Annotated in this window: 111 protein-coding genes and 2 tRNA genes (1 of these 113 only partly in view); 67 read left to right on the top strand and 46 right to left on the bottom strand. The window is 52.6% G+C overall.

Going from position 1 to position 113,260, the window contains the following annotated elements:
• Window positions 1-260: 260 nt before the first annotated feature.
• Window positions 261-659, top strand: a complete 399-nt coding sequence (locus G549_RS0111200; protein ID WP_027835100.1) for a DUF1801 domain-containing protein — start codon at window positions 261-263, stop codon at window positions 657-659.
• Window positions 660-663: 4 nt separating this feature from the next.
• Here the strand turns inward: G549_RS0111200 and G549_RS0111195 are convergent, their stop codons facing one another.
• Window positions 664-1,911 carry an MDR family MFS transporter gene (locus G549_RS0111195; RefSeq protein ID WP_169449641.1) on the bottom strand — a complete coding sequence of 416 codons (1,248 nt, stop codon included), beginning with the start codon at window positions 1,909-1,911 and terminating at the stop codon, window positions 664-666.
• A 53-nt stretch (window positions 1,912-1,964) separates the two neighbouring features.
• Between G549_RS0111195 and G549_RS20035 the strand changes: the two genes are divergently transcribed.
• The 6 genes from G549_RS20035 to G549_RS0111165 all read left to right on the top strand — a co-directional run bounded on the left by G549_RS20035 (window position 1,965) and on the right by G549_RS0111165 (window position 5,237).
• Window positions 1,965-2,771 (top strand): hypothetical protein, encoded by an 807-nt coding sequence (locus G549_RS20035; RefSeq protein ID WP_036221932.1) that lies wholly within the window; start codon window positions 1,965-1,967, stop codon window positions 2,769-2,771.
• Between the two features lie 12 nt (window positions 2,772-2,783).
• The gene (locus tag G549_RS0111185; protein WP_156905537.1) at window positions 2,784-3,392 is read left to right on the top strand and encodes a flavin reductase family protein; all 609 of its coding nucleotides are present in this window, start codon (window positions 2,784-2,786) and stop codon (window positions 3,390-3,392) included.
• Window positions 3,393-3,409: 17 nt separating this feature from the next.
• Window positions 3,410-3,817: a DUF427 domain-containing protein gene (locus G549_RS20030; protein ID WP_036221929.1), complete on the top strand. Its 408-nt coding sequence runs from the start codon at window positions 3,410-3,412 to the stop codon at window positions 3,815-3,817.
• Window positions 3,818-3,887: 70 nt separating this feature from the next.
• A complete protein-coding gene (locus G549_RS20025; RefSeq protein ID WP_051213646.1) occupies window positions 3,888-4,556 on the top strand; it encodes a nucleotidyltransferase family protein in 669 nt (222 codons plus the stop codon).
• Window positions 4,557-4,629: 73 nt separating this feature from the next.
• Window positions 4,630-5,034, top strand: a complete 405-nt coding sequence (locus tag G549_RS0111170) for a hypothetical protein (protein ID WP_036221926.1) — start codon at window positions 4,630-4,632, stop codon at window positions 5,032-5,034.
• On the top strand, window positions 5,031-5,237 hold the full coding sequence (locus tag G549_RS0111165) for a helix-turn-helix transcriptional regulator (RefSeq protein ID WP_027835096.1): 207 nt from the start codon (window positions 5,031-5,033) through the stop codon (window positions 5,235-5,237). Before G549_RS0111170 ends, G549_RS0111165 begins: the two co-directional genes overlap by 4 nt.
• 351 nt (window positions 5,238-5,588) lie before the next feature.
• On the opposite strand, the gene G549_RS0111160 is transcribed toward G549_RS0111165, so the two are convergent.
• From G549_RS0111160 to G549_RS21405, 4 genes are all read right to left on the bottom strand, one after another.
• Window positions 5,589-6,722, bottom strand: a complete 1,134-nt coding sequence (locus G549_RS0111160) for a DNA alkylation repair protein (protein WP_027835095.1) — start codon at window positions 6,720-6,722, stop codon at window positions 5,589-5,591.
• A 6-nt stretch (window positions 6,723-6,728) separates the two neighbouring features.
• Window positions 6,729-7,232: a lysozyme inhibitor LprI family protein gene (locus G549_RS21410; RefSeq protein WP_051213645.1), complete on the bottom strand. Its 504-nt coding sequence runs from the start codon at window positions 7,230-7,232 to the stop codon at window positions 6,729-6,731.
• Window positions 7,233-7,235: 3 nt separating this feature from the next.
• On the bottom strand, window positions 7,236-7,907 hold the full coding sequence (locus tag G549_RS0111150) for a DUF599 domain-containing protein (RefSeq protein WP_027835094.1): 672 nt from the start codon (window positions 7,905-7,907) through the stop codon (window positions 7,236-7,238).
• 86 nt (window positions 7,908-7,993) lie between these two features.
• Window positions 7,994-8,587 carry a TetR/AcrR family transcriptional regulator gene (locus tag G549_RS21405; RefSeq protein ID WP_051213644.1) on the bottom strand — a complete coding sequence of 198 codons (594 nt, stop codon included), beginning with the start codon at window positions 8,585-8,587 and terminating at the stop codon, window positions 7,994-7,996.
• A gap of 100 nt (window positions 8,588-8,687) precedes the next feature.
• Here G549_RS21405 and G549_RS20010 point away from each other — a divergent pair, with 100 nt between their 5' ends.
• Window positions 8,688-9,728 (top strand): alpha/beta hydrolase family protein, encoded by a 1,041-nt coding sequence (locus tag G549_RS20010; protein WP_051213643.1) that lies wholly within the window; start codon window positions 8,688-8,690, stop codon window positions 9,726-9,728.
• 1 nt (window position 9,729) lies between these two features.
• On the opposite strand, the gene G549_RS0111135 is transcribed toward G549_RS20010, so the two are convergent.
• Complete coding sequence (locus tag G549_RS0111135) at window positions 9,730-10,770, bottom strand: aldo/keto reductase (RefSeq protein ID WP_027835093.1); 1,041 nt, start codon at window positions 10,768-10,770, stop codon at window positions 9,730-9,732.
• Window positions 10,771-10,975: 205 nt separating this feature from the next.
• Between G549_RS0111135 and G549_RS0111130 the strand changes: the two genes are divergently transcribed.
• Window positions 10,976-11,052 (top strand) — tRNA-Met (locus tag G549_RS0111130).
• 146 nt (window positions 11,053-11,198) lie between these two features.
• Window positions 11,199-12,134, top strand: a complete 936-nt coding sequence (locus G549_RS0111120) for a calcium/sodium antiporter (protein WP_027835092.1) — start codon at window positions 11,199-11,201, stop codon at window positions 12,132-12,134.
• 69 nt (window positions 12,135-12,203) lie between these two features.
• Here G549_RS0111120 and G549_RS0111115 read toward each other — a convergent pair whose 3' ends face one another.
• Window positions 12,204-13,064 (bottom strand): YihY/virulence factor BrkB family protein, encoded by an 861-nt coding sequence (locus G549_RS0111115; protein ID WP_027835091.1) that lies wholly within the window; start codon window positions 13,062-13,064, stop codon window positions 12,204-12,206.
• A 55-nt stretch (window positions 13,065-13,119) separates the two neighbouring features.
• The gene (locus G549_RS21920) at window positions 13,120-13,275 is read right to left on the bottom strand and encodes a hypothetical protein (RefSeq protein ID WP_162889115.1); all 156 of its coding nucleotides are present in this window, start codon (window positions 13,273-13,275) and stop codon (window positions 13,120-13,122) included.
• A 222-nt stretch (window positions 13,276-13,497) separates the two neighbouring features.
• On the opposite strand from G549_RS21920, the gene G549_RS0111105 reads away from it, so the two are divergent.
• Complete coding sequence (locus G549_RS0111105; RefSeq protein WP_051213642.1) at window positions 13,498-14,472, top strand: SDR family NAD(P)-dependent oxidoreductase; 975 nt, start codon at window positions 13,498-13,500, stop codon at window positions 14,470-14,472.
• On the opposite strand, the gene G549_RS0111100 is transcribed toward G549_RS0111105, so the two are convergent.
• Both G549_RS0111100 and G549_RS0111095 read right to left on the bottom strand, forming a co-directional pair.
• Window positions 14,458-15,834: a phosphohexomutase domain-containing protein gene (locus G549_RS0111100; RefSeq protein WP_036221922.1), complete on the bottom strand. Its 1,377-nt coding sequence runs from the start codon at window positions 15,832-15,834 to the stop codon at window positions 14,458-14,460. The genes G549_RS0111105 and G549_RS0111100 overlap by 15 nt on opposite strands.
• 183 nt (window positions 15,835-16,017) lie before the next feature.
• Complete coding sequence (locus tag G549_RS0111095; RefSeq protein ID WP_027835087.1) at window positions 16,018-16,461, bottom strand: MarR family winged helix-turn-helix transcriptional regulator; 444 nt, start codon at window positions 16,459-16,461, stop codon at window positions 16,018-16,020.
• Window positions 16,462-16,558: 97 nt separating this feature from the next.
• On the opposite strand from G549_RS0111095, the gene hmgA reads away from it, so the two are divergent.
• The 3 genes from hmgA to maiA are packed head-to-tail and all read left to right on the top strand — an operon-like array spanning window position 16,559 to window position 19,573.
• Complete coding sequence (gene hmgA, locus G549_RS0111090; RefSeq protein WP_051213640.1) at window positions 16,559-17,899, top strand: homogentisate 1,2-dioxygenase; 1,341 nt, start codon at window positions 16,559-16,561, stop codon at window positions 17,897-17,899.
• A complete protein-coding gene (locus G549_RS0111085; protein WP_027835085.1) occupies window positions 17,899-18,912 on the top strand; it encodes a fumarylacetoacetate hydrolase family protein in 1,014 nt (337 codons plus the stop codon). Before hmgA ends, G549_RS0111085 begins: the two co-directional genes overlap by 1 nt.
• 16 nt (window positions 18,913-18,928) lie before the next feature.
• The gene (gene maiA / locus G549_RS0111080; protein ID WP_027835084.1) at window positions 18,929-19,573 is read left to right on the top strand and encodes a maleylacetoacetate isomerase; all 645 of its coding nucleotides are present in this window, start codon (window positions 18,929-18,931) and stop codon (window positions 19,571-19,573) included.
• 154 nt (window positions 19,574-19,727) lie between these two features.
• Here the strand turns inward: maiA and G549_RS20005 are convergent, their stop codons facing one another.
• Entirely contained in the window at window positions 19,728-20,105 is a 378-nt protein-coding gene (locus G549_RS20005) for a DUF4189 domain-containing protein (RefSeq protein WP_051213639.1), read from the bottom strand.
• A gap of 167 nt (window positions 20,106-20,272) precedes the next feature.
• Between G549_RS20005 and G549_RS21400 the strand changes: the two genes are divergently transcribed.
• Window positions 20,273-20,701, top strand: coding sequence for a MarR family winged helix-turn-helix transcriptional regulator (locus G549_RS21400; RefSeq protein ID WP_051213638.1), 429 nt, complete (start codon window positions 20,273-20,275; stop codon window positions 20,699-20,701).
• Between the two features lie 69 nt (window positions 20,702-20,770).
• A complete protein-coding gene (locus tag G549_RS21395) occupies window positions 20,771-21,553 on the top strand; it encodes an SDR family NAD(P)-dependent oxidoreductase (protein WP_027835083.1) in 783 nt (260 codons plus the stop codon).
• A 9-nt stretch (window positions 21,554-21,562) separates the two neighbouring features.
• On the opposite strand, the gene G549_RS0111055 is transcribed toward G549_RS21395, so the two are convergent.
• Window positions 21,563-22,027, bottom strand: a complete 465-nt coding sequence (locus G549_RS0111055) for an Lrp/AsnC family transcriptional regulator (protein WP_027835082.1) — start codon at window positions 22,025-22,027, stop codon at window positions 21,563-21,565.
• A gap of 131 nt (window positions 22,028-22,158) precedes the next feature.
• Between G549_RS0111055 and hppD the strand changes: the two genes are divergently transcribed.
• The gene (gene hppD, locus G549_RS0111050) at window positions 22,159-23,283 is read left to right on the top strand and encodes a 4-hydroxyphenylpyruvate dioxygenase (RefSeq protein ID WP_027835081.1); all 1,125 of its coding nucleotides are present in this window, start codon (window positions 22,159-22,161) and stop codon (window positions 23,281-23,283) included.
• Between the two features lie 201 nt (window positions 23,284-23,484).
• Complete coding sequence (locus tag G549_RS21390) at window positions 23,485-25,509, top strand: putative bifunctional diguanylate cyclase/phosphodiesterase (protein ID WP_051213637.1); 2,025 nt, start codon at window positions 23,485-23,487, stop codon at window positions 25,507-25,509.
• 6 nt (window positions 25,510-25,515) lie between these two features.
• Here the strand turns inward: G549_RS21390 and G549_RS0111040 are convergent, their stop codons facing one another.
• Complete coding sequence (locus G549_RS0111040; RefSeq protein WP_205468068.1) at window positions 25,516-26,415, bottom strand: MurR/RpiR family transcriptional regulator; 900 nt, start codon at window positions 26,413-26,415, stop codon at window positions 25,516-25,518.
• Between the two features lie 161 nt (window positions 26,416-26,576).
• Between G549_RS0111040 and G549_RS0111035 the strand changes: the two genes are divergently transcribed.
• The 4 genes from G549_RS0111035 (at window position 26,577) to G549_RS0111020 (ending at window position 30,108) form a co-directional block, all read left to right on the top strand.
• Entirely contained in the window at window positions 26,577-27,083 is a 507-nt protein-coding gene (locus G549_RS0111035; protein WP_027835079.1) for a TRAP transporter small permease, read from the top strand.
• The gene (locus tag G549_RS0111030; protein WP_027835078.1) at window positions 27,080-28,360 is read left to right on the top strand and encodes a TRAP transporter large permease; all 1,281 of its coding nucleotides are present in this window, start codon (window positions 27,080-27,082) and stop codon (window positions 28,358-28,360) included. The genes G549_RS0111035 and G549_RS0111030 overlap by 4 nt, the downstream gene beginning before the upstream one ends.
• Before the next feature lie 75 nt (window positions 28,361-28,435).
• Window positions 28,436-29,491, top strand: a complete 1,056-nt coding sequence (locus G549_RS0111025; RefSeq protein WP_051213636.1) for a TRAP transporter substrate-binding protein — start codon at window positions 28,436-28,438, stop codon at window positions 29,489-29,491.
• Window positions 29,492-29,610: 119 nt separating this feature from the next.
• Complete coding sequence (locus tag G549_RS0111020; RefSeq protein WP_027835076.1) at window positions 29,611-30,108, top strand: hypothetical protein; 498 nt, start codon at window positions 29,611-29,613, stop codon at window positions 30,106-30,108.
• 6 nt (window positions 30,109-30,114) lie between these two features.
• On the opposite strand, the gene mctR is transcribed toward G549_RS0111020, so the two are convergent.
• Complete coding sequence (gene mctR, locus G549_RS0111015) at window positions 30,115-30,753, bottom strand: two-component system response regulator MctR (RefSeq protein WP_027835075.1); 639 nt, start codon at window positions 30,751-30,753, stop codon at window positions 30,115-30,117.
• 12 nt (window positions 30,754-30,765) lie between these two features.
• On the bottom strand, window positions 30,766-32,193 hold the full coding sequence (locus G549_RS0111010; RefSeq protein ID WP_027835074.1) for a cache domain-containing protein: 1,428 nt from the start codon (window positions 32,191-32,193) through the stop codon (window positions 30,766-30,768).
• Window positions 32,194-32,423: 230 nt separating this feature from the next.
• Here G549_RS0111010 and G549_RS0111005 point away from each other — a divergent pair, with 230 nt between their 5' ends.
• From G549_RS0111005 to G549_RS0110980, 6 genes are all read left to right on the top strand, one after another.
• Window positions 32,424-33,524, top strand: a complete 1,101-nt coding sequence (locus G549_RS0111005) for a TRAP transporter substrate-binding protein (protein WP_027835073.1) — start codon at window positions 32,424-32,426, stop codon at window positions 33,522-33,524.
• 69 nt (window positions 33,525-33,593) lie between these two features.
• Window positions 33,594-34,352, top strand: a complete 759-nt coding sequence (locus G549_RS0111000; protein WP_084634124.1) for a TRAP transporter small permease subunit — start codon at window positions 33,594-33,596, stop codon at window positions 34,350-34,352.
• Window positions 34,349-35,725: a TRAP transporter large permease gene (locus G549_RS0110995; RefSeq protein WP_027835071.1), complete on the top strand. Its 1,377-nt coding sequence runs from the start codon at window positions 34,349-34,351 to the stop codon at window positions 35,723-35,725. The genes G549_RS0111000 and G549_RS0110995 overlap by 4 nt, the downstream gene beginning before the upstream one ends.
• Before the next feature lie 123 nt (window positions 35,726-35,848).
• Window positions 35,849-36,736 (top strand): c-type cytochrome, encoded by an 888-nt coding sequence (locus G549_RS0110990; protein ID WP_027835070.1) that lies wholly within the window; start codon window positions 35,849-35,851, stop codon window positions 36,734-36,736.
• 30 nt (window positions 36,737-36,766) lie between these two features.
• Window positions 36,767-37,378, top strand: a complete 612-nt coding sequence (locus G549_RS0110985) for a LysE family translocator (RefSeq protein ID WP_027835069.1) — start codon at window positions 36,767-36,769, stop codon at window positions 37,376-37,378.
• A 51-nt stretch (window positions 37,379-37,429) separates the two neighbouring features.
• Window positions 37,430-38,254 (top strand): TerC family protein, encoded by an 825-nt coding sequence (locus G549_RS0110980; RefSeq protein ID WP_027835068.1) that lies wholly within the window; start codon window positions 37,430-37,432, stop codon window positions 38,252-38,254.
• Between the two features lie 42 nt (window positions 38,255-38,296).
• Here the strand turns inward: G549_RS0110980 and G549_RS0110975 are convergent, their stop codons facing one another.
• A complete protein-coding gene (locus G549_RS0110975; RefSeq protein ID WP_027835067.1) occupies window positions 38,297-39,886 on the bottom strand; it encodes an L-aspartate oxidase in 1,590 nt (529 codons plus the stop codon).
• Window positions 39,887-40,248: 362 nt separating this feature from the next.
• Between G549_RS0110975 and G549_RS0110970 the strand changes: the two genes are divergently transcribed.
• The 3 genes from G549_RS0110970 (at window position 40,249) to G549_RS0110960 (ending at window position 41,962) form a co-directional block, all read left to right on the top strand.
• Window positions 40,249-41,118 carry an ABC transporter six-transmembrane domain-containing protein gene (locus G549_RS0110970; protein WP_027835066.1) on the top strand — a complete coding sequence of 290 codons (870 nt, stop codon included), beginning with the start codon at window positions 40,249-40,251 and terminating at the stop codon, window positions 41,116-41,118.
• Between the two features lie 66 nt (window positions 41,119-41,184).
• Entirely contained in the window at window positions 41,185-41,685 is a 501-nt protein-coding gene (locus G549_RS0110965) for a CreA family protein (protein WP_027835065.1), read from the top strand.
• A 67-nt stretch (window positions 41,686-41,752) separates the two neighbouring features.
• Entirely contained in the window at window positions 41,753-41,962 is a 210-nt protein-coding gene (locus tag G549_RS0110960) for an alkylphosphonate utilization protein (protein WP_027835064.1), read from the top strand.
• A 6-nt stretch (window positions 41,963-41,968) separates the two neighbouring features.
• On the opposite strand, the gene G549_RS19985 is transcribed toward G549_RS0110960, so the two are convergent.
• Together G549_RS19985 and nadA are read right to left on the bottom strand one after the other, a co-directional pair.
• On the bottom strand, window positions 41,969-42,568 hold the full coding sequence (locus G549_RS19985) for a hypothetical protein (protein ID WP_051213635.1): 600 nt from the start codon (window positions 42,566-42,568) through the stop codon (window positions 41,969-41,971).
• A 117-nt stretch (window positions 42,569-42,685) separates the two neighbouring features.
• On the bottom strand, window positions 42,686-43,765 hold the full coding sequence (nadA, locus tag G549_RS0110950) for a quinolinate synthase NadA (RefSeq protein ID WP_051213634.1): 1,080 nt from the start codon (window positions 43,763-43,765) through the stop codon (window positions 42,686-42,688).
• Between the two features lie 143 nt (window positions 43,766-43,908).
• Between nadA and eda the strand changes: the two genes are divergently transcribed.
• Genes eda through G549_RS19980 form a run of 4 tightly spaced genes read left to right on the top strand, consistent with a single transcriptional unit; the run spans window position 43,909 to window position 46,969 of the window.
• Window positions 43,909-44,547 (top strand): bifunctional 4-hydroxy-2-oxoglutarate aldolase/2-dehydro-3-deoxy-phosphogluconate aldolase, encoded by a 639-nt coding sequence (eda, locus tag G549_RS0110945; RefSeq protein ID WP_027835062.1) that lies wholly within the window; start codon window positions 43,909-43,911, stop codon window positions 44,545-44,547.
• Window positions 44,548-45,258, top strand: coding sequence for a molybdate ABC transporter substrate-binding protein (gene modA / locus G549_RS0110940; protein ID WP_027835061.1), 711 nt, complete (start codon window positions 44,548-44,550; stop codon window positions 45,256-45,258).
• A 3-nt stretch (window positions 45,259-45,261) separates the two neighbouring features.
• Window positions 45,262-45,960, top strand: coding sequence for a molybdate ABC transporter permease subunit (modB, locus tag G549_RS0110935; protein WP_027835060.1), 699 nt, complete (start codon window positions 45,262-45,264; stop codon window positions 45,958-45,960).
• Window positions 45,953-46,969 carry a molybdenum ABC transporter ATP-binding protein gene (locus G549_RS19980; RefSeq protein ID WP_051213633.1) on the top strand — a complete coding sequence of 339 codons (1,017 nt, stop codon included), beginning with the start codon at window positions 45,953-45,955 and terminating at the stop codon, window positions 46,967-46,969. Before modB ends, G549_RS19980 begins: the two co-directional genes overlap by 8 nt.
• Here G549_RS19980 and G549_RS0110925 read toward each other — a convergent pair whose 3' ends face one another.
• Together G549_RS0110925 and G549_RS0110920 are read right to left on the bottom strand one after the other, a co-directional pair.
• A complete protein-coding gene (locus G549_RS0110925; protein ID WP_246778367.1) occupies window positions 46,970-47,617 on the bottom strand; it encodes a trimeric intracellular cation channel family protein in 648 nt (215 codons plus the stop codon).
• A gap of 27 nt (window positions 47,618-47,644) precedes the next feature.
• Window positions 47,645-48,040 carry a MarR family winged helix-turn-helix transcriptional regulator gene (locus tag G549_RS0110920; RefSeq protein WP_169449640.1) on the bottom strand — a complete coding sequence of 132 codons (396 nt, stop codon included), beginning with the start codon at window positions 48,038-48,040 and terminating at the stop codon, window positions 47,645-47,647.
• Window positions 48,041-48,218: 178 nt separating this feature from the next.
• On the opposite strand from G549_RS0110920, the gene G549_RS21385 reads away from it, so the two are divergent.
• From G549_RS21385 to G549_RS0110905, 3 genes are all read left to right on the top strand, one after another.
• Complete coding sequence (locus G549_RS21385) at window positions 48,219-49,901, top strand: HoxN/HupN/NixA family nickel/cobalt transporter (protein ID WP_051213632.1); 1,683 nt, start codon at window positions 48,219-48,221, stop codon at window positions 49,899-49,901.
• A gap of 22 nt (window positions 49,902-49,923) precedes the next feature.
• Window positions 49,924-50,712, top strand: a complete 789-nt coding sequence (locus G549_RS0110910) for a pyrroline-5-carboxylate reductase family protein (protein ID WP_027835057.1) — start codon at window positions 49,924-49,926, stop codon at window positions 50,710-50,712.
• A gap of 147 nt (window positions 50,713-50,859) precedes the next feature.
• Window positions 50,860-51,759, top strand: coding sequence for an NAD-dependent epimerase/dehydratase family protein (locus G549_RS0110905; RefSeq protein WP_210162419.1), 900 nt, complete (start codon window positions 50,860-50,862; stop codon window positions 51,757-51,759).
• Between the two features lie 58 nt (window positions 51,760-51,817).
• Here the strand turns inward: G549_RS0110905 and G549_RS0110900 are convergent, their stop codons facing one another.
• On the bottom strand, window positions 51,818-52,108 hold the full coding sequence (locus G549_RS0110900; protein WP_027835055.1) for a DUF1330 domain-containing protein: 291 nt from the start codon (window positions 52,106-52,108) through the stop codon (window positions 51,818-51,820).
• Window positions 52,109-52,185: 77 nt separating this feature from the next.
• On the opposite strand from G549_RS0110900, the gene G549_RS0110895 reads away from it, so the two are divergent.
• From G549_RS0110895 to G549_RS0110875, 5 genes are all read left to right on the top strand, one after another.
• Window positions 52,186-53,106 carry a LysR family transcriptional regulator gene (locus G549_RS0110895; RefSeq protein ID WP_027835054.1) on the top strand — a complete coding sequence of 307 codons (921 nt, stop codon included), beginning with the start codon at window positions 52,186-52,188 and terminating at the stop codon, window positions 53,104-53,106.
• 198 nt (window positions 53,107-53,304) lie between these two features.
• Window positions 53,305-54,897, top strand: a complete 1,593-nt coding sequence (locus G549_RS0110890; RefSeq protein WP_027835053.1) for a bifunctional metallophosphatase/5'-nucleotidase — start codon at window positions 53,305-53,307, stop codon at window positions 54,895-54,897.
• A gap of 174 nt (window positions 54,898-55,071) precedes the next feature.
• Window positions 55,072-56,097 (top strand): ferrochelatase, encoded by a 1,026-nt coding sequence (gene hemH, locus G549_RS0110885; protein ID WP_051213631.1) that lies wholly within the window; start codon window positions 55,072-55,074, stop codon window positions 56,095-56,097.
• A gap of 98 nt (window positions 56,098-56,195) precedes the next feature.
• On the top strand, window positions 56,196-57,167 hold the full coding sequence (locus G549_RS0110880) for an SPFH domain-containing protein (RefSeq protein ID WP_027835051.1): 972 nt from the start codon (window positions 56,196-56,198) through the stop codon (window positions 57,165-57,167).
• The gene (locus tag G549_RS0110875) at window positions 57,168-57,620 is read left to right on the top strand and encodes an NfeD family protein (protein ID WP_036221917.1); all 453 of its coding nucleotides are present in this window, start codon (window positions 57,168-57,170) and stop codon (window positions 57,618-57,620) included.
• Here the strand turns inward: G549_RS0110875 and G549_RS0110870 are convergent, their stop codons facing one another.
• Window positions 57,621-58,898 carry an MFS transporter gene (locus G549_RS0110870; RefSeq protein WP_036221914.1) on the bottom strand — a complete coding sequence of 426 codons (1,278 nt, stop codon included), beginning with the start codon at window positions 58,896-58,898 and terminating at the stop codon, window positions 57,621-57,623.
• A gap of 113 nt (window positions 58,899-59,011) precedes the next feature.
• On the opposite strand from G549_RS0110870, the gene G549_RS19970 reads away from it, so the two are divergent.
• Window positions 59,012-59,950 (top strand): LysR family transcriptional regulator, encoded by a 939-nt coding sequence (locus tag G549_RS19970; protein ID WP_169449639.1) that lies wholly within the window; start codon window positions 59,012-59,014, stop codon window positions 59,948-59,950.
• Here G549_RS19970 and G549_RS0110860 read toward each other — a convergent pair.
• On the bottom strand, window positions 59,939-60,796 hold the full coding sequence (locus G549_RS0110860; protein ID WP_027835048.1) for an OmpA/MotB family protein: 858 nt from the start codon (window positions 60,794-60,796) through the stop codon (window positions 59,939-59,941). The genes G549_RS19970 and G549_RS0110860 overlap by 12 nt on opposite strands.
• A gap of 29 nt (window positions 60,797-60,825) precedes the next feature.
• Window positions 60,826-61,593 (bottom strand): motility protein A, encoded by a 768-nt coding sequence (locus G549_RS0110855; protein ID WP_027835047.1) that lies wholly within the window; start codon window positions 61,591-61,593, stop codon window positions 60,826-60,828.
• 257 nt (window positions 61,594-61,850) lie between these two features.
• On the opposite strand from G549_RS0110855, the gene G549_RS0110850 reads away from it, so the two are divergent.
• Window positions 61,851-63,074 carry an outer membrane beta-barrel protein gene (locus tag G549_RS0110850; protein ID WP_027835046.1) on the top strand — a complete coding sequence of 408 codons (1,224 nt, stop codon included), beginning with the start codon at window positions 61,851-61,853 and terminating at the stop codon, window positions 63,072-63,074.
• On the opposite strand, the gene galU is transcribed toward G549_RS0110850, so the two are convergent.
• A complete protein-coding gene (gene galU, locus G549_RS0110845; protein ID WP_117394963.1) occupies window positions 63,061-63,969 on the bottom strand; it encodes a UTP--glucose-1-phosphate uridylyltransferase GalU in 909 nt (302 codons plus the stop codon). The genes G549_RS0110850 and galU overlap by 14 nt on opposite strands.
• 105 nt (window positions 63,970-64,074) lie before the next feature.
• On the opposite strand from galU, the gene galE reads away from it, so the two are divergent.
• From galE to G549_RS19960, 3 genes are read left to right on the top strand one after another with little or no spacing between them, the layout of a single operon-like run.
• Window positions 64,075-65,076 (top strand): UDP-glucose 4-epimerase GalE, encoded by a 1,002-nt coding sequence (gene galE, locus G549_RS0110840; protein WP_027835044.1) that lies wholly within the window; start codon window positions 64,075-64,077, stop codon window positions 65,074-65,076.
• A 40-nt stretch (window positions 65,077-65,116) separates the two neighbouring features.
• Window positions 65,117-66,319, top strand: a complete 1,203-nt coding sequence (locus G549_RS19965; protein ID WP_036221910.1) for a lytic murein transglycosylase — start codon at window positions 65,117-65,119, stop codon at window positions 66,317-66,319.
• 29 nt (window positions 66,320-66,348) lie between these two features.
• On the top strand, window positions 66,349-67,521 hold the full coding sequence (locus G549_RS19960) for an SGNH/GDSL hydrolase family protein (protein ID WP_051213629.1): 1,173 nt from the start codon (window positions 66,349-66,351) through the stop codon (window positions 67,519-67,521).
• 9 nt (window positions 67,522-67,530) lie between these two features.
• Here the strand turns inward: G549_RS19960 and G549_RS0110825 are convergent, their stop codons facing one another.
• From G549_RS0110825 to G549_RS0110810, 3 genes are all read right to left on the bottom strand, one after another.
• On the bottom strand, window positions 67,531-68,958 hold the full coding sequence (locus G549_RS0110825; protein ID WP_027835043.1) for a glutamate synthase subunit beta: 1,428 nt from the start codon (window positions 68,956-68,958) through the stop codon (window positions 67,531-67,533).
• 14 nt (window positions 68,959-68,972) lie between these two features.
• Window positions 68,973-73,685 carry a glutamate synthase large subunit gene (gene gltB / locus G549_RS19955; RefSeq protein ID WP_084634122.1) on the bottom strand — a complete coding sequence of 1,571 codons (4,713 nt, stop codon included), beginning with the start codon at window positions 73,683-73,685 and terminating at the stop codon, window positions 68,973-68,975.
• A gap of 452 nt (window positions 73,686-74,137) precedes the next feature.
• Window positions 74,138-74,605 carry an Hsp20 family protein gene (locus tag G549_RS0110810; protein ID WP_027835042.1) on the bottom strand — a complete coding sequence of 156 codons (468 nt, stop codon included), beginning with the start codon at window positions 74,603-74,605 and terminating at the stop codon, window positions 74,138-74,140.
• A 448-nt stretch (window positions 74,606-75,053) separates the two neighbouring features.
• Here G549_RS0110810 and G549_RS0110805 point away from each other — a divergent pair, with 448 nt between their 5' ends.
• On the top strand, window positions 75,054-76,028 hold the full coding sequence (locus tag G549_RS0110805) for an alpha/beta fold hydrolase (RefSeq protein ID WP_051213628.1): 975 nt from the start codon (window positions 75,054-75,056) through the stop codon (window positions 76,026-76,028).
• Window positions 76,025-76,576, top strand: coding sequence for a putative glycolipid-binding domain-containing protein (locus G549_RS0110800; RefSeq protein ID WP_027835040.1), 552 nt, complete (start codon window positions 76,025-76,027; stop codon window positions 76,574-76,576). The genes G549_RS0110805 and G549_RS0110800 overlap by 4 nt, the downstream gene beginning before the upstream one ends.
• On the opposite strand, the gene hisN is transcribed toward G549_RS0110800, so the two are convergent.
• Together hisN and G549_RS19950 are read right to left on the bottom strand one after the other, a co-directional pair.
• On the bottom strand, window positions 76,573-77,394 hold the full coding sequence (gene hisN, locus G549_RS0110795; RefSeq protein ID WP_210162418.1) for a histidinol-phosphatase: 822 nt from the start codon (window positions 77,392-77,394) through the stop codon (window positions 76,573-76,575). The genes G549_RS0110800 and hisN overlap by 4 nt on opposite strands.
• A 286-nt stretch (window positions 77,395-77,680) precedes the next feature.
• Complete coding sequence (locus G549_RS19950; RefSeq protein WP_051213690.1) at window positions 77,681-78,502, bottom strand: N-formylglutamate amidohydrolase; 822 nt, start codon at window positions 78,500-78,502, stop codon at window positions 77,681-77,683.
• A gap of 259 nt (window positions 78,503-78,761) precedes the next feature.
• Between G549_RS19950 and cpdR the strand changes: the two genes are divergently transcribed.
• The gene (cpdR, locus tag G549_RS0110785; protein ID WP_027835038.1) at window positions 78,762-79,121 is read left to right on the top strand and encodes a cell cycle two-component system response regulator CpdR; all 360 of its coding nucleotides are present in this window, start codon (window positions 78,762-78,764) and stop codon (window positions 79,119-79,121) included.
• Here cpdR and G549_RS0110780 read toward each other — a convergent pair.
• Complete coding sequence (locus G549_RS0110780) at window positions 79,118-80,092, bottom strand: alpha/beta fold hydrolase (RefSeq protein ID WP_084634121.1); 975 nt, start codon at window positions 80,090-80,092, stop codon at window positions 79,118-79,120. The two genes, cpdR and G549_RS0110780, sit on opposite strands and share 4 nt — an antisense overlap.
• On the bottom strand, window positions 80,074-80,937 hold the full coding sequence (locus G549_RS0110775) for a fatty acid desaturase family protein (RefSeq protein ID WP_027835036.1): 864 nt from the start codon (window positions 80,935-80,937) through the stop codon (window positions 80,074-80,076). The genes G549_RS0110780 and G549_RS0110775 overlap by 19 nt, the downstream gene beginning before the upstream one ends.
• A 162-nt stretch (window positions 80,938-81,099) precedes the next feature.
• Between G549_RS0110775 and G549_RS0110770 the strand changes: the two genes are divergently transcribed.
• A tRNA-Val gene (locus G549_RS0110770) sits at window positions 81,100-81,174 on the top strand.
• A gap of 23 nt (window positions 81,175-81,197) precedes the next feature.
• On the opposite strand, the gene G549_RS0110765 is transcribed toward G549_RS0110770, so the two are convergent.
• Window positions 81,198-82,499 carry an MFS transporter gene (locus G549_RS0110765; RefSeq protein ID WP_027835035.1) on the bottom strand — a complete coding sequence of 434 codons (1,302 nt, stop codon included), beginning with the start codon at window positions 82,497-82,499 and terminating at the stop codon, window positions 81,198-81,200.
• Between the two features lie 100 nt (window positions 82,500-82,599).
• Between G549_RS0110765 and gdhA the strand changes: the two genes are divergently transcribed.
• Entirely contained in the window at window positions 82,600-83,928 is a 1,329-nt protein-coding gene (gdhA, locus tag G549_RS0110760) for an NADP-specific glutamate dehydrogenase (protein WP_027835034.1), read from the top strand.
• Here the strand turns inward: gdhA and G549_RS0110755 are convergent.
• Genes G549_RS0110755 through G549_RS0110740 form a run of 4 tightly spaced genes read right to left on the bottom strand, consistent with a single transcriptional unit; the run spans window position 83,925 to window position 87,011 of the window.
• Complete coding sequence (locus tag G549_RS0110755) at window positions 83,925-84,692, bottom strand: hypothetical protein (protein WP_027835033.1); 768 nt, start codon at window positions 84,690-84,692, stop codon at window positions 83,925-83,927. The genes gdhA and G549_RS0110755 overlap by 4 nt on opposite strands.
• Before the next feature lie 4 nt (window positions 84,693-84,696).
• Window positions 84,697-85,422, bottom strand: a complete 726-nt coding sequence (locus G549_RS0110750; protein ID WP_027835032.1) for a fluoroquinolone export ABC transporter permease subunit — start codon at window positions 85,420-85,422, stop codon at window positions 84,697-84,699.
• Complete coding sequence (locus tag G549_RS0110745; protein WP_027835031.1) at window positions 85,419-86,279, bottom strand: ABC transporter ATP-binding protein; 861 nt, start codon at window positions 86,277-86,279, stop codon at window positions 85,419-85,421. Before G549_RS0110745 ends, G549_RS0110750 begins: the two co-directional genes overlap by 4 nt.
• Window positions 86,280-87,011, bottom strand: coding sequence for a TetR/AcrR family transcriptional regulator (locus tag G549_RS0110740; protein ID WP_027835030.1), 732 nt, complete (start codon window positions 87,009-87,011; stop codon window positions 86,280-86,282).
• Window positions 87,012-87,263: 252 nt separating this feature from the next.
• On the opposite strand from G549_RS0110740, the gene G549_RS0110730 reads away from it, so the two are divergent.
• Complete coding sequence (locus G549_RS0110730; protein WP_027835029.1) at window positions 87,264-87,767, top strand: hypothetical protein; 504 nt, start codon at window positions 87,264-87,266, stop codon at window positions 87,765-87,767.
• Between the two features lie 138 nt (window positions 87,768-87,905).
• Window positions 87,906-88,496: a hypothetical protein gene (locus G549_RS19945; protein ID WP_027835028.1), complete on the top strand. Its 591-nt coding sequence runs from the start codon at window positions 87,906-87,908 to the stop codon at window positions 88,494-88,496.
• Here G549_RS19945 and G549_RS0110720 read toward each other — a convergent pair.
• A complete protein-coding gene (locus tag G549_RS0110720) occupies window positions 88,493-88,882 on the bottom strand; it encodes a MerR family transcriptional regulator (RefSeq protein ID WP_027835027.1) in 390 nt (129 codons plus the stop codon). The genes G549_RS19945 and G549_RS0110720 overlap by 4 nt on opposite strands.
• On the bottom strand, window positions 88,882-90,588 hold the full coding sequence (locus G549_RS0110715) for a long-chain-fatty-acid--CoA ligase (protein WP_027835026.1): 1,707 nt from the start codon (window positions 90,586-90,588) through the stop codon (window positions 88,882-88,884). Before G549_RS0110715 ends, G549_RS0110720 begins: the two co-directional genes overlap by 1 nt.
• 331 nt (window positions 90,589-90,919) lie before the next feature.
• Here G549_RS0110715 and G549_RS0110710 point away from each other — a divergent pair, with 331 nt between their 5' ends.
• The 9 genes from G549_RS0110710 (at window position 90,920) to G549_RS0110670 (ending at window position 104,016) form a co-directional block, all read left to right on the top strand.
• On the top strand, window positions 90,920-93,382 hold the full coding sequence (locus G549_RS0110710) for an acyl-CoA dehydrogenase (RefSeq protein ID WP_027835025.1): 2,463 nt from the start codon (window positions 90,920-90,922) through the stop codon (window positions 93,380-93,382).
• 19 nt (window positions 93,383-93,401) lie between these two features.
• On the top strand, window positions 93,402-95,369 hold the full coding sequence (locus G549_RS0110705) for a 3-hydroxyacyl-CoA dehydrogenase NAD-binding domain-containing protein (RefSeq protein WP_246778366.1): 1,968 nt from the start codon (window positions 93,402-93,404) through the stop codon (window positions 95,367-95,369).
• A 19-nt stretch (window positions 95,370-95,388) separates the two neighbouring features.
• Window positions 95,389-96,672, top strand: coding sequence for an acetyl-CoA C-acetyltransferase (locus tag G549_RS0110700; RefSeq protein ID WP_027835023.1), 1,284 nt, complete (start codon window positions 95,389-95,391; stop codon window positions 96,670-96,672).
• A 271-nt stretch (window positions 96,673-96,943) separates the two neighbouring features.
• The gene (locus G549_RS0110695) at window positions 96,944-98,578 is read left to right on the top strand and encodes a peptide ABC transporter substrate-binding protein (protein WP_027835022.1); all 1,635 of its coding nucleotides are present in this window, start codon (window positions 96,944-96,946) and stop codon (window positions 98,576-98,578) included.
• 185 nt (window positions 98,579-98,763) lie between these two features.
• Window positions 98,764-99,711 (top strand): oligopeptide ABC transporter permease OppB, encoded by a 948-nt coding sequence (gene oppB / locus G549_RS0110690; RefSeq protein ID WP_027835021.1) that lies wholly within the window; start codon window positions 98,764-98,766, stop codon window positions 99,709-99,711.
• A 12-nt stretch (window positions 99,712-99,723) separates the two neighbouring features.
• Window positions 99,724-100,653, top strand: a complete 930-nt coding sequence (locus G549_RS0110685) for an ABC transporter permease subunit (RefSeq protein ID WP_027835020.1) — start codon at window positions 99,724-99,726, stop codon at window positions 100,651-100,653.
• A 108-nt stretch (window positions 100,654-100,761) separates the two neighbouring features.
• Complete coding sequence (locus G549_RS0110680) at window positions 100,762-102,600, top strand: ABC transporter ATP-binding protein (protein WP_027835019.1); 1,839 nt, start codon at window positions 100,762-100,764, stop codon at window positions 102,598-102,600.
• Window positions 102,601-102,782: 182 nt separating this feature from the next.
• On the top strand, window positions 102,783-102,908 hold the full coding sequence (gene ykgO, locus G549_RS0110675; RefSeq protein WP_027835018.1) for a type B 50S ribosomal protein L36: 126 nt from the start codon (window positions 102,783-102,785) through the stop codon (window positions 102,906-102,908).
• Window positions 102,909-102,984: 76 nt separating this feature from the next.
• Window positions 102,985-104,016 (top strand): histone deacetylase family protein, encoded by a 1,032-nt coding sequence (locus G549_RS0110670; RefSeq protein WP_027835017.1) that lies wholly within the window; start codon window positions 102,985-102,987, stop codon window positions 104,014-104,016.
• 3 nt (window positions 104,017-104,019) lie between these two features.
• Here G549_RS0110670 and G549_RS0110665 read toward each other — a convergent pair whose 3' ends face one another.
• Entirely contained in the window at window positions 104,020-104,412 is a 393-nt protein-coding gene (locus G549_RS0110665; protein WP_027835016.1) for a carboxymuconolactone decarboxylase family protein, read from the bottom strand.
• Window positions 104,396-104,827 (bottom strand): MerR family transcriptional regulator, encoded by a 432-nt coding sequence (locus G549_RS19940; RefSeq protein ID WP_051213627.1) that lies wholly within the window; start codon window positions 104,825-104,827, stop codon window positions 104,396-104,398. Before G549_RS19940 ends, G549_RS0110665 begins: the two co-directional genes overlap by 17 nt.
• Window positions 104,828-105,068: 241 nt before the next feature.
• Here G549_RS19940 and G549_RS19935 point away from each other — a divergent pair, with 241 nt between their 5' ends.
• Together G549_RS19935 and G549_RS0110650 are read left to right on the top strand one after the other, a co-directional pair.
• Window positions 105,069-106,277, top strand: coding sequence for an ammonium transporter (locus tag G549_RS19935; protein WP_036221899.1), 1,209 nt, complete (start codon window positions 105,069-105,071; stop codon window positions 106,275-106,277).
• A gap of 9 nt (window positions 106,278-106,286) precedes the next feature.
• Complete coding sequence (locus tag G549_RS0110650) at window positions 106,287-106,625, top strand: P-II family nitrogen regulator (RefSeq protein WP_027835015.1); 339 nt, start codon at window positions 106,287-106,289, stop codon at window positions 106,623-106,625.
• Window positions 106,626-106,720: 95 nt separating this feature from the next.
• Here the strand turns inward: G549_RS0110650 and pyk are convergent, their stop codons facing one another.
• Together pyk and G549_RS0110640 are read right to left on the bottom strand one after the other, a co-directional pair.
• Window positions 106,721-108,157, bottom strand: coding sequence for a pyruvate kinase (pyk, locus tag G549_RS0110645; RefSeq protein WP_027835014.1), 1,437 nt, complete (start codon window positions 108,155-108,157; stop codon window positions 106,721-106,723).
• Window positions 108,154-108,603, bottom strand: a complete 450-nt coding sequence (locus G549_RS0110640) for a DUF1036 domain-containing protein (RefSeq protein ID WP_027835013.1) — start codon at window positions 108,601-108,603, stop codon at window positions 108,154-108,156. Before G549_RS0110640 ends, pyk begins: the two co-directional genes overlap by 4 nt.
• 240 nt (window positions 108,604-108,843) lie before the next feature.
• On the opposite strand from G549_RS0110640, the gene G549_RS0110635 reads away from it, so the two are divergent.
• Entirely contained in the window at window positions 108,844-109,137 is a 294-nt protein-coding gene (locus G549_RS0110635; RefSeq protein ID WP_027835012.1) for a DUF2312 domain-containing protein, read from the top strand.
• A 21-nt stretch (window positions 109,138-109,158) separates the two neighbouring features.
• Here the strand turns inward: G549_RS0110635 and dxs are convergent, their stop codons facing one another.
• The 3 genes from dxs to G549_RS0110615 form a co-directional block, all read right to left on the bottom strand.
• A complete protein-coding gene (dxs, locus tag G549_RS0110630) occupies window positions 109,159-111,087 on the bottom strand; it encodes a 1-deoxy-D-xylulose-5-phosphate synthase (RefSeq protein ID WP_027835011.1) in 1,929 nt (642 codons plus the stop codon).
• Window positions 111,088-111,234: 147 nt separating this feature from the next.
• Window positions 111,235-112,875 carry a peptidoglycan L,D-endopeptidase MepK gene (gene mepK / locus G549_RS19930; RefSeq protein WP_051213626.1) on the bottom strand — a complete coding sequence of 547 codons (1,641 nt, stop codon included), beginning with the start codon at window positions 112,873-112,875 and terminating at the stop codon, window positions 111,235-111,237.
• A gap of 236 nt (window positions 112,876-113,111) precedes the next feature.
• On the bottom strand, window positions 113,112-113,260 hold the end of the coding sequence (locus tag G549_RS0110615; RefSeq protein ID WP_051213625.1) for a L,D-transpeptidase family protein. Its footprint extends 1,504 nt past the window's final position; 149 of the gene's 1,653 nt are visible here — the last part of the coding sequence; its start codon lies off the right edge, out of view; its stop codon occupies window positions 113,112-113,114.

Below are 113,260 nucleotides of genomic sequence, written 5' to 3'. Positions count from 1 at the left end.
TCAACGATTGCTGTCAATGAATAAGAGTGTTGCACATAGTGAGCATGGAGAATTTCGATGAGAAATGAAAAAACGTCGAAAACAATAGGTTCAATTGCATCAAAAGCACTAAAGAACCCTAAAAGCATCTCTCAAAAGGACGTGCGGCGCTTAGCGGGTTCAGTTTTGACGCAACGTCCCGATAAAAAGAAGTAATATTGGTTCGCCGTGAATAGCTTGCGGCGAACTTTTTTAGTTTGGGGCGGGAAATATTAGCTGACATGAGTTTAGATTCAGACAAACAAGTGAGAGCCAACTTTGAGGCCATAGCTGAGCCTGCGCGTGATCGGTTGTTTGAGTTGCGTTCGTTGATCCTTGAAGTTGCGGCAGACCTGCCGCAAACGGGCGGGCTGGAAGAAACCCTGAAATGGGGGGAGCCCTCCTATCTGCCACGCAAAAAATGTGTCGGCACGACCGTGCGTATTGGTCCGTCAAAGCTCAAGGATTACGCGGTTTTTGTACATTGCCAAACGACGCTCATTGATGATTTTCGGCACATGTTTCCCGATGAATTCCATTATGAGGGTAATCGCGGTATTCACTTTTCTGTCGATGAGCCGCTGCCGGAAGATCAGCTGCGCCTGTTTATTGCCAACGCGTTGACCTATCATTTGAAGTAGGTACTCAGCTTTCCAACATGCCGCCTTTAAGTCGATTGGCGCTGAAATAGAGCACGGCGACGAACAGGGTCAGGGCAGTCATGGTGAGCCAGAGGGCCATGCCGCCAAATTGGTGCAGCAAAAAGCCGCCAAACAAAGGCGCAAAGACAAAGCCGAAACTGGAGAGCGACGAGGCCCCGAAATAGGAGCCCTTTAGATGCTCTGGGGCCAGCCGGTCGGTGATGATGTTGAGGGTGGGGAAGAGGATCGCCTCACCAATGCTCAACACGCCCATGGCCACCATAATCCAGACCCAGGGATCGGTGGGCGCGATGGCAAAGCCGAAAAAGCCGCCGGCAAAGAAGATCACACCGGACATGGCCCGCAAAAAGGGCGACCAGTTTTCCATGAGTTTGAGCAAGGCGAATTGGAAGAGGATGACGGTCCCGCCATTTATCAGGATCAGTGTGGCATAAAGTTCGGTGAGTTCGGGCACGCTCATTTGTCGCAAATATTGCACCAGGCCGGATTCGATTTGGCCGTAGCCCACAAAGCCAATAAACGACGCGAAGACGAACAGTAGAAAAGGCGTGTCCTTGCGCAGTACGGAAAGCGCTGTCGAGAATTTGAGTGGATCGCCCTGCATGGTCCGCTTGAGCGGTTTTTCAATATTGAAGATGACGGCTGCGGCGGTGAAATAGACCATATAGAGGCCGGAGATCCATAAAAAGGTGGATTGCTGCCCGGTGGCGCCAACGAATGTGCCGAGAAGCGGGCCGGTGGCGGCGCCGACATTGAGCATGAAATAACGCACATGCAGCGCCATATCCTTGACCTTGCGGTCGCTGACCATATCGGTCATCAGGGCTTTGCCGGGGTTTTCCACCGTGCCGCGGCCGAATGATTGCAATAAGGTGCCCAGAAACAGCACCAGCAGGCTCTCGGCGATGCCGATGACGGCCATGGCGAGGATGTTGAGGAACAGGCCGACAAGGATGATTTTGCGGCGACCAATAATGTCCGACAAATAGCCGACATAAAAGCCAAAGATGACCCCCACCGTGGCCGAGCCCGTGAGGAAGGCGCCAATTTCAAATTCGTTGAGGCCAAATTTGTTGTGCAGCATGATGGCGAGAAAGGGCCAGACCATGAAGAGGAAGAAGCGCGAGGCAAAGGTGGCGAGAATCAAGAGCCAAATGGTCTTGTTAAATTCTTTAAGGGCTGCAAACATTTGAAGGCTTTCGGGCGGCACGTGATTTGGTTTGATTATCAAATATTCGGTTGGTCTATTTGCTGCAATAAAAAGATGAGTTTTAGAGATTACAAATGAGAAAGCAAGATATAAAAGATCGACTGATCGCGAGTTACGCGCGTTTGATGGCGGCAAATAATTGCCCATTGGTCGGACTGGCGGGAGGCCAAGGCATTGGCAAAAGCTATCTGGCGCAGGAAGTGCGGGGGCACTTTGGCGAGGATGTGCTGGTGCTCAGCCTTGACGATTTTTATCTGACAAAAGCGGCACGGGTGAAATTGGCGGCTGAGGTACATCCTTTGTTTGCAACCCGCGGTGTGCCGGGGACACATGATGTGGAAACGCTGCTCGATGTGCTGGGCAAATTGCAGCGCGGCGAGATTGCGCCGGGCATGAAGCTGCCGCGATTTATCAAAGCTCTGGACGATCGGGCGCCGGATTCAGATTGGCTTGAGGTGACACGGCCACCAAAATTGATCCTTTTGGAAGGGTGGTGTGTCGGCGCCGCGCCTCAGCGCGAACCGGCGTTGCAAGAGCCGATCAATGCATTGGAGCAGGATGAAGATGCGGCTGGGGTGTGGCGACGGGCGGTCAATCAGTATCTTTCGGCGCGCTATCAGCCCTTGTGGCAGATGATGGTGCATAAGCTCTATTTAAAGCCGTGCGCGTTCTCGCAAATTTTTGATTGGCGTTGGCAGCAGGAACAAGAGAATTTAGCGGCGGTAGGTCGGGTGGCGACGCCACAGGATCAGACGCGGATTGCCCGGTTTATTCAATATTATGAGCGGATCACCCGGCATATGATGCAGCATGCAGATGATTTTGACATGGTGGTTGAAGTAAGCGGGCCGGATCGTGCCTGGGAGCTGATCAAGTCTTAGAAGGAGAAAATAGTGTCATTCCATTCTTACAATCCGGCGGACGGACATGGGTTGAAACATAATCCTTTTAAGGCGCTGATTTCGCCACGCCCGATTGGCTGGATTTCCTCGCGCAGTGCAGATGGGATCAGCAATCTTGCGCCCTATTCGTTTTTCAATGCTCTGAGCGAAAATCCGCCCTTGTTGGGGTTTTCTTCCTCTGGCCGAAAAGACAGTTTGCGTAATATCGAGGCCACTGGCGCGTTTGTGCATAATGTGGCTGGATTGGCGTTGGTCGAGCAGATGAATGCCACCAGCGCGCCTTATGCTGAAGAAATGAGCGAGATTGAAACACTGGGCCTTGAGACCTTGCCCGGCGAGTTGGTTGATGTGCCGCGGTTGGCAGGTGCGCCAGCCTCTTTTGAATGCAAGTTGGTGGAAATCAAGCAGCTGGAAGATCATAAGGGCGTCAAAATCAATAATTACTTTATCATCGGCGAGGTGGTGCGGGTGCATATCCAATCCCACTTGATCACTGATGGTATGATTGATGAAGCAGCGATCGCCGCCGTTGGGCGCCTCGGCTATTTCAACTATGCGGCGGTGAAGGATATTTTTGCGTTGGCGCGGCCCAAAATCTAATCCGATTGGAGGATAGAATGGTTGAGACAGTGAATGATCTAAACGTGGAATTGGCGCTTAAAGGCGTTGCGGCGCGGCCCGATCAACCACAGCATTTTATGCGGGTGCAGCCTGTGGGCGCGCATGTGGAAATCATGATTGGCGAAGACCAATTGATCGCGACCGATAATGCGGTGTGGCTACAGGAAGTGGGCAAAACGCTTTACCCGCCTGTTATCTATGTGCCGCAAGATGAGGTGACGGTGCCGCTGAATCGATTGGACAAAACCACCCATTGTCCACTTAAGGGTGATGCCAGCTATTATGCCTTTCGTGATGACGAATTGGGGTGGGCATATGAAAACCCGTTCGAGTTTTCAGACGCCTTAAAAGGCTATATGGCATTTTGGCCCAACAAGGTGCGGGTGGTGATCACGCCGCAATAGTTCGTTGAGCTTATCTCTTTGTGCCTATTTTGTTCTTCTGAAGGCGAGGGGAATCGGGTAGGTTCTGCCCATGACCTATTTGAGATTTGCTGATGCGGACATAGATGAACAAGCGGCGCTGATTTTTAAGATGTGCCGCGAATTTGGTCCGCTTTATGATTATTTTGCGCGGTTGCGCGCCATGGATTTGCCGGATGCGTGGATTGTTTCCGGCGCGATTTACAACAATGTTTGGAATTATTTGACCGAGCGTCCGCCCATGCATGGGGTGAAGGATGTTGACATTTTTTATCATGATGCTGGGGCGACCACCTATGATGATGAAGACAAGATCATCAATGACGCCGAAGCGGTTTTTGCAGGCATGCAGGTGCCGGTTGAGGTGCGCAATCAGGCGCGGGTGCATTTATGGTATCCGGCACATTTTGGTTTTGAATATCCCAAACTCGACCATTCGCGTGAGGCGATTGACCGGTTTGCCTGCACCACCCATTCGGTTGGGATGCGGCTGAATAATAAGGATCAATTTGAGCTTTATGCGCCCTTTGGGTTGCGAGAAATTTTCGCCTTCAATCTGGTGCCAAACTATAATTTGCCCAACAAGGAAACCCACCTCAATAAGGGAGAGCGGCTTTGTGCGCTTTGGCCCGAATTGAAAATGGAACCTTGGGCAGATGAAGTGCCGGCCGATTTGGTGCCGCAACCAGACATGTCGCTTCAATTCGTCGAACACCACTAAATCAATGTGTAACCTTGACGTTACATTTTTGATGTCCTATATGTCACCTTAAGGTTACAAATAGGAGCGAAACATGACGTCTGAATTATTCACAAATGTACGCACTGGGATGTTGGGTCTTACGGGTCTGGTCTGTCTTGTTTATGGCGCGGCGGCTTTGGCCATGGGCACGCCGCAACCCTTTGCCTTTTGGGTGCCCGGCCTTTTCGGGGTGGCCAGCAGTATTCTCATTGCGATTGCAGCGTTTGCAGCAGGCAATGCCAACGCCCGCCGCGCGACTGACGAAGGCTATGTTGCTGACCGCAAGCAAGCCGAAGGCATTGGCTTTTGGGTGGCGATATTGCTTTATCCGGCGTTTGCCGTGCCCCTCTGGCAGGATTGGGTGAGCTATCCCACCGCATTTGCCGCCATGGGCACGCTCACCGCGGCGGCCTATTTGCTGAGCTTTGTTTGGGCCGATGTGAAGGGGCGAGCATGAGTTTAGTTTCACATTTGGCCGAGATCCGCAAAAAGGCAGGACTAACCCAGGCGCAACTTGCTGAAGAGGTCGGCGTGTCGCGCAAAACCATCAACACGGTTGAAAATCATGTGTTTGTGCCATCGACTGTGTTGGCCTTGAAATTGGCGGCGGTGCTGAATGTCAGCGTGCATGATTTGTTTGAGCTAGGAAACGCTGAGTGAAGGTCTGGCTTCTTCCATTCTTTGCCAAAATACTCGCGGGAATGGTTGAAGTTTGGGCCAGGGTCGTCTATTGAAACTATATTATTAACAAATAAGTTAATTATATAGTTTTATGAATATAATTTCTTTATTGTATTGCTCACTCTGGTGGTGTGGCCGACGCTGCTTAAACCGATTTTTAAGGCATTTGTTCAATATTAGATTTCATGAGTATGGTATTGCGTGAATTTATAGTCCTGTTTGGATTGCTCTCACTTGTTGTTTGGCTTGCCATCTAAGGCGCCTTTATCGCCCTAGCATGTGATTGCATTGTGTGTGCGTATCTTTCCGCCAGCGGCACGTGTGGCGGTGCTAAATGGGCATTTGCAATTCAAAACTTTCGACACCCAATGATCGGCCATTGAGGAAAAGCTCCAACTTGTGGATGCCGGGGTAAAATGTGCGGGTGGTGATCGGTTTGATCGGCACTGTCTTTTCGCCGGCCAATGGCGTGTTCCCTTCCATTGTTCCTGTGCTCAGCTTAAACACTTTGGGTGAAAGCTCCCCATTTGCTTTTTTGAAGTGGATAGCGAAATCCAGAATGTAGGGGTGCGAGCCCGGGGCATGCGGGGTCAGCAAATATTTGAATTTCAAGCCGGTGCCGAATTCTACAGTCGGGGTGAGAATTTCAAATTTGCTTTGGTCCAGTTCGATCGGCTTATAGCCGAGCGCAGCCAAAGTCGGTGGGTGTCCTTTTTTGATCAAGGTGCGGCAAGCGTGACGCACAAGCCGTTGCCGATTTTTGCTGGCATCTTGCATCCATCGGGCCGCCAGATCAGCCACAAGATCAGGATGGTTTTTGGCAATGTCATTGATATTGTTGGCGACAGACCGACGCACATATTCTGTGGGGTCGTCTTTCAAAGTTTCCAAGATCGGCAAGAGTGGGGTCGGGTCTTTAACAAAAGCATGCAACCTGATGCCCCACGGCAGCAATGGGCGGCACCCCTCGGAGGCCAAGCGGCGCACATGGGGATTGTCGCTTTTGGCCCAGCGGTGAAAGGTTTTGAGCGTCGCCTCAGGGTCTTTTGCAAGGAAGGGCCGCACAGCAAACTCGGCGCTAAACCGCTTGGTCAACTCTTCAAAAAGCGCCGCGGCTTTCGGCCAATCATTAATGCCGATTTCAGCAACGAAATCGCAAATGGGCATAATCGCAAAGCCGTTTAACCCGTCACGATCATTGCTGGTGACGCCGCCATCAATTGGGGCCTCCGGCCCCAAAGCACCCAGCAAAATCGGAGCGAGGTCGTCCAATTGATTGGGCAATGTTGCTTTAAGCGCGGTTTGAATTTGCTGACTGCGCTGTTTGAGTTCGTTGGTTTCATGGTCAATTGATGCGACCGCAACGAAATGGGTTGCATCAAAACTTGGCGACTGCGCAGACAAAATTGCGGCCATCCGTTGAATGACCGCAATTGAAAAGAAGTTCTTAAATGGCTCAACCATTTTTGCTTACATCATCGACATGTCGAGAATGCTGCTTAGCTCCGCAGCGCGCTGGGCAGTTGTGTCGAGCATGCAGCTGGCAAAAGCTGTGGTGCGCATGGTGCCATTGCCCCAATAATTGTAATGGAAGGCGCATGACGCATCGCGATAAGCGATCCATTTGCGCTGGGCATCGCGCAAATCTTCAAATTGGTTTGGCTCAAGCACCTGCTTCAAATTTTGATAATTGATGTTGAGAATGCTGTCCCACCATGAGTTTTCGCGCATGATGCAGGACGCCATGCCCATTGTGGTCATGCCGCCTTCTTCCTCTTCCATGCAAACTTTTGATGCGGCGCCAATGCACTCTTGCAAGGTGTGGTCTTCGCCCTGCAAATTGAGATCGGTCACAGCCTCCCAGCAATTTTGCATTTCGGTTTCGTCGTCCACCGTGAATTGGTTGTCTTGTGCAAAGGCTGGCTGACAAAGCAATAGCAGCACTGCCGACAGGGCAATTGATTTGAAGTTCATGATTTAAGATTTGTCCTTGGGTTGGGGCAGGCGCGAAATGGCTTCGTTTGATTTTGATAGAAATTCGCGGTGCACAATGAATATAAATGTCAGGATCGCCAAGCCGATGCCGATTTCAGCAGAAATAAACCAGCCCACATTGGCGATGGAAAAATAATAGGCGCGGATGCCATTGTTGAAATAGCGGGCGCCCTGGGCATTGAGTTGCGCCATGGCCGCTGTTTCTTCAGGGTCGGCGGTTTCGCTGTGGTCGGCTGCGCCCAGCAAGATGCAAAAGTGGTTGAACTGTCGCAGCGATAGGGTGAACGAAAGAAAGGCCAAGACCACCATCACCAACATAATGATCAGGTGCAGTTGATATTCACCCACGCTATAGGCGCCATTGACCTGCACGGTGCGCAGGGCGGGCAGCAATTCGTTCAATTGCCCGAAGATGGCAAACATGGCCAAAATCAACAGCACCGAACTGGACGCAAAGAAGGACACTGAATTCATGATGTTGCCCGTGAGGATGGCATCAAACGGGGTATCGCGCCGGACGGCATTGGCGACCCAGCGATAGCGCTGGTGAATCATCATCGCGGTAATGGAGGGACGCTTGCGGCTGATTTGTTTGGATATGGTGCCATAGCTCAGCCAAAAAATGAGTGGCAAAAGCGTAGAAATAAGTGCCATACCGACTGCGCCCCCTAATTCGAGTTGGTTTTCATAATCATACCGATAAATGGAATGATGGCGAGGGCTTTTTATGTTGAATGCGACTAGGCAAAGAGCCCGCGGATGGTTTTTTGCACGCTCATGACCAATTGTTTGCGCGGTGGTAGATCATTATGAGCGGCCCGCGCGACCAACCCATCGAGCAGCGCCAGAAAAATGAAAATCTGTGCTTTAATGTGCTGGTCGCGCTTTAAAGAGAATGGCTTTGCGGCCCGATTGAAAATTTTCTCCAGCTCGGTTTGGAACTGTGCTTCCACCTCATCAAAGGTTTTGGATATGGAGGTGTTGCGGCTCGCTTCAGCGCTGATCTCCACCATCAGGCGGGCAAAATCTGGATCAAGAATATGATCCAGCAGGTCGGGGACCGCCTCTTGCAGCGCGGACACCGGGTCTTTGGCCTCAGCCAGAAAGTCGATCAGGTCGGTGTTGGATTGATGCTCACTGGCGGCGATGGCTTCGATGATGGATTGCTTTGACGGGAAATAGCGGTAGAGCGCGCCGGGGCTGATTTCCCCCCGGGAACAGATTTGCTGCATCGATGTTTGGTGGATGCCATGCTCAATGAAGCAGGCACGTGCGGCTGCCAATATCTGGCTTTTGCGCTTTACGTGCAGGGCGTCATCTTTTTTTCGCGCCATAAAAAGTCCTTTGATAGAATACCTATTCTATAAATTATGCTTGCACAATTCTCAAGCTATGATAATTAAGCGAATAACTATTCTATTAATCGGTGTTGATATGATTTCTCGTGGAGCGGTTTTTGGCACAAGCGCTGTGTTTGGCGTGGTGCTTGTGGCGTTGGCTTTTGTGTTTCTTTCCCCTGATGCAGTGCATGCGACAAGGCAAATTGAATTTGATTTTCAAGAAAATCAGGTCGCAGGGCAGATCACATTGCCGCAAAACTATGATGGTGAGCCGATTGATTGCATTGTCTTTGTGCATGGGGATGGCGCGATGGACCGCGGCGCTTTTGGCTACTTTGACCCCTATTTCAGCACGTTCGCCCAACAAGGTTGGTGCACCCTTTCATGGGACAAGCCGGGCGTTGAAGCGTCGGAAGGTGATTGGCTTTCCTTCTCAATGGCTGATCGGGCGGCGCTTGTGGACGCCGGCATTGAAGCGTTGCGCAGCCAAAGCGGCGTAAATGTGGATCAGATCGGGGTGCTGGGCTTTTCGCAAGCTGGTTGGGTGATGCCCAAAATTGATGTGGCGGCTCATAAGGTCGAGTTTATGGTGTTTGTGTCCCCTGCGATCAATTGGATGGCCCAGTCCAATTATATGACACAGCTTCGCCGCAGTTTTGCCCCGGACAGTGAAGCGAAAATTGCGGCCGAAGCGCAATTGGATGCACTGATCGAAAATGGAGGCAGCTATCAAGATTATGTGCGCTTGAGTGAAAGTGTTGAGTTTTTTGATGCGGATGATTTTACCGAGCAATGGTGGGACTTTGCCGTGCGCAATGCTGGCGCGGATATGACCCAGGATTTGGCAGCCCTGCCGGCCATGCCCATCTTGTTGCTGGCGGGTGGCCGGGATGGCCAGGTGGACGCACAGAATAGTGTTGAGACATTTGAGCGGTTGGTGCCGGAGGATCACCTCAGAGTGGTCTGGTTTGATGAGGCGGGGCACAGCATGCTGCCCGTGGACGAACGTAAACCCATGAGTGGCAATGATGGGCTGTGGCTACTTGGTAAAGTGATGCTGTGGGGCAGTGAGGCGTTTGTGGACGGCTATTGGGCAGCGTTGAATGGCTTCATCGCCGCCCAATTTGAGCAGTGATTTAGATCGGCATCGGGTATTGCCGGTAAATCTCGGCAATACCGTCCATCACGTCCTTGGACAATTCGATGTCTTTCGCCGCGATGTCTGTTTTGAGCTGATCCATATTGGTGGCCCCGATGATCACTGAGGTCATGAAGGGGCGGGTGAGGCAGAAGGCCAGTGCCATTTGGCACACATCCAGCCCATGCTTTTCAGCCAGTGCCATATAGGCACGAATGGCAGGTTCTGAGTGGGTGGAGTTGCGATAGATGGTGGCTTTTACCAGATCGCCGCGCGTGCCTTTTGGGATGTTGCCATCCAAATATTTGCCAGAGAGAGCACCCGCGGCCAAGGCGGAATACGCCAACAAGCCAACCTGCTCATGGTGGGCGACTTCAGCCAGATCATGGTCGAAATAGCGGCGCAATAGGCCATATTCATTTTGGATTGAGGCCATGCGCGGCAACCCATATTGTTCGGCCAGATTGACAAATTGCATGGTGCCCCACGCTGTTTCGTTCGACAGGCCGACATGGCGGATTTTGCCATCACGCACCAAGGCGTCGAGCGTTTCAAGCACCTCAAGCATATTGGCTTTCACCTCAGCCGTGTCTTGATTGCTCGGATCGTAATCAAATCCTGTGTTGAAATGGTAATGTCCGCGATTGGGCCAATGAAGTTGGTAAAGGTCGATATAGTCGGTTTGCAGTCGGGACAAGCTGCCTTCAACCGCGCGGCGAATGGCGGCGCCGGTGATCGGCTCACCATCGCGAATCCACGACACGCCTTCGCCAGCAATTTTGGTGGCCAAGACCACCTGATCGCGCTTGCCTGATTTTTTGAACCAGCTGCCAATATATTCTTCGGTCAGCCCTTGGGTCTCTTCATTGGTTGGCACCGCATAAAGCTCAGCCGTATCAAAAAAATTGATGTCCTGATCGAGGGCATAATCCATTTGCTCATGGGCTTCTTGTTCGGTGTTCTGACGGCCCCAGGTCATGGTGCCCAAGCAGATTTCGCTCACCTTTATATCGGTGCGCCCAAGTTGATTGAATTTCATAGGATATCTCTTCTTTTCGCAGGGAGATTTCAGCCTAAACTACAGGTAATTTCGAGCGCAAGGCGACATGTCACCGTTTTATGAATTTTTTTTTGAATTTATGCGAAATAACCCTTCACAAACACATGAATCCCCCCTATACAGGCGCTGTCTTTGATTGACGATGATCGTGTTTCAACACGTTGTCAAAAATTTCGACATTTGACGCGGGGTGGAGCAGCCCGGTAGCTCGTCAGGCTCATAACCTGAAGGTCGTAGGTTCAAATCCTACCCCCGCAACCAATCTCTTTTGAAATTTGAGCTATGTTTTTGCCCCCTTGCCGGTGCAAGGGTTTAAGTCGCGCCGCAAATTGGCTACCGTGTGTGGCAATGCGCTTCTATTTCTCACAGCAATTGATGCAATTTGGCGATTGCCAAAAGAGTGACCCATGGAAATTGTTCTCGGTTTAATTCTGCTGCTTGTTGGCGGCGATACGTTGGTGCGTGGCTCGGTTGCAGTTGCGCGCAAGATCGGTATTTCAGAACTGATGATTGGCCTCACCCTTGTGGGGTTTGGCACATCCACCCCTGAATTGGTGACCAGCATTCAGGCCGCGCTGGCCGGGTCGCCCGGCATTGCTGTGGGCAATGTGGTGGGCAGCAATATTGCCAATATTTTGCTGATCCTGGGCACGGCCGCCCTTATTTATCCCATCGTCTGCCAGCCTGCCGCGATTCGTCGCGATGGTTTTGTGCTGGTTCTGGCGGCCCTAAGTTGTGTGGCGGTTTCCCTCTGGGGGCATATGAATTTGTGGGTGGGCGTGCTGTTTATCCTGCTGCTCGCCGGGTATTTGTTTTACAGCTATTTGAACGAGCGCAACACACAACAGCCCTCGGCAGAGCTGCATCGGGCCGAGGTGGAGATTGCCGAGCCCTGGACGCAAAAATTGTGGGTCGGACTCGTTTTGGCGGTCGTTGGTATCGTGCTGACGATTTTGGGTGCGCAGTTTCTGGTGTCGGGCGCGATCAAGCTCTCGCGTGCCTGGGGAATTTCTGAAACCATCATTGGCTTGACCATTGTTGCCGTAGGCACGTCATTGCCTGAACTGGTGACCTCCATCGTTGCCGCGCTCAAAAGGAAATCTGACCTTGCGCTGGGCAATGTGATCGGCAGCAATATTTATAATGTCTGGTTTATTCTGGGGGCGACCTCGCTTGTGAAACCCATAGACTTCCCCAGCTCAATTGTGGTTGTCGATATTTGGGTGATGCTGGCCGCGAGCATTTTGATGCTGGTTATCGCCCTTAAGCGCGGCGCGATATCCCGCTGGGTGGGCTTGGGGTTCCTTGTGCTTTACGGCGTTTATATTGCCACCATGGCCTGAGTTGTCGCTGGGCCGCGCGCAAGACGTTTGCGTGCCCGCTGCGAACGACGTTGGTAAACCGATCAAGCGTTAGTTGGCTTTTTTGCGCACCAGCGATTTCTGATGCAGGGTCTTTGCATATTCTGCGCCGAGCAGGAAAACGGCGCTGGAATAAAACACCCAAATCATCAGCAAAATGATCGACCCAGTGACGCCATAAGCGGAGCCGGGCTTAACCCAGCCAAAATACAACCCCATGCCATACTCGCCCAACATGAACAGGGCTGCAGCGAGGAGAGCGCCGGGGGCGACGTGCGACCAGCTGACGTTGCGGTCAGGCAGTATTTTAAGGATAACTGCGAACAGCAAGCTGATGATGGTGAGCGATAGGATCAGATTGACGCTGTGCGCCAGCACCGCAAACATATCAGGCAGGTGGGCGATGATCCAATCGGTCAATGAGCTGATGGTCGAGGTGATCACCAACGAAACGGCAAGGACAAAAAGCACGCCCATCATGACCGCGAAGGAAATGAGGCGCCGCAGCACCAGCGCTTGAAAGTTTGACACTTTGCTGTCGTCAATGTCCCAAATATAGTTGAGCGCCTTTTGCAGCTGCAAAAAGAGCCGCAATGCGGCATAGACCAGCACCGTGCCAGCGAAAATGAAGGGGATGAAACTTTTCTCTGATGGTGCCGTGTTGGCAACGATTGTCCGGAAGGTCTCGGCAGCGTCGGCGCCGAAATTGGCGCGCAAAAAGCCAAACACCTGCATGCGGACGGCGTCTTCTTGCATGAACATTGACGCCAAGCCCAAATAGAGAATGATCAGGGCAGGGAAAGAAAAAATCGTATAAAAGGCCACAGCGGCGCTTTGGGTGAACGGATCATTGTTCCACCAGCGCCCAATAGCCGTCTTTAGCGGCGATATTCTTGTTTCAGTGATGCCCATATCGATTAAGTATGTGAAGGCGGGGCGCGGTGACTAGGCCGCTCCCGCCAATGCACTATTTGTCGTCTTTGCGCTCTAGCTTTGCGTCCTCATCGGATTCCTTGGTTGTACCTGGTGTCCATGAGGGTGGGTCGCTGGCGGGAAAGCTATCGTCGAGTTGATCGTCGATCTCTTTTTGAGTGCGCTTTGTTTCTTTGTTTTTTTCGGTCATAAGCACTCTCCTTTCGTTATATATACAACGCATTTTGGGCCCTAAAGTTCCATTTTTGGGGTGTATAGCCGCTCAATCTTTGGTTGATTTGCCACGAATGGTCGGATTCACTAAAATCAGTTCGCCATTGCATGTTGATGCGAAATTGTGAAAAGTACGGGCAAAAGTTTTAGGATTGCAAAGCTGATGTCGGGGGGCATCGGTTCACTTTAAGGATTTATTATGAGCACACAGCTTCTGCCTTTCGGCAAGAAAGGCTGGAATTATGGTCGGGTGCCGGATTTATCGGGCCGCCATTATGCCATCACCGGGGGCAATACCGGGATTGGCTTTGAAACAGCGAAAATGCTGCTTCAGAATAATGCCCAAGTGACAATTTTTTGCCGCTCTGAGGAGCGTACGCGGCAGGCTGTGCGGGAGTTGGCCGACTTTCGCAGCGTAAATGCCAAAATTGAATATGAATTGATGGATCTCGCCAATCTGGAAACAGTGCGCATGGCGGCAGATCGGTTTGTCGGATTTCACGAAAAACTGGATGGGTTGATCAACAATACAAGCATTGTGATGGTGCCCGAGCGGGTGGAAACACCGCAAGGGTTTGAATTGCAGATGGGGGCCAATCATTTTGGCCATTTTTTGTTTTCGTCATTGCTGTTTGATCTGATCCAAAAGGGTAATGGTCGTGTTGTCACGGTCTCTTCGGTGGCGCACCGCTGGGGGGCGGAGAAGATCGATTTTGATGATCTACATTTTGAGAAGAATTATACGCCCATGGCTGCCTTCGGCCAAAGCAAGCTGGCCAACATCATGTTTATGCTGGAGTTGAACCGGCGCTTGCTGGCGCAGGGGCGGCCCGTCAACGGGTTTTTGTGCCACCCGGGATATGCGGCCACCAATGCCCAACGTGTTGGGTCAGGCTTTTTCACCCGCATCGGGCTTGAGGTGATGAATGTGATGTTTGCCCATTCGCCATTTCATGGCGCGAAGTCGCAAGTGTTGGCCCTTACAGACCCAGATGCAAAGCCGGGGCTATTTTATGGTCCAACTAAAATGCGCGGCCTGTCGGGACCCGTTGGGGTGACGCCAATTTCCCACGCGGCTGTGGATCATGAAGCGGCGTCGAGATTGTGGGACGTTTCAGAAGATCTCACCGGGGCAGAATGGAATTTACCCCCAGTGGGGTCAGCCGCGAATTAGGTTTGACAAAAGCGCTGTTTTTTCAGCCAAGAGGGGCTTGTTGCCGCGGGTTTCTAGGTTGAGGCGCAGCAATGGTTCGGTGTTGGAGGCGCGGATGTTGCAGCGCCACTCATCAAACACCATGCCCAGCCCATCAATGTCTTCCACTTCGTTGGCTTTGCTGGCCAACTCGTCTTGCAGCTTTTTGATGGCGGTGGGCGCATCGTCGACGGTAAAGTTGATTTCGCCGGAGCAGGGGAATTTTTCAATGCGGGCGGCGACCATCTCTTTCAGGCTGATGCCGGATTGGCAAATCTCTGCCACGATGGCGAGCCACGGCAACATGCCGGTGTCGCAATAAGCAAAGTCCTTGAAATAATGGTGGGCACTCATCTCGCCGCCATAAATTGCATCATTGTCGCGCATGACCTTTTTGAAAAAGGTATGGCCAGTGCGACAGACGATGGGCGTGCCGCCCGCCGCTTCGATCTGATCAATTGTGTTCCAGGTGAGCCGCGGATCATAAACCACCTTGCCGCCGCCATTTTGGCGCACCAAAGTTTGGCCGATCAGGCCGACAAGGTAGTAACCCTCTACGAAGGTGCCTTCATGGTCATAAAAGAAGCAGCGGTCAAAATCGCCATCCCACGCGATGCCCAGATCGGCGCCATGGGCTTTAACCGCATCTGCGGCGCGTTGGCGTTTTTCTGGCAATAGCGGATTTGGAATGCCGTTCGGCAAGCGGCCGTCCGGTTCATTGTCCACTTTGATAAATTCAAAAGGGAGGTGCGGCTCAAGCAAATCAATGATGGGGCCGGCGCAGCCATTGCCACCATGGGCCACAATTTTAAGAGGCTTGAGATCGACATTTTCGACTTGGGCGAGCAGTCGCTCAATATAAAGATTGCGGTCAAGGGTGGGTTGGGCTTTGCCGCGCGCGGCAAATTCGGCCACCACGTCAAATGCATCTTCACCCATCACCAGCGTCTCCATTGGGCCAAGAGTGTTTTCCTGCGTCGCCGCAGTGGCGCCTTTCAGCACGATCTTGATGCCGTTATAGCTATCCGGATTATGACTGGCGGTGACCATCAAGCCGACATCTGCATTCATTTGCGCTGTATGGAAATAAACTTCTTCGGTGCCGCATTGGCCAACAGGGTACACATCGACGCCGCTATCCTGCAGCCCTTGCTGCAATGCAGCGGCAAGCGGGGCGCTATCCAACCGCATATCGTGGCCAACCACCACTGAATTTGGCGCCGCGTGGGCCGCCATGGCTTGGCCAAAACGATAGGCGAAGGGCATGTTGATCTGGGTGGGGATCATGCCACGCACATCATAGGCTTTAAAAGGCGATCCAATTGGTTTTGCGGCGCGTGACATAAAGACCTCTTAGATTTTTTGTTTTTTCCGGCTTATCGGTTGCAGCTTAATGGGAGGTGAACCCGGCGCTATTATGTTGAAGCGTGCCGCAGAAATATAACGATAGATAGGCTAAAAATGGCAAAAAATAAATCGCTGCCCGCGGATAGGTTCACGCGGGCAGCGATTTTGGATTATACTAATTTACTGTGGATCAATTAGCGTTTCGATTGCCTCAAGGCTGGTTTCAAGCGCGGCAGCGTTGCTCGGGCCCAGTGCGCTGTAGATCTGGTCCTGAAAGTTTCGCGCCACATCCGATAGTTCGAGATAGGCTTTTTGCCCCTGCAATGTCAGTTCCAGATGCTCCACACGGCGGTCATTTTGATCAACAGTGCGTTTCAACCAGCGGCGCTGTTCCAGTGTAAAAATGGCGCGTGACACTTTGGTTTTATGCATGGATGAGTGCTGGCAAATCTGCTTGGCGGTGATGTTGCCAAACTGGCCAATAGTGGCCAAAGTCCGCCATTCCGGGCGGGTCATGCCATGTCGCTTCTTATATTCGATGGCGAATCTTTGCGACACTTTTTCTGCCGCTTGATTGAGCCGATAGGCGATAAAATTTTCTAGCGGTAACACCGCCTCATTGATATTGTTCTGGTCCATTTCGTTCCTCCCCTTATTGTTAGTTACATAGTCTATCGTTACTTATGCAACAAATTTTTTGCTCAAATGGAGACCGTCAATCATGAATGATAAGGTTAACAGTGTGTCTAATCAACTAAGCTATATGCCTGGTTTCGGCAACGACTTTGAAACCGAGTCATTGCCCGGTGCTCTGCCCCAAGGACAAAACAGCCCGCAAAAGTGCGCTTACGGCCTTTATGCGGAGCAATTGTCCGGCTCTCCGTTCACGGCACCACGTGGCACAAATGAGCGCTCTTGGCTCTATCGTATTCGCCCCAGCGTGCGCCACACGACCCGTTTTAAGCCTGTAAAACTGGATTATTGGAAATCGGCGCCGCACAATCCGGATTGTGAAATGCCGATTGGCCAAACACGTTGGGACCCGGTGCCGATGCCTGAGGAGCCCACCACTTTTATTGAAGGGGTGCGCACCATCACCACGGCGGGCGATGTGTTCACCCAAGTGGGTATGGCCAGCCATGTTTTTGTGGCGAATAAGAGCATGGAAGATGATCATTTCTTCAATGCGGATGCCGAATTGCTGGTGGTGCCGGAAGTGGGCACGCTGCATATTTTCACCGAAATGGGCAAAATGGATGTGGCGCCCGGCGAAATCTGTGTGCTGCCGCGCGGCATGATTTTCAAGGTGGGCGTTGATGGCGCCAGCCGTGGCTATATGTGTGAGAATTATGGTGCGAAGTTCACGTTGCCAGACCGCGGGCCCATCGGTGCGAATTGCTTGGCCAACCCGCGCGATTTCAAAACACCTGTGGCTGCCTTTGAAGAAAAGGAGACCGATTGCGCGGTCTATGTGAAATGGTGCGGCAAGTTTTATCGCACTGAAATCGGACATTCGCCGCTGGACGTGGTGGCCTGGCATGGCAATTACACGCCCTACAAATATGATCTTTCGACCTATTCACCCGTGGGCGCGATTTTGTTCGATCACCCTGATCCATCAATCTTCACCGTGTTGACGGCGCCATCTGGCGAAGAGGGCACGGCCAATATTGACTTTGTGATTTTCCCACCGCGCTGGATGGTGGCGGAGCATACGTTCCGGCCACCTTGGTATCACCGCAACATCATGTCGGAATTTATGGGGCTGATCCACGGCCAATATGATGCGAAGGAAGAGGGCTTTGTGCCAGGCGGGATGAGCCTGCACAATATGATGCTGCCGCACGGCCCTGACGCAATGGGCTTCGAAAAAGCGACACATTCGGAGCTTAAACCGACTAAACTTGAAAACACCATGGCCTTTATGTTTGAAACACGGTTCCCGCAGCTACTCACTGAATATGGCGCGAACCTTGAGACCATTCAGGACGATTATATTGATTGCTGGAAGGGCTTGAAAAAGCACTTTAACGGCACACCAGAAGGAGATTGGGACGAATAATGAAGCTTGCAACCTTAAAAAATGACACCCGGTATGGCGAACTTGTTGTGGTGAGCCGTGACCTTAAGAAATACATTTCCGCAAGCTCAATTGTTGGTACCATGCGCGAGGCGATCGACCATTGGGACGTGCACGCCCCGCAGTTGCAGGCGCTGTCTGACCAGTTGAATGATGGCGATGTGGTGGGCAAGGATTTTGATCCGCTGCAGGCGATGGCGCCTTTGCCCAACCCCAGCCAGTGGGCTGATGGGTCGGCTTATGTCAACCATGTGGAACTGGTGCGCAAAGCGCGTGGCGCGGAATTGCCCGAGAGCTTTTGGGAAGACCCATTGATGTATATGGGCGCACCGGACGCAATGCTTGGCGCACATGATGATGTTGAAGTTGGCTCCGAAGATTGGGGCATCGACATGGAAGCCGAAATCGGCGTGATTTGTGATGACCTTGAGATGGGCTTGTCCCCTGAAGCGGCCGCCGACAAAATCAAATTATTGGTGCTTTTGAATGATGTGAGCTATCGCGCCTTGATCCCCGGTGAGTTGGCCAAAGGCTTTGGCTTTTTCCAATCTAAAGGGGCAACGGCCTTTGCGCCCGTCGCGATCACGCCGGACGAGTTGGGTGAGCATTGGCAGGACGGCAAGGTGCACCGCGACATGCTGGTGCATTATAATGGCGACGCGTTTGGCAAAGCCAATGCGGGCGTCGATATGACCTTCAATTTCCCGAAATTGGTGTCTCACGCGGCGAAAACCCGCCATGTGGCTGCTGGGGCGATTATTGGCTCAGGTACTGTTTCGAATAAAGACAGTGACGGCACCCCGGGCAAGCCGGTTAAAGAGGGTGGCTTGGGCTATAGCTGCATTGCGGAAATTCGCATGATCGAGACCATCGATGAGGGCAAACCCAGCACAGCATTTATGAAGTTTGGCGATCAGGTGCGCATTGAGATGAAAAATGATGATGGCTCGTCCATTTTCGGTGCCGTTGATCAGAAAATCGTCAAATTCGGCTAATCAGGGGAGCGCCAAGATGACCACACCTGTTTTGTATGATTATTGGCGCTCGTCTGCCGCTTATCGGGTCCGCATTGCCTTGGGGCTGTGCGGGCTTGACTATAAGGGCGTGTCGGTCAATTTGCTCGAAGGCGAGCATCGAGGAGACGCGCATATGGCGCGGAACCCGCAAGGCTTTGTGCCCGCCCTTGAAATTGACGGGCAGATGATGACCCAGTCTTTGCCGATCATTGAGTATTTGCACGAGATGCACCCGAACGTGGGCCTGTTGCCCGCCACGCCGTTAGATCGGCAACGGGTACGGGCGCTCTCCAATGCCATTGCGATGGATATCCATCCGGTGTGCAATTTGGGCGTGGTCAAATATGCCATGGGCCTTGGCGAAGATGGTGATCAAATTCGACTGGACTGGTTTCACCACTTTATCGGCAATGGCCTTGCCGCCTATGAGCGGATGCTCGCGCAAAATGCGCCAAGCGATTTCTCCTTTGGCGATGTGCCGACCATGGCCGATATCTGCCTGATGCCGCAGCTTTATAATGCCCGGCGGTGGGAAGTGGACCTCTCCAACATGCCGCGCATTCTGACGGTTGAAGAGAATTGCAACCGCAATGCCGCGTTTCAGGCGGCGCACCCGGACCAGCACGCGCCGCAGGGGTAGCTGGCTCCATTTGACCAAAAGCTTTCCCACGCCGCAGCTGTCGTCCTGGAATTGACTTTCTAAGGGCTCGACAATGTGCGGCTTACGGATGGTTCTGTCTGGATCCCCGCCTTCGCGGGGATGACATAAGGATTGCCGGTGCGGCTGTGCCTATCTATCGTGATGTGCAGGCCCAGGTGGTGATGCGGCAATTGCGGTCGTTTGGCACGCAATAGGCAATGGCGCGGCTTTGGGCTTCTTGTTTGGACACATGCCAAGCCCAACCCCATCCACCGCTGTCGCCTTGCGCAATGGCGCCACAACTGTTGAAGAATGTTTTGATGGTGGTGCAATCGCCCTGACAACTATTCTGCACAGCTTGTGCTGCGGCTTGTTGCGAAGGGTAGTCATAAGCATTGCCCCAAGCGCCACCTGGCCCAACCCCGACGGCACCCCAGCAACGGCCGTTTGCACATGCTGCCATGGCCGACGATGGCAACACCGCCATCAACGCCATTGCCACAACTAAACTCAATCCCAAATAACGCCCCATAAGTCATCCCTCCATTGACTAAAATCCTTTTATATCAAGGGGTTCATAATTGGCAAGGCAAGGTGCAGCGTTTTGTTGTGGCCAGCGCGCATCGACGGACACAATAATTTCGCCAGATGATTGACATTATGTTCCATGGACTATAAATAGAATCCATGGAATATAAAATGAAAAAAACACCAAAAACCTGTCGCGCTGACCAATTGGCGCTTAAGTTTTTACGCGCGGCAACCCAAATCCAGGGCGCGCTGGATGCAGATTTGGCGCCGTTTGATCTCAGCATGCAGCAGCTCAAGGTGCTGTCAATTCTGGCGGATTGTGAGGGGCGGCGGTCAAATGTGGGGCACATTAAATCGCAAATGAATGATCCCAATTCAAATGTCTCGCGGCTGCTGAATAAGTTGATGGACAAGCATTTGATTGAAAAGAAACGCGACGTGGACGACCAGCGTGTGGTGCATATCCAATTGACGGGGGCAGGGTTGTCAGCATTGAAGAAAGGCAAGTCGGTGATGGACCAGCATTTTGCCAAATTTGACCAGCTCAGCCCAGCGCAAGCGAAAACACTTGAAGAGGTGTTGGCGCTTCTCAGGTGAAGCGCCCTTTTTTTGATCCGAAAATATTCCATGGAATATAATGCCATAACAAATAAATAGGATAAGAGAATGAACGAAAAAATTGCAGTGGTGACCGGGTCCTACTCCGGCATTGGTTCGGCGTTATGCCACTTGCTCGCGGCAGACGGGTTCGAGCTTTTGTTGCTTAATCGGGATAAAGGCAAAAGCGAAAAGCAGATTGCGCAATTGGGAAAAAAGTTTCCGCGCTTAAAAGTGAGATATTGGCAAGTGGACTTGGCTGACGGCGCAGCGGTGCGGGCGGCCGCGATTAAAATTGCCGGTCAATATATGAAGCTTTCGCATGTCTTTTTAAATGCGGGCTGGATCGGGACGCGGTTTGAGCAAAATGCTGCAGGGCAGGATATGAATTTTGCCGTGAATGTGGTGGCCAATTATGTGTTGGTGCAGCTTTTGCGCCCCAGCCTGGAGCGCGGCAAGGGTGTTGTTGTGGCGTCAGGCTCTGGCGCGCGCCGCATGGTCAAACAAAAAGCGCTGGATGATGTGCTGAACCTGTCGCACAAAAAAGGCATGGTCGCCTATGCCCAATCGAAACAGGCACTGACGGATCTTTTTGCGGCGCTCAGCGCGGATTTTGCCCAAAGTGACATTGCGCTAAAAGTTGTCGACTTGCCGCCGACCAAAACCGCCATGGCCAAAAGCACCGCGGTGCCGAGTATTATGCGCGCCTTTTCGTTTTTCTTTGTCGCACCGGAAAAAGCCGCGCAAAAACTATATCTTGCTGCGCAAGATAGAGGGGCGAATAAATCTGGGCCGCCGACTGAAGCCGAAGCAGAATTGTTGGATAAGGTCGCAGCTATGACTGCGCTTTAGCGTGCTACCTTATTGCACCGGCAGGGCGCTGGTTTCTTTCAGCGTTTCCAACACAATCGAGGTTTTGACGTGTTGCACCGACTCGTGTGGCAGCAGCACGTCATTCACAAATTGCCGGAGCCCGTTCAGATCAGGCGAAACCACTTTGATGAAATAGTCCATCTCGCCGGTGAGGGCGTGTGCTTCGAGCACTTCGGGCAAATCCGAGATCAGCGCGGCGAACCGTTTGGCATTGCCCCGGTTATGTGTGGCCAAGGTCACATTGATGATGGTGACGATGCTAAGCTTGAGATTATCGCGGTCCAGATGGGCGTGATAGCCCGAAATAATGCCCTCTTCTTCCAGGCGGGCACGGCGGCGTGAGCATTGCGAGGCGCTCAGATTGACGCGCTCGGACAGCTCGTTGTTGGTGAGCCGCGCATCTTGCTGCAGGTGCCCAAGGATTCTCTTGTCGTAATTGTCTAGCTCGCTCATTTTGTGCGCCAATCGTTCATTATGTGCGGATTTCATGCAAAATATAATGCTGGGCTGCTGAAATCGCAAGCACATTGCAGCTGGTGTGCGTCATAATGATTGTCAGACAGTTTTTGATAGGGAGAATAAATATGGGTCCGTTTCCACACGACGCACCACCAGCAGAGATCACCAAAGAGAACCCGGCCGGCACGGACGGTTTCGAATTTGTTGAATATGCCCATGACGAGCCGGAAAAGCTCGAAGCATTGTTCACCAAGATGGGTTACACCCCAGTTGCCAAGCATAAGACGAAAAACATCACCGTTTGGCGCCAAGGTGACATCAACTACATTCTGAACGGCGAAAAAGACAGCTTTGGCGGTCGCTTTGTTGATTTGCACGGCCCTTGCGTGCCGTCTATGGCGTGGCGGGTTGTTGATGCGCAACATGCGTTCGACCATGCGGTGAAAAATGGTGCTGAGCCTTATGAAGGCGACGACAAGTCCATCGATGCGCCGGCGATTTTGGGCATTGGCGGTTCATTGCTCTATTTCATCGAGAAATATGGCGACAAGGGTTCCGCCTATGAGGATGAATTTGAGTGGCTCGGTGAGGCCAACCCACGCCCTGAAGGCGTCGGGTTCTATTATCTCGACCATCTGACCCACAATGTGTTCCGTGGCAATATGGACAAATGGTGGGATTTCTACCGTGATTTGTTCAACTTCACGCAAATCCACTTCTTCGACATTGATGGTCGGATCACAGGCTTGACCAGCCGCGCGATCACATCGCCTTGTGGCAAGATCCGCATTCCGCTGAATGAGTCAAAAGACGACACCAGCCAGATCGAAGAATATCTGAAGAAGTATAAAGGCGAAGGCATTCAGCACATCGCGGTGGGTTGTGACGATATTTATGATTGCACCGACAAACTGGCTGAAAATGAACTCAAATTCATGCCGGGACCACCACAGACTTATTACGACATGTCCTATGATCGGGTGAACGGCCATGATGAGCCGATTGACCGGATGGCCAAGCACGGCATTTTGATCGATGGCGAAGGCGTGATTGATGGCGGCATGACCAAGATTTTGCTGCAAATCTTCTCGAAAACCGTGATCGGCCCGATCTTCTTTGAGTTTATTCAGCGCAAAGGCGATGAAGGCTTTGGTGAGGGCAATTTCCGTGCTCTGTTCGAGTCCATCGAGCGGGAACAAATTGAACGTGGCGTGCTTAAAGCAGAAGAATCTGTAACCGCCGCGGAATAATAAAAGACTATCTAGGGGTTTTATGAAGGCGCGCCTGTTTGGCGCGCCTTTTTTGGTGCAAAAAAAACTGGGGTGAGTGTTTGTAATTAGTTGAATTGTTAAACAGCTGAATTTAAACACGAATATTCAGGATTTAAACAATTGTGTAATAAAGTTGTCTGATGATCTGCCAATGATTTTTTGCGTGTTTTGGATGCAACGATGAGCCGCTGGGGATTTATTGCCTCAATTATTTCTATTGTGAGCGCCTTCTGTGTGTTGGTGATCATCGCTTCATCTATGTCTCCACTTTTGGTCCAAAAACTCAGCGACCTTGACGCCAAACAATTGGCCAGAAAATCTGCCATTTCCTTGCGAACCGAGTTTGATTTACCTGGCGAACTTTCGCCGCTTCGGCTTGATCCTGTTGAATATCTGGTCGACCAGTTCGTCGTGAAAACCGAGCCACAAACAGTGCCTCAGCATGATGTTTTTGATCCGCTCAGCTTTGATCAATCCAGCCATTTCGGCACTGTTTCGGGTTATGCTGTGTTCACCCGATTTGGCCAGTTGACCATTGCCGGGGGCAGGCCGGTGATGCGTGATCTTACTGATGTCGCTTTTGAAGAAGCGGTGCAAGCCACCCTATCAAGTCGACGGACGCGCATATTTGAACTGCCTAGTGATGAGGTTAGCCATGATGGTGTGCCGGTGGCTGTGTTGATCCCGCTAGAGCGGCTTGGCATGCCGCGCGGGGTGGTCAGCATTGAAATCAGGCGCGACCCTGTTGGGCATTTGATGGTGCGTGGGGTGCAGTTTTCATCGCAGATGACCTCTGTGGTTTTGGTGGTTTTGGCCTTTTTTGTGCTGGCGCTGCTGTCCTATTGGGGGCGTCAACGGCGCATTGCGGAACGCCAAGCGATCCATCTGGCAGATTATGACCCCCTGACTGGCTTACCAAACCGCCGCAAGTTTCGTCGTGATGTGATGGTGAAATTGCAGCAAGCCCGCTGGGAAAAGCGCAGTTTCAACTTGTTCAGCCTTGATGTTGATTCCTTCAAGCAGGTGAATGATTTTTACGGTCATGAGGCAGGTGATCGACTTTTGGTGGTCGCCGCAAAACGGCTTAACAACACGCTGGGACAATTGGGGCAGGTCTATCGCTTATCCGGCGATGAATTTGTGGCCATTTGTTGGGCTGATGGGGTGCCGACGCCTGCTGAGGCGGCAGAACAGTTTTACCAGCTCATGCAGCGGCATATTACGACAGACCATGCGCGATTTACCGCCACCATCAGTGCGGGGAGTGCGAACTTCCCCAAGGATAGCCGCACGGTGGATGGGCTGAGCAAATGTGCAGACCTGGCGCTCTATGATGCGAAGGCATCGGGCCCAGGGCATTATGTGCAATTCAAACAAGAGCTACAAACGGCGCAAGATGATCGATTTTTGCTGCAGCGCGAGCTGGAGACGGCGCTGGAAACAAACAGCCTTGAAGTGGCCTTCCAGCCTCTTGTGCGTGCGGAGGATCGGCGCATTATTGGGTTTGAAGCGTTGTGCCGTTGGCCGCATCCTCGATTGGGCAGTGTGAGTCCGGCTGAATTTATTCCCCTGGCCGAGACGTCAGGCTTGATTGGGCAACTCACCGAGCAGGTGCTGACGCGGTCCTGTCAGGCGGCGCTGCATTGGCCAAGTGAAATGCGGTTGGCCGTCAATATTTCACCTGTGCTGTTGCGAAGCGAGGATTTTGTCCACGACATTGCGCGTATATTGCAGAGCACAGGCTTGCCAGCGGATCGGCTGGAGGTTGAGATCACCGAAGGCGTCTTTGTTTATGATACCACGCGCGTTGTCAGCCATCTTGATGCGCTGCGCGCGCTTGGTGTGCGTGTGGCGATGGATGATTTCGGTACGGGATATTCGAGCCTAAATTATTTGACCCGACTTCCAATCAATAAGCTGAAAATTGACAAGAGCTTTGTGGCGCGCCTGGGCGAAAACAAAGCAAATGATGCGGTGGTGAGCTGCGTGGTGGGGCTGGCAAAGTCACTTGGCATTCGCACGACAGCAGAAGGGGTGGAAACCGAAGCCCAAGCCGAATTGTTGAGCGCTGTGGGATGCGACAGTTTTCAAGGCTATTTGTTTGGTCGGCCCACGTCTGACCCGATGGCCATGATTGTGGCTGAATGCAAAGCGACCCCAAAGCACCGCGCCGTGGAGCAATCGCTCAGTTCACATGTTGCCTAGGCTGATCTAGTCGCCAACCGGCTGAGGGCCCGTGTTACCATGCAAGGCTGTTAGGCTGGAGCGGATGCGCCGTAAATTTTCCTTAGTGTGTTCGGGACGTTGGCGCGCCACTGTTGCGGCCAAAATATCGATCGTGGCGAGAAAGACCAGCCGCGACGCCGTGGGCTTATATATATCCGGATCTTCCGGCAGACTAAGGCCAATGGTGAAATCGCAAGCGCGGGCCAATGGCGAATCTGGCTTTGTGAGGGCCAACGTTTTGGCACCATATTGCCGGGCCACTTTGGCGCTATCAATGTTGGACCGGGGCAGGCCCGTGGCCGAGATAAACACCATGATGTCTTGTGGCGTCAGCGTTGCCGCATGCATGCGCTGCAAATAGGCATCGGAGACGGCATTGGCGGCAAACCCGAGGCGGAAAAAGCGATTGGCGGCATCGAAAGCAACGGTTGTTGACCCGCCGCCGACACCGCAAAAAATGATCTTTTGCGCGGCGTTGATAAGATCAGCCGCGGTCTTAATCGCTTCCTCATTCAATTGCGACCGGGCCACATTGGCCGTGACATAGAAGGTTTGGAACACCTGATCGATCAGGTTCTTCTGATCGCTTTCCGGGTCATTGCCCGAGACCAGATATTGCAAACTTACTGCGACATTTTGCGCCAAACGGATTTTGAAATCACGATAGCCGGTGCAGCCAAGGGTGCGGCAGAACCGAATGACCGTGGGCTCAGATACCTCACACGCTGCGGCCAAACTGGCCACTGACATGTCGCTCACCTGTTCCAGATTGTTCAACACATAGCTGGCCACGCGCTGCTCACGTGTATTGTAGCTGCCGTCCTTTTGACGGATCTGCGAAATAATATCCAATGCGGTATCGCCCATAATATTGCTAAAAATCATGCGCCGCGGCGCACGAATTTCCTCCTCAAATATGAAACATGATTCGCCCAATTCGGCGTCAAAAATCCCTAATTCCGATATTAAACTACAAAAAACGTACTTTACAATGCGTTTTTTATCCCATAATTGTAGTTTTGCTACATTATGTGATTGGAGGGCATATGTCTGCATTGGCAGGACGACTAAGCGCAGGGCTGAACTGGGGGGTGGAACGATTTGTTGCGATTCTCATGGCCTTGCTTGTGCTTGATGTCTGGATCGGCGTTGTCGACCGCTACCTGTTCCACTGGCAATTGCCCTGGCCTGAAGTTGTGGCGCGTTATTTGATGATTTGGGCCGCCATGCTGGCGATCTCTGCGGGGATTGCGCGGCGCGAACATATCGGGCTGCATGCCCTTATTTCAAAGGCGCCGGAAGGGTTGCGCCGCGTCATCTTGCTTGGCCTCGATCTGGTGACCTTTTTGCTGTTCTTCTATGTGTTTTGGTACGGCATCGGCTTCGCCCAAACGGGCGGCAATCGACAGGCCATGATTTTTGGCATGACCTTGCTGGTGCCCTTTGCCGCAATCCCAGTATCTGCCGCTATTTGCGCAATCCAAACCCTTTTGGTGGCCATCCGTGATCAAGGTGCGCTGATCGTGCCCAACTCTGAGGGGATGGTGGAATGATTATTGCGCTCGCTTTTGTTGGACTTGTTATTCTGGGGTTGCCGATCGGGTTTGCGCTGGGCGCAGCCGGGGTGATCGGGCTTTATCAAATTGGCGGCGATAATTTCGTCGCGCTGGGGCCGGGTAAAATGTTCAACGGCCTCAATATTTTCCCATTTCTGGCGATGCCATTCTTTATTCTCGCTGGCGAGATTATGAACCATACGGGCATCACGTCCCGCTTGGTGATGCTGGCGCAAGTGCTGGTCGGGCATTTCCGAGGTGGTTTGGCGCATACCAATATGTTGGCGTCAGTGTTTTTTGCGGGTTTGACCGGGTCAGCCACGGCCGACGCTGCAGCCTTTGGCAAAACCTTGGTGCCTTCTATGGTGGAGCGTGGTTATCGGCGCGATTATGCCTGCGCTGTGACTGCCGCCGGGTCGATCATTGGGCCGACCATTCCGCCTTCAGGCTTGATGGTGGTTTATGGCTCCTTGATGGGGGTTTCAATTGGCGGGTTGTTCGCTGCCGGATTGTTGCCAGGCTTGATCATTTGCGCCGTGTGTATGGCGGTGATCGCCATTGGTGCGCGGGCCAACAATTTGCCGCAAAGCGAAGAGCGGGCACGGCTGCCACAAATTTGGGCGACCTTTAAAGAATCTATTTTGGCATTGTTTATGCCCATCATTATTCTGGGTGGCATCTTGGGCGGCATTGTTACGCCGACAGAAGCGGCCTCGATTGCGGTTGGTTATGCCTTGTTTATCGGTGTTTTTGTTTACCGCAAGATCAGCATGGACGACATGGTCAAAATGCTGATCCGCACGGCGCGGGTTACTGGCGTGATCTTTGTGATTATCGCCTTTGCCTCCATCGTTGGCTGGTATCTCAGCTTCAACCAAATTCCACAATTGGTGGCCAATTCCATTCTTGGGGTTTCGGACAATCGCTATGTGGTGATTGCCCTGATCATCGGCCTTTTGTTGGTGATTGGCATGGTGATGGACATCACCGCGATCCTGATCATTTTGGCGCCTGTTCTGGTGCCGCTGACCGCAGCGATTGGGCTGGAACCTATTCATGCTGGCATCATCTTTGTGCTGGCGCTCAACATCTCATTGATGACGCCACCCGTGGGCGCTTGCCTGTTCGTCTTGTCCTCGGTCACCGGGGAACCGCTTGAACGCATTACTGCAAAGCTTTGGCCGTTTTTGTTGGCGGAAGTGGCGGTGCTGTTTGTGTTCGCCTTCTTTGAAGATTTGGCGCTGTTGATGCCGCGATTGCTTGGATTTGCTTAGGGCAGGGACTGCCTAAAGCGAACGGTTTGCGCCCCACCGTCAAACATCTGGGGCGTATTTGAAAGGGAGTGAAATATGACTTTGAAAAAATTAGCACTTGGATTGACTTTGGGGGCCGCCATTGTGGGGGCAGCAAGTTCTGCGTTTGCCGACACTAAATTGCTCAAATTTGCCCACGACAACAAAACCGATCCATTTGAAAACCCAGCGCATGCGTGTACGGCTGTTTTTGCAAATATCGTGGAAGCAGACACCAATGGCTCAATCGATGTTGAAGTTTATCCTTCAAACCAGTTGGGTTCTGCGGCTGAGCATGTGCAGTTCATTCAGGACAATGTTGTGCAAGCGACTTTGACTTCAACAGGTGCGATTTCATCTTACTATCCGCGCATCGACGTGTTGAACCTGGCGTTTGCGTTTGACCACAATGCGGCAACTTACGAAGTGTTTGACGGCCCGTTCGGCCAGGCGTTGGCAGCGGATATTGAAGCCAGCATTCCAAACACCAAAGTTTTGGGCTTCCCGGATACAGGTGGCTTCTTCGCCATCACCAACTCAAAGCGTCCGATTGAAACATTGGAAGATTTTGAAGGCATCCGCGTGCGCACCATGACTTTGCCATCGCACCAGAAAATCATTCAGGCGATGGGCGGCGAAGCCTATCCATTGTCTTGGGGTGAGGTTTATTCAGGTCTGCAAACTGGCGTGATCGACGGCCAGATGAACCCTGTGCCGATCATTTCGTTCGCGAACTTCTCTGAAGTTCAGGACTATATGACCCTGACCAACCACTTGTTCTCACCTTACACCTTCATGATGTCAAAAGACTTCTGGGATTCATTGAACGACCATGAAAAGCGCGTTGTGAATTATGCGGCTGAAAGCTGTGTGACCGCGAGCCGTGGATTGAGCCGGATCATCGAAGCTTCTGACCGTGGCTTGGCTGGCTTGATGGACAAGATCGAAGTGACAGCATTGTCTGCTGAAGCACGTGAAGAGTTCAAGGCAGCGGCGCAACCTGCTGTGTTGAAGCATGTGGAAGAAGAGTTGGGTGAAGAAGGCGTTGCGCTTTTGAACCAGTTTAAAGACGCTGTTGAGGGCGCCAACAATTCTACATATTTGGCTGACTAAGCATTCTTTCCCTAAGAGTGTAACTTAAGCGGGCCTTCGGGCCCGCTTTTTTTGTTTGATATATATCATCAGGAGCGGTCGCATTTTGCTGTAGTTTTCCTCGGAGCGAGGGGGCGTTGATGGGACATCTGACAACATATTTGCGCAGCTGTATCTGGCTTTGGATGCCACCACTTTTGGCGAGCTTTGCCTTTTGGCCGCACCTTGGTGCCGCCTATCAGCCGGAAGAGTTTTGGCGGGACATCCCGGCGCTGTTGGGCATGGTCGAAAATGTGACCCGCATTGGCATAATCGCTTTATCGACGATCATGGTGATCAATTGGCGTACGCGACCGCAGCGTATCGGCTTTCTGATCTATGCTGTGGGGATTGCACTTTATGTTGCCTGCCAATGGATTATTGTGAGCGCGCCAAACGGATGGTGGGCCACAAGTTTGATTGGATTTCTCGCGCCTGCCTATACGCCGCTGATCTGGATTTTCGGAATTGGCCTGATCGGGGATCAGTCGATGATCTCGCAATTGGCGCGGCCACGTTTGTATTTTTGGGTGTTGGCCGGCATATTTTTAAGCGCGCATATTGCCCATGCGTCTTTGGTGTTTTCACGCCTTCATTGAGGCGCTTTAGCCAATCAGGCCATTGGAGATGGCATATTTGGTGAGGCCCGCCGTGGTGGAGATGCCCAGTTTTTTCTTGATGTTTTTGCGGTGGGTTTCCACGGTGCGCACGGATATCTCGAGCTTTTCTGCCACTTCGCGATTGGAGACGCCTTCGGCCACCAACAGCAAGACGGCCTGCTCACGGGTGGTGAGCGGCGTTTCGATATCTGACTTGGGTTTGTCGGCCATTAGGGCCTGCGCCGCGCCGGTGGAAAAATAGGTGCCGCCCGATGCGACTTTTTCGATGGCGTGGACGATCTCATCAGTAGAGACATCTTTGAGCAGATAGCCGGACGCGCCATACATGGTGGAAGTGGAGATATATTCCCGACTGTCGTGCATGGAGAGCATCAAAAGCCGAGTGTGGGGCAATTGTTCTTTAAACACTTCGATAGCGTCGATGCCATTCATTTCCGGCATGTTGATGTCCATCAACACCACATCAGGTTTGCCCGCGAGTGCGATTTTGAGGCCCTCTTTAGCGGACGGGGCGGCGCCCAACACTTCAATATGGCCAAATGTTTCCAGCACGGAACGGATGCCTTCCAAAACCAACGGATGGTCGTCAATCAATATGATCTTAATGGGAGTGGATCGGCTCATCGAATTACCCGTCTATGCACTTGTTGCTTCCTTGAGATCGGCTTGAGCCACATCTTTTTCATGCTCTTTCTCATGGGTGAGATAAATGGATGATGGCAATTTGGCAATCAAATGCGTGCCCGTATTGGCGGTTTTTATCTCAAGGGTGCCGCCAAAATGCTCCATGCGTTCTTGCATGTTGCGCAAGCCAAGGCCCGAGCGCATGGGGGGCGCATCGCGCGAGGATTTGCGTTTGGCTTCCAGCAGGTTGGAAAAGCCGCAGCCATTGTCGGTGATGTGCATTTCCAACCCATCCTTGGTGCTTTTAAGCTGCAGCAAAACGTGGGTGGCGCGGGAATGACGTTCGATATTGTTGAGGGCTTCTTGCGCCACACGATAGACAGCGGTTTTCGCGTCCGTGGGCAGCAAGTTTTTAAAGGCCACGCTTTTGAGCTCGACGTCGATTTTGGTGCGCTCGGCGAAATTGCCGGTTAGCGCTTCCAAAGCGGCCGTGAGGCCCAAATCATCGAGGATGCCCGGGCGCAAATCGTGGGAAATTCGACGCACTTCTTTGATGGCCGCGTTCAGTGCTTCGGCACCATGTTCAATCGAGGCGAGGGCGTTTTGTGTGCCCTTTTTGGCTTGCCGTTGCGCCAGATCCAACACGTAGCGCACACCGACCATGTTTTGCGAAATGCCATCATGCAGTTCGCGGGCGATGCGGGTGCGCTCCTCTTCCTGCGTATCCACGATGCGCTGGGTCAATTCCTTTAGTTTGGAGTCCGCCATGCGGCGCTCCCGCAGATTGAGCACGATGCCCGTGCCGAAAACAGCGAATACCGCGGGGACGGTGATCAACGCCACCCAGAAAAAGGTTTGGTTGACCCGGTCACTCAGGCTTTGGTTGGCCGCAGCGGTTTGCGCCAAAATATCATCAATATATGCGCCGGTGCCCAACATCCATTGCCATTTGTCCAGGCCGACCGCATAGCCGATTTTGTCAGACCGTTCGTTCGAGGACGGCTTTTCCCATACATAGCGGTGGAACCCGCCGCCATTTTTTGCCGCTTCGATCAGGGCGGCGACGTCGGGGTGGTTGGCCCAGTTCTCGCCGATGCGGAAGGGTTGCCGCGGGTGGACAATGTTAGTGCCGTCATAGTGATAGACATAGAAATAGCCATCTTCACCAAATTCCAAGGTTTGCAAAATGCGGATGACTTGTTGCTTTGCGGTCGGGTCGCTGGCGCCCGCCGTTTCATAATAGGGGGCGATGGCGGTGATCGCCAACTCGATATAGTTCTTAAGCTCTTCTTCTTTTGCCTCGAGCATGGATTGTTCAAATGCGGTGATGCCTTGCTTCGATAGCTCACTGGATTGCCATGTCACCAAACTGGTGATGGCAAGAATGGCCAGAATAAGCGGCAGGGTCGCGAGCGCGAGGATTTTTTGTCTGAAGTTCATGTATGACAGCATTTTGTAACCTTCGCCGAAATGTCGAGCCATCTTTTCTGCCGCATCCGTAGTAATGGGTAATTTAGCATAAGTTAGGCGTGTTCAAAGCCTTAGTTTGCCGTACAAAGATGCATGGACATTTGTACCAGTTTACGCATGATGCTGGTTCGGTCTATAGTTTGCGGGCCGCTTTTGGTGAGATCCATTAAAAGGGCCAAGTTCATTTTGGGAGGAATTCAATGAAAAGACGCGAGTTTTTCAAAAAAGCTGGTGTGAGCGCTGTTGGCGCCGCTGGGGCGGCCACATTGGCAACACCTGCGCTTTCGCAAGGTAATATGGAATGGATTGCTGTTTCTGCATTCGGTAAAGCGGGCCTCTTGGGCGCGGCTTTGGACAAGTTTGCAGCGGACGTGGCCACCATGTCTGACGGCAAGTTGACCATTAAAACATATCACTCTGGTGAGCTTGTTGGTGGCCTTGAAGCTTTGGACGCTGTGCAATCAGGTACAGCACAGATGGGCTTTGGCGCACCTTACTATTGGGAAGGCAAATCTGACAGCATCTCTTTCGTAGCGGCGATGCCTTATGGCCTGAACGCTCAAGAGCAAAATGCATGGTTCTACTATGGCGGCGGCATCGAAATGGCTGACCGTTTGAGCTATAACCCACTTGGCGTGAAGTTCTTGCCAATGGGCAACACTGGTAACCAAATGGGTGGCTGGTACGCCAAAGAAATCAACACCGTTGATGATTTGGACGGCTTGAAATTCCGCATGCCTGGTCTTGGCGGCGAAGTTTTGAAAACATTCGGCGTGAACGTTGTGTTGTTGCCAGGTAACGAAGTGTTGCCTGCGTTGACATCAGGCGCGATTGACGGCACCGAGTGGATTGGCCCTGCGGCTGACTTGGGCGCTGGCTTCTTTAAAGTTGTAAACAACTACTACTATCCTGGCTGGCACGAGCCTGCCACTGTGCTCGATTCATTCTTCGACATGCAGGCATGGGAAGCTTTGGATGATCAGACACGCGGTATTGTTGAGCGTGCGGCTGCATCAACCAACCTTTGGATCTTGTCTCGCTTCCAAGCTGTGAACAATGCGTCATTGCAGAAATTGGTTAATGAAAATGGTGTGAACTTGCGTCCATATTCTGACGAATTGCTGCAAGCGATTGGTGAGCGGACTGCAGAAGTTGTGCGTGATCGCGCAAGCGTTTCTCCTGAAGCTTCTGAGCTTTACAACTCACTGATTGAATGGCGTCGTACCATGGTTGAGTGGTCAGGCATTTCTGAAGGTAAGTTTATGAATGCACGGACTTCAGCGAAGTTCGAAGCTATATAATTACAAGCTTAAGAAAGCCGTCGGCCAAGGTCGGCGGCTTTTTTGTATCTAGGAGCGGGGGGACGTTAAATGTCTGGCCTAGTGAACGCTTTGCAGAAGGGGTGGGCCCCTGTCTGCAGCGCAATTTCTAACGTTTATGTGCGAACGATTTTGGTGCTGGCGGCATGTTATGCCATCGGCGCTGCCGTCGGCTTGGGGTTCCAAGATCGCGCCGGCACACACGCCAAAATCCATGCCCTTGTGGGCGGCATTCTGGCGCTGTTGGTTTTTATCGCGGACAAGGATGTGCGCCGCAAAGTGGCCAACGGTATTGATCGATTGAACATGGTGATCGGCCATATCATGGCGTGGACCGCCTTGGCGCTTGTGCTCAATGTGTTTTTGGTCGTGGTGCTGCGCTATGTGTTTTCCATCGGCGAAGTCTGGATGCAAGAAAGCTACATCTGGATGCATGCGTTCATCTTTATGCTGGGGGCGGGTTACACGCTTTTGCATAATGGGCATGTGCGCATCGATCTGATTTATGCTGGTGCGTCCGATCGCTATAAAGACATCATCAATATATTGGGCTCCATTTGCTTCGGTTTCCCGGTCTTGTGGTTGATCTATTGGCGCGGCTTTGACTTTTTTGACCGCTCAATTTCCCGCATGGAAGGCAGCGCTGAAGTGGGCGGACTTCCCAATCTATTCATTCTTAAAGGGGTAATCCCAGCAATGGCGCTTTTGTTTGGTTTGCAGCTGATTTCGATGAGCTTGCGCGCGATTGACCGCATGATCACAGGTGAAACTGTTGGACTGGTTGGCGATGATGAAGAGGTAATGACATGACCCCAGAGCTCCTCGCTTTTATCATGTTCGGGGTCACCATTGTGATCCTTATTCTGGGCTTCCCTGTGGCTCTTTCATTGGCTGGATCTGCAATCTTGTTCGCCTTTATTGGTGACCAGCTTGATCTATTTCGCTTTGCGTTTTTGAACCTTTCGCCAACCCGCATTTTCTCAACCATGAAAAACGAACCTTTGGTGGCGGTGCCGCTGTTCGTTTATATGGGTGTTGTGCTGCAACGATCGGATATTGCCGGACAGTTGCTGGAGAGCATGGGTCAGCTATTCGGAAAGATGCGCGGCGGTCTTGGCTACTCAGTGGTGATTGTGGGCGCGTTGCTTGCGGCCTCCACCGGCATTGTGGGCGCAACCGTTGTGACCATGGGCTTGATGAGCCTGCCAGTGATGTTGAAAGCTGGCTACAATCCAAAAGTGGCGTCGGGTATTATTTGTGCGTCGGGCACGTTGGGCCAAATCATTCCGCCCTCTATTGTGTTGGTGTTGTTGGCCAGCATCTTGCAAGGGGTAAATGAAGAAGCCGCGGCGATGACCGGCAATTTGGCGCCCGATCCGGTGACCGCGATTGACCTTTTTGCGGGCGCTTTGGTGCCGGGGCTTTTGCTGGTTGGGCTTTATTTGGGCTGGGTGTTTATTCTCACCCTTATCCGCCCGAATGATGTGCCGTCCATGAAGGATGAGAGCATTCATGCGCCGACCTTGGGCACCCTGCTTCGGGCTGTGTTGCCGCCGCTTATTTTGATCGTTCTGGTGCTTGGCTCAATTTTGGCCGGCATTGCAACGCCAACAGAATCTGCAGCTGTGGGCGCGATCGGCGCCATGTTGCTCGCCCTACAAGCGAAGAAGCTAAATCTGAAGCTTTTCCGCGATGTTGGGTTGGAGACGGTAAAAGTGTCGTCCATGGTCTTTTTGATCATTATCGGCGCGGGCTTGTTCTCCACAGTGTTTAAAGGCTTTGGTGGTGATGATGTGATCGCCGAGTTCTTGCGTCACTTGCCGGGTGGGGCTTTCTCCGCGTTGCTCTTGGTGATGTTGTTGATGTTCTTTTTGGGCTTCTTCCTCGACTTCATCGAAATCATCTATGTGGTGGTCCCAATTGTTGGTCCGATCCTGATTGCGCTGGGCTATGATCCATTGTGGTTGGGTGTGATGATCGCGATTAACCTGCAAACCAGCTTCTTGACCCCGCCGTTCGGCTTTGCGCTGTTCTATTTGCGCGGGGTCGCGCCCAAAGGGTTTAAAACCAGCGATCTTTATGCTGGCGTGTTGCCCTTTATCGCGATCCAAGTTCTGGCGTTGGCCTTGTTGTGGACCTTCCCCTCATTGGTCACCTGGTTGCCTAATCTTTTGTTCTCGTAAGCTGGGGATAAAAGATCAAGAATTGTTGAAAGGCCGTCCCTTGGGGCGGCCTTTTGATTTGATTGACATTCGCAAGGGACACCGGGATAGTTTAACCTGATAGGGATCCGAGGAGATTGAACCATGCGGCGATTGCTGGCGGTCATCATTGTACTTGGCATAGTTGTCGGCGGTGCTGCCGCTTTCTACTTTTTGCGACCGATAGACGGCCCTGAGCGCGATTTGAGTCTGACGGCTGACGTGGCCCGGGGCAATTATGTCATGCGGCTTGGGGGATGTGTGGCGTGCCACACGGACCTTAAAAATAATGGGGCCACATTGGCTGGTGGTGCCCCGTTGAAAACGCCGTTTGGTGATTTTGTGCCGCCTAACATCACTTCCGATCCAGACGCGGGCATTGGCAAGTGGAGCCTTGAAGAATTTTCGCGCGCCATGAGTGTGGGTGAAGGCCCCAATGGCAAACATTATTACCCTGCATTTCCGTATGACAATTACACCCTGATGAGCGATCAGGACATTGTCGATCTTTATGCGGCGATGATGGCGACTGCCCCGATTGCTGAAAAAGCGCCCGATCATAATGTGGGCTTTCCGTTCAATATTCGCCTGGCGATGCTGGGATGGAAGAACTTGTTCCTCACGCCACAGCGCTTTGCGCCAAATGCGGATAAATCAGCGCTTTGGAATCGCGGTGCCTATTTGGCCAACGGCCCGGCGCACTGCGGCGCCTGCCATACGCCCCGCAATATGCTGGGGGCATCTGATGTAACACAGCTGTTCAAAGGCGTGCGCGGTGGCACCGGCGGGGCCTTTGTGCCACCCATTGATGCGGCGAGCTTGAAAGCTGAAGGGTGGGACGAGGCGACGCTGATTGATGCACTTACGGGTGGTTTTACGCCAGAGTTTGATACGCTTGGCGGCACGATGGGCGAAGTGGTCAATGAATCGCTGACGCATTGGACCGACGAAGATATGAAAGCCTTGGCTACATATTTGCTCGATGCCGAGTAGCGATTTTTTTGAGATACGAAAAGAGATATTATGACTTTGGAATTTTTTCTGACTTCATTGGTTGTAGTGATTTTGCCGGGCACTGGCGTGCTTTACACATTGGCCATCGGCCTTTCTCGCGGCTTTAAGATGAGCGTTATGGCTGCGGTAGGTTGTACGCTTGGGATCGTGCCCGCCGCCTTGGCGAGTGTGGTTGGGTTGGCTGCCATTTTGCACACCAGCGCGCTGGCCTTCCAAGTGATCAAATATGCGGGTGTAGCCTATTTATTCTATATGGCCTGGGGCATTTTACGCGAAGGCGGGGCGCTGGATGTTGAAAAAGCGCCGGATGTAAAAAGTACATATAAAACCATTCGCGATGGGGCATTGCTGAATGTTTTGAACCCCAAATTGTCGTTGTTTTTCCTTGCCTTTCTGCCGCAGTTTGTGCCGGCGTCTGTCGTCAATCCAACACCGCTTATGCTGAGTTTGGCAGCCGTGTTTATGGCAATGACCTTTGTGGTTTTTGTCGCTTATGGCGCGTGCGCGGCGCTAACACGGGACTTTGTTTTGTCGCGGCCCAGTGTGCTGGTTTGGTTGCGCCGTGGCTTTGCCGGCACGTTTGGATTTTTGGGCCTAAAGCTTGCACTTTCAGACCGCTAGGCTAAGTTGGCGAAAACCCTGAACGAAAATTGATGAAGTTGGGCACTGCACATGGAAAGTTTCCTCTCGCTTGAAAACTGGTTCACCCTTGCCATGCTGATTGCGTTGCAAGCGGTTCTGGGGTTCGACAATCTTTTATATATCTCGCTTGAATCCAAACAGGTGGTGAAAGAAAAGCAGGCCTATGTGCGCCGGGTCGGCATTGGCATTGCCATTGCCCTTCGGATTGTGCTGCTGTTTTTGCTGGTGCGGATGATTGAGCTTTTTCAAGCGCCATTTTTTGCGATTGAACTGCCCGGCTTTATCGAAACTGAAATGAATGTGCACGCCTTTATCGTGCTGATAGGTGGCGGCTTTATTATGTATACCGCCATTCAAGAGATTTATCATTTGATCTCGGTGCATGATTTGCATGACCAGGATAAACACAAAAAAACGCGTTCAGTTGCGGCCACCATCTTCTGGATTGTCGCGATGAATGCGGTGTTTTCATTTGATAGTGTATTGTCGTCCATCGCGTTGACAGACGTGTTTTGGGTGATGGCGGTGGCCATTGTCGGGTCTGGCGTGTTGATGATCGTTTTGGCCGACTATGTGGCGGAATTTTTAGATCGCAACCGCATGTACCAAGTGCTCGGCCTCTTCATCCTGTTGCTTGTCGGTATCTTGCTGATTTCCGAAGGCGGGCATTTGGCGCATCTGAGATTGTTTGGCTATGAGATTGTGCCGATGGCCAAATCAACCTTCTATTTCGTGCTGTTTGTGATGGTGGCCGTGGATGTTGTGCAGGGCCGTTATCAGAAAAAGCTGATGGCGGAACGGGCCCATCGGGAAGCGCAGATCAAAAAGCTGGCTGCACAAGACCCAAGCGTTTAGCGCGGCTAAAGATTTTATGATGAAATTGGGAGGGGCGCTTGTTTAGCAAGCGTCCCTTATTTTTAGCGCTTCGGTGATGGTGAGCGTGGTGTGGTCTTTGAACTTGGGGTTCTTTTCAGGATAGTCAGAGCGATAATGTCCGCCGCGGCTTTCCGTGCGCTGCAATGCGGCTGCAGCCACCAAAGTGGCCGATGTGGTCATGTTTAAATATGATCGGGTGACGTCGCGGGCATTTTCTTCAAGCTCACGAATTTCCCGCAGCGCAGTTTTCAAACTTTGTTCTGAGCGCTCTACGCCGACATGATTGGTCATGATGTGACGCAATTGTTGCACGGCTGTAAGATTACGCAATATGCGCTCCGCTTCCTGGCCCTTTTCTTCATCCCACTCAATGCCGAGATAGGGGGGCAGGCTCTTGTTAATTGGTTCAAGGCCAGAAATATCTTCTGCTATTCGCGCACCGAACACCACCGCTTCCAGCAGCGAGTTGGAGGCCAAGCGGTTGGCCCCATGCAGGCCAGTGCACGAGGCTTCGCCACACACCCAAAGACCCGCCAGAGACGAGCGGCCGCGATCATCCACCTTCACGCCACCCATATGGAAATGGGCTGCCGGGGTGACCGGGATCATATCAGTTGCCGGGTCAATGCCAGATTCTTTGCAATAGTTGGCGACGGTGGGGAAGGCTTCATAGATGCGGGTGCCGAGGGCGGCGCGTGTATCCAAAAAGACTTTGTGGCCTTGTTGGATTTGGCGAAAATTGGCGCGGGCGACAATGTCGCGCGGGGCCAATTCAGCATCCTTATGAATGTCGAGCATAAAGCGCTCGCCCTTGTCATTGACAAGGATTGCGCCTTCGCCGCGCAAGGCTTCAGTCGCCAGGGGCGCCGGGTCTTGCCCCACAGCCATGGCCGTGGGGTGGAACTGCACAAACTCGCTGTCGGCAATCAAAGCGCCTGCGCGGGCTGCCATGCCCATGGCGTGGCCACGTACGCCTGGCGGGTTGGTGGTCACAGCATAAAGGCCGCCCAAGCCACCTGCGGCCAACACGGTGGCACGGGCGCGGATCAGAACGGGTTCGGCATAACGGTCGCCCAGTTTACGGGCATAGACACCAATGACCCGGCCATCGGCGCGGGCCAGATCGACTGCCGTGATGCCTTCAACAATGCGAATAGACGGGGTGTTGCGCACTTCTTCAATAAGGGCCGCCATGATTTCGCGGCCCGCCCGATCCCCGGAAACGCGGACCACCCGGTTGACGGAGTGGGCGGCTTCTTTTGACAGCACAAATTGTCCGTCCGCGTCGCGATCAAAGGGGGTGCCCCATTTGGCCAGATCGGCAATGCGTTCGGCGGCTTCGGCGGCCACCGACTCGGCCAACTCAAAATCGACAATGCCAGCGCCTGCAATATCTGTGTCGCGGGCGTGGGCTTCGGCGCTATCGCCTTTGCCCACTGCGGCGGCCACGCCGCCCTGGGCCCAACTCGATGACGCGCCCAAGCCCAATGGTTTTGGCGACAAAACAGTGACGGGCCGCGGGGCCAGTTTTAGGGCGCAAAACAAACCTGCAAGGCCCGCACCTACGATAAGTGCGCCTTCTGCATTCAATACATTGTCATAAATAGTCATAGGCGAGTTGATACCCTTGCGGCACCTCACAATAGGCGCAAAAAAACGATCAGCATGTATAGATACATACATTGTTTTGGGTTGGGAAGGGTGTAACGCCTCACCGCGCGGATTGGACCGCGAGCCTGAGAGGGCGGCAGGTCGGATCAATCAGGCGGCGATGGCGAGATGATGTGGTCCAACGTGCCGCACTTTATCGGGTTTGATGAACGCTGGCCCGTTGATTTTAACTAAGTTTAGAAATTAATAGAATGATCATTCTATGAATACTATATATTCGATTAGATCGTGGTGAATTGCGCCGTTGCATGGGTTTTGTGGCGGCCAGTTCGTTTTGTTTTTTGAATATATAGGAATTTACAATGACACACATTGAACGCGTTTGGCGCAATGGCTTATCCTTGCGCGCGGTAGGTGCTGCCTACTTTCCCAAAGTCTTGATCACGTGGACGCTGCTGGTGTTGGAAGCGCTGCTTACATTGCTCTTGCCATTGTGCATTGGCCGTTCGGTGGATGCGCTAAACCGACAAAGCTTTTCCGGCCTTATTGAGTTGGGCGTGTTAATTGTCGCGCTCATTGTTATCGGCAGCGCGCGGCGCTTTTACGATACGCGCGCCTATTCGGCCATACAGCGAGATTTGAGCAATAGCCTTGTGGCGCGGGAGAAGGCGAAAAACCTGCCCATGTCCAAGACTGTGGCGCGGGTCAATCTGCTCGGTGAGCTGGTCGAGTTTTTGGAGCAATCGCTGCCCACGCTCATTCTCACGGGCATTATGTTTGTCGGTATTTTGGTCGTGGTGTTCGGCATCGATATGCGGGTGATGGGGCTGTGCTTTGTGACCTTCATTTTGGTTGTTGCCATTTATTGGATTAGCGGCGGCGCCTATTTGCGGCTCAATAAAGGGCAAAATGACGAATATGAACGGCAGCTCGACACCTTAGCTTTGCAAGATGTGGGCAAAGTGGATCGCCATTTCCGGCGTTTGATGCGCTGGCGGGTGCGGCTTTCGGATTTGGAAACCGTGAACTTTTCGCTGGTGTGGGTGGTGCTGGCTGCCATGTTGCTGGGGTCGATCTATTTCATTGTCGACAACAGCACGATTTCGCCGGGGCAAAAGATCACCACCATCATGTATGTGTTTGATTATATTGAAGTGGTGGTTGGGTTGCCGATTTTTTATCAGGAAGCCTTGCGGTTGAAAGATATTACTGGACGTTTGTCGTCCCATTGACATTGCGGGTTGCAATATGGGGTTTGGTGCCCATCTATGGGGGAACGGAATTGAATGGAGTGTGACATGAAGCGATTGATTATGGCAGGCTTTGCGGCCATCGGCCTGATGGCGGGCGGCGCACAAGCAGAAGAAGCGGGCAAGATTGGCGTCGACTGGGTTGGCAATGATATTGTGATCGAAGCGGTGCATGACCGTGAAGTCAGCGGCATCACCTGTCATTTGGCCTATTTTGACCGGGGCATGATTGATCGGCTGACCAAGGGTAATTGGTTCGAAGATCCGTCAAACTCCTCAATCGCCTGTCGTGCCACCGGCCCGATTGTGATTGGTGATATTGAGCTGGACCAGGATGGCGAAGAAGTGTTCAAACATGGTCGCTCGTTCCTTTGGAAGAAGCTGGTGGTGAACCGCATCTTTGATCGAGAAAACAACACCATGATCTATCTGTCGCATTCGCGGCAGGTGACCGATGGGTCGGCCAAAATGGCGATCTCCACCGTACCTTTTTACGGGGTAGAAGTGTCGTGGGACCCTGAATTTTGGCCAGATGGCGCGCCTGAATAATTTAATCGGCGACATTTTCGAATTTATGCTTTAAGCCTCGCTCCATTAATTAGAGCGAGGCTTTTTAATGAGTGCAAAAGATTGTAACGGGGCAGCCCTTGAAGATGGCGACAATGTTCAGGTCAACAAAGATCTGAAGGTGAAGGGCATGTCAAAAACGCTAAAGCGCGGCACGGCGATTAAAAATATTCGCACCACCAATAAGGACAGCGAAGTGGAATGCCGGATTGGCAAATCCACCATTGTGCTTAGAACTGAGTTTTTGAAAAAGGCCTAGTCGCCTTTAGCGGGCGCCGATGGGTTTTGTCAGCAATCGGTATTTGCGAATTTCGCCCTCACTCATGATGTGAATATCATCGGCTGGTGCGGCCTCAAGGGTGAACCAGTAGAACCCATCCCGCCCCAACATGGCCTTGATGTAGTTGCGGTTCATATCATGTTCGGGCGAAGAACGGGGGTAGTCTGCGCCGTCGCGTTCGCCATCGCTCCAGGAATGAACGCCAATAATGGCGCCGCGTTCCATGGTGCGCTCCACCCCTGCCAGAAACAAATCCACGCCACCGGAATAAATCTCCGATTCGGAATGCAGCATGGTTTTGAAGCCATGTTTGCGCAAATAATAGCCGAGCTTGATCATCACCTCGTCGTCGGTGGAGCCATCAATCTCATGCATCAAAATGGTATCGACCTGCGGGTTTTTTTGGTGCAGGCGCACAAACTGATTGTAGGTGCGCGAGGTGATCTCATAATCCATGTGCACAATATTGCCCTCGACCTCAAATTCAGTGCCAGCAAAGCTTTGTTGCGGCGCGCTTAGAGATGCGAAAAACAACGCCAGGGCTGCAAAAAGCGAAAGCGGCTTGGATGTTGAGCAGAATGTCATGGCCCGTCCTTTTTCGTTTGAGGCAGCCTAACGGGTCGGGCACAGCAAAGGGTTAAGGCATCGGCACAAAAAAGCCGGAGCAATGCCCCGGCTTTTGCTGTTCAGATTGAACTGAATTTATTTCTTTGTGGCGTTTTTATCTTTGCCAAAATTGATCATGCGTTCCACAGCGCCGCGGGCTTTTTCCGCGATCTCGGGATCAACGGTCACTTCTTCCGTGCCGGTGTGCAATGACCAAAGCACATTTTCCAAATTGATGCGCTTCATGTGTGGGCAGATGTTGCAGCCCTTGAGGAACTGCACGCCGGGTGTTTCCGCTGCCACATTGTCGGACATGGAACATTCGGTCACCATCACCACATTGGCAGGGCGCTCGGTTTTAACCCAATTGATCATGCCGGAGGTGGAGCCGGAGAAATCACATGCATCAATCACTTCGGTCGGGCATTCGGGGTGGGCGATGATTTTTGCGGTCGGATAGGCCTGACGCAATTCTTCGATATCTTTGGCGGTGAAGGTTTCGTGCACTTCACATGCCCCGGCCCAGGTAATGATTTTCTTTTTGGTCTTCTTGGCGGTGTTCTGCGCCAAAAACTGATCCGGGATCATCATCACGGTGTCGCTGTCCAACCCTTCAACAATGTCGAGCGCATTGGAGGAGGTGCAGCAAATGTCAGTCACCGCTTTCACGGCTGCTGACGTGTTCACATAGGTCACCACAGGCACACCAGGATATTGCGCGCGCATGGCCATCACATCTTCGGGCGTGATGGAAGAAGCCAGTGAACAGCCGGCGCGGCTGTCTGGAATCAGAACTGTTTTTTCAGGGTTCAGCAACTTTGAGGTTTCCGCCATGAAGTGCACACCGCACTGAATGATGGTTTGCTGCTTTACCTTGGTGGCCTCAATCGCCAGCTGCAAGCTGTCGCCCACAAAATCGGCGACGCCGTGAAAGATTTGTGGCGTTTGATAGTTGTGCGCCAGAATCACCGCATCTTTTTCGCGCTTCAGCTTGTTGATCTCGCGGATCAGCGGCGCGTAAAACTGCCATTCAATTTCGGGAATCCGGTCTTTGACATGTTCATAAATGTCCGCCGTTTCCTTTTCGACCGCTTTGGTGAATTTGAGGTCGAACTCTTTGCTCAAGATTGCGCGCGCCTCATCCAGTGGGGTCAACGCATTGATCAATTGTACCATCTTTCGCCCTTTCAGCAGCAAAGTTGGGTGGAACTTAGGTATTTTTGAGGTGTATTTCAATCTTTGGTTTGTGGTAATCGAAAGGGAGTGGCCACGATTGTGGCTCCGTCCCTTGAAAACCAGCCCAATGAGGTCCCGATCATATGGCGCAAAATATTGCAAAACTCGATGAAATTATGGGCGCTGCCCCCGTTATCCCTGTCATTATTCTAGATGATGTGGATGCAGCGATTCCCTTGGCCAAGGCATTGGTGGCGGGCGGCTTGCCCGCGCTGGAAGTGACTTTGCGCACGCCAAACGCCCTAAAAGTGGTGGAGAAAATGGCCAGCGTTGATGGCGCCTATGTGGGCACTGGCACGGTGCGCACAAAAGCTGACATCGAGAAAAGCATAGAGGCCGGCGCGCAATTTATGGTGTCGCCCGGTGCGCCGCCAAAATTGCTTGAGGACGCGTTGGAGTTTGATGTGCCGCTTTTGCCGGGCATCAGCACAGCAACCGAAGCGATGGCCGCAGCTGAACTGGGTTATCAGCGCTTAAAGCTGTTTCCAGCCGAGGCTGTCGGTGGTGCGAAGCTGTTGAAGAGCTTTGGATCGCCATTACCAGATCTGAAGTTTTGCCCCACAGGTGGCGTGAGCGTGCAGAATGCGCGGGACTATTTGTCATTGTCCAACGTGATCTGTGTCGGCGGCTCTTGGGTTGTGCCCAATGATGCGATTGCCAATGGCGATTTTGAGCATATCAAAAATCTGGCGGCAACAGCGGCCCGGTTGCGCGACGCCTAAATGAAGCGCTTTGTGGCGGCATTTATTATGGTGATGTTGGGCTTGGGCGCGCTTTGTGCCCAAGCCAGCCCCAAAATATTTGTCGCGTCGAGCCTGATTGATTTTGCAGAACAGGTTGCAACAGAAGCAGAGGTTGACGTGACAATTGTGGCGGGCGGCTCTTCTGTGCTGGCGCGCCAGATTGAGGCGGGGGCCCCGGCTGATCTCTTTATCTCTGCCAATCAGCAATGGGCCGACCATGTGGCGATGGATCAATTGCTGACCCCGCTATTTGCCAACGAACTGGTGTTGGTGAGTTACCAAAAGGGCGCTGTCGCGATTGATGCTTTGCCGCAATTGCTGGGCACGGAACGGTTGGCGATGGCCGACCCGAACCATGTGCCCGCTGGGATTTATGCCAAGGCGGCGCTTGAACATTTAGCGCTTTGGACGGCCTTGTCGCCACATATTGCGGCGGCACAGAATGTGCGCAGCGCGGCGCGGTTTGTGCAAAGCGGCGCGGCTGCGTTTGGCGTGGTCTACGCGTCCGACGCAAAAGCGCTGGATCTTGATATTGCCTATCGTTTTTCGGCGGATACGCATCCGCCCATTCGCTATTGGGCGGTGAACTATGCACCAGACAATGCGGACATCGCGACGTTTTTGGCCTTTATCCAAAGCGATGAAGGCCATAGGCTTCTTGCTGAATTTGGGTTTCAACCAAGCGAGTAGGTCGTGGCAGAATTTCTCACCATTGTCGGATTGTCGCTCAAGGTGGCGTTGTTTGCGCTGATCTGGGCGCTGCCATTGGGTTTTGTGCTTGGCTATGTTTTGGCGACAAAGCGGTTTTTTGGGCGGCGGTTGCTCTCCGTTGTGGTGATGATGCCCTTGGTGATGCCGCCGGTGGTGACCGGGCTGGTGCTGCTTTATCTTTTTGGGCCGAAGGGGGCCGTGGGGCAATTGTTGGCGCCGTTGGGCATCAGTTTTGCCTTTAACGTGGCTGGAGCAGCGTTGGCGGCCGGGTTGGTGGCACTGCCGCTGATTGTGCGGCCGATCCGGTTGAGTTTTGAGCATGTGTCCAAAGATCTGGATGAGGCGCTGGCCGTGGCCGGGCTGACGCCATGGCAACGGTTTATCACGCTTTATGCGCCGAGTGCCTTGCCCGGTGTGGTGGCTGGTGGCGTGCTGGGGTTTGCCAAAGCCCTTGGCGAGTTTGGCGCAACCATCACATTTGTCGCCAATATTCCGGGGGAAACCCAAACTCTTTCCTTGGCGATCCATTCCGCGTTGCAAGCTTTTGATCAAGGCCAATTGGTGCTTTGGCTTTGTCTTGTCTCGATTGGCATTTCGGGATTGGCGATTTGGGGTTCAGAATTTTTGCTGTCCTGGCTGGAGCGTCGGCTGACCGGGCGACGGGCGGTGCGCCATGTTTAAGATCGATGTGCAGTTTTCGCGCGGCATGCGGCAATTTGACATGCGACTGAACGCGGGTGCGGGCGTCACAGCGCTGGTTGGCCCGTCTGGAGCGGGCAAAACCTCATTATTGCGGGCTTTGGTCGGGCTGGAGCCGAGCCACGGTACAATCGAATTGGCTGGCCGTGCATTGAGTGGTGGCAACAAAGCAGTGCCACCGCATCGTCGGCATTTGGGTATGGTTTTTCAAGAACCGCGCTTGTTGGATCATCTGACGGTTGAAGAGAATATCCGGCTAAAGCGCCAAGGTGATTTGGTGGCGTTGGCGGCGCGGTTGGGCATCAATGATTTGCTGGCGCGGCAACCGCATGATTTGTCGGGCGGGGAAAAACAGCGGGTGATGTTGGCGCGGGCGTTGCATCAAAATCCGGATGCGCTGTTGCTGGATGAGCCGCTGACGGCGCTGGACCCGGCCAAGCGTGAGGCGATGATCGCGTTTTTGCGCGATGTGTTTGCCGAGCTTGATATCCCTGTGCTCTATGTGACCCATGCCATGGAAGAGGCAGCACGCTTGGCCGACAATATCGCGGTGATTGAAACGGGCAAAATTGTCGCGCACGGGCCGACGCAGGACATTTTGGCTTTGCGGTCTGATGCGCATTTGCTCAGCCGTGTCACCGGCCATGTGGCCGCGCTGGACGATGATTATGGTTTGGCGCAGATCAATATTGGCGGGCAGATGCTGGAGGTGGCCAATCGCGGATTGGAGATTGGGCGGGCGGTGCAGCTCAATATCTGGGCGCGTGATGTGATGCTGGCCAAAACGCGGCTAGAGGGCATCAGCGCCCGCAATCAATTGACAGGCCGTATTCAGCAGATGGAGGCGATTGATCCTTCGACCACGGATATTTTTGTCAAAGTGGGTGAGGCCAATATCCGCGCGCGGGTGATGGCGAAAACCGTGGCCGATTTAGGCTTGGCTCCCGGCGGCGATATTTTTGTAATCATCAAATCGGCATCGATTGAATAATCAATATTCGCGGCCTTCGCGTGGCTTGTAGCGGGGCAATTGCCAATGCCATATGATCGCGCCGCCGCGGGCGACGAGCCCTAGCGCGGTGCCTGCACTTGCGGCGTAAAGCGGGGGGATGCCCAGATAGGTCAGGCCCAAATAGGCAAAGGCGGCGACCAGAGCGGCTGTGGCGTAAATCTCTTCTTGTAAAATCAGCACATTTTCGTCGCTAACCACATCGCGGATCATGCCGCCGAAGGTGGCGGTCATGACGCCCATGGCCCCGGCGACGAAGAAGCCCGCGCCGTTTTGGGTGGCAATGTGTGCGCCCATCACCCCATAGGCAGAGAGGCCGATCGCATCGAGCCACAAAAGTGCGATATAGCGGCGCTGGATCAGGTGCGACGCGAAAAATGCGATGATGGCGATGGCAAAGCAGGTGATCAAATAGGTTTGATCAATGGTCCAAAATACGGTGCGCCCCAAAATAAGGTCGCGAAAGGTGCCGCCACCGACACCAGTGAGCGTGGCCAACAGCACAAAGCCGATTATATCCATTTGTTTGCGGGAGGCGACCAAGGCGCCGGTTGTGGCGAACACCGCCACGCCGATCAGATCAAGAATATAAAGTGGCGTCGACAGCATGGGCGTTCTCCAATTGGACATTGAGAGAACCAAACCTGATCAGTTTTGTCAAAACAGATTGCTGATTTTGCTCAGAAGTTTTTTCAGCTTCTTGGTCTTATGTGCGCTTAGCTCTGCGGTCAGCTCTTTATCGAGGGTCTTTAGGTTTTTATGGATGTCCTGCAGCACGTTAAGGGCGATGGCCGATAGAAATAGATGGATGGTGCCGTCAGTTTCGTCGGCCTGGCTTTCGAGCATTTTCGCGCTGTCGAGGCGGTCGATCAGGGCATTGAATTGATGCGGGGGCATATCTAGTCCGATACGCATATCTTCAAGGGTCATGCGCGATTGGTCCGCCAACCAAAACAGAATAACGTCATCGCCAGTCTGCAAACCGTGCATGCGCAAAGGCGCTAATGCTTCCTGGCGGGCAATGGCCCCCAGCTGCATAAATTGATAGCTCAATGTTTTTTCAAATTTTAGCGCCATTTTCCTTTTTTAGCCTATGTGTGGCAGTGTGGAAACAAGCCTTGCGCAATATCGTTAATAGGGAATGTCGAAAGAATTAATGGTTTCAAAACCTTAGCGGCTATCCGATGGTGCAATTTGGCTCTTGGCCTACAGCCGCAAATCACGGTATGTAATGTTATTACTGATTTTGGCCGCATTTGCCTGGCAAAAGCCAGCGCAGCTTATTGTTAGGGACTTCATGATTCAGTCAGTTCAATCTTTGTCGGCATATATGCGTGTTGTGATGGCTGCCGTTTGGCTTTTGGTGGCAGGCGCGAGCGCCAGTTTTGCCCATCCGCACATATTTGCCGACGCGCAAGTGGATGTGTTGTTCAACGAACAGGGCGAGATTGCCGGGGTGCGGCAGCGCTGGAATTTTGATGCGCTTTATTCGGCTTGGGCTGTGCAGGGTTTGGACACTGATGGCGACGGCGAGGTCAGCCCTGAAGAACTGCAACCGCTGGCCGACGACAATATGATCGGGCTGGCCGAATATAGCTATTACACCTTTGCGGGTGAGGGGCGCGGCAATGCAGAAATTGCGCGCGGCCGCGATGCCCGCATGGTGTTTGATGGCACCAATCTGATCCTTTCGTTCACGCTGGATTTTACGGTGCCGCAGCCGGTGCGGCAGGCGTTTGAAATTGAAGTGGGTGACCCCGAATATTATGTGGCCTTCACTTTTGCCGAGGAAGATGCGGCGGAGTTGGTTGGCGCGCCAGAAGGGTGCAGCCTTGAAGTGAACGGCCCGCGTCCGATTGATCCAAAGCTGGAAGAAGAATTGTTTGCATTGGGCCCTGACGTGTTGCAATTGCCTGAGCATTTGGCCGAAGCGGCGAAAAATCTGGCCAATGTGCTTGTGGTGCGCTGTGATGGCGAGGAAGCTGACGCGGCCCCGGCGACATCAAATGTGGGGCGCCGCGGCGGTAGCCCGTTTGTGGCCCCGCCACAAGAGCCGAATATGGGCGGCTCAACCACGGGCATTTTGGGCTGGATTAACACCCAGCAAAAAGCGTTTTACCAAGCTCTGACCGAAGCGCTGCAATTTTTAAAAGATGATTGGAACGGCTTTTGGGCGCTGGGCGGCCTGAGCTTTTTGTATGGTGTTTTTCATGCGGCGGGGCCGGGCCATGGCAAGGTGGTGATCTCTTCTTATATGGTCGCCAGCGAACGCGAACTGCGGCAGGGCATTTTGATCAGCTTTGCGGCGGCGATGATGCAATCTGTGGTGGCGGTGACGTTTGTGCTGGTGGCAGCCGGATTGTTGCGGTTGACCAGTTTTGCCATGTCGGATGCCGCGCATTGGATGGCCGTTGGCTCCTATGCCTTGGTGATGCTGTTGGGCATTTATTTGGTGTGGCGCAAGCTGGCTCCACGCTTTGGCGGCAAAGGCCATGCGCACCACCACCATCATCATGGCCATGATCACCCGGATCATGATGCGGAAAACTGTGATCATTGCAATCATGCGCCCGAGCCAAAGCAGTTTGCCGGGCGCGACTGGAAGGCACAAGTCGGCTTGGTGATGTCTGTTGGCTTGCGGCCCTGTTCCGGCGCGCTGGTGGTGCTGGCCTTTGCCTTGAGCCAAGATTTGCTGCCTGCGGGCATTGCGGCAACCTTTTTGATGGGGTTGGGCACGGCCATCACTGTTTCGGTGCTGGCCAGTCTTGCGGTTTACTTCAAGGACCTTGTGCGGGCGCAGGAGCAAAAGGGCGGCAAAATCTGGGGCGAAGTGCTGATCACTGCTGAGCTGGTGGGGGCCTTTACGGTGTTCGGGTTTGGCACCATTCTGCTGATGAGCGCCCTTTGGGGGTAGCATAATCTGGGAGGAGATAGATATGACCACGCGTATTGGCCTTGTTGGCGGTTCGGGTGCACTGGGTGGCGCCCTTTCGAAAGCGCTGTTGCAGCAAAAGCCGTTTGCCGATCTGGAATTATGGATCTCCAATCGAAGTGGTGCCGCGCCGGAATTTGCCTCCCATGAAAATGTGCATGTCACCAGCGACAATCAGCAGTTGGTGGCGGCGTGCGACATTGTTATTCTGAGCGTACCCCCAGCGCAGTTTAAAGCGCTTGAGATTGATGCCTCCGGTAAGTTGGTGATGTCGGTGATGGCCGGGATCACCATCGATGATATCGCAAAAGCGACGGCGGCCACTCGCATTGTGCGAGCGATGAGCAGCCCGGCGGCGGCCAACGGGTTGGCCTATTCGCCGTGGGTGGCGAACGTGGAGGTGACACCGGAAGATCGGGCCGTGGTCCATAAAATCTTCAGCGCTACAGGCAAAACAGATGAGCTGGATGAAGAAGCGCATCTCGATCATTTCACGGCGATGACCGGGCCTGTGCCGGGCTTTGTGGCCTATTATGCGCAATGCATGGTGGATCATGCGGTGAAGCATGGCATTGCGCCGGATATTGCGGACCGTGCGGTGCGGCAATTGTTTTTGGCCAGTGGCCGCATGTTGGCGGAAGATGCAGCTACACCTGCCGAACAGGTGCAGGCTATGGTTGACTATGCGGGCACCACGGCTGCCGGGCTGACCAATATGATCGAATCTGATTTGTCGGAGGCGATCAGCGATGGGCTGCTGGCGGCGGCAGAAAAAGCGAAAAAGATGAGTTAAGGGGCTAACCGCCTGAGGGGTGAGCTCTTGGCGCAAGAGGTTGTGCAATCGTTTACATTTGACGGCAAATATGCATGATCCTGCGTGAGTATGTCGACTTGTTGCGGGGCAAAATCTGTGCTGCGATGAAGTGGCGAACAAAGGAGAATGGTTATGCGGATTTTATTTACAGGCGGTTCAGGCAAGGCGGGCAAACATGCGGTGGCCTATTTGCTGGCGCAGGGACATCGGGTGCTGAATGTGGATCGCGTGCCGCTCGACCTTGAGGGCGTGGATAATCGCATTGCTGACATTACCGATGCGGGACAGATGTTTGATATAATGGCGAGTTATGCGGGGTTCGACGAGTTGGAGCCCGGCACTGGCGTGCCAAAATTTGACGCGGTTGTGCATTTCGCAGCGATCCCACGGCTTTTGCTGACATCTGATAATGAGTGCTATCGGGTCAATACGTTGGGCACATATAATGTAATCGACGCGGCGGTGAAGTTTGGGGTTAAAAAGATCATTTTTGCCTCGTCAGAGACAACTTATGGCGTGTGCTTTGCCGATGGGGAACGCAAGCCGGACTATTTGCCTGTCGATGAAGAGCATCCCGTGGTGCCTGAAGATAGCTATGCCATGTCAAAAGTGGCCAATGAGGTCACAGCCCGCAGTTTTCAACGGCGTTCCGGGTTTGATATTTATGGGCTGCGGATCAATAATGTGATTGAACCGCATGAGTATAAGCAGAATTTCCCCGCCTATTTGGCCGACCCGGCCCTGCGGCGGCGCAACTTTTTTGCCTATATTGATGCGCGGGATTTGGGCCATATGGTCGATCAATGCCTGGCGACAGATGGGCTGGGTTATGAAATCTTCAATGTGTCCAATGACGATCATTCGGTTGGTGCCAGCACCAAAGAGTTGCTCGAGCGCTTTTATCAGGGCGTGCCCTGCGCTGAGATGGGCGAGGAGGAAACCTTCTATTCAAACGCGAAGGCGAAAAAAATGCTCGGCTATCAGCCAAAGCACAGCTGGCGCGACGAGCTGGGTGAGCAGGTTTAAGGTTCATTGGAACAATAAGATTGAAAAGGGCAGCTTTGGCGCTGCCCTTTTTTATGCGCTAGCCGATGCTGGGCAATGAGAGGATTGTTGTATCCGCCGCTTCATTGCGCAATGCATGCACATTAGCCAATTCAGGGTCATCAAGCCATGCGGTGATGTGGTCTGCGGAAGGGAATTCTAGCACCACACCTTTTGTTTCCCCATGAGGGATTTGAAGGGCCAGGCTTTCGGGGCCGCCAGCAATGGCTTTGCCATCATGTTTTGCGACGGCGGGGCCGCCCACTTTCAGATAGGCCGCCAGTTTTTCCTGATCTTTTATCACCAAGGTGACCAATGCGTAATGAGCCATTTTATCTCTCCTTTTGGTTCCACCCCTGAAATAGCAGCGCTTGACTTTGTGCGGAATTGGCTATCTCAGTACAATCTATGTACGAAAATAGTAGTCTGATCGCGGATTGGGATGTGTTGCGGTTGATGCTGGCCATCGACCGACATGGTGGCGTGGCAGGTGCGGCGCGTCATATGGGGGTGACCCATGCCACGATTTCGCGGCGTTTGGCGCGCGCGGAGGCTGATGCGCAAATTGCGTTCTTTGAACGCTTGCCCGCCGGGCTAAAGCTGACGGCGGCGGGGCAAGTCATCCTAGACCATGCACGGCGGGTGGAGCCGGAGCTTCATTCGCTTGAACGGCAATTGGTGGTGCACGAACAGGATTTGAGCGGACCCATTCGATTGACCATTCCCCCGGCATTGATTGACCGGCCGCTTGCCGATAGCTTGGCTGCCTTCGCAGCGGAGCATCCAAAAGTTTTGCTGGAATTTGTGGGCGATAACAGCCTGCTCAATCTGCATCAACGGGAAGCGGATCTGGCCATTCGGGTGACGCGCAGGCCACCGGAAACCCTGTGGGGCCGAAAGTTGACGGAGCAAAATGCAGGTTTTTATGCCTCGGCGCGCTGGTTGGCAGAATCCGCCTTGGGGCAGGGTGACCTAAGCGGCGATGTGCCGATTATCTCCTTTAATTCTTGGCCCGCGCCGGTGCCGGAGAAATTGCAGGCGCATTGCCCGAATGTGCGCGTGGCAGCGCGGGCAGAGGATTTTATTGTTGCGTTGCAATTGGTGCGGGCGGGCTTGGGGATGACGCGGATACCGAAAGTGTTGGGGGATATCCAGCCAGACTTGCAATTTGTCGCGGCGCTAGGCTGGGAAAGCTATATGCCGATTTGGATTTTGACCCATCCTGAATTGCGCAAGGCAAAGCGTATTGAAGCATTGATGAAGCATTTGTCGCGGCATTTTAGGCGTGAAAAGCATCGCTATATTGTCACCACGAATACAGCGAACTAGCGGTGTATTTTTCCAACCGGTCAAATTCGGTTGCGGCTGTCATAAAACTGTCCTAAACTTTTTCCCATCATGGGAGCGCGACATATTTCGCGCCTCATGGGAGGACCTCGTCGAAGACCAGTGCGGCTAATGTCAAAAAGCTGAAACAAAGACTGGCTTATAACCGGGGGCATCATAAACTTTGGAGGGTTTTATAAAATGAAAAAACAGGCTTTAGCGCTGACGCTAGGCATGGCACTTGCCAGCTTTGCAGCGCCCGCATTGGCGGACTTTTCGCTCAAGATTTTGCATATTAACGACGTGCACTCGCGCATCCAGCCGATCAACCGGTTTGATTCTAGCTGCGGTGCTGAAGACAATGCCGCTGGTGAATGTTTTGGTGGTATGGCACGTGTGGCGACAGCCATTGAAACCCGTCGCTCCGCCTTGGAAGGTGCTGGCTTCAATGTTTTGACTTTGGATGCCGGTGACCAATTCCAGGGTTCATTGTTTTACACGACATTTAAAGGCGCCTTGGCCGCCGAGCTGATGAATATGATCGGTTTTGACGCCATGGCCGTGGGCAACCACGAATTTGATGATGGGCCAGAAAAACTGGCAGAATTTGTCGATACCGTCGATTTTCCTGTCTTGTTTGCCAATACCAATTTGGCCGATGAACCGCTGCTGAAAGGCAAGGTCCCCTCCCATATCGTGAAAGAGATTGATGGCGAGAAAGTCGCAATCATCGGCGTGTTGGCAGAAGACACAGCGGAAACCTCTTCACCAGGCGATAATGTGCCGTTTATTCAGGCGGAAGACATTATCAGAAAGCTGGTGACACAACTTGAAGCTGACGGCGTGAACAAGATTGTTCTCCTGTCTCACGTGGGCATCAACCGCGACATCGCGATTGCCGAAGCCGTGGATGGCATTGACGTGATTGTTGGCGGTCACTCGCACACATTGCTGGATGAATATCCAACAATGGCGCAAGCGCCAAATGGCAAAAATGTCCCGATTGTGCAGGCTTATGCCTATACCAAATATTTGGGTGAGTTGAGCGTGACTTGGGACGACAATGGCGACGTTATTGAAGCCGAAGGTGCGCCTTGGTTGCTGGACGCTCGCGTGCCGGAAGACAAGGAAATGGCCGCACTGATTGAGGAAAAGGCCGCACCACTTGAAGAAATCAAAGCACAAGTTGTGGGCAATAGCCTTGGCCTAATCAATGGCGACCGCAATGTTTGTCGTGCTGAAGTGTGTTCAATGGGTGTGCTGGTGGCAGAAGCCATGTTGGACCGCACAAAAGATCAGGGTGTTCAAATCGTGATTCAAAATGGCGGCGGTTTGCGCGCGTCTATTGATGAAGGCGAGATCACCATGGGTGAAGTGCTGACAGTGCTGCCATTCCAAAACACATTGGCGACCTTTGAGTTGAAAGGTGCTGACGTGATTGCGGCGCTGGAAAACGGGTTGAGCCAAGTTGAAGATGTTGCAGGTCGTTTCCCACAAGTGGCCGGCATGAAATACACATGGGATCCAGAGGCTGAGCCTGGTTCTCGCGTTGTTTCAGTTGAAGTGATGCAGGACGATGGGTCTTATGCAGCACTTGATCCTGAAGCCACATATGGTGTTGCCACAAACAATTATATGCGTGCAGGTGGTGACGGTTATAGCGTTTTTGAAACGAATGGCATGAACGCTTATGACTATGGCCCAGGACTTGAAGTTGTTGTGGCTGACTACATCGCCAAATTGGGTGGCGATTATGAGCCAACAACGGATGATCGCATCTCCAAAGTTGAGTAAACGAGCATAAATTATGAGAAAGGGCGGCAATTGGCCGCCCTTTTTTTGTGAACCAGTTGCACCCAAATCGCGTTATGTGCTTATTGAACGTAGGGGATTGATCAGGCAGACAGACGCGCATTTTGATGCGCCGTGACGCTCTGCGATCCCATTCATCAGCACGCAAGGGGCATTATGGTTTCGCATCTTCCACCGGATCATCCAGAAGTTAAACCGAAAAAGATTGGCGTTTTGCTGCTCAATCTGGGGACGCCTGATGCCACAGATTATTGGTCCATGCGCCGTTATTTGAAGGAATTCCTGTCCGATCGTCGGGTGATTGAAATTCCGCGGGCCTTCTGGTGGCCGATCCTCAATCTTATCGTTTTGACCACACGCCCGAAAAAATCCGGCGCGGCCTATGATAAAATCTGGGACATGAAAAATGATGACAGCCCGCTGCGCGTCATCGCGAAAGAGCAGGTTGAAAAGCTGAGCAAGCGGCTTGAGGGCCATGATGATGTGGTGGTGGACTTTGGCATGCGCTATGGCAATCCTTCAACGCCTGAAGCGATTGATCGGTTGAAAGCGCAAGGGTGCGACAAGATTTTGCTGGTGCCGCTTTATCCGCAATATGCCGCCAGCACCACTGCGACGGCCAATGATAAAGCCTTTGATCATCTAAAACAGATGCGTTGGCAACCAGCCGTGCGCACGGCGCCTGCCTATTTTGAAGACCCTGCCTATATTGACGCGATCGCAAATTCGATTACTGAGGGCCTCGAAAATCTCGACTTCAAGCCTGATTTGGTGATCACCTCCTATCATGGTGTGCCCAAAAGCTATTTGATGAAGGGCGACCCTTATCATTGCCAATGCTTTAAGACCACGCGCTTGGTGCGCGAAAAATTGGGATGGGCCGAAGATAAGATGATGGTGACCTTCCAATCGCGCTTTGGGCCGGAGGAATGGTTGCAGCCCTATACGGATAAAACGTTGGAAGAATTGCCGAGTCTGGGCGTGAAAAAAGTGGCGATATTGACGCCTGGTTTCTCGGTTGATTGCTTGGAAACATTGGAAGAAATCGCTATGGAAGGCGAAGAAGAGTTTATGGAAGCGGGGGGCGAAAAATACGCCTATATTCCATGCCTCAATGCCACAGAGCCCGGTATCGATGTGATTGAAAGTGTGGTGCGCCGCGAGTTGCAGGGCTGGGTTTAACCGCCCTCAATGCGCTGCGCATAAACTGCTTTCTTTCCCCTGCCAAACGTTTCATAATGATCGCAATCAATTAAAGAAATTGCGTGAGGGAAAGCGTTATGGACGGGTTTTCAATAGCCATTATTGCGGCGGTCGTGCTGATCATTCTGGTGCTGGTCGCTGGGGTGAAAACGGTGCCGCAGGGATATAATTATACGGTGGAGCGCTTTGGGCGCTATACCCGCACATTGACGCCGGGCCTCAATATCATTGTGCCCTTTGTTGATGCCATCGGCCGCAAAATGAACATGATGGAACGCGTGCTTGACGTGCCCTCGCAAGAGGTGATCACCCGCGACAACGCGACGGTGAAGGTCAATGGCGTGAACTTTTTCCAAGTGATGGATGCGGCAGCGGCCAGTTATGAGGTCAACCAACTCGAAGTGGCGATCCTCAACCTCACCATGACCAATATCCGGACCGTAATGGGTTCGATGGATTTGGACGAGTTGCTGTCCAACCGTGATGAAATCAATGCGCGGTTGCTGCATGTGGTGGATCAGGCGGTGTCGCCATGGGGGGTGAAAACCACCCGGATTGAGATAAAGGATATAGATCCTCCGGCTGATCTGGTGGAAAGCATGGGCCGACAAATGAAGGCCGAGCGGGAAAAACGCGCCACCATTTTGGAAAGTGAAGGCCGCCGTCAAAGCGCGATTTTGGAAGCCGAGGGCGAAAAACAATCGCAAGTGCTTGAAGCTGAAGGCCGCAAGGAAGCCGCGTTCCGTGATGCGGAAGCGCGGGAACGGGCAGCCGAGGCGGAAGCCAAGGCCACGCAGATGGTGTCGGAAGCTATCGCGGCTGGCGATGTGCAAGCGGTAAACTATTTTGTGGCCAACAACTATATCAAAGCCTTGGAAGGCATTGCCAAATCACCAAACCAGAAAGTGTTGATGATGCCGCTTGAAGCAGCAAATCTGATCGGCGCGATTGGTGGTGTTGCAGAAATTGCGAAAGAAGCATTTGGCGAAGGTTCGTCCCAGCGCCGCACATCAGGCCGTGTGCCGGATAGCGGCAAGAAGGAGGGCTAGATGGAATTGATCAATTGGTTCACTGATCTGGGCCCTTGGGCCTGGATTATTGGTGGCTTTTTGCTGTTGGGCGTCGAGCTGATGGCGCCTGGCGGCGTGATTGTTTGGTTTGGTCTCGCCGCGATTGCGGTGGGCATTCAAGCCTTTACCGGCTTTTTAAACTGGCAGTTTCAATGGTTGTTGTTTGGTGTGCTCTCCGTCGCCGGGGTAGCGCTTTGGACGCTCTATTTCAAAGGCGGTGGTGGCAAATCAGATCACCCTTTTCTCAACAAGCGCGGCGCCAAATTTATCGGTGACACTTATACGCTTGATGAGCCAATTGTGAACGGCAAAGGCCGCATGAAGGTTGGCGAAAGCTGGTGGCGCGTGGAAGGGCCGGACATGCCAGCCCAAACCCGCGTTAAAGTGATCGCCACCAGCGGTGCGGTGTTGAACGTTGAGCCGTTGGAATAGCTAAATCATTGTCGCCTTTGCAGCGGTGTGACGACGCTGATATTTGAGATAGGCGACAATCACCATCACCCCAAGTGCCACGACTTGGCCCACGCCGATGATGGCGAGGGCATGCCAGGGGCTGAGGCTGGTGGCAAACCATGTGGCCAGCCCGAGCGCCACAATCTTCATGGCGATCATTGTGGTTTGGAGAAATGCGAGAACGCGCGCCATATATTGGACGGGGACTTCATCCATCAGCCATGAGTTGCGGGCGATGCGCACGGTGGAATTGCCCCACCCCGCCACAAAGGCAAACCAAATAATAGTCAACATGCTCGGCCAGATAATTTGGCTGAGATACCACAGCGTAAATGCACTCATTGACGTCAACATCAAAGCGAAGGGGCTGAAACGTGCTGTGACCCGGGCGGAAAGGGCAACGCCGATCGCCCCAAGGGCAAAGCTGATTTCAAACAGGGCAAAATCCTCCACTGTGCCGTTCAAGGTGTGTGCCAAAAGAACGGGAACGAGAAAGTTTCCGGTTTGCACGCATATATAGGGAGCAAAGCTAACCACACTCAACACAGCCAAACGCGGACGGGTTTTAAGATATTGCGCGGCGTCCCGCAGGGCGGTGAGCAGCGGTTGGTGTGTGTCCCGATCAACTGGTGGTGAACCGGGGAGCAGCGCCAGCAAGATGCCTGAGGTGAAAAACAAGCTCATCAGGCCCCACATGATGATCTGTGGCGAAAGGTGGGTGATGATCATGGCCATGCTGGCCCCCACCACCAGATTGCCTGCTTGGTTTTGGAGTTCAAAAATTGTGTTGATGGTGCGGAATTTGCTGCGATCAAGCAAGCTTTGGGCATAGGCCACTCGGGCGCTTTGATCAAATGTCACCACAAAATTGACGAGCGTCAGCGTGCATATGAAGGCCCAGGGCAGGGTCAACTCATGGTGGCTGAGGGCTGCGGATATGACCAACCCAAGCGCGGCAACGACCCGAATGCCGACGAAACTTGTTTTGCGGTTGTGCCGATCCATCCATGCGCCGAGCAGCGGGCCGGAAAAGAAAATCAAAATATTGATGAGAAAAGAGGCGGCGCCCAGCAAAGGTGTGCCGCCGGGCATCTGCACAATGAGCCAAGGCACGCCCACCAGCATGAAGCCTTGGGCCAGTGACGTGATCAGTGTGCCAACCACAAGCAACACCATTTGGGGCGTGGCAAATTGAGGGCTGGTATTTGACAGTGCTGAGGTGGGCGGACTTTTTGATATTTGCGACGCGGGTGACATAAAAATCTCCTTTGTCGCGGTCTATTCATGATTTAAATGCCAGACAATTGCGCCACATTGCACTATATTCGTTCTGTTATGGAATGAATGAAGTTGGTTGGCGGCGGATTGCGATGACGAGAAGAACAGATCAATTGCATCAAATGCGGGTGTTTTCCGCGGTGGCGCAGGAAGGCAACTTCGCCAAAGCAGCCATTGTGATGAATTTGCCGGCCTCCTCGGTGAGCAAAACCATCGGCCAGTTGGAAGCGCGGCTGGGGGCTGTTTTGTTTCGGCGGACAACGCGGCATATGGTGCTGACGGATGAGGGGCAAAATTATTTGCGCATGGTGCGCCGCGTTCTGCAGGAAATTGATGTTACCGAAGACCGCTTGCGCACTGGCGACGAAGTGCGGGGCACGTTGCACGTCACTATGCCTGTTGCCTTTAGTGAGCGGTTTTTAAGCGCGCAGTTGCCCGCCTTTTGCAAGAAATATCCGGACTTAATGATCGATTTCGACACGGATCGACGCTATTTGGATTTGGTCAGCCACAATATTGATGTAGCGGTGCGCACCCTTTCGCCCGGCCAGGATTCTCCATTTATGGCGCAAGAATTGGTGCCGCATGTAAATTTTTTGGTGGCGTCGCCGGACTATTTGGCTGCAGCGGGCACCCCGCGACAGTTTGAGGATTTGGCGCGACATCGGCTGATCTATTTTGACTGGCCGCGCAAATTGGACAAGTGGCAAATGATGTTGGGAAATAAAACCGTGCAGGTGGAAAGCCAGGCTGTTTTTCGCACCAATAGCTATAAGACCCTGAATGAATGCGCGCTGCAGGGTGTGGGCATTGCCAACCTGCCAGCTGATTACGCGATCACGCATTTGCGCAGCGGCGCGCTGGTGCACATTTTGCCGGAGCTCAAAGAAAATCGAGGACGGCGCGTGGCCCTTTATCATCAGCGGCGCAGCGAGTCGGCGAAAACGGACGCGTTTTTGCGGTTTTTGGAAGAAGCAACCGATACGCACCGGGCGGCAGTCGTCGCTTATCTCAATGATTTAGGGGCGTAGCTCGATCGGTACCGGCGGCTCTTCCTTCATCAGCAGGATCGAGATTCGCTGATTGGCAGAAAGATAGGGATCGTTCGGAAAGAGCGGTTTGCTTTCACCTTTGCCGACAACAGCGTGGAACCGTTCGGACGGCATGCCAAACTCTTCCATCACCCGCCGCACAATATTGGCGCGATCGGTCGACAAATCCCATTTGCCATAGGTTTGGGTTTGATAAACACCGCCTGATGCCACATGGCCCGTGACCTTGATTTGGTTGGGTAGGCTTTTCAGAATTGGTGTCATCACTTCGATGGCTTTACGGGTGACCTCGTATGGATATTTTGAGCCTTCAGGGAACATGGCGCGGCCTTCTTGGTCCACAATTTGGATGTGCAAACCTTCTTCGGTTTCTTCAATCAACAAATTGTCTGCAACAAAGGTGATCTCAGGCAATTCCTGCCACGCCTGGCGCAGGGTGGTTGTGGCCAACGCGAACTGCCGTGGTTTTTCCACTTCAGAACGTTCAATATCATGGGTGTTGGCTTCTGGGCCCTGCTTTGAGCGATCGTCATGCTTTTCGTTTTGGAACTCAGTCTGTGTGACTTCGTCGTCCAAGGTCAGCGTTTTCACATAGTCGCGTTGTGGATTGCCATCGCGCTCAATGATGCCAGCGCGTTGCTCAACTTTGATCACGCCGAATGCGTCTTTCAGTGAGCCAGCAACAACCTGCAATTTCAATTCATCCTGAATGGAGAATGAAATAATCAAAACAAAGAAACACACCAGAATAGACATAAGGTCCGCAAATGTGACCAACCACTCTGGTACTTCGCCTCCGGCTGCTGCTTTTTTGCTTCTGGCCATTCTATTGTCCTAATACTCGATATTGCGCCTTAGGCGGCATCTTCAAGATGATCGCGCTGCGTTTCAGGCAGATAGGCGGTCAACATTTGTGTGATTAGGGCGGGGCTTTTGCCATCGCGAATCGACATGATGCCATCGATGATCAAGGTTTGGTTGATCTCTTCCATTTCCAATTTGGACAGGAGTTTGTCGGAGACGGGCAAGCACACCAAGTTGGCCAACACTGCGCCATACATTGTGGTCAACAACGCGACCGCCATGGCTGGGCCTATGGCTGATGGGTCTTCCATGTTTGCCAACATTTGAACAAGACCGACCAACGTGCCGATCATGCCAAAGGCGGGGGCCGCATCGCCCAGGCTTTTAAAAACGCGTTGGCCTTCTGACAGGCGACTAATGTAATGATCGCGCTCAAGCTCCATCGCCTCGCGGATGAAAACAGCGTCGTAGCCATCGGCAATATATTGTGCGCCTTTGCGCAAATTGGGCTCATCCACCTCAACATTTTCCAGCCCCAGTGGGCCAGACCGCCGAACAATATCGCCCATTTCGGCAATTTTCTCGATCAGTTCACGCGGATCGACTTTCTTGTGGGTGAAGGCGACTTTGCCCCCGGTTGCAAATGCACTGATGACACCCGCAATCGGAAAGCGAATAAGAGTTGCGGCGAGACCACCGCCCAAAACGATCAAAATGGAGGGTGGATCGACAAATTGTCCAAACGAGCCCCCCATAAAAATGGCCAGTCCAATAAACGCGGCACCGGCAATCATGCCAAGTATTGTGGCTAAATCCATGCGACCCTACTCCTTACTGCAACCCCGAACGGGCGCTAGGTCAATCTGGTGCCAGTCTAACCCGTTAAGGCTAATCAGCTGTTAATGACGAGATATATGGACGTAAAATTTACGTGATGAAAATTGTGCTTAAAAGTGAAGTACTTGCGGTCAATTTTTGGGGTGAATAGTTGGTTCTCTTCAACGCTTCATTAACCATAAAACGTCATGATTGATGCAGTTATTTTTCCGAACCTTGAGTGAAGTTGATCTGCCACATGCTGCCGTCCCCAAGCATTAAACTGCCTCTTTACGGTGCCATGAAAGGCACGCCCTCAGCGTTGGTTGTCGGCTGCTGCATGGTGGGCACTTTTGTGTTTTATTCGGCGGCGCCGGCTTCAGCCCAGGACTTGCTTTATCCCTTCGATCTTTCGACCAGTTTGAGCCTGCGCGGTGGTTATGAGATGAAAGATGGCGAAGGCCAGAACTTTTTTGAAGCGATCCCTTCGATCAGTGCCACGCGCGCAGATGAAGACTGGACCTTATCGGGCAGTGCATCGGCGACCATCGACAAATATCAAGCAGAGAATGGCGGGGTGCGTGGCGTTAATTTGGATGGTGCTGTTGAGTATCAATTGAGCCGACAAACCAGTTTTGATGCTGCTGTGTCGTACAGTCTTGATTTGCCGCGGCTTAACAACGACGACTTGCCTGACGATGTGGCCGAAGCGCCGTTGAGCCAAGATTTTGGCGCGCGGGCAACGCTGGCCCATCAATTCAACAAAACGGGGCTGGAAGGTCGGGTCGGGATTGCGCGTTCGCAAACGGGACCAACCAAGCTGGATGATGACAGCTTGGTCGACAACTCAGATCAGAACAGTTGGGCGTTTTCTGCTGGCGGACGGGCAAGCCGCGAGATCACCCCAATAGTGAGTGTCTTTTACGATGGTGAGGTCAGCCGTTCAATTTACGACCAAGCCTCGGCCGTGCTTTCCGCCAAGCGTGACGGGTGGACCTTTGACAATCGCCTTGGTGTTTCCGCGGCCTTTAAGGACCGGTTGAGCGGTGAAATTTCGGTGGGACAATTGCGTCGCACTTATGATGACGCCAGTTTAGACAATGTTTTGACCACCTCTTATGGCGCGGCTATCACCTATCAACTGGGCAACAGCGCGTCGCTTGAAGTAAATGCAGGAACCGCGCTTAGCCCGGCGACCATTCCTGGCGAGCCGACAAAAATTACAGACAATTTGTCAATTGGATTTAGCCAGCAGATCAATGATCGGGTTGGCTATAGCCTGTCGACTGAGTTCGGACGCGAGCATTATCAAGGCAGCGACCGCACGGCGGGCCAATTTGGAATTGGCTTGGAAGCGACCTATTTGATCAATAGTTATGCAACTGCTTATGCTGGTTACAGCTATGAAGTGAGCGAAGATAGCGTTGATGGCGGCAGCCGGACCAACGCCATCGAGGCGGGTCTTCGGTTTACGCGTCCTTGATCAGACCTTTGAGGCCTTCGTAGTCGATGGCCTGTAATTCGCGTTGAAAACCTTCGGCAATGTCCGGCCGGTCCAAAGCAAACACCACATTGGCGGTGAGAAAGCCGATCTTTGACCCACAGTCAAAGCTTTGGCCTTTATATTTTACGCCGGTGAATTTTTGCTTTTCCATCAAAGTGCCCATGGCGTCAGTGATTTGAATTTCACCGCCTGCACCTTTGGATTGATTGGCGATCAGGTCAAAGATTTCGGGTTGCAGGATATAGCGGCCAGAGATGATCAGGTTAGATGGCGCATCTTCCTTCGCGGGTTTTTCCACCATTTGCGTGATGTCAAAACCTTCATCCGGCCCGTCGCCGCGCCCCACAATGCCATATGAGCTGACTTCTTCGGGGTCGATTTCTTCCACAGCGATGACGTTGCCGCCATTCTCATTATAGCTGTTCATCATTTGGCTGAGGACACCCGGTTCCGCCCGCATCAACATATCTGGCAGCAGCAAGGCGAAGGGCTCATTGCCCACAATATCGCGTGCGCACCACACCGCATGGCCAAGGCCGAGCGGCTCTTGCTGTCGGGTGAAGCTGGTTTGTCCGGGCTTTGGCAAGCCTTCGTCCAGCATTTTCAACATGTCGTGTTTTTTGCGCTGGTGCAGGGTGATCTCCAATTCGACCTGCTTGTCGAAATGGTCTTCAATCACTCCCTTATTGCGGCCTGTGACAAACACGAAATGCTCGATCCCGGCTTCGCGTGCCTCGTCGACGGCATATTGGATCAATGGCTTATCCACCACCGGCAACATTTCTTTCGGCATGGCTTTGGTGGCGGGCAGAAAACGTGTGCCCAAGCCAGCAACAGGAAACACTGCGGTACGTACTTTTTTTGCCAATTTTATCCCCTATCGTCTTTATTTACACGCAAAAATAGGTGCGTCTAAAGCTATTCGCAACCCTTTGCCAGTTAGATGGCAACAGATTAGAATTCAGTTAAGGGGCAAAAAATGAGCGTTTTGGTCACGGGTGGTGCCGGTTATATCGGCGGCCACATGGTGCTTCATTTGGTGGATGAAGGCGAAAAAGTGGTGGTATTGGACAATCTGATCACAGGTTTTCAATGGGCCATTGACGACCGCGCCATGTTCGTTGAAGGCCATGCGGGCGACACGGAATTAGTGGAAGAGTTGATCAAAACCCACAATATCAAATCGATTCTGCACTTTGCCGGATCAATTGTGGTGCCCGAATCGGTGGAAAATCCGCTGAAATATTATCAAAACAACACCGCGACCACGCGTAATCTGATTGATGCAGCTGTGCGGGGGGGCGTTGAACATTTCATCTTCTCATCAACAGCGGCTGTTTATGGCATGACCGGCAACGAGCCGGTGTTTGAAGATGCGCAGCTGAACCCGATGTCTCCTTATGGCCGATCCAAGCTGATGAGTGAAATGATGTTGCAAGATGTTGCTTCGGCGCATCCGCTGCGCTTCGGCGTGTTGCGCTATTTCAATGTGGCGGGGGCCGATCCGAAAGGACGGTTGGGCCAATCCACCCCGCGCGCGACGCATTTGATCAAGGTGGCCTGCCAGGCCGCGCTCGGCCAACGCGATGAAATGCAAATTTTCGGCACCGATTATGACACGCCCGATGGCACCGCGTTGCGTGACTATATTCATGTGAGTGATCTGGTGGCGGCGCATGGCTTATTGTTGAATTACTTGCGCGATGGCGGCCTTTCGACCACGCTCAACTGTGGTTATGGCCGTGGCTATAGCGTGCGTGAGGTGGTGGATACCGTGAAAAAAGTCACTGGCGTTGATTTCACCGCGCAAGAGACCGAGCGACGTGCCGGCGATCCGGCAGCGGTTGTGGCCGGGGCAGATCGGGTGCGTTCAATGCTAGGGTGGACCCCACAATATGATGATTTGAATGGCATTGTGAACAATGCCTATGCGTGGGAAAAATATCTTTTGACCCGCAATGACCGCCCGGAAATCGCCTAAATAAAAGAGCATCATTGGTGCGGGTAAACAGGGGATATTCATGTTTTTACGCGCATTGATGGTTTTAAGTTTTTTGCTGGTGCCGCAGCTTGGCTTTGCGGCACCGCAGCAAAGTTTTTCCGATTTTATACAAAGTTTTGAACGTCGCGCTGTGGCCGAAGGTGTGTCGCGCGATTTTTATCGCCGTGTCACAAAAGGGCTGACACCGGACCCCAAAATTAAAGCCGCGCAGGCCAGCCAGCCGGAATTCGAACGCCCGATCTGGGATTATATTGATAAGCGGGTGAGTGCGGCGAAGATCAAGCAGGGGCAGCAAAAGTACCGGGCCAACAAAGCCATATTCGACCGCGTGTCGGCACAATATGGCGTGGACCCGTATGTGCTGGCGGCCATTTGGGGCATTGAAACCAATTACGGCACCATCATGAGCCATGATGTGTATTTTAAGCCTGTGTTGCGGTCGCTGTTTTCGTTGGTGCATCAACGCCGCGGGCGGGTTGAGGCCGACGCAAAGGAATTGTTGTTGGTGCTCAAATTGATGCAGGCGGGCAAAATGCCGGTAGATCAAAAAGGGTCCTGGGCCGGGGCCATGGGCCATTTGCAAATCATGCCTACCGCCTACAGCAAACTGGCGGTTGATTTTGACGGTGACGGCAAGATCGATGTGCACAATTCTTTAGCGGACGCGCTGGCCTCTTCAGCGCGATGGTTGCTTTCGCTTGGCTATGTGCCGGGTGAGGATTGGGGCATGGAGGTTGAGCTGCCCAACGGCTTTGATTATCGCTTGGCAGGCCGCGACCAATTGCGCACCGTGGGGTTCTTTGCGCAACGCGGGGTACAGCGGGTGGCTGGACGCCAGTTTGGCGATCTTGATCAGCCTGTGTTCCTTTATGTGCCGGCCGGGAAAAACGGACCTAAATTTTTGATGGGCCGAAATTATTTGGCGTTCAAAGGCTATAATTTTGCCGACTCATATGCCCTTACCGTGGCGCATTTGACTGATCGATTGAAGGGGGTGGGGCCGTTTGCCAATGACTGGCCGCGCGATGCAACATTCCTCAACCGGCAACAGCGGGTGGCGCTACAGGAAAAACTGAAGCAATTGGGCTATTATCGCGGCGGAGTGGATGGTCGGCTTGGGCCGATCAGCCAGAAGGCTTTGCGGGCGTGGCAGGCAGATGCCGGGCTGGTGGTGGATGGCTTTGCCACCAAACAGGTTTTTGATGTGCTGATGGCGCAATGATGTGCTAAATCAAAATTATGAGCTATAGAATGCGCGCACTTTGGATGGTGGTTTTGTTGGCCTTGGCGTTGCCCATGGCAGCAACAATGGCACCGCATCCGGCATTTGCCGAAGAACGTATTCAAGTGGCGCAGAACAATAGCGGCGAACGACGCACGCTTTTTGATATTTTGTTTGGCCGCAACAAAAAAGAAAAACCAGCACCACAACCGCAACGGACCACGCCACAGCGCAGTTCGCCCAGTGTGGTGGCACCCGCCAAGGTTAAAACCATTGAAAAAGCGCCGGATGCAACACGGCTGTTGGTGATCGGGGATGGCCTGTCGATCGATCTGGCCAAAGGCTTGGATCGGTTTTACGCCGAAGACCCGCAGCTCAAGATTTTGGGTGCCGGTGTGGGGTCGTCGGGTTTTGTGCGTGACGACTATTATGATTGGAACGAGGCCATCGAAGAACGGCTTGCCGAAGATGACTTTGACATGGTCGTGGTGGCCATCGGGACCAATGATCGACAAGTCATTCGCACCGACAAGGGGGTGTTCGACCCGCTGACGGAAGAATGGCGCGCCGCGTATAGAGATCGGCTGGCGCAGTTTTTGTCTCAATTGAAAGCCGCGAACAAGCCGGTTGTTTGGGTTGGCCTGCCGCCCATGCGATCAAATTCTTATAGTTCGGCCATGAGCCAAATCTCGTCCATCCATCGGTTGGTGGCGTTCGAGTTTGGCGTGGAATTTGTCGATATTTATGAGCGGTTTGTGGATGAGGATGGCAATTACACGGCCTATGGCCCAGACCTGAATGGCCAAAATGCGCAAATGCGCAAGGGTGATGGCATTCACCTGACAGCGCGCGGCAATGATAAGCTGGCCTTTTTTGTCGATAAATCGATCAAGACTTTCTATCGCGGCGGCAGTGTGACCATCGCGGTGGCAGACCCGTTGGCGAATAGCGACGCGGCCCAATTGCAGCGGCCACCTTTTCAGGGCTTGAGTCAAGTGCGGATGTTGGAAGTGGCAGGTATTGTGCGCCCCTTGGGCGAAAAGCCACGGGCCGATGCCGGCGGCTTGGTGGTGAAATCAGCACAATCCACACCCGCCGTGCGGCTAGAACAATTGATGGAAGCCCCGATTGGGCGCGCAGATGCGTTTGGGGTGGGTGTTGATTTGGCAGCTGAGGACGAATTGCCCCAGCTGCCTCAATAAGCGTTGGACTTAACGCGGCAAATCGGTGCCGCCCATCAAATCCATATCGATTGCGCGGGCCGCTTGACGCCCTTCCCGAATGGCCCAAACCACCAAGGATTGGCCTCGACGCATATCACCTGCGGCATACACGCCGTCAACTGATGTGCGATAGGACAGGGTGTCCGCAAAAAGGTTTTTGCGTGGGTCGAGATCAGCCCCCAATTCGGCCAGCAAGCCCTCTTGCAAGGGGTGGGCAAAGCCAATGGCCATCAGCACCAAATCGGCACGCAGAATAAACTCACCATCTTTGATGGGGTCGCGGTTTTCATCCACGCGTGTGCATTTCACGCCCGTTACATGGCCCAAATCATTGCCGATAATTTCAACCGTTGCCGATTGGAATTCGCGGTTGGCACCTTCGGCCTGCGAAGATGATGTGCGCAGCTTGATGGCCCAGTGTGGCCAAGAGGTGAGCTTATCTTCGGTTTTTGGCGGCTCGGGGCGAATATCCAATTGCGTTACGGAAACGGCACCTTGACGGAACGCAGTGCCCACGCAGTCTGATGCGGTGTCACCGCCACCAATCACGACAACTTTCTTGCCATTGGCCAAGATTGGCGCTTCGTCGCCAATATCTTCGCCGCTGACGCGTTTATTCTGCTGCGTGAGATAAGGCATGGCGAAATGCACGCCGCCCAGATCCTGGCCAGCACAACCTGGATCGCGGGGATGCTCTGCGCCGCCAGAAAGCAACACGGCGTCGTGGTTCTTTCTGAGGTTGGCAAACGAGCGTGTCACGCCGATATTCTCATTGTAATGGAAGATTACGCCTTCGGCTTCCATCTGCTCGACGCGCCAATCAATGTGGTGCTTTTCCATTTTGAAGTCAGGAATGCCATAGCGTAGCAACCCGCCCGCTTTGGCCTCGCGCTCATAGAGATGCACTTCATGCCCAGCGCGCGCCAATTGTTGCGCGGCGGCCATGCCTGCAGGACCAGAGCCAATGATGGCTACTTTTTTGCCCGTCTTTTTCTCGGCGATTTCTGGCTTTAGCCAGCCATTTTTGATGGCGCGGTCGGCGATGGTTTGCTCAATGGTTTTGATGGTGACAGGGGCGTCTTCCAAATTGAGCGTGCATGCCTCTTCACAAGGTGCGGGGCAGATGCGGCCCGTAAACTCCGGGAAATTGTTGGTGGAGTGAAGGTTCTCTGATGCTTCTTCCCAATCACGCTGATAAACCAAATCGTTCCAATCGGGGATCTGGTTGTTGACCGGGCAGCCCGTATTGCCATGGCAATAAGGAATGCCGCAATCCATGCAGCGTGATGCCTGCCGCACAATCTCGCCCTCGGTGAGGGGGACCGTGAATTCATTGTAGTGCCGCACGCGATCTGAGGCTGGCTCATAGCGCGCTTCTTGACGATCGATTTCGAGGAAACCTGTGTGCTTACCCATAGTCAATTCCTCCTTTACGCGCTTTGATTTTGATCTTCAGTGTTCATGCGGGCCTGTTCCATTTCCAAAATGGCGCGGCGATATTCCACCGGCATCACTTTGACGAACTTGCTGCGATAGTCTTCCCAATTGTCCAAAATCAATTTGGCGCGGGAAGAGCCTGTGTAGTGCAGATGGTTTGAGATCAGCTGATAGAGCCGCTCGTCATCATGCTTGGTCATGTCGCCGGAAATGTCCACGCGGCCATGCCATTCAATGTCGCCACCGTGATGATGGTGTTCGCGCATTAGATCTTCTTCTTCCAAAACAGGCTCCAGATCGACCATAGCCAGGTTGCAGCGTGAGCGGAATGTTTTGTCTTCGTCCAACACATAGGCCACGCCACCGGACATGCCTGCCGCAAAGTTACGGCCTGTATCCCCGATCACGACAACCACGCCGCCAGTCATATATTCACAGCCATGGTCACCCAAGCCTTCGACAACGGCGATGGCACCAGAGTTCCGCACGGCAAAGCGCTCGCCAGCAAAACCACGGAAATAGCATTCGCCAGAAATGGCGCCATAAAGCACCGTGTTGCCAACAATGATTGAGCGTTCCGGCACGATATTGGCATTTTCTGGGGGACGCACCACAATGCGGCCGCCTGAAAGGCCTTTGCCCACATAGTCATTTGCTTCGCCTTGCAGATCAAAGCTGATGCCATTGGTGAGGAAGGCGCCAAAGGCTTGTCCTGCGATGCCTTTAAGGTTCACCGCGATGGTGTCCTCTGGCAGGCCCTGCAAGCCATATTTCATGGCGACAGCGCCGGACAACATGGCACCTGCTGAACGGTTCTTCGACTTGATGTCGATGTCAAAGTTCACCGCTTCGCCTTTTTCCAAAGCGGGCTTGGCATTTTTGATCAATTGCTTGTCCAAAATGTCCTCAAGGCCGTGGTCCTGCAATTGTGAGTGATAATAGGTATCGCCCTCATGCAGTTCTGGCTTGTAGAGCAGTTTTGACAGATCAATGCCCTGCGCTTTGTCGTGCGGCACGTCTTTACGCTGTTGCAACAGCTCGGTGCGGCCAACCAAATCCTGGATGGTTTTGACGCCCAATTGAGCCATCAATTGGCGCAACTCTTCAGCCACATAGAAGAAGTAGTTCACCACATGCTCTGGCGTGCCCTTAAACCGCTTGCGCAATTCAGGATCCTGCGTCGCGATGCCCACGGGGCAGGTGTTGAGGTGGCACTTACGCATCATCAAGCAGCCTGCGGCAATCAATGGTGCGGTGGCAAAGCCAAATTCGTCCGCGCCCAAAATGGCGCCGATCAATACATCGCGGCCGGTCTTAAAGCCGCCATCCACTTGCAACTTCACGCGTGAACGCAGGCGATTGAGCACCAAGGTCTGGTGGGTTTCGGCCAAGCCGATTTCCCAAGGCGAGCCCGCATGCTTGATGGAGGTGAGCGGCGAAGCGCCGGTGCCGCCATCAAAGCCGGAGATGGTGATGTGATCCGCATGGGCTTTCGCCACACCTGCGGCCACTGTGCCAACGCCGAGCTCAGACACGAGCTTGACCGAAATATCGGCCACTGGGTTCACGTTTTTCAAATCATAGATCAGCTGGGCCAAATCTTCGATTGAGTAAATGTCGTGGTGTGGTGGCGGTGAAATCAAGCCCACGCCCGGAGTTGAGTGCCGGGTTTGCGCGATGACAGCGTCCACTTTGTGGCCAGGCAATTGCCCGCCTTCGCCGGGCTTTGCGCCCTGCGCCACTTTAATCTGGATCATATCTGAATTGACCAGATAATCGGTGGTCACGCCGAAACGACCTGACGCGACCTGCTTGATGGCAGACCGTTCAGGGTTGCGGCTGCCATCTGGCATGGGGTTATACCGATCAGGCTCTTCGCCGCCTTCACCCGTGTTGGACTTGCCGCCAATCTTGTTCATGGCGATGGCCAACGAGGTATGGGCTTCGCGCGAAATCGAGCCGAAGGACATGGCACCTGTTGAAAAGCGCTTTACGATTTCCACAGCGGGTTCAACCTGATCAATGTCGATTGGCTTGCCCGCAGGGGCCAGCTCAAACATCGAGCGAATGGTCAAAAGCTGTTCGGACGCATCGTTCACCGCTGTGGCAAAGGCATCATATTTTGCCTGCGCCGCTTCTGGCGATTTTTCTGCTGTACGCACGGCGTGTTGCAGATCGGCGATGGTATCGGGCGTCCAAGAGTGCTTTTCGCCGCGAATACGGTAAGCATATTCGCCGCCCACATCGAGGCTGTTTTTCAACACAGCGTCGTTGCCAAAGGCCAACACGTGGCGTTCGGCTGTTTCTTGCGCCACTTCTTTCAGGCCAACGCCTTCAATGGAGGTGCCTGTGCCGAAGAAAAACTTTTTGACAAAATCAGTAGAAAGGCCCACCGCGTCAAAAATTTGTGCGCCGCAATAGGACTGATAGGTCGAAATGCCCATTTTGGACATGATCTTCAACAGGCCTTTGCCTATGGATTTGATGTAGCGGTTGACGCATTCCTGCGCGTCCACTTCAGGTGGGAAATGGCCTTCAGCCTGCATGGCAGAAATGGTTTCAAACGCCAAATATGGGTTGATCGCTTCTGCGCCATAACCAGCCAGCACCGCGAAGTGATGCACTTCACGGGCTTCACCCGTTTCAACAACCAAACCGCACGATGTGCGCAAACCTTTGCGGATCAAATGATGGTGCACGGCGGCCGTGGCCAACAGGGCCGGAATGGCAATGCGGTCATGCGAGATCAGTCGATCGGACAGGATGATAATGTTCATGCCCAAGCGCACGGCGCTTTCGGCACGGTCACAAATGGCCTCAAGGGCCACTTCCATCCAGTCGGCGCCTTTTTCGGCGGCGTAAGTGATGTCGATGGTTTCAGTGATGAATTGGTTATCACCGATGGAGCCGATGGTGCGGACTTTTTCCAGATCCTCATTGGTGAGGATTGGCTGGCGCACTTCCAAGCGCTTGCGCTCTGACAGGCCTTCCAGATCGAACAGGTTTGGCCGCGGGCCGATAAAGGAAATCAGGCTCATGACCGATTCTTCACGGATCGGATCAATTGGTGGGTTGGTGACCTGCGCAAAATTTTGCTGGAAGTAGGAATAGAGCAGCTTTGATTTTGACGACAGCGCGGAAATTGGCGTGTCCGTACCCATAGAGCCCACACCTTCTTGCCCGGTTGTCGCCATCGGCGGCAGCAGGAATTTGATGTCTTCTTGGGTGTAGCCAAATGCTTGCTGGCGATCCAGCAGGCTATCGAAAGGCTGAACGGGCTGGCGGTCAACGCCCGGCGCGTCTTCCAGCACGATCTGGGTGCGGGAGAGCCATTTTTGATATGGATTTTTCTTGGCGAGTTCGGTTTTCACCTCATCGTCAGAAACCATCTTGTTGTTTTCCAAATCAACAAGCAGCATCTTGCCGGGCTGCAAGCGCCATTTTTCAACAATGTCTTCTTCAGGAATGTCCAACACACCTGCCTCTGAGGCGAGGATGATTTGGTTGTTTTTGGTGACGCAATAGCGTGCAGGGCGCAGGCCGTTGCGGTCCAAGGTGGCAGTAATATAGCGCCCATCGGTCATCACCATGGCGGCAGGGCCATCCCATGGTTCCATCAGCGCGGCGTGATATTCATAAAAGGCGCGGCGCTCATCATCCATCAGCGGGTTGCCGGCCCAAGCCTGCGGCACCATCATCATGGCGGCGTGAGGCAATTTATAGCCACCGCGCACGAGGAATTCGAGGGCATTGTCAAAACACGCTGTGTCGGACTGGCCTTCATAAGAGATCGGCCAAATCTTGGTGATGTCTTTGCCAAATTTGTCAGACGCGACGGAGGCTTGGCGCGCAGCCATCCAGTTCACGTTGCCGCGGATGGTGTTGATCTCACCATTGTGGGCGACAAAGCGGTAAGGGTGGGCCAGCTTCCAAGATGGGAACGTGTTGGTGGAGAAGCGTTGGTGCACCAGCGCCAAAGCTGATTTGAAATCTTCGTCCACAAGATCAGGATAGAATGGCCCCAACTGCTCGGCCAAGAACATGCCTTTATAGACAAGGGTGCGTGACGAGAAGGAGACAACATAAAAGCCGTTGTCGTTATCCGCTTCGGGCAGTTCACGATAAATGGTGTTTGAAATCACCTTGCGGGTGATCAGCAATTTGGTTTCAAACTCTTCGTCGCTCAAGCCTTCTGGGCGGGCAACAAAGACTTGTTCGATAATTGGCTGCGTGGCGATCACACCTTCTGACAAGGTGGAATTGTCCATGGGCACTTCACGGGTGCCCAACACTTCAAGGCCCTCAGCGCGGGCGCAATTGATCAGCTTTTCGGCGCATTTGGCTTTCAGTTTTGCATCGTTCGGATAGAACAGCATGGCCACAGCATAATCGCCAGCTTCAGGCAGGTCGAAATCAACGGCCTTGGCCAAAAATTCGTGCGGGATTTGCACCAGCATGCCCGCGCCATCGCCCATCAACGGGTCTGCGCCCACGGCGCCCCGATGGGTCAAATTGATCAGGATTTTCAGGCCTGAGGCCACAATGTCATGGGTCGCGGTATTGTCGATATTGGCAATCAGGCCCAAGCCGCAAGCATCATGCTCATTCTGGGGGTCGTAAAGCCCCACAGGTTTGGGGCGGCCATTTGCTGTTTTGGCGGAATCTACCCGCACGTCACGCAAAGCTTGGTCATTCTTTTTGGCCATAAGCCCCTCCTAAAGGTCATACATATCTCGCGCGGGGGCGCGAAATTTGGGTCAGGTTTTTATATGCAGTGCGTTATGAATCGCATTCACAACGCGCCGTTCGCGACAAGCGCAATTTTTCCTAAAATGGGCGATAGCGATCGTTTGTTGATCTTTTTCGCGCCCAATCGAGCCAATATAGGCTCTCCCCCAGAGTGCTATACACTGCTTATGACACAAAAAATATAAGGCTGTTGCACGAATTGCAACTTGCGCCTTTTGGTCACGCGGTATGGACAGTATTGCTGTCCTATTTTTTCGCGGAGATTATTCGATATCGACTAAAGGAGCAAGGGGGGCGATAAAGTTTTTTTATTGCGCCGGTGGCAAGAGGTTGGGGCAAAATAGAAGCGGGGCGCAACATGTTGTGGTTGCGCCCCGACGATCAGTCAATCTGTTGACGAATTGTCAGCTTAGTTTTTCACTTCGCTTTCAATTTTCTTGGTGTTGTTGTCATCGGCAGAACCGATGGCGATTTTGCGCGGCCGCTTGCTTTCTGGCAGTTCGCGCGCCAGATCAATGTGCAGCAAGCCGTTTTCCAAATCAGCACCACGCACTTCTACATAATCGGCCAGTTTGAACCGACGTTCGAAGGAACGCTCAGCAATGCCGCGATGGAGGAACTCGCGGGCTTGCTCGTCTGTGCTTTGGGATTTTGCGCCCTTAACAATGATCGCGCTTTCTTTGGTCTCGATCACCAGATCCTCACGCGCAAACCCGGCCACAGCCATGGTAATGCGGTAAGTGTCTTCGCCTGTGCGCTCAATATTGTAGGGCGGGAAGGCGTTCGTTTCTTGTGGTGAGAGATCGTCAAGCAGGTTGAATAGGCGATCAAAGCCAACTGTTGAGCGATAGAATGGGGAAAGATCCAATGTGTTCATGACATATTCTCCTTTAGAAGCAATATGAACGGTTCAAGATCCCGATATGGGCATCTTTTCAGTTTCACTTGTCAGCCCCCTAATGGGCCGCTGACATCTATATATTTGGGCGATGATTTTTGGATTTCAAGGGGGCGACGCCCCAAAATGCATTTTCAATAATCTACATTTTTTTCAATGCTTTATTTGATGAACCGAAAATGAATGGGGAATTATAAACTGGTTCAGCCAGTGTTTCATATAGTCAGTTTTGTAAGCCGCAAAACAGTCTGATCACGGCTTGCAACAACCTTAATCGGAACATCATCATCCGCCCCCCGCATGATGTTCCACCCCAATAAGCCAGCAATTTTTAAAATTGCTGGCTTTATTGTTTTCGCCTTGCAACAGCCCCCTATTGCTTCCTAAATGGTGGGGCAAGCACTTCCATGTTCGCCAAGGAGAAAAAATGAACGCGCCGAATAAAGTGATGGGGCCAGAGCTGGCCAACATTCCGAGCAATCCCATTCCATCGGGCGCGCGGGCCGGTTTTTTCAAAACCAGAGACAATGTGAAGCTGCGGTATGCGTTGTGGCCCCGATTGGGCAACAAAAATAAGGGTACGATTTGTTTGGTGCAGGGGCGCACGGAATATATCGAGAAATATTTTGAGACGATTTATGATTTTCAGCAGCGGGGATTTTCGGTCGCGACATTTGATTGGCGCGGGCAAGGCGGTTCCGATCGGCTGATCGCCAATCCGAAATTGGGTCATGTGGAAGATTTTAATGACTATGTCGCGGATCTTGTCAGCTTTCACGCTGATATTTTGCTGCCCGATTGTCCGCCGCCATTCTATCTGGTCGGGCATTCGATGGGCGGGCTTGCCTCTTTGTTCGCGGCAACCCGTGATCGGTTGATGTTTGAACGTGTGTTTTTGAGCGCGCCGATGGTCTCTTTGGACCTGGGGGTCAGCATATCGACCGGCAAGAACTTGGTGCAATTACTGAAGTTTTTCGGGGCGGGGCATGTGCCGATGCAGCCGTGGAAATTTCCGCGGCCCAGCGCCAAAACCTTTCCCGGCAATGAGCTGACTTCAGACCATGGGCGCTATATGCGGATGGTAAAGACGCTGGATCACCGACCCGACTTGTTGATTGCAGCGCCCACAGTGGGGTGGACCGCGGCGAGCTTGGTGGCCATGGAAAAGGCCGGCGCGCCTGAATTTGGCCAGAAAGTGAAATTACCCGTGCTGATGCTGGCCGCGGCCAATGATCGGGTGGTCTCCACCTCCGCCATTGAGCATTTGGGCATGAGCATGCGCACGGGCCGCCACGCGGTGTTGCCCAATGCGCGGCATGAGATTTTCATGGAGAATGATGGGTTGCGGGCACAGGCTTTCGCGGCCTTTGATGCCTTTATCACGGAGCAGGGGCGAACATGAGCACACATCATCACCAACTGGGTTGGCGCCATCTTGAAGCCGAGGGGCTTGAGCGGGTGCAAGTCAATTTCACCCCAACCCTGATCGATGTGGCGGGGCGAGTGATTGGTCACTCACAAGGTGAGGCGTTTGCGCTGGATTATGCTCTTGAGCTGGATGCCGATTGGCAATTGCTGCGTGCAGATTTGCGGCTGCTTGATGGTCACCAGCTTTCCTTGCGTCGCTCAGATGCGGGGCATTGGCTTAATGGGTATGAAGTGCGCGTGCCCGCGCTGGATGGTGCTGTCGATATAGATATATTTGCGACGCCCTTTACCAACAGCTTGCCGATTAATCGCAAAAATCTGGCTGAGGGCGAGGCGGCGACAACTGACGTGATCTATATTGCCGATCTTGAGCTTGACCCCGTTATGGCGCAGCAAAAATATTTGCGCACCGGGGCGCAAAGCTATGCCTATGAGAGCGTGACAACCGGATATAAAACGCAATTTGAGGTGGATGCACACGGCTATGTGCGCACCTATCCCCATTTGTTTGAGCGGGTTTAGTCTGTCGCCAGCGGTTGCAAATAGGCCAAAGCGGCTTCGTAAATTTCCTGATTGGCTGCAGCGATAACCTGGCCACCATTTGCCGCAGATTTGCCTGACCATGTGGTGACGATGCCGCCCGCCTCTTCAATGAGCGGGATCATGGCCGCGATATCAACATTTTTGAGGCCTTCTTCGACAACAAGCTCGCCGTGGCCGGTGGCCAACATGGCATAGCCATAACAATCCAAACCATAGCGGGCCAGTTTAACTTCTGCTTCCAGTCGGTCATAGGCGGCGCCCGTTTCGGCGCTTAAAAAGATGCGGGGCGACGTGGTGAACATGCGGGCGTCATCAAGTTGCGTGATTTGGCTGGTTCTAAGCGGCGTTTGCGTTTCGCCGCGCTGCAGTTCGGCGGTTTCGCCCTGAATGGCGATGAAGTTTTCGCCAATATGAGGTTGGCTCATCAAGCCCGCAATTGGTGTGCCTTTATAGGTCAGCGCGATCAGCGTGCCCCACACCGGCAGGCCGGTGATAAAGGCGCGGGTGCCGTCAATCGGGTCAATGACCCAATTAAACGGGCTATCGCTTTGCTGGTCTATCATTTCTTCACCGCTAATCCCGTGATTCGGAAAATAGGCGTTTATGACTGTGCGGATCGCTGCCTCGGCTTGGGTGTCCGCTTCGGTGACCGGATCGAAGCCCTGAAGAAGCTTGTTTTCCACAGCAATGCCTTTGCGGAAAAAGGATGTCGTGATTTTGGCGGCCTCGAACGCAGCTTCCAACATTAGCGCATTGATTTCGCTCGCCTTTATTTCGCTTTTCCAGCCCGGATTCATACGTTTTATCTGCCTTTTATTTGCTGCTGTGCCATAAAAATACAATTGTTAACAAATTGTACACTTTTTGAAACTAACTTAGATTTTGAGACAACTTGCAATTATTAAGACTTTTCTAAATAATCGTAGTTGTATCGATTGCAGTTCGGGGTCGATCAGTTCTCCCCAGTAATTGCATGATGCATAAGCGGCTCGCCAATTGACAGCTTTGAGCTGCTGACGTTTCCTCCCTTGACTTTGGGCCGCTTTGGCGGCCCCTTTTTCGCGACAGGCTCTGATTTGGGGTTTATTCGGCGGCGAGCTTTTGATCAAGCAATTCGTTCAAATCCAAACGCGCGTAAAGCGCGATCAGCTTTTGCAGGATCGTTTGAATGGCCGCAAAGTTTTCGGATTTTTCCAAAGTAACTTCATTCATATAGAGGTGACGGCCAATTTCGATTTGCAGCGCATGGATATTGTTGTGCGGCTGGCCATAGGCCTTGGTGACGAAACCGCCCGCATAAGGGCGGTTGCGGGCCACTTTCAGGCCTGCGGTGGTGAATAAAGTATCCGTCAGTTCCACCAAAATTGGATGGCACGCGCTGCCGTGGCGGTCGCCCAAAACGATATCAGGGGCATTTGCATTGCCGGATTTATCGAGATTGGGCATGGAATGACAATCAATCAGCACGCCGACGCCAAATCGATTAAGCGTTTGGGTGAGCAAGGTTTGCAACGTGTTGTGGTAGGGCTTGTAAATGCCCTCAATGCGCATCATCGCATCATCATGGCTTAGCTTTTCACGATAGATGGGTTTGCGCTCTGCCACGATTTTCGCGATTGTGCCCAAGCCAGCGGCAACGCGTGGCGATGCGGTGTTGTAATTGGGGGCCAATGGCTCGTGAAACATTTTGGGGTCAAGCTCATAGGGCTCGCGGTTCACGTCCAAATAGGCGCGCGGGAAGTGCGCACGCAACATCAGGGCGCCCATATGGGGTGCGCGTTCAAACAATTCATCGACATAGGCGTCTTCAGATTGGCGGATAGACAAATTATCCAGCCGCGTCATGTCCAAAAAACGTTGCGGATAGTCGCGTCCTGAATGGGCCGAGTTAAACACAAACGGCATGCGCTGCAGGCGCGGACGAATGGTTTCAAATGCAGGCCGATCGGCAAAATCTGAGTTCAAACCATTCTCCTGTGAGCTTTGGCGTGAGTTGTTGGTGGCAGCACTTTGTCAGTTTGCCCAAAATGTAACCAAAGGTCCAGTGCAACATGGTGTTTCGTGAAACAATATAATCGTATCAAATTGTAATTACACACTTGATAGGCGCCGGAAATCCGGGCAAAATCGCGAATCAGTGCAATCGGGTTAGGGGTCATCAAGAATGCGTCGCATTTTGCTTGCCGAAGATGATAACGACATGCGTAAGTTTTTAACGCGCGCACTTTCAAGTGCGGGGTATGACGTTGTGGCCTTTGATAATGGTCGTTCGGCATATGAAAAACTGCGCGAGGAGCCTTTCACCTTATTGTTGTCTGATATTGTGATGCCGGAAATGGATGGTATCGAGTTGGCGCGCCGCGCCACCGAGTTGGACCCCGATTTGAAGGTGATGTTTATCACCGGGTTTGCTGCCGTGGCACTTAACCCCGACAGTGAAGCGCCCAAAGACGCTTCTGTTTTATCTAAACCGTTCCATCTGAAAGATCTGGTGGATGAGGTGGAGCGGCTGCTGGCCGCTTAAATTGTTCCGTCGAAATAGGCGCTGATGCGCTGGTGTAGGGGCTGCATGTCCTGGTCTGATGGCATGTGCGCACTTTCCGCAAGGATTTCCATTTCTGCCATGGGCAGGCTTTTTTGCGCGTTTGCCAATGTTGGTGCGTGGGGGAAGACAAAGTCTTTTTGCGCAAAGATTGCGAATGCCGGGGTCACGTCCTGGTTGAAATGGTGCGCGGAGAAGGGGCCCGCGGGTCGATGTCGCCAGAATTCGGTGTAGCGAATAATCGCATCAAAATAATCCAGATTATCTTGTGTCAGGCTGCGCGATAGCGGCCGGGCAATGCGTTTCAGCCAGTCATGGCTGATGGTGGTTTCATCATGAAACGGCCACCAGCGATAAGTCAGCCAATTGGCGGCCAATCCGGCATAGAGCTTCAAATAGGGGAGGCGCGGTGTGAGCCCCGCTGGCACCACCAGCGCTTGCTTGCCCACGCGCTCCGGGGCCATATGTGTCATCTCGAGGGCGATTGATCCGCCAAAGCTGGCGGAGGCGATGCCCACCTTATCCATGCCCAGTTGGTCAAGGACCTCGAAGGCCCATCGGCCGTAGGCGCCCTTTTTGTGTGAGAAAGGACGGTCTTCAGAATGGCCAGGCTGGCCAATCAGGTCAGGGGCAATCAGCAAATGGGTGCGTTGTAGTTCAGCAAAAAACTCCAACATCATGGGGCCTGCAATGGACATGCCAGGCAGGACAAAGATGGGGGGCGCTTCCGGATTGCCAGCAATGCTCAGAAACGTCTGGCCATATGTGGTTGGCACAATCTTGTGGCGGATTGGGAAGGCAAGGCCTTGTATGGATTTCTGGTAGAGAGACCAAATGCGCTGGCGGCCCTTTAAAGACCTGTAAATGGATTTGCGCGGCAATGGCTTGTTTGGATCAAGTCCGGCGAGCAAGGCATGATCAGACGCACGGGCATTCATCGCCCACTGTCCCATGGATTGATAATGGTGATTTTGACGCCGTCCGCCTCAAGGCTTTCGCGCGCTTGCGAGAATAAGGCCTCGTGCGTGAACGAGGGCAGCCGCGGATATTCATGGTGCAAAAAATGATGATTGTTCATCCAGAAGAAGGGGCAAATAACCCATTCCCAAAGCCGTTCACCATGAATGATGCGTGTGGTGCGGGTGCGGTCTGGCGTTTGCTCCGCATCGTGCAGCAGCCGATGAGACGTTGAAATAATGGCCGAGGCGACCGATGCCGGGCCGAGCCATAGGAAGAATGTTTCTATCGGGGCGATGGCCAAAAGTGCCACCAACACCACAAGCTGGAGAATGATTCGAATATAAGCCTTGGTGACGAAGCTAGAGGGCAGCTCTTTATTGTGTGCCGCGCGGATGAACAGTCGCAAATAGTGGAGGGGCACAAACAGGGCCAAAATAAATCCTGTCGCCAGCGAATAGTTTTGCATCCAATAATCGGGGTCGAGCGCTGGATCATTGGTGTTGGAATGATGGCGCAGGTGCAAAAACTTGAAGGTCGGGAAATCATAAAGCAGCATCAATGCGTGAGTATAGCCAACCACTTGATCAAGCCAGTGGTGGGGTCCGCCGCCTGAAATTGTTTTGTGTGAGGCTTCGTGGGCGATGGCGAAGCTGACATGAATGCAAAAAAAGCTGATGATGGTGGCGGCCCAAAGTGGCCAGCTGCCCAACAATGTGGCCATGAGGTTTGTGATAAATATAGTCACAACAACGACCGACACAATTAAGGTTGGCCATGCAATCTTTCGATGATGCGCTTTGAGAATTTCTCGCGCCAATTGCTTATGGTCGGCAGACATTTATCACCCAAATACCCTCAGTAACCTTGTTAGTATGCAAGCCTATAAATGATCTGTCCAGTTTTACAGTGGGGTGAAAAATTGCGCATTTGACCTATTGACCAGCATATTGGTTTTATGGTCTATCAGCGACGCACTGATTTTATTTATCAGGCAAAGGATGGGCGTGTAGCTCAGCGGGAGAGCACTACGTTGACATCGTAGGGGTCACTGGTTCAATCCCAGTCACGCCCACCATTCTTTTCCTTACAGTTTAGCGGCTAATCTTGAACCTCTTCGAGGCGCAATGCGCTGATGGCGGCTGCAAAGCACATAAGGGCGAATAGGCCGATCACCGTTTGCGGCCCAAACAGATCGCCAATCACCCCAAAAATTGACCCCGCCAGAAGCACGACGCCAATAATGGTGTTGCTTAGTGCGGTATAAATCGCCCGTTGATCTTTTGAAGCCATATCGACCAAATGGGTGGAGCGGCCCAACCGCACACCCTGATAGGCGATCATCAAGGCAAACAGCAGCAGCGGCAAGATGAACCATGTCGTGACCCAGCCCAGCCATGCTGCCACAACGCTTAAGCTGAGCGCCACGCCGCCCATAAGGCCCGCAAGGGCCAATGTTTTCCGGCTGGATCGATCAGCCAATCTTCCCCAAATATAGCTGGACATCAGCCCGGCCCCGGCTGAGGCCAGCAGCAATAGGCCGAGGCCTTGGAAAACATCTGTGTTGCCGACGCGTCCGGAAAGCGCCACCAGGAAGGGCGGGGCCAGCGCTGTGGCGGTGAGCAGCGCGCGTGTAAGGATAAACAAAAAGAGCTGCTTGTCGCGGGCGAGAGATCCTGCATTTTGGATGGCCAAGGTGAGCGGATTGCCGCCGCCTTCCGTGGCTCCCTTCTCTTCGGCTAGCCGCAAAAAGTTGAGACTGCCAAAAATCCACAATAGGCCCGCAATCGCCAAGCCAACTTGTACGATCAGCATTTTATTGTCGCCCATGACCGCGAGCAGAAGCGCAAATGTGATGACAAATCCTGCGCCAATGCTGGAGGCGGTGCCCGTGGCGGTGCCGCGCACGGACTTGGCGACAGTTTTGCCCAGCACATCCTTGTAAGCGACAGAGCAGATTGAGCGGGCCAGTGCCAACACGGCCAACAGCGCAAGGATGGCGATGCCGAGCGTTGCGCCGGTCAAAGTAAAGGCGGCGACCGCCATGCCGGCTGCTGATGCTCCTTGCACAAAAGCGCCGAGTGCCCATGCATATTTGCGTTGCGCCAAACTGCGAATGAAGCCCGCTGTGAAGAGCTGGGGCAGCAGCGCCCCTGCTTCACGCACCGGTACCAACATGCCGATGAGCGCGTTTGAGGCGCCTGCGCTGGTCAAGAGCCAGCTCAGGATCAGTTTTGGGTCGACCAAGCCATCGGCCATTTTGCTCATGCTGAGCGAGGCGACATGAATGGCAAAGTTTTCCTCTTTGGCATTGCAGGCTTTTTCGGGAATGTCTTTACATACGCGCCCATCATCTTCGGCGGTGAGTAAATCATAGGCGATTTTGCTGGCTGATTGGCTCATAAGCTCTCAGTTTGATATGATTTTGATCCTTGTACGAACGCGACACGTTGTTTGATCACCCCATACGTTTTCACGCGATCGTTGCGACAGGAGTTGTTTAATGGATATTGACCAAATTATTGAGACATTAAAACAGAAAACGCCTGAGGAAGTGGAATTTCATCAAGCCGTCAAAGAAGTGGCTGATGAAGTGGTTCCCCTTGTCCGCGATCATGACAAATATGTCGACGCGCGCATTTTTGAGCGGCTTTTGGTGCCGGATCGTGTGATCCAGTTTCGCGTCACCTGGCTCGATGACGGTGGCAATGTGCAGATCAATAATGGCTGGCGCGTGCAATATAACAACGCCCTTGGCCCCTATAAGGGTGGGTTGCGCTTTCACCCGAATGTGCGGTTGGACACGTTTAAGTTTTTGGGCTTTGAACAAACTTTCAAAAATGCGCTGACCCGCTTGCCGATGGGTGGCGGAAAGGGGGGATCAGACTTTGATCCCAAAGGCAAAAGCGAACATGAAGTGATGCGGTTTTGCCAGGCCTTTATGCAAGGTCTTTACACCCATATTGGTGCCAACCGCGATGTGCCCGCCGGAGATATCGGTGTTGGGAATCGTGAAATCGGCTATTTGTACGGCGCTTACAAGCAATTGACCGGACAGCACGAAGCGGTGTTGACGGGCAAAAACCCCGGGTTCGGGGGCAGCTGCGTTCGTAAGGAAGCCACGGGTTATGGCTGCGTCTATTTTTTGATGAATATGCTGGCCCATCGTGATGATGAGATCGATGGCAAACGGTGTGCCGTGTCCGGGGCGGGCAATGTGGCGCTTTATACCGCGCAAAAGCTGGTTGAGCGCGACGCAAAAGTGATCACCTTGTCAGACAGTAAGGGCTATATCGTCAAAGATGACGGATTTAGTGCTGAAGAGTTGAAAAAGATTATCCAACTTAAAGAGATGGAGAATGGCGCTTTAGGCGATTTTGATGGTGAGAATGTGCGCTATCATGAGGGCAAGAAGCCGTGGGGCGAAGATTTTGATGTTGCTATTCCGGCTGCGACGCAAAACGAAGTGAGCGGTGAAGATATGGACCAAATGCTCGACGGCAGCCTGAAGATCATTTGCGAGGCGGCAAACATGCCGCTGGAGGCAGAGGCGCGGGCCCAAGCACGTGAGGCTGGTATTTTGATCGCCCCGGCCAAGGCGGCCAATGCGGGGGGCGTTGCGGTTTCTGGCCTTGAGCGCAGCCAAAATGCGATGCACTTGTCCTGGTCTGCCAAAAAGGTTGATAAAAAGCTGCGCAAAATTATGAAGCAAATTCACCACGACTGTGTTGAATGTGCCCAGGACGCTGATAAACCCGACTATATTCAAGGTGCGAATATTGCCGGGTTTAAGCGGGTGGCCGAGGCGATGCTGACCTATGGCGTGATCTAAACGAGGCGCTGCAGGTTTTTGCGCAGCATCGACAGCATCACCAAAATCAACGCGGATTGGCCGACGATCCCCAATAGGATAGCGATCCACCAATTCGGGTTGCCATCAAGCACCATCCAATAGGCCTTGGTGGAGAAAAAGGGTGGGAAAATGCCCGCGAGCCAATCAAATGGTTGGGGGATAAACCAGCCCGCCAAAATGACCCACCCCGCCACTGACGTAAATTTGGCAATGCCGAAGCCTTGCAATTTGTTTTGCGCAAAGACTGCGTAAAACAGGGCAGTTATCGGGGCGGCGAAGCTCGCGGAAAAGGCAATAGCGATGGCGGGCAACAGCGGCGGTATATGCATGTCCACGATCCACATCATGCCGAAAAAGGCAACGAAGCTTAAAACCGCAGGGGTGATCAGGCGGAAGCCGATAAAATGGCTGAGTTTGACGGGGGTGACTTGCATGGCCACCAAGGTGTGATCTTCTTTCTCGTCGAGCAGCAAGAAGCCATAAATGGCCCCGGCCAACAACATGCCTTGGAAAACGATCAAATAGCCAATCAAAAGCGGAAAGTAAGTCGAAAGCGGTTCCGCAATATTGGGGCCGGGCATCACGCCAATGGATTGAAGATGCGTATCGAGCGCGGGCAGGGCGAAGCGGATCACCAGGGAAATGACAATAAGAAAGCTGAACATCAGCAACAAAAAGCTGTCGCGCGAGATCAGCTTGAGATCCGTGCGGATCAATCTGTTGAGGGTGGCGGTGAGTTGCATGGTCCTATCCCATCCGTGAAATAATGTGTTTGTGGAACGCGGCTTTGGCCCAGATGCTTAACCCAATGAGCAGCGCGCCGGTGTAGCCAAGCGCGTAAAGCTGTTCCCACATAACAAGGTCGCGATAGGCGCCCATAATCACCATGGTGGGGGCGCTTGTGGGGATAATCAGCAGGCTCCAATGCTCCACCAGGCCGAAGAAATATAAAAAGGGCATTTGCAAGGTGACTGCCACAACAGCCATAGGGATCAAAAATTCGGTGATGGATTTGTAGCGCACCACCATCGCCAGCCCCACCAGCGTATAAACAATGCCAACGCTGGCGGTGCCAATGACAAGCCACAATGGGTTTGGCCAAATGATCGGCTCCTTGAACGCCAGAATGGCCACAGCGCCCGCCAGTGCCAAGAAGGTTTCGAAGGTGGCGAGGGTCACCAGCGATACGGTTTTTGCGGCAATATATTCCACGTCCTTCAAGGGCGTGACAATCGCTGCGGCGATGGTGCCTTCATCTTTTTCAAAGATCACCATGCCCGCCACATAGAGCATGGTTGTGCCGCCAATGATCAGCACGACAATGGCCGGAAAGGCGAAGGCCAGTTGCGCCATTGTCACCAATTGCGACAGGACCAGCGCCAGCAAAAGCGCGATGATAATGCCGATGTGATAGAGCTTGTTGCGAAACTGCACCCGCACATCGGTTTTAAATTCGTGCCAAAAACGGGTCATCGCACCAATTCCTTGCCCGTGACTTCGATGAAAATATTATCGAGCGTTGTTTCTTGGGTGTGGATGCGCTCAATGCGATTGCCCGATTGGATGAGCTGCATAAAATCCTGGTTTTTGCCTAGACCGTCCAACTCGAATTCAGTGCTGGCGAGATTGTCATTATCGACATATTCCACCCGCACACTGCGCCGGCCATATTTGGCTTTGAGTTTTTCTGGCGCATCAATGGTGGAAATTTTGCCGTTGGTGATGAAGGCCACGCGGTCGCACAATTCATCCGCCAATGTCATATTGTGGGTGGTGACAAAAATGGTGGTGCCGTTGGCGCGCAGCTTTAACACCAAGTCTTTGATGCGCTTTGCGTTCACCGGGTCGAGGCCGGAAGTGGGCTCATCCAAAAACAGTATTTTGGGATCGTGCATCAGGGCGCGGGCGACATTCAGGCGAATTTTCATGCCTTTTGAAAATTCGGCAGTCAGCTTGTCCGCATCATCAGAAAGATCGACCCATTCGAGCACGGTTTTTGGATCAAATTCGATGTGCTTATAAAAACCGGCAAAGTGTTCCAGATTTTCAAGGGCGGTGAGCTTGAGATAATGATTGGGCAATTCAAATGACACGCCAATTTTCTCATAGAGCGAATTGTCCCAATCGCGCACTTCCTTGTCCATCACCTTGATGGAGCCGCGATAGTCTTTCAGCAGGCCGATCAGGATTTTCTGGGTGGTGGATTTGCCGGAGCCGGATGGGCCAAGAAAACCAAATATCTCGCCTTTGGCGATGTTGAAATCCAGGCCGTGCAACGTGTCTTTTGCGGCGCCTTGATAAGCAAACTCTAAATTGTTGACCGTAATCATCTAACTCTCCTTTTGCGCCGCGTCTGCTTGTTGTGCGGCGAGAAAATCCTTTTGGGCCTCAGCATAAAGCTGGCGCAAAATTCGTTTGCCCGTTTCGCTATCGGCACCCTGTTCAGGGGTGAGCGCCCGATGCATGAAATCGGCAATGCCTTTGATCACTTCATCGGTGGGGGGGATCTGTTCTGTGGGGACAAATTCGGCAATCGTGACCATGCCAAAGCTGATCATATCCATAATGTGGGCCACGACCTTGGGGTCGAGGTCCTGCCGGATGGCCCCGGCGGCTTGCATCATTGCCACAAATTCGTGGCGCATGCCCTGACGCTGGTTTTTGACAAAGAAATTGTCTTTTTTCTTGAGGTAGTTCCCCAATATGGCCCCGTCCTGGCGCATGATTACGGCCATTAGCGGGGTTTGGTCGATCACTTTGAGCATGTTGAGATACATGTTGCCGATCAATCCACCTTGAGGATCAGCCTCGATGGCGCCAAACCAATTGGCCGAAAAGCCGAGCATGGCGTGGATCAGCAGTCTTTCAATCAAATCGTCTTTCGATTTGAAATGGAGATAGATCGCGCCTTTGGAAATGCCTGCTTCTTTGGCGATGTCTGCGACGGTGGTTTTGTCATAGCCGAATTTGCCCAGCAAACGTTCCGTGGCGTCGAAAATCAGCTTTTCGCGCTCGCTTATGTTCTGAGTGGCCAATAAATTCGGTGCCGTCATCTGCGCCATAATCCCATTCAAGACTCAATTTCTGACAATATGACCAAAAATGCAAAACTGGTCAATTGGTTTTATTGTGCGATAAAACGGAGGAAAAGCAGGCGAGTAGGTAATTTTAAGTTGTATTTTATTCAAATATAAATAGATATTGATGCTGTAAAATTGCCGGGCTGTTAAATGCTGGATAGAACAATAGCGATTGTTTGCGCGGAATCGGGCGCATGGCCAAATGCATTTCGAGACAATTTAAGTAGTCTCGGCGTGGGACACGTTGAGATCGTTGCAAATGTTGATCATTTGGAAGGGGCACTGGACCCGGACAAAGTAAACTTTGTTTTCTTCCAGCAAGCGGTTGGCTTGCAATTCATGAAAAAGTCTTTGCGCATTTTGCGCATGTTTCCCCATGGTGATGTTAAATATTCCCCGGCCATATTGATGGCGCGCGAGTTGGTGGAAACCCAATTGCGGCAAATGGTGGAATTGGGGTTTGACGATGTCATTCAATTTCCGTGTACCAAGGGCATGTTGCGCCATCGCATGCATGTGCAATTGATGAACCCCATTTCCTATTTCATCACGGATAATTATTTCGGGCCGGATCGCCGCGCCTTTTTTGAGGGGGATGCAGGCCGGGCCCCCCGCTTCGGCACCCGTGCCTATGAGCGGCGCACATTCATTCGCAATCCCGACTATGGGGTTGCCGTTATGGATGTACAAAGATTTGATCCAAATGATGTTGAAGAGGCAGATCAAATCGAGATCTAGGCGTGATTACGGCTTGGGGAAAAGCCGTAGACTACCGTTAAACATCAACTTTACTGCATTTGTCGGCATGTCTTTGTAATTCGCTAACGAATTGCGATGTACGCTATTTTTATATTTTAACGAATTTAGTTTTTTGACATGTTTAATAGAAGTAGTGCGTTTATTATATGCGCGAACAGCGCATGGACCAAAAGCTGCAACAGCGTTTTATCTGAAATCGGCTTTGCCCATATCGAACACATCACGGATGCCAAGGCTTTGGCGCTCGTTCCATTTTCCCGACCGCTTCAATTTTGCTTTATCACCCCCGCCAGCGATCAGAATGAGCTCAAGCGGGTCATGCGCGCCATTCGCGGGCACAATTTGGATAAGCACCGTTTTTCGCCAATGATCATGCTGGCTCGTTCTTTATCGCGGCGGCAGATCGATGATTATATCGCCCTGGGCATGGATGATATTGTTCAATTTCCTTGCTCGCTCAAATTTATGGGCGATCGGCTCAAGCGCCAATTGTGTCGGCCGTTGAAATATTTCGAGACTGACACCTATTTCGGCCCAGATCGGCGCCGACATGCGGAACGCGAGGCGGATCATCAAGAGCGGCGCAAGGGTGAGGCGGATTATCGACAATATTTGATCCAGCGTGATCCGTTCGAAGGCGTGCGGATGCTGGACATTTATGACCATCAGGCGTCTCAGTTGGCCGGTACAGAAGCTGAGGCGAGTTAGGCGCTTTTCTTGCTCAATTGATCCAAGGCATATTCGCGCATGCCTTCCAACTCAGCGATGGCATTTTCCAAGTCATCTCGTTGAGATTTGAGTTGGTCGAGCCGTGAGTTGACGCGATTGAGCAAATGTTGGGTTTGCGCGGTCTTGGTCCCATCTGCGTCATACAGCTCCAAATATTCCGAGATTTCCTTGAGGGAAAAGCCAAGGCGTTTGCCGCGCAAGATCAGCAAAAGTCGTGTGCGGTCTCTGCGGCGAAAGACGCGCGTGGTGCCCACGCGATCCGGTTTTAATAGCCCTTTGGACTCATAAAACCTTATGGTTCGCGTGGAGATATCAAATTCCTTTGCCAATTCGGTGATGGCAAATAGTTCGTTTTGCTCGCCCATCAGTTTTTCTTTAGCTTCTCATATTCGTCGCGCAATTCATTTTTCGATAGCTTGCCCACCAACGTTTTAGGCAATTCGCTTTTGAAAATGATCTCGCGTGGCATTTCGATTTTGGACAAATATTTTTTGATAAAATCGTTGAGCTCTTCTTCGGTCAGATTGGACCCTTCAACGCGCTTGACGAAAGCAATTGGTGCTTCGCCGCGATATTCGTCCTCAACACCAATCACGTTGCACTCGTCCACATCATCATGGTGATAAAGCGCGTCCTCAATGGTGCGGGGATAAACGTTAAATCCGGAGCAAATGATAATGTCTTTGATGCGGTCAACAATGTAGATGTGACCTTCTTCATCAACATAACCCACGTCACCGGTGCGGAAATAGCCATTGATGAAGGATTCTTTATTGGCTTCGTCATTGTCGAGATAGCCAGGCATCACTTGCGGGCCCTTGGCAACCAGTTCGCCGCGCTCGCCAGGTCCAACAAATTTTGTTGGGTCTTCAACGTCAACAAACTGCACATCGGTGCCCGGAAGGGGCATGCCAATCGAGTTATCCTTGTTCGGCGCATAAAGAGGTGAACAACACAAAACTGGCGATGTTTCGGTGAGGCCATAGCCCTCAGCAATGCGGCCGCCCGTGGCTTTGGCAAAGGCGATTTTTGTTTCATTGGGCAAGGCCGCGCCGCCGGAGATGCCGATCTTGAGGCTGGAGAGGTCATATTTTTCGCGTTCTGGCGCTGTGGCCAACGCGTGAGACAGGGTGGGGACCGCTGGCAAAATACTCACTTTTGTGCGGTTGATCATTTCCAGCAATGATTTGCGCTCATAGCGCGGCAACATTGCCACTTTCACGCCGCTGGTTAGCGGGGTGTTCATGCACACGGTCATCGCAAAAATATGGAAGAAGGGGAGCACTGCGGCCAACGTTGCGCCGGGGCGGAATAAATCAACCCCCCAAAGATCGATTTGCGTTAGGTTAGCGGCAATGTTGCCATGGGTTAGCACGGCAGCTTTGGGCATGCCGGTTGTGCCGCCGGTGAACTGCAGCACCGCCATGTCATCTTTATCGATCTGAACTGGATCGGCCTTCAGATTTTTTTCCAATAGGTCGTGCCAATTGAGGTGTTTTTGCTTTATCTTTTCGTCCGTCAGCGACGCGAGGTCCTTGCCTTTAAAGATCTTGAACAAGAACTTTTTCAAAGTAGGCAGGGCGTTGGGGAAATGGGAAACAATCAGCTTATCCGCCATGCCTTCTTGCATCAACTTTTCTGCTTTTTCCAGCGTTAGCTTCAAGTCGGTGGTGACCAGAATGTCGGCATCGGAATTTTTCAGAATGTGCACCAGCTCGGAGTGGGTATAGAGCGGGTTGCAATTGACGATGGAGGCGCCAACTTTTAGCGCCGCATAGTACATGACGGGAAAAAACGGGGTATTGGGCAATAACAGGGCAATGCGATCGCCCTTTTTGATGCCAAGCTCTTTTTGCAGTGCGCCTGCCATGCGCTCGATCTGATCACCGAGTTCAGCATAGGTCGTCTCTGCGCCCAGAAAATCCAACGCAACACGCGACGCATGGTCCTTCACCGCTTGGTCAATGCGGGCCGGAACCGGTGTGGTGTCGATCTCCGCGTAATAGTCGATATTGTCCGGATAGTGCTCAACCCACGGTTGATATGGCTTATGCTCGGTTTGTTTGGTCATGTTTTCGCTCCCGTTAGCGCCGCCCCCTCTTGCGCTGATCCCAAAAGTATATTCAGATATTGACGTTAACGTCAATTAAGCGACGCAAATTTAGTTGGAAAATGAACAAATTGACCATTCGCGCGTTATCCCTATGTTATTTCGGTCTTTTTCAATATATTGCCGATAAAGTCATTTGATTGACGTTAACGTGAATATGTGCCAGACTTGTCTGGAATAGGCTGAAAAGCCGCTGATAAATGGTTGCGCATGTCGCAAAAAAGGCAAACTGTTGTGATCTGGCTATGGTGCCGGGCTTCAGCTTGTCCAAATGCCCGTTTGGGAGGGTGCAATGACACTATTAATGACGCTTGTTTTGATTGTTGGGTTTGTCGCTTTGGCGATTGTCGAGGCGAAACTTTTCATTTGGGGCCTGGCGGCGCTGGCTTATGCCGCGTTGGCACTGGCGCTGGGTGGGGCGTTGTCGCTCAACTTTGTAGCGATTCTGGCGTTCATTCCCGGTGTTGTGTTCCTGCTTTTGAGTGTGCCGATGATCCGGCGCATGGTGTTGACCAACCATATTTATAAAGCCGTAAAGTCGATCTTGCCGCGTGTTTCACGAACTGAGCAAGAAGCCCTGGATGCGGGCACCGTCGGCTGGGACGCTGAACTATTTTCGGGTCGCCCACAGTGGAACAAGCTGTTGGACATTGAAAAGCCGCACCTCACCGATGAGGAACGGGCCTTTTTGGACGGGCCGACCGAAGAAGTGTGCAAAATGATCGATGATTGGGACACGCGTCACAATCGGGCGGATATGCCAGAGGATGTTTGGCAATATCTTAAAGACAATAAATTCCTGGGCATGTTGATTTCCAAAGATCATGGCGGTTTGGGCTTTTCGGCACAGGCGCAGTCTATGATCGTGTCAAAGATTGCGGGCCGCTCTATTGCTGCGGGTATCACCGTGATGGTGCCCAACTCTTTGGGGCCGGGCGAGTTGCTTGAAAAATATGGCACTGATGGCCAGAAAGAGAAATATCTCGAGCGCCTGGCGACAGGTAAAGAAGTGCCTTGTTTTGCGCTTACCGCACCGCACGCGGGTTCAGACGCAGCAGGTATGCGCGATGTTGGCGTGGTGTGTGAGGGCATGCACGAAGGCAAGAAAGTGTTGGGCGTGAAGCTGAACTGGGACAAGCGGTACATTACCCTTGGTCCGGTTGCCACATTGCTTGGCCTTGCATTTAATCTATATGACCCCGAAAACCGCTTGGGCAAAGGCACAAATGTGGGCATCACATTGGCACTTATTCCAACGGACCATGAGGGCGTGAATATTGGCCGCCGTCACTATCCGGCGCGGTCGGCCTTTATGAATGGGCCAAACTCCGGCAAAGACGTGTTTATTCCGCTCGACTGGATTATTGGCGGCACGGATTATTGCGGCCAGGGTTGGCGCATGCTGATGGAATGTCTGTCCACGGGCCGGGCGATTTCATTGCCTGCCATTGGCACTGTGTCCATCAAGCAAGCTTTGCGCGTGACCACAGCCTATGCGCGTATTCGCCGCCAGTTCGGCATTTCCATCGGCATGATGGAGGGCGTCGCGGAACCTATCGCGCGGTTGGTCAAAGACTCCTATATGTATGAAGGTGCGCGGGCGACCACTGCGGCGATGGTGGATGAAGGGCAAAAGCCTTCTGTGATTTCGGCGCTGCTGAAATACCGCACCACCGATGCCATGCGTGAGCGCATCAATGACGCCATGGATGTGCATGGCGGGCGTGCGGTTTGTGATGGCCCATCCAACTATTTGTTTGCAGGTTACCAAGCGGTGCCGGTGGCGATTACGGTGGAAGGGGCAAATATTTTGACCCGTACCTTGATCACCTTTGCGCAGGGCGCACTCCGGGCGCACCCGTTCCTTTATAAAGAAATCTCTGCAGCGCAGAACGAGAACACGGCCGAAGGGCAAAAGGCATTCGACAAAGCCTTTGCAGGCCACACTGGCTTTATGCTGCGGAACATTTTGGCGAGCTTCTTGCACAGCCTCACCTTTGGTCGCTTTGCGTCCTCACCACGCAATGGCCCGACCAAGATCTATTACCAACGTCTGCACCGTTACGCGCAAAACTTTGCGTTGGTGGGCGACTGGGTTGTGGCCTTCCTGGGCGGCGACTTGAAGCGGAAGCAACGTATTTCTGGCCGCATGGCAGACATTTTGTCCGACCTTTATTTGATGTCGACCACGCTGAAGCGCTGGGAAGATGACGGCGCGATCGCCGATGATTTGCCGATTGTGCAAGCCATTGCAGAAGATCGGTTTGCCGCCATCGAGCATAGCTTTGATCAGGTCTTTAACAACTTCCCCAATGCTTTGCTGCGCACGTTGATGCGGTTCCTTGTGTTCCCGCTTGGTCGTCGGGCCAAAGGCTCATCTGATCGTGAAAACTATCGTTTGGCCAAAGCCTTGTTGCGGCACTCAGAGCAGCGTGATCGCTTGACCCGTGACATCTTTGTCAGCTTTGATCCAGAGGACCGGACCGGTATTTTGGAAGATACGCTACATAAGGTAGAAGAAGCGGAAGAAATTGAAAAACGCTTTATCCGTGCGTTGAAAAAGGGCGAGATTGCGCGACGTCTTGATCGCGACGCTATTGATGACGCCGTTGAAAAAGGTATTTTGAATGATAATGAGGCGGGCATTTTACGGGCCGCCGATGAGGCAACAGACAAGGTGATTCAAGTTGATGATTTTGCCCCTAACGCTTTGGGCGCAGATCGCGATGATGACGAAACTGTTGCGGCACAATAATTAAATGGGAGCGAACACTGTGGCACAACCAAAAATGCCAACGCTGAAATATTGGCACTTCGACATTGACGTGGAGCAAATTGGCTGGCTGACGATTGATACACCAAAATCGCCAGTGAACGTGCTCAGCCGCGCCTGCATTGAAGAGCTGGAAACTTTGGTGTTGCGGTTTGAAGATTTGGCGGCGTCTGGCGAATTGGCTGGTGTGGTGTTGCTCTCGGCCAAAGACAATGGCTTTGTGGCCGGGGCGGATGTACGCGAGTTTGATGAAATGAGCGATCCATCCATCCTGCCAGCAGCGCTGGAACGGACCCATGCGATTTTCAATAAGATCGAAAATCTGTCCATTCCGATCGTCGCTGGGATACATGGCTTTTGCCTTGGTGGCGGTTTGGAGTTGGCGCTGGCCTGTCATTACCGCATTGCGGTCAATGACGATTCAACCAAGCTAGGCTTTCCTGAAGTGAAGTTGGGCATTTTCCCTGGTTTTGGCGGCACGGGGCGCTCGATCCGACAGGCCGGGCCAGTGGCGGCCATGACGGCAATGCTCACCGGCAAGAATTATCGTGCGGGCCAAGCCAAAGGCATGGGCCTGGTGGATCGGTTGGTCAAACATCGCGATCAATTGCGTTGGGCCGGCCGCAAGGCAGTGATGCAGCGGCAAAAATCCAAGCCTGCAGGTTTCACCAAGCGTTTTATGGCGATGGGGCCGCTCAAAGGCTATACCGCCAATAAGATGCGCGAGCAGACCAAAAATAAGGCCAACCCCAAACATTATCCGGCGCCGCATAAGCTGATCGATCTGTATGAAAAATATGGAGATGATCCCAAGGCTTTCATTAAAGCAGAGATTGAGCATTTCCCGGACTTGATGGCCAGCGATACGGCGGAAAATCTGCGTCGCGTTTTCTTCTTGTCTGAAGGACTGAAAGCGCAAGGCGTTAAAGGCGAAAAGCCTGTGTTCCGGCGTGTGCATGTTGTGGGCGCGGGCGTGATGGGCGGCGATATTGCCGCTTGGTGCGCCTCTCGCGGCATGGAAGTGACGCTGCAAGATTTGGATATGGAGCGGATTGAGCCAGCCTTAAAGCGGGCGAAAAAGCTATTCAAGAAACGGTTGAAAAAACCACAAGCCGTGGAAGCGGCTGTGTCACGTTTGGTGGCGGATCCGGACGGCAAGGGCGTGTCCCGCGCTGATGTGGTGATTGAGGCGATTGTAGAAAAACTTGAGATTAAGCAAAAGCTTTTTGCTGAGCTTGAGCCGAAGATGAAAAAGACCGCCATTATGGCGACCAATACATCCTCAATTCCGCTGGAAGATATCGCATCTGTGCTGAAGCAGCCCAAACGGCTGATCGGTTTGCACTTCTTTAACCCGGTGGCGCAATTGCCGCTGGTTGAAGTGATCAAGCAAGCTAAAAACACCGATGCGCAAGTGCGCATGGGGGCGAGCTTTTGTACCGCTATTGGTAAAAGCCCTGTGATCGTGAAAAGCGAGAAGGGCTTTTTGGTCAACCGCGTGTTGATGCCCTATATGCTGCAGGCCGTGATGCGGGTCGAGAATGGTGAAAACCCAGAGCAAATTGATAAGGCCGCAGTCGCGTTCGGTATGCCGATGGGGCCGATTGAACTGATGGACGTTGTCGGCTTGGATGTGGGTAAAGCTGTGGCGGAAGAGCTCGGCCAGGAAGTGAAAGAGGGGGGCAAATTTGCCTCGCTCGTGTCCCAAGGGCATTTGGGAAGGAAAACCGGCAAAGGCTTTTATAAGTGGGAAGATGGCAAAGCCCAAAAGGGCGAAGCTGCACCCCATGCCAATTATGAAGGCCTGGGTCGCGATCTGGTACAGCCTTTGGTTGATGAATGTGAAGTGTGCGTGAAAGAGGGCATTGTCGCCGATGCAGATATGGCGGACATTGGCGTGATTTTCGGCACAGGATTTGCGCCATTCCTTGGCGGGCCGCTTAAAGCGCGCCGTGATGGCAAAGCATAAAGAATAGGGATTTGGGAATATGACAAAAACACTCAAGCGTGTCGCGATTGTTGGCAGTGCCCGCATCCCCTTTTGTCGGGCGCATACGGGATATCGGGATGAAACCAACCTGTCGATGATGACGGGGGCCCTGAAGGGCTTGGTGGATAAATACAAGCTGAACAACACCCATATTGATGAAGTGATGGGTGGTGTTGTGCTCAATCACAGTCGTGATTTTAACATTGCACGTGAGGCGGCGTTAAATGCGGGTTTGGCCCCATCGACACCGGGTACGACGGTGCAGATTGCCTGCGGCACGTCTTTGCAGGCGGCGCTGCTGGTTGGTGCCAAAATCGCAACTGGCGAAATTGAAAGCGGCATTGCTTGCGGCGCGGATAGCGTTAGCGATAGCCCCATCGTGTTTGGACCAAAATTCTCCAAGCGGATGATCAATTTGAGCCGGGCGAAAACATTGGGCCAAAAGCTGGGCGTTTTTAAAGGCTTTAGCTTTGGCGAAGTTGTGCCCAATGCACCCTCCACCGCTGAGCCGCGCACGGGCCTTTCCATGGGCCAACATTGTGAGTTGATGGCGCGCGAATGGGACATTGGCCGCGAAGAGCAGGATGAGTGGGCCTTGGGGTCACATCATAAAGCGGCGCAGGCCTATGAAGATGGTTTCCATGATGATCTGATTGTGCCCCATGCGGGCATTGTGCGTGACAATAATGTGCGCGCAGATAGCACGATGGAAAAGCTGGCGAGTTTGAAGCCAAGCTTTGACCGCAAATCCGGTCATGGCACCTTGACGGCGGCAAACTCGACGCCGCTGACCGACGGGGCAGCCTCTGTTTTGCTGGCCAGTGAAGAATGGGCGAAAGAACGTGGTTTGCCGATCCTGGGTTATTTGCGCACCGGTTCGGTAAGCGCCAATGATTTTGCCCATGGTGACGGCCTGCTGATGGCGCCAACCATTGCGGTTTCAGACATGCTGAAGCGTGAAGAATTGAGCTTTGCGGATATCGACCTATTCGAAATTCACGAAGCCTTTGCGGCTGTGTTGTTGTGCACTGTGAAAGCGTTTGCCGACAAGACTTACAACAAGCAAGTTTTGGATCGGGACAAGCCGTTGGGGAAAATTGATCTGAGAAAGGTTAATTTGACCGGCTCCAGCGTGGCCTATGGCCACCCATTTGCCGCCACAGGCGCGCGTATTCTTGGTGCAACGGTGAATTTGCTTGAACGGCAAAAGAAAGAGCGGGCGCTGATTTCCGTCTGCACTGCCGGTGGTCAAGGGGTCGCTGCGATTATTGAACGAAATTAAGGGTTTATTTTTATCCCATTTTGGGGTGAAATCTCAATTCGCCGTATCGCAATGCTATATGATTGATTGGCATGGGAGTTGAATGGGCGCCAAAAAAATAGGGAATTTTCCCTCATATTTTTTGGAATTGCCCGGATTCGACGCTTGCCAAAAGGTTTAAGAGGGCGTTACGGTGATTGTCGGACAGTTGCACTTTGTAACTGTCTTATTTAAGTCGGCAGCTAATTACAGCAAGACCGACAGGGAAACGTCTACTAGGGAGAGTAGTTTTATGAAGTTTACCACAATGTTAAAAATGGCGTCTGCGACAGCAGTTGTTGCTGCCATGACAAGCGGCGCATATGCGGACAGCCATGTGCATCCAGAGACCGGCGAAAAGCTGGCGGCGGATCAAACATTCACCTATCGTTTGCTCGATGGTATCCCAACACTTGACCCACAATTGAACGAAGACGTATCTGGTTCAGATATTATTCGCGATTTGTTTGAGGGCTTGTTGAACCAAGATGCAGAAGGCAACCTGATCCCAGGTGTAGCTGAAAGCTGGGAAGCAAGCGAAGGCAATACAGTTTATACATTTAATTTGCGTGATGATGCCAAATGGTCAAACGGTGATCCTGTAACCGCCGGTGATTTTGTTTATGCATGGCGTCGCGCAGCTGATCCAGCCACAGCCTCACCATATGCTTGGTACATGGATTTGATGTCGATTGAAAACGGCTCAGAAGTTGTTGCTGGCGAAAAAGACCCATCAGAACTGGGTGTAGAAGCTGTTGATGACAAAACATTGCGCGTTAAGCTGACTTCAGCTTTGCCTTACTTCGCGTCAATGGTCACGCACGCAACAACATTCCCAACACACCAAGCCACAATTGAAGAGCATGGTGACTCATGGACACGCCCTGAGAACATGGTTTCAAACGGCGCATACAAGTTGACCGAATGGGTGCTGAACGAGCGTACCGTTCGTGAGCGCAACGAAATGTATTGGAACAACGAAGATACAATCTTGGATAAGGTTGTGACTTTGGTGATCAACGATGAAAATGTTGCTTTGACACGTTACCGTGCAGGTGAGTTGGATAAGACCGAGGTTCCTGCTGGTCAATATCCTGCGTTGGAAGAAGAAATGCCAGATGAGGCACACTCATTCCCACGTCTGTGTAACTATTACTACACTTTCAACTTGTCTGACAAAGGCCCTGAAGCCTTCAAAGATGTACGGGTACGTAAAGCGCTTGCATATGCTGTGGACCGTAAAGTGATCACCGACCAGGTGCTTCAAGGTGGTCAGTTCGAAGCTTACACCTTTACACCAGCTGCAACCGCAGGCTTTGAAGTTCCTGATGTTGATTTTGCAGGCATGACCCAAGCGGAGCGTGACGCCAAGGCGAAAGAACTTTTGGCTGAAGCAGGTTATGGTTCAGACAATCCATTGCAGTTTGATATGCTTTACAACACATCTGAAGGCCACAAGAAAATTGCTGTAGCCATGTCTCAAATGTGGAAGCAGAAATTGGGTGTTGAAGCGACACTTGCAAACATGGAATGGAAAACATTCCTTGAAACACGTGGTAACCAAGACTTTGAATTGGCACGTGGCGCATGGTGTGGTGACTACAACGAAGCATCCACATTCTTGGATCTCGTGACAACTCCATCAGGCTACAATGACGGCAAATATTCAAATGCCGAAGTTGACGAATTGATGGTAGCTGCGAAAACATCTGATAACCCACAAGATAACTACACTCGTGTGGAGCAGATTTTGGCAGAAGAAATGCCTGTGATCCCAGTGTATCACTATGCTGGCGTGATTATGCTCAAAGACAATTTGAAAGGCTGGCCTTTCGAAAACGTTGAGCAAAACTGGTACAGCCGTGACCTTTATAAGGTAGCTGAATAACAATTTGTGCACCGCGCGAGGCTTGAGTGTCTCGCGCGGTGTCTCTTTATCTTGCCTATCGCGTATCGGGGGTTATGCGATGTTGGGGGAAGTTAAGGAAGCATAATGTGAAGGTTCACGCTGTCCGCACGCATATGTGGATCGCCTAAAAGGACCCACATTTAGGGAAGCAGGGTTTTACAAAAATGTTCAGTTTTATTGTTCGACGTGTCGGGTATGCGATTCCCACACTGTTGATTTTGATTATCGCATCATTCTTGCTGATGTATGCGGCTCCAGGTGGGCCCTTCACCACTGAGCGGGCATTGCCCCCAGAAGTGCTGAAAAACATTGAAGCACGCTACGGCTTGAATGATCCTTTGCCAGTTCAAATCTGGAACTACATATGGAACATCGTCACGAATTTTGACTTTGGCCCATCTTTTAAATACCGCGACAGATCGGTTAACGACATCATCTCACAGGGCTTTCCTGTGACGCTAACCTACGGGATTTGGTCCTTTATCTTTGCGGTGGTTGTTGGTTTGACGCTCGGTATCGTTGCCGCAATTCGCCACAACACAGCGATGGATTATACCGCTGTTGGTATCTCAATCAGTGCGCAGGTTTTGCCAAACTTTGTGATGGCGCCGATCTTGGTGTTGATCTTCACGCTTGGCCTGTTCAGGCTAACCGACGGGCAATATTATCTGCCTGGCGGCGGTTGGAACGGTGGGCAGATTGAATATGTCATCATGCCAGTGATCGCGTTGTCGACCAGCTATATGGCGAACATCGCCCGTCTTGCGCGCTCCTCAATGCTTGAAGTGTTGAACTCCAACTTTATCCGCACAGCAAAGGCGAAAGGTCTTTCAGAGCGGAAGGTTATTCTCAAACATGCGCTAAAGCCTGCTTTGATGCCCGTTATCTCTTATCTTGGGCCGGCCTTTGTGGGCATGGCCACCGGTTCGGTTGTGGTGGATATGTATTTCAGCACAGGCGGGATGGGGCAGTATTTTGTGAACTCTGCTTTTAACCGTGACTATTCGGTGATGATGGGGATTACCATTTTGATTGGTGTATTGACCATTACGTTCAATATGATCGTTGACATTGTTTATGCTTGGCTCGATCCACGCATTCGCTTGTCATAGGGAGGGCAGAACATGATTGCTAAAAGTGAAAAAATGGATGCTCTCGCTGAAAATATTGTTGAGCAGCATGCCATCAAAGGACGCTCTCTATGGCAAGATGCCATGGCGCGTTTTGTGCGAAACAAAGCCGCAGTGGTCAGCGTAGTTGTGCTGGCCTTGATTACCATTTTGTCGTTCGTGGGGCCGCTATTTGCGCCTTGGGACTATGAAACCATCGACTGGGGCACAATGGGCAACGCCGCCACATTGGGCTATCCCTCCATCGCAACAGGCCATTATTTCGGCACTGATGATTTGGGTCGTGACATCTTTGCGAGGACTTTGCAGGGAACGCAGATTTCGCTGACAGTTGGTTTCCTTGGCGCTGCCGTCGCGGTGGTCGTTGGAACGCTCTACGGGGCGATTTCCGGCTATGTTGGCGGCACAACAGATAACATCATGATGCGGATCGTGGATTTGCTTTTGTCCGTGCCGTACATGTTTGTGTTGATCTTGTTGTTGGTGGTTTTTGGCCGCTCGCTGCAAATGTTGTTTGTGGGTATCGGGCTTTTTGCCTGGATGGATATGGCGCGTATTGTACGTGGTCAAACCTTGTCGATTAAAAACAAGGAATTCATTGAAGCCGCTATCGCCTCCGGCGTTGGCAGCTTCACCATTATTATGCGGCATGTGGTGCCTAACCTTTTGGGCGTCGTAATTGTTTATGCCTCGTTGCTGGTGCCAAGTCTTATTTTGACCGAAAGCTTTATCTCCTTCCTTGGTTTGGGTGTTCAAGAACCTTTGACCTCATGGGGTGCTTTGATCAATGAAGGCGCAAAGACCATGCAATATGGTGTGATTTGGCAATTGGGTTTCCCATTGGCCTTCTTCATTGTTGGGCTATTTTGTTTCTTCTTTATCGGTGACGGGTTGCGCGATGCGCTTGACCCGAAAGACCGCTAAGCAAAAGAAAGGATGCATGAATATGACTTGTTTTCACGCTGTCCGGCTTTTTGCTTTGCCGGACCGGAGCACCACAACAGGACGAAACGCCAATAAAGGGGAAGCCGCATGAGTAAGGCTGATGACAACACAGTATTGCAGGTCAACGACCTGAATGTGTCTTTCGACACCCCTGATGGCCGCGTGGATGCGGTGCGGGGCGTAAATCTACACATTAATCGCGGCGAATGCCTTGGCATCGTCGGGGAATCCGGGTCCGGCAAAAGCCAGACCTTTATGACGGCCATGGGGCTTTTGGCCAACAATGGTATTGCAACAGGTGATGTGTTGTTCCACGGCAAATCCATTTTGGGCATGCCGGTGCAACAGCTGAACAAGATCCGTGGTAAATATATGACCATGATCTTTCAGGATCCATTGACCAGCCTCACGCCACATATGACCGTTCTTGATCAAATGACTGAGGTGTTGAAACTTCACACCGACGTACGTGGCGAAGACGCGGCACGCAAAAGCCTTGAATGGCTGGAGCGGGTGCGGATTTCCGACGCGAAACAGCGCTTGGAGCAATATCCGCATGAGCTTTCTGGCGGCATGCGGCAACGGGTGATGATCGCCATGTCCATGTTGTGCGAGCCCGAATTGCTGATTGCTGATGAGCCAACCACAGCGCTGGACGTGACCGTTCAGGCTGAAATTCTCGATCTGATGGACGAGTTGAAAAAAGACAGCAACACCGCGATTGCCTTGATCACCCACGATATGGGTGTGGTGGCGCGTATGTGCGATCGTATTCAGGTGATGAAGGATGGCGTATATGTGGAAGAAGGTACGGCAGACGATATCTTCTATAGTCCGCAGCACGACTACACCAAAATGTTGTTGGATGCGATGCCACGGATCGACCAGCCAGATAAAGCCACCAATCGCAAGCTCAAAGAATATGACGAGAAGGGCCGCGATCAGGAGTTCTTGACGGTTGATGATGTGCGTGTCGAATTCGACATCAAGATCAATGAGGGCTGGTGGCCGAAACGAGTGCCCTTGAAAGCCGTGGATGGGGTGACCTTTACCCTGCGTCCGGGTGAAACATTGGGCATTGTGGGCGAGAGTGGCTGTGGTAAGTCCACGCTGGCCCGGGCCGTGTTGCAGCTTATCCCGCCAACCGCTGGTGCGGTGAGCTGGCTGGGCAGCCCGCTTTCTGGCCTCAACCGGAAAGAGCTGAACAAAAAGCGGAAAGATCTGCAAATTGTGTTCCAGGATCCACTGGCAAGCTTGGATCCACGCATGACCATTGCCGATTCGATTATGGAACCGCTTCAAACTTTCCGGCCCGATATGTCGCGCAAGGAAATGAAGGCGAAAGTGGCGAAGATCATGGAACGTGTTGGGCTGCCCCAGCATATGATCAACCGCTATCCGCACGAATTGTCCGGTGGTCAAAACCAACGCGTGGGCATTGCGCGGGCGATGATTATGGAGCCCAAGCTGGTGGTGTGTGACGAAGCTGTATCGGCTTTGGACGTGTCCATTCAGGCGCAGATTATTGAGCTGTTGATGGATTTGCAGGAAGATTTTGATCTGTCCTTGCTGTTCATCTCACACGATTTGTCTGTGGTGCGTGAGGTTTCTCACCGCATTATGGTGCTGTATCTTGGACGTATCGTGGAGTTGGCGGATCGCCATGAGATTTATAAAGATCCACGGCATCCTTATACCAAGCAATTGATTTCAGCTGTGCCGATTCCCGATCCGAAGTTGGAGCGGTCTCGGAAGCGGATCAAACTGCCGGGTGAATTGCCGTCGCCGATGGACCCGACCGCCAAGTTGCGGTTTATGCCATCCAAAATTGAGGCCAATCAACTCGATTATGTGCCGCGCTTGGATGAAGTAAAGCCGGGCCACTATGTGGCGGAACATGATGAGCTGGAAAAGCTGATCGTTTAGTGTAATAAGGGGCGCGAGAGATCGCGCCCTGACTTATTTGGTGTGAATTTCGAAATAACTCGCGTGAGATTCAGCCATTTGCTGCAATTGGGCGTTGACAAGGGGACTTTTTCTTCATAGTTTCCAGCCAACTTATTTGGCGCCTGTGGCGCCTATTTTTATGAATGTGAAGGGTGACCGGAATGAAAATCAAAAATTCCATCAAGGCGTTGCGCACCCGGCATCGCGACAATAAGGTCGTACGCCGTCGCGGTCGCATCTATATCATCAACAAAGTGAACAAGCGGTTCAAAGCTCGTCAGGGCTAAGCGCTTTACACTGTGTTATTAAAGTTTAAGGTCGGTGCTTGTCGCCGACCTTTTCTTTTGTGCAGCCGGAGGCTTTATGCAGCTGTTTTTCTCCCCCACCCAATTGGACCATGATCCGAAAAAAGAAATCTCAGACGGCAAGCTGGTGGATGCGGTGGAAGTGCCCAAGCGCGCTGAAATGATTTTCGACGCGCTGATGAAGCTGCCGCAGATTGAGCATAAGCCGCAGCAAGACTTTGGTCGTGACCCCATCGCGCAGGTGCATGATAGGGCCTATATTGATTTTCTTGCGGCCTTTGGTGCTTTGTGGGCCGAAGCGGGGCGTTCGGGAGAAGGGTTCCCCTTTGTGTGGCCGGGACGGGACTTCCGCACGGATCGGGTGCCCAATCATTTGGATGGCAAATTGGGCCATTATTCCTTTGATGCTGGCACGCCACTGACGGACAAAACCTTTGGCGCGGCCTACGCATCGGCGCAGAGCGCTCTGAATGGGGCATCAGCGCTGTTGCACGGTGATCAGGCATCATTCGCGCTTTGTCGTCCGCCGGGGCACCATGCGGGCAAGGATTATTATGGGGGCTATTGTTTTTTCAACAATGCCGCCATTGCTGCACAATATTTACGTGACCAAGGGGCGCAGCGCGTTTCAATATTTGATGTCGACTATCATCATGGCAATGGCACGCAATCGATCTTTTATGATCGGGCGGACGTGCAGTTTTTGTCGGTGCATGCGGACCCGATGGATGAATATCCCTATTTTCTCGGCCATGCAGATGAAAAGGGCGTTGGCCAGGGACACGGCCATAATTTCAATTACCCTTTGCCGCTCGGCACAACGGCAGATGCTTTGATGGCCGCCATTGGGGCCGGGCTTGCTGAGATCAACAGCTATGCGCCTGACTATTTGGTGATTTCATTGGGTGTCGATTTTTTTGAAGGCGATCCCATTTCGCAATTCAAGCTGACCTATGCCGATATGCCCGCCATTGGCACCCTCCTGAAAACGGCAAATGTGCCGACACTTTTTGTGATGGAAGGTGGCTATGCTGTGGACGATTTGGGCCGCAATGTTGCGACCCTTATTGATGGATTTTTGGCAGGATAGGTTTTAGACCTGTGGCTCAGCCATCTCGCTGTCGGCAAAATAATCATTTGCGGTATTCAGCGCATTGATGGCGGCAGGAAGGCCGCCATATAGCGACATTTGCATGATGGTCTCATAGATTTCCGTTTTGCTCGCGCCCTGCGCCTGCGCATGTTGGATGTTGATTTTCAGCTGCGGTGCTGTCTGCCCGCCCAGCGCGGTCAAAGCGCCAATGGTGATCAATTGGCGGGTTTTTAGATCAAGTCCCTCGCGGGCATAAATGCGGCCATAGGCATGTTCAATCAGTGTTTCGGCAAAATTTGGCACGGCTTGGTCGTACCGGTCGGCCAGGGTTACTTCCAAACTGGGATTCAGCTTCGCAGCAAGCGTGCGGCCGCGTTCAAGAGCTGTGCTCATTCGTTTTTTCCTCGTTGGTGGCGGTGAAGGCATTGCAGGACCCAATGGGGATGTTGCTTCCATCCGCAAGTGCTTGGGCATAGGTGTTGATTTTGGCCTCCACCAAATCATGACAGGTTTGCAAGTGTGCCAACTGAGTTTGGATATGCTGAAAATGGTCTTGTAAGATCGACATGCGGTCTTGGGTGGTTTGTGGTCCCTGCTGGCGCAATTGCGCATAGTCAACCATATGTTTGAGCGGCATGCCGGTGGCCTTGAGGACTTTCACAAATTCGATCCATGCAATCAGACTTTCATCATAGACGCGCCGGCCACCACGATCGCGGGTGACATTTGCGATCAGCCCGATCTTTTCATAATAGCGCAGCGTGTCGATGCTGAGTTTGGTCTGTTTAGAGAGTTCACCAATAAACATATCATTGCCTTCAGTTGGTTGCCTTTGGACTTGTAAGTGCTGGAGCCTACTCCAGGTCAACAAGAAATATGCATTTATTTTGTGCAAAAACGAGCTGCCCAAAGACTTATCGTGCCGTGTTGGGCCTAGGATTTGCAGCTTGCCGAACCGGATTTAAACCAGAAGACTTCAAATTTTGCTTTTTATGGGGCAATATTGCCGCGCTGCCTAAAATTTAGGCATCTATCATGGGGGGAGAATTATGATAGCAGCAGATACAAGTTGGATACTTGTGGCATCAGCATTGGTATTGCTGATGACCATGCCGGGGCTTGCCCTTTTTTACGCAGGGCTTGTGCAGTCAAAAAACATTTTGTCGGTTCTTATGCATTGTGTTGCGATCGCTTGCGTCGCCTCCATCTTATGGGTTGTTGCGGGCTATTCGCTGGCCTTTACGGATGGAAACGCATGGATTGGCGGGTTGAGCCGTTTTGGTTTGGCAGGGCTGGAACGTGATGGGCTGAGCGGCACCATTCCGGAAAGTCTTTGGATCATGTTCCAGATGACATTCGCGATCATCACGCCCGCTTTGATGGTGGGTGCCTTCGTCGAGCGGATTAAATTCTCGGCTGTTTTGATCATTTCTTCGCTCTGGTTGATGCTGGTTTATGTGCCGGTGACCCATTGGGTTTGGGGCGGCGGCTGGTTGGCGCAAATGGGCGTCATCGATTTTGCCGGGGGCATTGTGGTGCACGTGACCGCCGGTGTGTCCGCCGCTGCTATCGCTGTTTTCTTGGGTGCGCGGGATGGGTTTCCCAAAAATGTGCGCCCGCCGCATGCGCCATGGATGGTGATGGTTGGGGCGTCTTTGCTCTGGGTCGGCTGGTTCGGCTTTAATGGCGGCAGTGCAGTTGCTGCTGATGGCAATGCCAGCATGGCGATTTTGGTCACGCACCTTTCTGCGGCCACAGCGTCTTTGGTGTGGATGGTCATTGAATGGGTACGCTTTGGAAAGCCCAGCATCGTCGGCATTGTTACTGGCACGATTGCAGGTTTGGCGACGATCACCCCGGCCTCCGGTTCGGTGGGCCCAATGGGCGGCATTGTGCTTGGTCTTGTTGGTGGCTTTGTGTGTTTTTACGCCGTAGATCTGGTGAAGCACCGCTTCAACATTGATGACTCGTTGGACGTGTTGGCTGTGCATGGCATTGGCGGCGCGACTGGCACTTTGTTGGTTGCATTGTTGCTTGGTTTTGGCCCGGGCGCTGTGGGCTATGCAGAGGGCCAAAACGCATTGTCGCAATTTGGCGTGCAGCTGGTTGGCGTTGTTGCCACAGCCATTTGGTCGCTTCTTGTCACGATTATATTGGTGTGGTTGACTAAGAAATGGGTCGGGCTGCGCGTTGGTCAGGACGAAGAGACTTCGGGTCTAGATTTAACTGTGCATGGCGAAACGGGCTATCGGCACTAGGGGGAAACCATGAAATATATCGTAGCAATGATCAAACCGCATAAGCTGGAAGAGGTGCGCGAAGCCATGGGCGCGCTGGACGTTTTCGGCATGACGGTAACTGAAGTGCGTGGATATGGGCGGCAACGCGGCCACACTGAAATATATCGTGGGGCTGAATATGAGATTTCCTATGTGCCGAAATTGAAGCTCGAAATAGCCGTTGGCAGCGATAAGGTGGACGCCGCAATCGAGGCTATTCGCGGCGCGGCCACAGAGAACAAAATTGGCGACGGCAAAATCTTTGTGTTGGATTTGGAGCAAGCCGTTCGTGTTCGTACCGGCGAAATGGGTGAAGAAGCCCTGTAGGTGCGACGATTTAATATGAGGCCGTTGTTGTGGCTGAATTAAAAATGCCCGCCAAATTGGCGGGCATTTTTGTGTGTACGGTAGGTCGAAAAACCTTATGAAGATCCCATGCCGTCTTGGCCAACAAAGGCAATGCGCAGCATGTTGGTGGCGCCGGGTGTGCCCAGCGGCACGCCTGCGGTGATGGCCACACGGTCACCGGGACGGGCGAACCCTTCGCGATAGGCGATGGAACAGGCGCGATCCACAACATCATCCAAATTCACCGCATCTTCGGTGCGCACGCAGTGCAGGCCCCAAATCAAGGACAGACGACGCACGGTCGAATCCTTTGGTGAAAGGGCGATGATTGGCTTCTCTGGTCGCTCGCGCGACACGCGAATGCCGGTGGAGCCAGAAGATGTGTAGCAAACGATGGCAGCGAGATCCAAAGTTTCAGCCACCTGACGGGTGGCGGCGGAAATGGCGTCCGCAGCGGTTGCATCTGGCGTGATTTCCTGCCGACGAATAATGCCTTGATAAAGGACATCATTTTCTACCGCGACGGCAACCTTGTTCATTGTGTTTACCGCTTCCACCGGATAATCACCTGCAGCAGACTCAGCGGAAAGCATCACCGCATCAGCGCCTTCAAAAACGGCTGTCGCCACATCGGAGACTTCCGCGCGGGTTGGAACGGGGCTGTTAATCATGGATTCGAGCATTTGTGTTGCCACCACAACTGGCTTGCCTTGTTGCCGTGCCATGCGGATCATGCGCTTTTGCAGGCCGGGCACCGTTTCCAATGGCATTTCAACGCCCAAATCGCCGCGGGCGATCATGATGGCATCAGAAAGTTTGATGATCTCTTCCAGCCGCTCAATGGCCTGTGGCTTTTCGATTTTGGCCAAAACGCCTGCGCGGCCCTGAACGGTTTTGCGCACATCGATAATATCTTCCGGGCGCTGCACGAAAGAAAGCGCAACCCAATCGGCCCCGGCATCAAGACCTGCAACGAGGTCGGCGCGGTCTTTATCGGTGAGGGCACCGACACCCAACAAGGTGTTGGGCAGGCTGACGCCTTTACGATCAGACAACTTGCCGCCATGCACCACTTCACATTCAATTGCCGTGGCCGTGCATTTTTTGGCGATCAGCTCAAGCTTGCCATCATCCAGCAATAATGTGTGGTTGGGCTTGATGGCCTCAAAAATTTCAGGGTGCGGCAGTTCTACCCGTTCTTTGCTGCCTGGAGTATTAGACTGGTCAAAGGTGATGATGTCGCCGGTGTTCAGTTCCACGGCGCCATCGGCAAACTTGCCCACACGCAGTTTCGGGCCTTGCAAATCGACAAGCACGCCGATGGGGCGTTTGACCTTTTGCTCGACGCTACGAATATTGGCCATCGTTTCATTCAGCACTTCGTGGCTGGCGTGGCTCATATTGATGCGGAACAGGTCGGCGCCCGCGCGCGCCAATTGTTCGATGGTGTCTTGATTGTTTGATGCGGGGCCCAGGGTGGCCAGAATTTTAACTTTGCGTTGGCGTCTCATTGTGTCTCCAGGGGTTGCAGATCAGTCTCGGTGAGCTGAACTGTCCAATCCGTATTGTTCTCGGTGTCGACTTCCATAAAGCCAGTCCGTTCATAGCCGCGCGCTAGACAGTCTTTTTCGCCAAAGATTGTGAATGCTTTATCACGGGTGCACATATAAATGCGTCCGCCCCAAACACCCCCGCTCACATCATCCACAGCGTGGAGATAGAAAAACTGTGAGGGCTGCTCATTCAACGGGCCATTAAAAACCAACGCGCAGCTTTCTTTTTCTGCAACCCACCATCCTTCAGACTGCCAGCCATTTTCAGCTTTAAAGCCGATGGCAATGGCGACGGGATTTTCAGTTTGGTTGCATACACGCAAATCTGCTTTGGCCGCCACGACAGGTAAAGCGGCAAATAGGGACAGGCAAATCATTGCGATAAACGCGAAGCGCACTGGCATTTTTTTGGTTTCAAAAAACAAGGTCACGACCCCATGAGTTGTAGCTATTGGGAGATTTGTGTCAATCGCTATACCGATTATTGGACCGTTCTGTGGCGGTTTTTAACTTTATGCAGACCCGATTTATAAGATTTGGTTCGGTGCACAGATCAGATTGGTGGAAATAATTTATTGGCGGTTGCCTTTGCCCGGTGATTTGCGTCACATAGGGCAAATTTAATTGCTCGGGAAATAAGTGTCATGGGACAAACAAGCGTCGCCCGCGAACAATTGCGTGCCTATATCGAACGCATTGAGCGACTGGAAGAAGAGAAAAAGTCGATTTCTGACGACATTCGTGATGTCTATGCCGAGGCAAAGGGCAATGGATATGACGTGAAGGTCATGCGTCAGGTGGTTAAATTGCGCAAGCAAGAAGCTCATGAGCGTCAGGAACAAGAAGCCGTGCTTGATCTTTATAAGCATGCGCTGGGCATGATCCCGGCGCCAGACTATTATGAAGATGGCCCGGACGAAGGTGAGGGGCAGGCTTAACCCGCCCTCACGACGTTAGCTTTATAAGCCGCCTGTCATTACTTGATTGGCGGCTTTTTCATTGCCGAGTGCGCGCATCACCGTGGCGGCGATGGCATTGCGATCCAGCCCGGCAGCTTTATACATGCTGGTCTGGCTGGCCTGATCAAAATGGTGATCTGGAATAAACAAAGGCCGCACTTTCAAGCCATTGTCGAGCAATCCATTTTGCGCCAGGTGGCTGAGAACGAATGATCCGAAACCGCCTGTAGACCCTTCTTCGATTGTGAGCAGCACTTCGTGGTTTTTCGCCAGCCTTTCCACCAAATCTGTATCTAGGGGTTTGGCAAAGCGTGCATCGGCTATGGTGGGGTTGAACCCTAGGCCGGAAAGGATTTCGGCCGCGGCCATGGTTTCGGCCAAGCGCCCGCCAAAGGACAATAGGGCGACCGACTTGCCTTCGCGGATGATGCGTCCCTTGCCGATTTCAAGCATCTCACCAGCGGCGGGCAAATCAACGCCCACGCCTTCACCGCGCGGATAGCGCAGGGCAATGGGGTGTTCATCGAATTTAGCGGCTGTGGTCACCATATGGCGCAGCTCGGCCTCATCGCCCGGTGCCATTAGCACCATGTTGGGAATGGTGCCCAAATAGGCGGTGTCGAACGCGCCGGAATGGGTTGGGCCATCGGCGCCAACAAAGCCAGCCCGGTCAATGGCAAAGCGAACGGGTAGATTTTGGATCGCCACGTCATGAACAATCTGGTCATAGCCGCGCTGCAAGAAGGTGGAGTAGATGGCACAAAAAGGCGATAGGCCTTCGGCGGCCAAGCCTGCGCAGAAGGTGACGGCATGTTGTTCGGCAATGCCCACATCGAACGTGCGGTCGGCAAATTCTTTCGCGAATTTATCAAGGCCCGTGCCAGATGGCATGGCCGCGGTAACCGCAACGATTCTATCGTCATTGCGGGCTTCCTGGATCAAGCTCTCCGCGAATACGCCCGTGTAAGAAGGCGCATTGGCGGGCGCTTTGGATTGCGCGCCGGTAATCACATTGAATTTGGACACGCCGTGATATTTGTCGTCGGCGCTTTCGGCAGGGCCATAGCCTTTGCCTTTTTGCGTGACTGCGTGGATCAAGATTGGGCCTGTGTCCGTGTCGCGGATATTGTCCAGAATGGGCAGCAAATGGTCAAGATTATGGCCATCGACCGGGCCGATATAGTAAAAGCCCAGCTCTTCGAACAAGGTGCCGCCTGTCCAAAAGCCACGGGCATATTCTTCGGTGCGGCGTGCTTTTTCCGAGAAGAAGCGTGGCAAATGTTCTGACAATTGCTTGGCTGTTTCGCGAATAGAGCGATAGGTTTTGCCCGAGACCAGCCGTGCCAGATAGGCACTCATGGCGCCAGTGGGTGGGGCGATCGACATGTCATTGTCGTTCAGAATAACGATCAAACGCGCATCCATCGCACCCGCATTGTTCATGGCCTCATAGGCCATGCCCGCAGACATGGCGCCATCGCCGATCACGGAAATGATGTTGCGCTTTTCGCCCTTCAATTCGGCCGCGACGGCCATGCCCAATCCGGCGGAAATTGAGGTCGAGGAGTGGCCCGCGCCAAATGGATCGAACGGGCTTTCTTTGCGTTTGGTGAACCCGGACAGACCATTCTCTTTGCGCAAGGTGCGCATGTGCTCGCGGCGGCCGGTGAGAATTTTGTGTGGATAGGCTTGGTGGCCGACATCCCAGATGATTTTGTCGTCCGGCGTGTTGAACACATGGTGCAACGCCACAGAGAGTTCGACGACGCCAAGGCCCGCGCCCAAATGGCCGCCCGTTTCCGACACGACGTCGATCATTTCAGCACGCACTTCATCGGCCAATTGAGCCAATTGATTGCGGGGAATCTCGCGGAGATCGCTGATTTCCGAGATGCTGTCTAATAGGGGTGTTTCAGGGCGCTTGGTCACCGCTACCTCATTTATATGTCATGCAAGGTCCGCGCCGCCTTATCTGGCGTGCTGCGTTGATCTGGTTTAGCAGAGTTGAAGGCTCAGGCAACTCCCTGCACCCGAATTTGAACCAATTTAATTGTTTTTGCGGCGATTATGCGGCGATTAGCCGCCGAATTGGTTGAAGCTCACCAATTGTGGCGTCAGATTGTTATCAAAACCGAGCTGGCTTTTATTGCCCATGACCACGCTGGGGTTGATATCTGCTTGGTCCGGTTCAAACAGCACTGCAAATTGTGGCTCAGTAAGTTGGGTTTGGTCGGTAAACATTTCCACCACATGGCCAAGGTCAGGTGCGACCAGCTCGCCCCGGCGTTGGGTCAAGCTATAGCGCAGCGGATCAAAGCTGGGCTTGGTGTTTGGTTTTCTCGTGTTTTTCAGCAATTGCTCAAACCCGTCCAGATTAGGCGTGAGCGATGCTGTGCTTAAGGTTTGCCGCAAATCATCCAGTTGGTTTTTGGGTTCGGTCTTCGGCTGGGCCTGTTCGGCCTTGCGCGCCAAAATGTTCTCAAGCGCTTTTTGTGCATCTTCGGTTTGCTCTGGCAGCGGAGCATAGGCGGCAAACAGGCCACCAGAATCTGATTGCTGAGCTGATGTTCTGGTGCCTGCATTGCCCAAAGAGGCCACACGCAGCGGTGCCAGCGGATCGCGGCCAGGCTCGTTGATCAGAGGGCGCGCCGATGGCGGGGTGACAATCTCGCCTTCATCAGCAACTTCGAAGCGCGATGCGGGGCCTTCGTCTGCATTGTTCGTTTCTTTAGGCGCGGTGGTCAGCGCGGCCAATTGCACGGGCTTAGATGGCGGCGTCACCGCATCGGCAACAACCAACTCGGGGGCCGCGAATGTTTCGCCAGCGCTTTCAGGGCGTGCGGGCGGCAAGCCAGACAGCGCCGCCACTCGAATAGGGGTGGCCTTCACTGTGGTTTGGCGTGGGGTGTTTTTGGCTGTGTTGTCTTCGCCATCACCACCAAACAACATGTCCATCAAAGTGGTTTTGTTGCCATCATCATCATTGCTCGACAATGACGCAGTGCGCGTGCTGCCGCCACAGGGCAGCTGGCGACATTTGGACCATTCCGATTTGGCCGCAGCATATCCCGCTTTTGACAACAGCACTCCATTTGAGGGGATGTGCATGGTTTTGCCTTTGGGGAAGATCCGCTTTAATTGCGCCGTGGTCATGCGTGGCCAGGCGCGCACACTGCCGGTGTCCAAATGCACAAACGGATTGCCGGATGATGGGTAATAGCCCACGCCGCCAACATGTTTTTTCATGGCGACTTGGCGCAGTTTAGAGATGGGGACGCCGGGGATATAGAAATCCATGGCGAGGCCGCGTGTGTGGTTTGAATTTTTGGCGACACCGGATGAACGGGCGCGCAACATCTCATTGGTTTTGGGCGACCGATAGGCGGACACCACATGGATAGGCTTTTTCGCGCCGACTTCTTGATAGACTTCCCAAATCAAATCAAACAGGCGCGGATCCATTTTTGTGGGTTCATTCCGCCGCCAATCGCGCAGGAATTGGTTGAGCTCGGCGAGGCCTTTTTTGTCGTAACGGCCATTGCGTTTAAATGTGATTTTCGCGGTTTCACGCGTGTGGGTGTAGTGCAAATAGAGCGTGCGATCACCTGCGCCAAAACTTGGCACAACCAGAGTTGGCGCCAGCAATGCTGCCACCAATAATGTTGCTGCGGCACGGCGCAGCCTTTGAGACCAACTCGATACTAATTTGCCCAACACTCTTTTGATGCCTATTTTTGTCACCAGTCACATTTAGTTGGTTCAGTTTATACCGAACTTAATTAGACTTTATTAACGATAAGCAAGCAACAGCAAATTTTTACGAGCACTGCCCAGCCAACGTCCTTTCACTTCAATATAGGAATCAAAATGGCGTGAAAAAGGCATAGGGCAAGCCGTGCGACATTATGCGCACGCAGGCGAAATCATGGTAAATCAAAGATTAATTGTGGTTCTTAGCTGTTTAGCAGATTGATCAAGCGCTGGTGGTGGCCATAGACATCACCATATGATCGAATTGTGCCATCGCCGCTCACCCGCAGGGTGAAATATGAAATATGCACAGGAATATGCGTCTTCAAATTGTTCCAACGTTCTGACGAGC

Origin of the sequence: Maritalea myrionectae DSM 19524, assembly GCF_000423365.1 — a bacterium.
GTDB classification, from domain to species: domain Bacteria; phylum Pseudomonadota; class Alphaproteobacteria; order Rhizobiales; family Devosiaceae; genus Maritalea; species Maritalea myrionectae.
This window is presented reverse-complemented; position numbering and strand designations above follow the sequence as displayed.

What these genes read in the sequence shown, in the direction of transcription:
- G549_RS0111200 (WP_027835100.1), top strand. Translation starts at nt 261, where the DNA reads ATGAGTTTAGATTCAGACAAACAAGTGAGAGCCAACTTTGAGGCCATA.
- G549_RS20035 (WP_036221932.1), top strand. Translation starts at nt 1,965, where the DNA reads ATGAGAAAGCAAGATATAAAAGATCGACTGATCGCGAGTTACGCGCGT.
- G549_RS20030 (WP_036221929.1), top strand. Translation starts at nt 3,410, where the DNA reads ATGGTTGAGACAGTGAATGATCTAAACGTGGAATTGGCGCTTAAAGGC.
- G549_RS20025 (WP_051213646.1), top strand. Translation starts at nt 3,888, where the DNA reads ATGACCTATTTGAGATTTGCTGATGCGGACATAGATGAACAAGCGGCG.
- G549_RS0111170 (WP_036221926.1), top strand. Translation starts at nt 4,630, where the DNA reads ATGACGTCTGAATTATTCACAAATGTACGCACTGGGATGTTGGGTCTT.
- G549_RS0111165 (WP_027835096.1), top strand. Translation starts at nt 5,031, where the DNA reads ATGAGTTTAGTTTCACATTTGGCCGAGATCCGCAAAAAGGCAGGACTA.
- G549_RS0111160 (WP_027835095.1), bottom strand. Translation starts at nt 6,722, where the DNA reads ATGGTTGAGCCATTTAAGAACTTCTTTTCAATTGCGGTCATTCAACGG.
- G549_RS21410 (WP_051213645.1), bottom strand. Translation starts at nt 7,232, where the DNA reads ATGAACTTCAAATCAATTGCCCTGTCGGCAGTGCTGCTATTGCTTTGT.
- G549_RS0111150 (WP_027835094.1), bottom strand. Translation starts at nt 7,907, where the DNA reads ATGGCACTTATTTCTACGCTTTTGCCACTCATTTTTTGGCTGAGCTAT.
- G549_RS21405 (WP_051213644.1), bottom strand. Translation starts at nt 8,587, where the DNA reads ATGGCGCGAAAAAAAGATGACGCCCTGCACGTAAAGCGCAAAAGCCAG.
- G549_RS20010 (WP_051213643.1), top strand. Translation starts at nt 8,688, where the DNA reads ATGATTTCTCGTGGAGCGGTTTTTGGCACAAGCGCTGTGTTTGGCGTG.
- G549_RS0111135 (WP_027835093.1), bottom strand. Translation starts at nt 10,770, where the DNA reads ATGAAATTCAATCAACTTGGGCGCACCGATATAAAGGTGAGCGAAATC.
- G549_RS0111120 (WP_027835092.1), top strand. Translation starts at nt 11,199, where the DNA reads ATGGAAATTGTTCTCGGTTTAATTCTGCTGCTTGTTGGCGGCGATACG.
- G549_RS0111115 (WP_027835091.1), bottom strand. Translation starts at nt 13,064, where the DNA reads ATGGGCATCACTGAAACAAGAATATCGCCGCTAAAGACGGCTATTGGG.
- G549_RS21920 (WP_162889115.1), bottom strand. Translation starts at nt 13,275, where the DNA reads ATGACCGAAAAAAACAAAGAAACAAAGCGCACTCAAAAAGAGATCGAC.
- G549_RS0111105 (WP_051213642.1), top strand. Translation starts at nt 13,498, where the DNA reads ATGAGCACACAGCTTCTGCCTTTCGGCAAGAAAGGCTGGAATTATGGT.
- G549_RS0111100 (WP_036221922.1), bottom strand. Translation starts at nt 15,834, where the DNA reads ATGTCACGCGCCGCAAAACCAATTGGATCGCCTTTTAAAGCCTATGAT.
- hmgA (WP_051213640.1), top strand. Translation starts at nt 16,559, where the DNA reads ATGAATGATAAGGTTAACAGTGTGTCTAATCAACTAAGCTATATGCCT.
- G549_RS0111085 (WP_027835085.1), top strand. Translation starts at nt 17,899, where the DNA reads ATGAAGCTTGCAACCTTAAAAAATGACACCCGGTATGGCGAACTTGTT.
- maiA (WP_027835084.1), top strand. Translation starts at nt 18,929, where the DNA reads ATGACCACACCTGTTTTGTATGATTATTGGCGCTCGTCTGCCGCTTAT.
- G549_RS20005 (WP_051213639.1), bottom strand. Translation starts at nt 20,105, where the DNA reads ATGGGGCGTTATTTGGGATTGAGTTTAGTTGTGGCAATGGCGTTGATG.
- G549_RS21400 (WP_051213638.1), top strand. Translation starts at nt 20,273, where the DNA reads ATGAAAAAAACACCAAAAACCTGTCGCGCTGACCAATTGGCGCTTAAG.
- G549_RS21395 (WP_027835083.1), top strand. Translation starts at nt 20,771, where the DNA reads ATGAACGAAAAAATTGCAGTGGTGACCGGGTCCTACTCCGGCATTGGT.
- G549_RS0111055 (WP_027835082.1), bottom strand. Translation starts at nt 22,027, where the DNA reads ATGAGCGAGCTAGACAATTACGACAAGAGAATCCTTGGGCACCTGCAG.
- hppD (WP_027835081.1), top strand. Translation starts at nt 22,159, where the DNA reads ATGGGTCCGTTTCCACACGACGCACCACCAGCAGAGATCACCAAAGAG.
- G549_RS21390 (WP_051213637.1), top strand. Translation starts at nt 23,485, where the DNA reads ATGAGCCGCTGGGGATTTATTGCCTCAATTATTTCTATTGTGAGCGCC.
- G549_RS0111040 (WP_205468068.1), bottom strand. Translation starts at nt 26,415, where the DNA reads ATGATTTTTAGCAATATTATGGGCGATACCGCATTGGATATTATTTCG.
- G549_RS0111035 (WP_027835079.1), top strand. Translation starts at nt 26,577, where the DNA reads ATGTCTGCATTGGCAGGACGACTAAGCGCAGGGCTGAACTGGGGGGTG.
- G549_RS0111030 (WP_027835078.1), top strand. Translation starts at nt 27,080, where the DNA reads ATGATTATTGCGCTCGCTTTTGTTGGACTTGTTATTCTGGGGTTGCCG.
- G549_RS0111025 (WP_051213636.1), top strand. Translation starts at nt 28,436, where the DNA reads ATGACTTTGAAAAAATTAGCACTTGGATTGACTTTGGGGGCCGCCATT.
- G549_RS0111020 (WP_027835076.1), top strand. Translation starts at nt 29,611, where the DNA reads ATGGGACATCTGACAACATATTTGCGCAGCTGTATCTGGCTTTGGATG.
- mctR (WP_027835075.1), bottom strand. Translation starts at nt 30,753, where the DNA reads ATGAGCCGATCCACTCCCATTAAGATCATATTGATTGACGACCATCCG.
- G549_RS0111010 (WP_027835074.1), bottom strand. Translation starts at nt 32,193, where the DNA reads ATGAACTTCAGACAAAAAATCCTCGCGCTCGCGACCCTGCCGCTTATT.
- G549_RS0111005 (WP_027835073.1), top strand. Translation starts at nt 32,424, where the DNA reads ATGAAAAGACGCGAGTTTTTCAAAAAAGCTGGTGTGAGCGCTGTTGGC.
- G549_RS0111000 (WP_084634124.1), top strand. Translation starts at nt 33,594, where the DNA reads ATGTCTGGCCTAGTGAACGCTTTGCAGAAGGGGTGGGCCCCTGTCTGC.
- G549_RS0110995 (WP_027835071.1), top strand. Translation starts at nt 34,349, where the DNA reads ATGACCCCAGAGCTCCTCGCTTTTATCATGTTCGGGGTCACCATTGTG.
- G549_RS0110990 (WP_027835070.1), top strand. Translation starts at nt 35,849, where the DNA reads ATGCGGCGATTGCTGGCGGTCATCATTGTACTTGGCATAGTTGTCGGC.
- G549_RS0110985 (WP_027835069.1), top strand. Translation starts at nt 36,767, where the DNA reads ATGACTTTGGAATTTTTTCTGACTTCATTGGTTGTAGTGATTTTGCCG.
- G549_RS0110980 (WP_027835068.1), top strand. Translation starts at nt 37,430, where the DNA reads ATGGAAAGTTTCCTCTCGCTTGAAAACTGGTTCACCCTTGCCATGCTG.
- G549_RS0110975 (WP_027835067.1), bottom strand. Translation starts at nt 39,886, where the DNA reads ATGACTATTTATGACAATGTATTGAATGCAGAAGGCGCACTTATCGTA.
- G549_RS0110970 (WP_027835066.1), top strand. Translation starts at nt 40,249, where the DNA reads ATGACACACATTGAACGCGTTTGGCGCAATGGCTTATCCTTGCGCGCG.
- G549_RS0110965 (WP_027835065.1), top strand. Translation starts at nt 41,185, where the DNA reads ATGAAGCGATTGATTATGGCAGGCTTTGCGGCCATCGGCCTGATGGCG.
- G549_RS0110960 (WP_027835064.1), top strand. Translation starts at nt 41,753, where the DNA reads ATGAGTGCAAAAGATTGTAACGGGGCAGCCCTTGAAGATGGCGACAAT.
- G549_RS19985 (WP_051213635.1), bottom strand. Translation starts at nt 42,568, where the DNA reads ATGACATTCTGCTCAACATCCAAGCCGCTTTCGCTTTTTGCAGCCCTG.
- nadA (WP_051213634.1), bottom strand. Translation starts at nt 43,765, where the DNA reads ATGGTACAATTGATCAATGCGTTGACCCCACTGGATGAGGCGCGCGCA.
- eda (WP_027835062.1), top strand. Translation starts at nt 43,909, where the DNA reads ATGGCGCAAAATATTGCAAAACTCGATGAAATTATGGGCGCTGCCCCC.
- modA (WP_027835061.1), top strand. Translation starts at nt 44,548, where the DNA reads ATGAAGCGCTTTGTGGCGGCATTTATTATGGTGATGTTGGGCTTGGGC.
- G549_RS19980 (WP_051213633.1), top strand. Translation starts at nt 45,953, where the DNA reads ATGTTTAAGATCGATGTGCAGTTTTCGCGCGGCATGCGGCAATTTGAC.
- G549_RS0110925 (WP_246778367.1), bottom strand. Translation starts at nt 47,617, where the DNA reads ATGTCCAATTGGAGAACGCCCATGCTGTCGACGCCACTTTATATTCTT.
- G549_RS21385 (WP_051213632.1), top strand. Translation starts at nt 48,219, where the DNA reads ATGTTATTACTGATTTTGGCCGCATTTGCCTGGCAAAAGCCAGCGCAG.
- G549_RS0110910 (WP_027835057.1), top strand. Translation starts at nt 49,924, where the DNA reads ATGACCACGCGTATTGGCCTTGTTGGCGGTTCGGGTGCACTGGGTGGC.
- G549_RS0110905 (WP_210162419.1), top strand. Translation starts at nt 50,860, where the DNA reads ATGGTTATGCGGATTTTATTTACAGGCGGTTCAGGCAAGGCGGGCAAA.
- G549_RS0110900 (WP_027835055.1), bottom strand. Translation starts at nt 52,108, where the DNA reads ATGGCTCATTACGCATTGGTCACCTTGGTGATAAAAGATCAGGAAAAA.
- G549_RS0110895 (WP_027835054.1), top strand. Translation starts at nt 52,186, where the DNA reads ATGTACGAAAATAGTAGTCTGATCGCGGATTGGGATGTGTTGCGGTTG.
- G549_RS0110890 (WP_027835053.1), top strand. Translation starts at nt 53,305, where the DNA reads ATGAAAAAACAGGCTTTAGCGCTGACGCTAGGCATGGCACTTGCCAGC.
- hemH (WP_051213631.1), top strand. Translation starts at nt 55,072, where the DNA reads ATGGTTTCGCATCTTCCACCGGATCATCCAGAAGTTAAACCGAAAAAG.
- G549_RS0110880 (WP_027835051.1), top strand. Translation starts at nt 56,196, where the DNA reads ATGGACGGGTTTTCAATAGCCATTATTGCGGCGGTCGTGCTGATCATT.
- G549_RS0110875 (WP_036221917.1), top strand. Translation starts at nt 57,168, where the DNA reads ATGGAATTGATCAATTGGTTCACTGATCTGGGCCCTTGGGCCTGGATT.
- G549_RS0110870 (WP_036221914.1), bottom strand. Translation starts at nt 58,898, where the DNA reads ATGTCACCCGCGTCGCAAATATCAAAAAGTCCGCCCACCTCAGCACTG.
- G549_RS19970 (WP_169449639.1), top strand. Translation starts at nt 59,012, where the DNA reads ATGACGAGAAGAACAGATCAATTGCATCAAATGCGGGTGTTTTCCGCG.
- G549_RS0110860 (WP_027835048.1), bottom strand. Translation starts at nt 60,796, where the DNA reads ATGGCCAGAAGCAAAAAAGCAGCAGCCGGAGGCGAAGTACCAGAGTGG.
- G549_RS0110855 (WP_027835047.1), bottom strand. Translation starts at nt 61,593, where the DNA reads ATGGATTTAGCCACAATACTTGGCATGATTGCCGGTGCCGCGTTTATT.
- G549_RS0110850 (WP_027835046.1), top strand. Translation starts at nt 61,851, where the DNA reads ATGCTGCCGTCCCCAAGCATTAAACTGCCTCTTTACGGTGCCATGAAA.
- galE (WP_027835044.1), top strand. Translation starts at nt 64,075, where the DNA reads ATGAGCGTTTTGGTCACGGGTGGTGCCGGTTATATCGGCGGCCACATG.
- G549_RS19965 (WP_036221910.1), top strand. Translation starts at nt 65,117, where the DNA reads ATGTTTTTACGCGCATTGATGGTTTTAAGTTTTTTGCTGGTGCCGCAG.
- G549_RS19960 (WP_051213629.1), top strand. Translation starts at nt 66,349, where the DNA reads ATGCGCGCACTTTGGATGGTGGTTTTGTTGGCCTTGGCGTTGCCCATG.
- G549_RS0110825 (WP_027835043.1), bottom strand. Translation starts at nt 68,958, where the DNA reads ATGGGTAAGCACACAGGTTTCCTCGAAATCGATCGTCAAGAAGCGCGC.
- gltB (WP_084634122.1), bottom strand. Translation starts at nt 73,685, where the DNA reads ATGGCCAAAAAGAATGACCAAGCTTTGCGTGACGTGCGGGTAGATTCC.
- G549_RS0110810 (WP_027835042.1), bottom strand. Translation starts at nt 74,605, where the DNA reads ATGAACACATTGGATCTTTCCCCATTCTATCGCTCAACAGTTGGCTTT.
- G549_RS0110805 (WP_051213628.1), top strand. Translation starts at nt 75,054, where the DNA reads ATGAACGCGCCGAATAAAGTGATGGGGCCAGAGCTGGCCAACATTCCG.
- G549_RS0110800 (WP_027835040.1), top strand. Translation starts at nt 76,025, where the DNA reads ATGAGCACACATCATCACCAACTGGGTTGGCGCCATCTTGAAGCCGAG.
- hisN (WP_210162418.1), bottom strand. Translation starts at nt 77,394, where the DNA reads ATGAATCCGGGCTGGAAAAGCGAAATAAAGGCGAGCGAAATCAATGCG.
- G549_RS19950 (WP_051213690.1), bottom strand. Translation starts at nt 78,502, where the DNA reads ATGCCGTTTGTGTTTAACTCGGCCCATTCAGGACGCGACTATCCGCAA.
- cpdR (WP_027835038.1), top strand. Translation starts at nt 78,762, where the DNA reads ATGCGTCGCATTTTGCTTGCCGAAGATGATAACGACATGCGTAAGTTT.
- G549_RS0110780 (WP_084634121.1), bottom strand. Translation starts at nt 80,092, where the DNA reads ATGGGACAGTGGGCGATGAATGCCCGTGCGTCTGATCATGCCTTGCTC.
- G549_RS0110775 (WP_027835036.1), bottom strand. Translation starts at nt 80,937, where the DNA reads ATGTCTGCCGACCATAAGCAATTGGCGCGAGAAATTCTCAAAGCGCAT.
- G549_RS0110765 (WP_027835035.1), bottom strand. Translation starts at nt 82,499, where the DNA reads ATGAGCCAATCAGCCAGCAAAATCGCCTATGATTTACTCACCGCCGAA.
- gdhA (WP_027835034.1), top strand. Translation starts at nt 82,600, where the DNA reads ATGGATATTGACCAAATTATTGAGACATTAAAACAGAAAACGCCTGAG.
- G549_RS0110755 (WP_027835033.1), bottom strand. Translation starts at nt 84,692, where the DNA reads ATGCAACTCACCGCCACCCTCAACAGATTGATCCGCACGGATCTCAAG.
- G549_RS0110750 (WP_027835032.1), bottom strand. Translation starts at nt 85,422, where the DNA reads ATGACCCGTTTTTGGCACGAATTTAAAACCGATGTGCGGGTGCAGTTT.
- G549_RS0110745 (WP_027835031.1), bottom strand. Translation starts at nt 86,279, where the DNA reads ATGATTACGGTCAACAATTTAGAGTTTGCTTATCAAGGCGCCGCAAAA.
- G549_RS0110740 (WP_027835030.1), bottom strand. Translation starts at nt 87,011, where the DNA reads ATGGCGCAGATGACGGCACCGAATTTATTGGCCACTCAGAACATAAGC.
- G549_RS19945 (WP_027835028.1), top strand. Translation starts at nt 87,906, where the DNA reads ATGTTTAATAGAAGTAGTGCGTTTATTATATGCGCGAACAGCGCATGG.
- G549_RS0110720 (WP_027835027.1), bottom strand. Translation starts at nt 88,882, where the DNA reads ATGGGCGAGCAAAACGAACTATTTGCCATCACCGAATTGGCAAAGGAA.
- G549_RS0110715 (WP_027835026.1), bottom strand. Translation starts at nt 90,588, where the DNA reads ATGACCAAACAAACCGAGCATAAGCCATATCAACCGTGGGTTGAGCAC.
- G549_RS0110710 (WP_027835025.1), top strand. Translation starts at nt 90,920, where the DNA reads ATGACACTATTAATGACGCTTGTTTTGATTGTTGGGTTTGTCGCTTTG.
- G549_RS0110700 (WP_027835023.1), top strand. Translation starts at nt 95,389, where the DNA reads ATGACAAAAACACTCAAGCGTGTCGCGATTGTTGGCAGTGCCCGCATC.
- G549_RS0110695 (WP_027835022.1), top strand. Translation starts at nt 96,944, where the DNA reads ATGAAGTTTACCACAATGTTAAAAATGGCGTCTGCGACAGCAGTTGTT.
- oppB (WP_027835021.1), top strand. Translation starts at nt 98,764, where the DNA reads ATGTTCAGTTTTATTGTTCGACGTGTCGGGTATGCGATTCCCACACTG.
- G549_RS0110685 (WP_027835020.1), top strand. Translation starts at nt 99,724, where the DNA reads ATGATTGCTAAAAGTGAAAAAATGGATGCTCTCGCTGAAAATATTGTT.
- G549_RS0110680 (WP_027835019.1), top strand. Translation starts at nt 100,762, where the DNA reads ATGAGTAAGGCTGATGACAACACAGTATTGCAGGTCAACGACCTGAAT.
- ykgO (WP_027835018.1), top strand. Translation starts at nt 102,783, where the DNA reads ATGAAAATCAAAAATTCCATCAAGGCGTTGCGCACCCGGCATCGCGAC.
- G549_RS0110670 (WP_027835017.1), top strand. Translation starts at nt 102,985, where the DNA reads ATGCAGCTGTTTTTCTCCCCCACCCAATTGGACCATGATCCGAAAAAA.
- G549_RS0110665 (WP_027835016.1), bottom strand. Translation starts at nt 104,412, where the DNA reads ATGAGCACAGCTCTTGAACGCGGCCGCACGCTTGCTGCGAAGCTGAAT.
- G549_RS19940 (WP_051213627.1), bottom strand. Translation starts at nt 104,827, where the DNA reads ATGTTTATTGGTGAACTCTCTAAACAGACCAAACTCAGCATCGACACG.
- G549_RS19935 (WP_036221899.1), top strand. Translation starts at nt 105,069, where the DNA reads ATGATAGCAGCAGATACAAGTTGGATACTTGTGGCATCAGCATTGGTA.
- G549_RS0110650 (WP_027835015.1), top strand. Translation starts at nt 106,287, where the DNA reads ATGAAATATATCGTAGCAATGATCAAACCGCATAAGCTGGAAGAGGTG.
- pyk (WP_027835014.1), bottom strand. Translation starts at nt 108,157, where the DNA reads ATGAGACGCCAACGCAAAGTTAAAATTCTGGCCACCCTGGGCCCCGCA.
- G549_RS0110640 (WP_027835013.1), bottom strand. Translation starts at nt 108,603, where the DNA reads ATGCCAGTGCGCTTCGCGTTTATCGCAATGATTTGCCTGTCCCTATTT.
- G549_RS0110635 (WP_027835012.1), top strand. Translation starts at nt 108,844, where the DNA reads ATGGGACAAACAAGCGTCGCCCGCGAACAATTGCGTGCCTATATCGAA.